Source organism: Cryobacterium sp. Y29 (assembly GCF_002929825.1).
Classification (GTDB): domain Bacteria; phylum Actinomycetota; class Actinomycetes; order Actinomycetales; family Microbacteriaceae; genus Cryobacterium.
In genome coordinates this window covers 1-114,366 of sequence record NZ_PJJN01000032.1, presented here as the reverse complement: position 1 = coordinate 114,366, position 114,366 = coordinate 1, and the positions used below count along the sequence as shown (strand labels likewise).

General features: G+C 64.3%; 106 protein-coding genes (1 of these 106 only partly in view). 78 read left to right on the top strand and 28 right to left on the bottom strand.

Annotated elements, in window-relative coordinates:
* Positions 1–310 carry the 3' end of a PrsW family intramembrane metalloprotease gene (locus tag CXY74_RS08525; protein ID WP_104200043.1) on the top strand. Its footprint begins 938 nt before the window's first position, so only the last 310 of its 1,248 coding nucleotides appear in the window; the start codon falls outside the window, past its left edge; it ends in the stop codon at positions 308–310.
* Positions 311–492: 182 nt separating this feature from the next.
* Positions 493–864 carry an FKBP-type peptidyl-prolyl cis-trans isomerase gene (locus CXY74_RS08520; protein WP_104197031.1) on the top strand — a complete coding sequence of 124 codons (372 nt, stop codon included), beginning with the start codon at positions 493–495 and terminating at the stop codon, positions 862–864.
* 87 nt (positions 865–951) lie between these two features.
* Here the strand turns inward: CXY74_RS08520 and CXY74_RS08515 are convergent, their stop codons facing one another.
* A complete protein-coding gene (locus CXY74_RS08515) occupies positions 952–1,395 on the bottom strand; it encodes a pyridoxamine 5'-phosphate oxidase family protein (RefSeq protein WP_233193291.1) in 444 nt (147 codons plus the stop codon).
* A gap of 305 nt (positions 1,396–1,700) precedes the next feature.
* Between CXY74_RS08515 and CXY74_RS08510 the strand changes: the two genes are divergently transcribed.
* Positions 1,701–3,368: a BCCT family transporter gene (locus CXY74_RS08510; protein WP_199183178.1), complete on the top strand. Its 1,668-nt coding sequence runs from the start codon at positions 1,701–1,703 to the stop codon at positions 3,366–3,368.
* Positions 3,369–3,390: 22 nt separating this feature from the next.
* Here CXY74_RS08510 and CXY74_RS08505 read toward each other — a convergent pair whose 3' ends face one another.
* Entirely contained in the window at positions 3,391–3,657 is a 267-nt protein-coding gene (locus CXY74_RS08505; protein WP_104127290.1) for a protealysin inhibitor emfourin, read from the bottom strand.
* A gap of 9 nt (positions 3,658–3,666) precedes the next feature.
* Entirely contained in the window at positions 3,667–4,821 is a 1,155-nt protein-coding gene (locus tag CXY74_RS08500; protein ID WP_104200040.1) for a M4 family metallopeptidase, read from the bottom strand.
* Between the two features lie 170 nt (positions 4,822–4,991).
* On the opposite strand from CXY74_RS08500, the gene CXY74_RS08495 reads away from it, so the two are divergent.
* Positions 4,992–6,113 (top strand): AI-2E family transporter, encoded by a 1,122-nt coding sequence (locus CXY74_RS08495; RefSeq protein ID WP_104200039.1) that lies wholly within the window; start codon positions 4,992–4,994, stop codon positions 6,111–6,113.
* Positions 6,114–6,159: 46 nt separating this feature from the next.
* Complete coding sequence (locus CXY74_RS08490) at positions 6,160–9,045, top strand: aminotransferase (RefSeq protein ID WP_104200038.1); 2,886 nt, start codon at positions 6,160–6,162, stop codon at positions 9,043–9,045.
* A 1-nt stretch (position 9,046) separates the two neighbouring features.
* On the opposite strand, the gene CXY74_RS08485 is transcribed toward CXY74_RS08490, so the two are convergent.
* Positions 9,047–9,379, bottom strand: a complete 333-nt coding sequence (locus CXY74_RS08485) for an ATP-dependent DNA ligase (protein WP_233193290.1) — start codon at positions 9,377–9,379, stop codon at positions 9,047–9,049.
* A gap of 205 nt (positions 9,380–9,584) precedes the next feature.
* On the opposite strand from CXY74_RS08485, the gene rpsO reads away from it, so the two are divergent.
* Together rpsO and CXY74_RS08475 are read left to right on the top strand one after the other, a co-directional pair.
* On the top strand, positions 9,585–9,854 hold the full coding sequence (gene rpsO, locus CXY74_RS08480) for a 30S ribosomal protein S15 (RefSeq protein ID WP_092112143.1): 270 nt from the start codon (positions 9,585–9,587) through the stop codon (positions 9,852–9,854).
* A 172-nt stretch (positions 9,855–10,026) separates the two neighbouring features.
* On the top strand, positions 10,027–11,553 hold the full coding sequence (locus CXY74_RS08475) for an amino acid permease (protein WP_104200037.1): 1,527 nt from the start codon (positions 10,027–10,029) through the stop codon (positions 11,551–11,553).
* Between the two features lie 152 nt (positions 11,554–11,705).
* Here CXY74_RS08475 and CXY74_RS08470 read toward each other — a convergent pair whose 3' ends face one another.
* Positions 11,706–13,439: a glycoside hydrolase family 88 protein gene (locus CXY74_RS08470; protein WP_146070098.1), complete on the bottom strand. Its 1,734-nt coding sequence runs from the start codon at positions 13,437–13,439 to the stop codon at positions 11,706–11,708.
* 182 nt (positions 13,440–13,621) lie between these two features.
* Between CXY74_RS08470 and CXY74_RS08465 the strand changes: the two genes are divergently transcribed.
* From CXY74_RS08465 to CXY74_RS08445, 4 genes are all read left to right on the top strand, one after another.
* Positions 13,622–15,910 (top strand): polyribonucleotide nucleotidyltransferase, encoded by a 2,289-nt coding sequence (locus tag CXY74_RS08465; RefSeq protein ID WP_104200035.1) that lies wholly within the window; start codon positions 13,622–13,624, stop codon positions 15,908–15,910.
* A 155-nt stretch (positions 15,911–16,065) separates the two neighbouring features.
* A complete protein-coding gene (locus tag CXY74_RS08460; protein WP_158252334.1) occupies positions 16,066–16,920 on the top strand; it encodes an SGNH/GDSL hydrolase family protein in 855 nt (284 codons plus the stop codon).
* Between the two features lie 60 nt (positions 16,921–16,980).
* Positions 16,981–17,316 carry a metalloregulator ArsR/SmtB family transcription factor gene (locus CXY74_RS08455; RefSeq protein ID WP_233193289.1) on the top strand — a complete coding sequence of 112 codons (336 nt, stop codon included), beginning with the start codon at positions 16,981–16,983 and terminating at the stop codon, positions 17,314–17,316.
* 1,117 nt (positions 17,317–18,433) lie between these two features.
* Positions 18,434–18,787 (top strand): hypothetical protein, encoded by a 354-nt coding sequence (locus CXY74_RS08445; protein ID WP_146070097.1) that lies wholly within the window; start codon positions 18,434–18,436, stop codon positions 18,785–18,787.
* A 73-nt stretch (positions 18,788–18,860) separates the two neighbouring features.
* On the opposite strand, the gene CXY74_RS08440 is transcribed toward CXY74_RS08445, so the two are convergent.
* The 7 genes from CXY74_RS08440 to CXY74_RS08410 form a co-directional block, all read right to left on the bottom strand.
* The gene (locus tag CXY74_RS08440; RefSeq protein WP_104200031.1) at positions 18,861–20,390 is read right to left on the bottom strand and encodes an NADH-quinone oxidoreductase subunit C; all 1,530 of its coding nucleotides are present in this window, start codon (positions 20,388–20,390) and stop codon (positions 18,861–18,863) included.
* Positions 20,390–21,841, bottom strand: a complete 1,452-nt coding sequence (locus tag CXY74_RS08435; RefSeq protein ID WP_199183176.1) for a proton-conducting transporter membrane subunit — start codon at positions 21,839–21,841, stop codon at positions 20,390–20,392. The genes CXY74_RS08440 and CXY74_RS08435 overlap by 1 nt, the downstream gene beginning before the upstream one ends.
* On the bottom strand, positions 21,838–22,497 hold the full coding sequence (locus CXY74_RS08430) for a hypothetical protein (protein ID WP_104200030.1): 660 nt from the start codon (positions 22,495–22,497) through the stop codon (positions 21,838–21,840). The genes CXY74_RS08435 and CXY74_RS08430 overlap by 4 nt, the downstream gene beginning before the upstream one ends.
* Positions 22,498–22,506: 9 nt before the next feature.
* Positions 22,507–23,448 (bottom strand): respiratory chain complex I subunit 1 family protein, encoded by a 942-nt coding sequence (locus CXY74_RS08425; RefSeq protein WP_104200029.1) that lies wholly within the window; start codon positions 23,446–23,448, stop codon positions 22,507–22,509.
* Positions 23,445–25,457 (bottom strand): proton-conducting transporter membrane subunit, encoded by a 2,013-nt coding sequence (locus tag CXY74_RS08420; RefSeq protein WP_104200028.1) that lies wholly within the window; start codon positions 25,455–25,457, stop codon positions 23,445–23,447. Before CXY74_RS08420 ends, CXY74_RS08425 begins: the two co-directional genes overlap by 4 nt.
* Positions 25,454–25,939: an NADH-quinone oxidoreductase subunit B family protein gene (locus CXY74_RS08415; RefSeq protein WP_104200027.1), complete on the bottom strand. Its 486-nt coding sequence runs from the start codon at positions 25,937–25,939 to the stop codon at positions 25,454–25,456. The genes CXY74_RS08420 and CXY74_RS08415 overlap by 4 nt, the downstream gene beginning before the upstream one ends.
* Before the next feature lie 193 nt (positions 25,940–26,132).
* Positions 26,133–26,597, bottom strand: coding sequence for an Lrp/AsnC family transcriptional regulator (locus CXY74_RS08410; protein ID WP_104200026.1), 465 nt, complete (start codon positions 26,595–26,597; stop codon positions 26,133–26,135).
* 131 nt (positions 26,598–26,728) lie between these two features.
* On the opposite strand from CXY74_RS08410, the gene pdhA reads away from it, so the two are divergent.
* From pdhA to CXY74_RS08390, 4 genes are all read left to right on the top strand, one after another.
* Positions 26,729–27,841 carry a pyruvate dehydrogenase (acetyl-transferring) E1 component subunit alpha gene (gene pdhA / locus CXY74_RS08405; protein WP_104200025.1) on the top strand — a complete coding sequence of 371 codons (1,113 nt, stop codon included), beginning with the start codon at positions 26,729–26,731 and terminating at the stop codon, positions 27,839–27,841.
* 98 nt (positions 27,842–27,939) lie between these two features.
* The gene (locus CXY74_RS08400) at positions 27,940–28,899 is read left to right on the top strand and encodes an alpha-ketoacid dehydrogenase subunit beta (protein ID WP_233193302.1); all 960 of its coding nucleotides are present in this window, start codon (positions 27,940–27,942) and stop codon (positions 28,897–28,899) included.
* Positions 28,896–30,401, top strand: coding sequence for a dihydrolipoamide acetyltransferase family protein (locus tag CXY74_RS08395; RefSeq protein WP_104200024.1), 1,506 nt, complete (start codon positions 28,896–28,898; stop codon positions 30,399–30,401). The genes CXY74_RS08400 and CXY74_RS08395 overlap by 4 nt, the downstream gene beginning before the upstream one ends.
* A 210-nt stretch (positions 30,402–30,611) precedes the next feature.
* Positions 30,612–31,274, top strand: coding sequence for a VOC family protein (locus CXY74_RS08390; protein ID WP_104200023.1), 663 nt, complete (start codon positions 30,612–30,614; stop codon positions 31,272–31,274).
* 17 nt (positions 31,275–31,291) lie between these two features.
* On the opposite strand, the gene CXY74_RS08385 is transcribed toward CXY74_RS08390, so the two are convergent.
* Positions 31,292–31,891 (bottom strand): TetR/AcrR family transcriptional regulator, encoded by a 600-nt coding sequence (locus CXY74_RS08385; RefSeq protein ID WP_104200022.1) that lies wholly within the window; start codon positions 31,889–31,891, stop codon positions 31,292–31,294.
* Between the two features lie 112 nt (positions 31,892–32,003).
* On the opposite strand from CXY74_RS08385, the gene CXY74_RS08380 reads away from it, so the two are divergent.
* Genes CXY74_RS08380 through CXY74_RS08360 form a run of 5 tightly spaced genes read left to right on the top strand, consistent with a single transcriptional unit; the run spans position 32,004 to position 38,272 of the window.
* Positions 32,004–33,611, top strand: coding sequence for a carboxyl transferase domain-containing protein (locus CXY74_RS08380; RefSeq protein WP_104200136.1), 1,608 nt, complete (start codon positions 32,004–32,006; stop codon positions 33,609–33,611).
* A gap of 14 nt (positions 33,612–33,625) precedes the next feature.
* On the top strand, positions 33,626–35,671 hold the full coding sequence (locus CXY74_RS08375; protein ID WP_104200021.1) for a biotin carboxylase N-terminal domain-containing protein: 2,046 nt from the start codon (positions 33,626–33,628) through the stop codon (positions 35,669–35,671).
* On the top strand, positions 35,668–36,834 hold the full coding sequence (locus CXY74_RS08370; RefSeq protein ID WP_104200020.1) for an acyl-CoA dehydrogenase family protein: 1,167 nt from the start codon (positions 35,668–35,670) through the stop codon (positions 36,832–36,834). Before CXY74_RS08375 ends, CXY74_RS08370 begins: the two co-directional genes overlap by 4 nt.
* A gap of 20 nt (positions 36,835–36,854) precedes the next feature.
* A complete protein-coding gene (locus CXY74_RS08365) occupies positions 36,855–37,352 on the top strand; it encodes a MaoC family dehydratase (protein ID WP_104200019.1) in 498 nt (165 codons plus the stop codon).
* Positions 37,349–38,272 (top strand): CoA ester lyase, encoded by a 924-nt coding sequence (locus tag CXY74_RS08360; protein ID WP_104200018.1) that lies wholly within the window; start codon positions 37,349–37,351, stop codon positions 38,270–38,272. Before CXY74_RS08365 ends, CXY74_RS08360 begins: the two co-directional genes overlap by 4 nt.
* Before the next feature lie 7 nt (positions 38,273–38,279).
* On the opposite strand, the gene CXY74_RS08355 is transcribed toward CXY74_RS08360, so the two are convergent.
* Positions 38,280–38,996: an amino acid deaminase gene (locus CXY74_RS08355; protein WP_146070096.1), complete on the bottom strand. Its 717-nt coding sequence runs from the start codon at positions 38,994–38,996 to the stop codon at positions 38,280–38,282.
* 132 nt (positions 38,997–39,128) lie between these two features.
* Between CXY74_RS08355 and CXY74_RS08350 the strand changes: the two genes are divergently transcribed.
* Genes CXY74_RS08350 through CXY74_RS08325 form a run of 6 tightly spaced genes read left to right on the top strand, consistent with a single transcriptional unit; the run spans position 39,129 to position 44,132 of the window.
* Complete coding sequence (locus tag CXY74_RS08350) at positions 39,129–39,857, top strand: HAD family hydrolase (protein WP_146070095.1); 729 nt, start codon at positions 39,129–39,131, stop codon at positions 39,855–39,857.
* An 11-nt stretch (positions 39,858–39,868) separates the two neighbouring features.
* Positions 39,869–40,837: a phosphate/phosphite/phosphonate ABC transporter substrate-binding protein gene (gene phnD / locus CXY74_RS08345; protein ID WP_104200015.1), complete on the top strand. Its 969-nt coding sequence runs from the start codon at positions 39,869–39,871 to the stop codon at positions 40,835–40,837.
* A gap of 56 nt (positions 40,838–40,893) precedes the next feature.
* A complete protein-coding gene (phnC, locus tag CXY74_RS08340; protein ID WP_104200135.1) occupies positions 40,894–41,652 on the top strand; it encodes a phosphonate ABC transporter ATP-binding protein in 759 nt (252 codons plus the stop codon).
* Entirely contained in the window at positions 41,649–42,476 is an 828-nt protein-coding gene (gene phnE, locus CXY74_RS08335; protein ID WP_104200014.1) for a phosphonate ABC transporter, permease protein PhnE, read from the top strand. The genes phnC and phnE (CXY74_RS08335) overlap by 4 nt, the downstream gene beginning before the upstream one ends.
* On the top strand, positions 42,473–43,264 hold the full coding sequence (gene phnE, locus CXY74_RS08330) for a phosphonate ABC transporter, permease protein PhnE (RefSeq protein WP_104200013.1): 792 nt from the start codon (positions 42,473–42,475) through the stop codon (positions 43,262–43,264). Before phnE (CXY74_RS08335) ends, phnE (CXY74_RS08330) begins: the two co-directional genes overlap by 4 nt.
* A gap of 46 nt (positions 43,265–43,310) precedes the next feature.
* Complete coding sequence (locus CXY74_RS08325; RefSeq protein WP_104200012.1) at positions 43,311–44,132, top strand: MurR/RpiR family transcriptional regulator; 822 nt, start codon at positions 43,311–43,313, stop codon at positions 44,130–44,132.
* Positions 44,133–44,172: 40 nt separating this feature from the next.
* Here the strand turns inward: CXY74_RS08325 and CXY74_RS08320 are convergent, their stop codons facing one another.
* Positions 44,173–44,676 (bottom strand): glutathione peroxidase, encoded by a 504-nt coding sequence (locus CXY74_RS08320; RefSeq protein WP_104200011.1) that lies wholly within the window; start codon positions 44,674–44,676, stop codon positions 44,173–44,175.
* A gap of 299 nt (positions 44,677–44,975) precedes the next feature.
* Here CXY74_RS08320 and CXY74_RS08315 point away from each other — a divergent pair, with 299 nt between their 5' ends.
* Together CXY74_RS08315 and CXY74_RS08310 are read left to right on the top strand one after the other, a co-directional pair.
* Positions 44,976–45,194 carry a hypothetical protein gene (locus CXY74_RS08315; protein WP_104200010.1) on the top strand — a complete coding sequence of 73 codons (219 nt, stop codon included), beginning with the start codon at positions 44,976–44,978 and terminating at the stop codon, positions 45,192–45,194.
* A 278-nt stretch (positions 45,195–45,472) separates the two neighbouring features.
* Entirely contained in the window at positions 45,473–47,158 is a 1,686-nt protein-coding gene (locus CXY74_RS08310; RefSeq protein ID WP_104200134.1) for a ribonuclease J, read from the top strand.
* Between the two features lie 70 nt (positions 47,159–47,228).
* Here CXY74_RS08310 and CXY74_RS08305 read toward each other — a convergent pair whose 3' ends face one another.
* Positions 47,229–48,842, bottom strand: coding sequence for a peptide chain release factor 3 (locus CXY74_RS08305; RefSeq protein ID WP_104200009.1), 1,614 nt, complete (start codon positions 48,840–48,842; stop codon positions 47,229–47,231).
* Positions 48,843–49,169: 327 nt separating this feature from the next.
* On the opposite strand from CXY74_RS08305, the gene CXY74_RS08300 reads away from it, so the two are divergent.
* On the top strand, positions 49,170–50,189 hold the full coding sequence (locus CXY74_RS08300) for an aldo/keto reductase (protein WP_104200008.1): 1,020 nt from the start codon (positions 49,170–49,172) through the stop codon (positions 50,187–50,189).
* Positions 50,190–50,196: 7 nt separating this feature from the next.
* On the opposite strand, the gene CXY74_RS08295 is transcribed toward CXY74_RS08300, so the two are convergent.
* Complete coding sequence (locus tag CXY74_RS08295; protein ID WP_104200007.1) at positions 50,197–50,787, bottom strand: TetR/AcrR family transcriptional regulator; 591 nt, start codon at positions 50,785–50,787, stop codon at positions 50,197–50,199.
* Positions 50,788–50,998: 211 nt separating this feature from the next.
* On the opposite strand from CXY74_RS08295, the gene CXY74_RS08290 reads away from it, so the two are divergent.
* A complete protein-coding gene (locus CXY74_RS08290) occupies positions 50,999–52,342 on the top strand; it encodes a pitrilysin family protein (protein WP_104200006.1) in 1,344 nt (447 codons plus the stop codon).
* 67 nt (positions 52,343–52,409) lie between these two features.
* Positions 52,410–53,012, top strand: coding sequence for a histidine phosphatase family protein (locus CXY74_RS08285; protein WP_104197151.1), 603 nt, complete (start codon positions 52,410–52,412; stop codon positions 53,010–53,012).
* A 52-nt stretch (positions 53,013–53,064) separates the two neighbouring features.
* Here the strand turns inward: CXY74_RS08285 and CXY74_RS08280 are convergent, their stop codons facing one another.
* Positions 53,065–53,568 carry a GNAT family N-acetyltransferase gene (locus CXY74_RS08280; protein WP_104200005.1) on the bottom strand — a complete coding sequence of 168 codons (504 nt, stop codon included), beginning with the start codon at positions 53,566–53,568 and terminating at the stop codon, positions 53,065–53,067.
* Between the two features lie 56 nt (positions 53,569–53,624).
* Here CXY74_RS08280 and dapB point away from each other — a divergent pair, with 56 nt between their 5' ends.
* Entirely contained in the window at positions 53,625–54,389 is a 765-nt protein-coding gene (gene dapB / locus CXY74_RS08275) for a 4-hydroxy-tetrahydrodipicolinate reductase (protein WP_104200004.1), read from the top strand.
* Entirely contained in the window at positions 54,386–54,829 is a 444-nt protein-coding gene (locus CXY74_RS08270; RefSeq protein ID WP_104200003.1) for a hypothetical protein, read from the top strand. The genes dapB and CXY74_RS08270 overlap by 4 nt, the downstream gene beginning before the upstream one ends.
* Before the next feature lie 7 nt (positions 54,830–54,836).
* On the opposite strand, the gene CXY74_RS08265 is transcribed toward CXY74_RS08270, so the two are convergent.
* The 4 genes from CXY74_RS08265 to CXY74_RS08250 all read right to left on the bottom strand — a co-directional run bounded on the left by CXY74_RS08265 (position 54,837) and on the right by CXY74_RS08250 (position 57,256).
* Positions 54,837–55,727, bottom strand: coding sequence for a TIGR01777 family oxidoreductase (locus tag CXY74_RS08265; RefSeq protein WP_104200002.1), 891 nt, complete (start codon positions 55,725–55,727; stop codon positions 54,837–54,839).
* A gap of 9 nt (positions 55,728–55,736) precedes the next feature.
* Positions 55,737–56,168: an OsmC family peroxiredoxin gene (locus CXY74_RS08260; RefSeq protein ID WP_104200001.1), complete on the bottom strand. Its 432-nt coding sequence runs from the start codon at positions 56,166–56,168 to the stop codon at positions 55,737–55,739.
* 154 nt (positions 56,169–56,322) lie between these two features.
* Positions 56,323–56,802 carry a DUF4395 domain-containing protein gene (locus CXY74_RS08255; RefSeq protein ID WP_104200000.1) on the bottom strand — a complete coding sequence of 160 codons (480 nt, stop codon included), beginning with the start codon at positions 56,800–56,802 and terminating at the stop codon, positions 56,323–56,325.
* The gene (locus tag CXY74_RS08250) at positions 56,795–57,256 is read right to left on the bottom strand and encodes a thioredoxin family protein (RefSeq protein WP_104199999.1); all 462 of its coding nucleotides are present in this window, start codon (positions 57,254–57,256) and stop codon (positions 56,795–56,797) included. Before CXY74_RS08250 ends, CXY74_RS08255 begins: the two co-directional genes overlap by 8 nt.
* Positions 57,257–57,384: 128 nt before the next feature.
* Here CXY74_RS08250 and thyX point away from each other — a divergent pair, with 128 nt between their 5' ends.
* From thyX to dapF, 15 genes are all read left to right on the top strand, one after another.
* The gene (gene thyX, locus CXY74_RS08245) at positions 57,385–58,095 is read left to right on the top strand and encodes an FAD-dependent thymidylate synthase (protein WP_104199998.1); all 711 of its coding nucleotides are present in this window, start codon (positions 57,385–57,387) and stop codon (positions 58,093–58,095) included.
* A gap of 35 nt (positions 58,096–58,130) precedes the next feature.
* A complete protein-coding gene (dapA, locus tag CXY74_RS08240) occupies positions 58,131–59,108 on the top strand; it encodes a 4-hydroxy-tetrahydrodipicolinate synthase (protein ID WP_104199997.1) in 978 nt (325 codons plus the stop codon).
* A 223-nt stretch (positions 59,109–59,331) separates the two neighbouring features.
* A complete protein-coding gene (locus tag CXY74_RS08235) occupies positions 59,332–60,396 on the top strand; it encodes an efflux RND transporter periplasmic adaptor subunit (RefSeq protein ID WP_199183174.1) in 1,065 nt (354 codons plus the stop codon).
* A complete protein-coding gene (locus CXY74_RS08230; RefSeq protein ID WP_104199996.1) occupies positions 60,393–61,088 on the top strand; it encodes an ABC transporter ATP-binding protein in 696 nt (231 codons plus the stop codon). The genes CXY74_RS08235 and CXY74_RS08230 overlap by 4 nt, the downstream gene beginning before the upstream one ends.
* Positions 61,085–62,311: an ABC transporter permease gene (locus CXY74_RS08225; protein ID WP_104199995.1), complete on the top strand. Its 1,227-nt coding sequence runs from the start codon at positions 61,085–61,087 to the stop codon at positions 62,309–62,311. The genes CXY74_RS08230 and CXY74_RS08225 overlap by 4 nt, the downstream gene beginning before the upstream one ends.
* 98 nt (positions 62,312–62,409) lie before the next feature.
* Positions 62,410–65,304: a DNA translocase FtsK gene (locus tag CXY74_RS08220; protein ID WP_104199994.1), complete on the top strand. Its 2,895-nt coding sequence runs from the start codon at positions 62,410–62,412 to the stop codon at positions 65,302–65,304.
* Between the two features lie 3 nt (positions 65,305–65,307).
* On the top strand, positions 65,308–65,901 hold the full coding sequence (gene pgsA, locus CXY74_RS08215) for a CDP-diacylglycerol--glycerol-3-phosphate 3-phosphatidyltransferase (protein WP_104199993.1): 594 nt from the start codon (positions 65,308–65,310) through the stop codon (positions 65,899–65,901).
* Positions 65,902–65,914: 13 nt separating this feature from the next.
* Entirely contained in the window at positions 65,915–66,445 is a 531-nt protein-coding gene (locus CXY74_RS08210; protein ID WP_233193288.1) for a CinA family protein, read from the top strand.
* A 158-nt stretch (positions 66,446–66,603) separates the two neighbouring features.
* A complete protein-coding gene (locus CXY74_RS08205) occupies positions 66,604–66,912 on the top strand; it encodes a helix-turn-helix domain-containing protein (RefSeq protein ID WP_104127242.1) in 309 nt (102 codons plus the stop codon).
* Between the two features lie 123 nt (positions 66,913–67,035).
* Positions 67,036–67,260, top strand: a complete 225-nt coding sequence (locus CXY74_RS08200) for a DUF3046 domain-containing protein (RefSeq protein ID WP_104127241.1) — start codon at positions 67,036–67,038, stop codon at positions 67,258–67,260.
* A gap of 322 nt (positions 67,261–67,582) precedes the next feature.
* Entirely contained in the window at positions 67,583–68,728 is a 1,146-nt protein-coding gene (gene recA, locus CXY74_RS08195) for a recombinase RecA (protein WP_104199992.1), read from the top strand.
* A gap of 62 nt (positions 68,729–68,790) precedes the next feature.
* Positions 68,791–69,585, top strand: a complete 795-nt coding sequence (locus CXY74_RS08190; RefSeq protein WP_104199991.1) for a regulatory protein RecX — start codon at positions 68,791–68,793, stop codon at positions 69,583–69,585.
* Positions 69,586–69,658: 73 nt separating this feature from the next.
* A complete protein-coding gene (gene miaB / locus CXY74_RS08185; RefSeq protein ID WP_104199990.1) occupies positions 69,659–71,266 on the top strand; it encodes a tRNA (N6-isopentenyl adenosine(37)-C2)-methylthiotransferase MiaB in 1,608 nt (535 codons plus the stop codon).
* A 22-nt stretch (positions 71,267–71,288) separates the two neighbouring features.
* Positions 71,289–72,290 carry a tRNA (adenosine(37)-N6)-dimethylallyltransferase MiaA gene (miaA, locus tag CXY74_RS08180; RefSeq protein WP_199183173.1) on the top strand — a complete coding sequence of 334 codons (1,002 nt, stop codon included), beginning with the start codon at positions 71,289–71,291 and terminating at the stop codon, positions 72,288–72,290.
* A 15-nt stretch (positions 72,291–72,305) separates the two neighbouring features.
* Positions 72,306–73,181: a diaminopimelate epimerase gene (dapF, locus tag CXY74_RS08175; protein ID WP_104197147.1), complete on the top strand. Its 876-nt coding sequence runs from the start codon at positions 72,306–72,308 to the stop codon at positions 73,179–73,181.
* Here the strand turns inward: dapF and CXY74_RS08170 are convergent.
* Complete coding sequence (locus CXY74_RS08170) at positions 73,178–73,786, bottom strand: class I SAM-dependent methyltransferase (RefSeq protein WP_104199989.1); 609 nt, start codon at positions 73,784–73,786, stop codon at positions 73,178–73,180. The two genes, dapF and CXY74_RS08170, sit on opposite strands and share 4 nt — an antisense overlap.
* A gap of 39 nt (positions 73,787–73,825) precedes the next feature.
* Here CXY74_RS08170 and hflX point away from each other — a divergent pair, with 39 nt between their 5' ends.
* The 3 genes from hflX (at position 73,826) to metE (ending at position 79,021) form a co-directional block, all read left to right on the top strand.
* The gene (gene hflX, locus CXY74_RS08165) at positions 73,826–75,403 is read left to right on the top strand and encodes a GTPase HflX (RefSeq protein ID WP_104199988.1); all 1,578 of its coding nucleotides are present in this window, start codon (positions 73,826–73,828) and stop codon (positions 75,401–75,403) included.
* A 220-nt stretch (positions 75,404–75,623) separates the two neighbouring features.
* A complete protein-coding gene (locus CXY74_RS08160; RefSeq protein ID WP_199183172.1) occupies positions 75,624–76,589 on the top strand; it encodes a methylenetetrahydrofolate reductase in 966 nt (321 codons plus the stop codon).
* Positions 76,590–76,678: 89 nt separating this feature from the next.
* Positions 76,679–79,021 carry a 5-methyltetrahydropteroyltriglutamate--homocysteine S-methyltransferase gene (gene metE, locus CXY74_RS08155; RefSeq protein WP_104199987.1) on the top strand — a complete coding sequence of 781 codons (2,343 nt, stop codon included), beginning with the start codon at positions 76,679–76,681 and terminating at the stop codon, positions 79,019–79,021.
* Between the two features lie 70 nt (positions 79,022–79,091).
* Here the strand turns inward: metE and lexA are convergent, their stop codons facing one another.
* The gene (gene lexA, locus CXY74_RS08150; RefSeq protein ID WP_092341044.1) at positions 79,092–79,796 is read right to left on the bottom strand and encodes a transcriptional repressor LexA; all 705 of its coding nucleotides are present in this window, start codon (positions 79,794–79,796) and stop codon (positions 79,092–79,094) included.
* A 290-nt stretch (positions 79,797–80,086) separates the two neighbouring features.
* Here lexA and CXY74_RS08145 point away from each other — a divergent pair, with 290 nt between their 5' ends.
* From CXY74_RS08145 to CXY74_RS08110, 8 genes are all read left to right on the top strand, one after another.
* Positions 80,087–80,512, top strand: a complete 426-nt coding sequence (locus tag CXY74_RS08145) for a LysM peptidoglycan-binding domain-containing protein (protein WP_104199986.1) — start codon at positions 80,087–80,089, stop codon at positions 80,510–80,512.
* Between the two features lie 31 nt (positions 80,513–80,543).
* Positions 80,544–81,644 (top strand): histidinol-phosphate transaminase, encoded by a 1,101-nt coding sequence (locus CXY74_RS08140; RefSeq protein WP_104199985.1) that lies wholly within the window; start codon positions 80,544–80,546, stop codon positions 81,642–81,644.
* A 33-nt stretch (positions 81,645–81,677) separates the two neighbouring features.
* Positions 81,678–82,301 (top strand): imidazoleglycerol-phosphate dehydratase HisB, encoded by a 624-nt coding sequence (gene hisB / locus CXY74_RS08135; RefSeq protein ID WP_104199984.1) that lies wholly within the window; start codon positions 81,678–81,680, stop codon positions 82,299–82,301.
* Positions 82,298–82,930, top strand: coding sequence for an imidazole glycerol phosphate synthase subunit HisH (gene hisH / locus CXY74_RS08130; RefSeq protein ID WP_104199983.1), 633 nt, complete (start codon positions 82,298–82,300; stop codon positions 82,928–82,930). Before hisB ends, hisH begins: the two co-directional genes overlap by 4 nt.
* Before the next feature lie 105 nt (positions 82,931–83,035).
* Positions 83,036–83,782 carry a bifunctional 1-(5-phosphoribosyl)-5-((5-phosphoribosylamino)methylideneamino)imidazole-4-carboxamide isomerase/phosphoribosylanthranilate isomerase PriA gene (priA, locus tag CXY74_RS08125; RefSeq protein WP_104199982.1) on the top strand — a complete coding sequence of 249 codons (747 nt, stop codon included), beginning with the start codon at positions 83,036–83,038 and terminating at the stop codon, positions 83,780–83,782.
* On the top strand, positions 83,782–84,633 hold the full coding sequence (locus tag CXY74_RS08120) for an SseB family protein (protein WP_104199981.1): 852 nt from the start codon (positions 83,782–83,784) through the stop codon (positions 84,631–84,633). The genes priA and CXY74_RS08120 overlap by 1 nt, the downstream gene beginning before the upstream one ends.
* 56 nt (positions 84,634–84,689) lie before the next feature.
* Entirely contained in the window at positions 84,690–89,375 is a 4,686-nt protein-coding gene (locus CXY74_RS08115) for an ATP-dependent helicase (protein ID WP_104199980.1), read from the top strand.
* Positions 89,368–90,156, top strand: a complete 789-nt coding sequence (locus tag CXY74_RS08110) for a DNA-formamidopyrimidine glycosylase family protein (RefSeq protein ID WP_104199979.1) — start codon at positions 89,368–89,370, stop codon at positions 90,154–90,156. The genes CXY74_RS08115 and CXY74_RS08110 overlap by 8 nt, the downstream gene beginning before the upstream one ends.
* A gap of 17 nt (positions 90,157–90,173) precedes the next feature.
* On the opposite strand, the gene CXY74_RS08105 is transcribed toward CXY74_RS08110, so the two are convergent.
* A complete protein-coding gene (locus CXY74_RS08105) occupies positions 90,174–90,476 on the bottom strand; it encodes a DUF1844 domain-containing protein (RefSeq protein WP_104197145.1) in 303 nt (100 codons plus the stop codon).
* A gap of 388 nt (positions 90,477–90,864) precedes the next feature.
* Here CXY74_RS08105 and infC point away from each other — a divergent pair, with 388 nt between their 5' ends.
* The 10 genes from infC to pheT all read left to right on the top strand — a co-directional run bounded on the left by infC (position 90,865) and on the right by pheT (position 100,327).
* Complete coding sequence (infC, locus tag CXY74_RS08100) at positions 90,865–91,491, top strand: translation initiation factor IF-3 (protein WP_104127223.1); 627 nt, start codon at positions 90,865–90,867, stop codon at positions 91,489–91,491.
* The gene (gene rpmI, locus CXY74_RS08095; protein WP_092111710.1) at positions 91,484–91,678 is read left to right on the top strand and encodes a 50S ribosomal protein L35; all 195 of its coding nucleotides are present in this window, start codon (positions 91,484–91,486) and stop codon (positions 91,676–91,678) included. Before infC ends, rpmI begins: the two co-directional genes overlap by 8 nt.
* A gap of 46 nt (positions 91,679–91,724) precedes the next feature.
* Positions 91,725–92,117: a 50S ribosomal protein L20 gene (gene rplT / locus CXY74_RS08090; protein ID WP_104196972.1), complete on the top strand. Its 393-nt coding sequence runs from the start codon at positions 91,725–91,727 to the stop codon at positions 92,115–92,117.
* A gap of 150 nt (positions 92,118–92,267) precedes the next feature.
* Positions 92,268–93,068, top strand: coding sequence for an RNA methyltransferase (locus tag CXY74_RS08085; RefSeq protein ID WP_104199977.1), 801 nt, complete (start codon positions 92,268–92,270; stop codon positions 93,066–93,068).
* A 102-nt stretch (positions 93,069–93,170) separates the two neighbouring features.
* Complete coding sequence (locus CXY74_RS08080) at positions 93,171–93,959, top strand: amino acid ABC transporter ATP-binding protein (protein ID WP_104199976.1); 789 nt, start codon at positions 93,171–93,173, stop codon at positions 93,957–93,959.
* A gap of 89 nt (positions 93,960–94,048) precedes the next feature.
* Entirely contained in the window at positions 94,049–94,915 is an 867-nt protein-coding gene (locus tag CXY74_RS08075) for a glutamate ABC transporter substrate-binding protein (RefSeq protein ID WP_104199975.1), read from the top strand.
* Positions 94,916–95,008: 93 nt separating this feature from the next.
* The gene (locus CXY74_RS08070; protein ID WP_104199974.1) at positions 95,009–95,656 is read left to right on the top strand and encodes an amino acid ABC transporter permease; all 648 of its coding nucleotides are present in this window, start codon (positions 95,009–95,011) and stop codon (positions 95,654–95,656) included.
* Positions 95,653–96,504, top strand: a complete 852-nt coding sequence (locus tag CXY74_RS08065) for an amino acid ABC transporter permease (protein ID WP_104199973.1) — start codon at positions 95,653–95,655, stop codon at positions 96,502–96,504. The genes CXY74_RS08070 and CXY74_RS08065 overlap by 4 nt, the downstream gene beginning before the upstream one ends.
* Before the next feature lie 167 nt (positions 96,505–96,671).
* Positions 96,672–97,697, top strand: a complete 1,026-nt coding sequence (pheS, locus tag CXY74_RS08060; RefSeq protein WP_233193300.1) for a phenylalanine--tRNA ligase subunit alpha — start codon at positions 96,672–96,674, stop codon at positions 97,695–97,697.
* Positions 97,697–100,327, top strand: coding sequence for a phenylalanine--tRNA ligase subunit beta (pheT, locus tag CXY74_RS08055; protein ID WP_104199971.1), 2,631 nt, complete (start codon positions 97,697–97,699; stop codon positions 100,325–100,327). The genes pheS and pheT overlap by 1 nt, the downstream gene beginning before the upstream one ends.
* 516 nt (positions 100,328–100,843) lie before the next feature.
* Here pheT and CXY74_RS08050 read toward each other — a convergent pair.
* Complete coding sequence (locus tag CXY74_RS08050) at positions 100,844–101,827, bottom strand: type IV toxin-antitoxin system AbiEi family antitoxin domain-containing protein (protein WP_146070094.1); 984 nt, start codon at positions 101,825–101,827, stop codon at positions 100,844–100,846.
* A gap of 473 nt (positions 101,828–102,300) precedes the next feature.
* On the opposite strand from CXY74_RS08050, the gene argC reads away from it, so the two are divergent.
* The 7 genes from argC (at position 102,301) to argH (ending at position 110,481) form a co-directional block, all read left to right on the top strand.
* Positions 102,301–103,362, top strand: coding sequence for an N-acetyl-gamma-glutamyl-phosphate reductase (gene argC / locus CXY74_RS08045; protein ID WP_104199969.1), 1,062 nt, complete (start codon positions 102,301–102,303; stop codon positions 103,360–103,362).
* The gene (gene argJ, locus CXY74_RS08040) at positions 103,359–104,540 is read left to right on the top strand and encodes a bifunctional glutamate N-acetyltransferase/amino-acid acetyltransferase ArgJ (RefSeq protein WP_104199968.1); all 1,182 of its coding nucleotides are present in this window, start codon (positions 103,359–103,361) and stop codon (positions 104,538–104,540) included. Before argC ends, argJ begins: the two co-directional genes overlap by 4 nt.
* A gap of 2 nt (positions 104,541–104,542) precedes the next feature.
* A complete protein-coding gene (gene argB, locus CXY74_RS08035) occupies positions 104,543–105,454 on the top strand; it encodes an acetylglutamate kinase (protein WP_104199967.1) in 912 nt (303 codons plus the stop codon).
* Positions 105,451–106,632, top strand: a complete 1,182-nt coding sequence (locus CXY74_RS08030) for an acetylornithine transaminase (RefSeq protein ID WP_104199966.1) — start codon at positions 105,451–105,453, stop codon at positions 106,630–106,632. Before argB ends, CXY74_RS08030 begins: the two co-directional genes overlap by 4 nt.
* Positions 106,633–106,734: 102 nt before the next feature.
* Positions 106,735–107,664, top strand: coding sequence for an ornithine carbamoyltransferase (gene argF / locus CXY74_RS08025; RefSeq protein ID WP_104199965.1), 930 nt, complete (start codon positions 106,735–106,737; stop codon positions 107,662–107,664).
* Between the two features lie 171 nt (positions 107,665–107,835).
* Complete coding sequence (locus tag CXY74_RS08020; protein WP_104199964.1) at positions 107,836–109,035, top strand: argininosuccinate synthase; 1,200 nt, start codon at positions 107,836–107,838, stop codon at positions 109,033–109,035.
* A 9-nt stretch (positions 109,036–109,044) separates the two neighbouring features.
* A complete protein-coding gene (gene argH, locus CXY74_RS08015) occupies positions 109,045–110,481 on the top strand; it encodes an argininosuccinate lyase (protein WP_104199963.1) in 1,437 nt (478 codons plus the stop codon).
* A 54-nt stretch (positions 110,482–110,535) separates the two neighbouring features.
* Here argH and CXY74_RS08010 read toward each other — a convergent pair whose 3' ends face one another.
* Together CXY74_RS08010 and CXY74_RS08005 are read right to left on the bottom strand one after the other, a co-directional pair.
* On the bottom strand, positions 110,536–111,135 hold the full coding sequence (locus CXY74_RS08010) for a hypothetical protein (RefSeq protein WP_104199962.1): 600 nt from the start codon (positions 111,133–111,135) through the stop codon (positions 110,536–110,538).
* On the bottom strand, positions 111,132–111,752 hold the full coding sequence (locus CXY74_RS08005) for a DNA-binding protein (RefSeq protein WP_104199961.1): 621 nt from the start codon (positions 111,750–111,752) through the stop codon (positions 111,132–111,134). Before CXY74_RS08005 ends, CXY74_RS08010 begins: the two co-directional genes overlap by 4 nt.
* Before the next feature lie 145 nt (positions 111,753–111,897).
* On the opposite strand from CXY74_RS08005, the gene tyrS reads away from it, so the two are divergent.
* Positions 111,898–113,199, top strand: coding sequence for a tyrosine--tRNA ligase (gene tyrS, locus CXY74_RS08000; protein WP_233193287.1), 1,302 nt, complete (start codon positions 111,898–111,900; stop codon positions 113,197–113,199).
* 142 nt (positions 113,200–113,341) lie between these two features.
* Complete coding sequence (locus tag CXY74_RS07995; protein ID WP_104199959.1) at positions 113,342–113,881, top strand: GNAT family N-acetyltransferase; 540 nt, start codon at positions 113,342–113,344, stop codon at positions 113,879–113,881.
* Positions 113,882–114,366: the final 485 nt, after the last annotated feature.

Below are 114,366 nucleotides of genomic sequence, written 5' to 3'. Positions count from 1 at the left end.
CCTGCGCCGTCTGCACGAATATTCGCAGGCCGGATGGTTCACCGCGGCCGAGGTCTCGATGCTGGGCACCGGTTCCGGTCGACGTCAGGCGCTCGCCTGGGGCAGACGCCAACAACGACCCAAGAAAGTCGCGATGCGCCGTTTCATAGCGGATGCGACGCGGCTTGCCAGTGTGCGCGACCGTCTTGTTCGCGGCCAGAATACCGCGGCCCTGCACGCCCACGAGGCGCAACTGCTCGGACTGCTGATGAATCATCGGGCCGACGTGCTCGGTCAGATGCGGCAGGGCTCGGCGCCAGCGGCACCGTGATCAGGTTGAGTCACGCGGTACAACAGAAACTCGCCGCTTCGGTGGTGTGGCGGTGCCGACGACTCTCCCGATGCGACGAGTTGGTGTACACCAAGAGTGCACCCGGAACCCGCCAGACGCAAGCATTATTTTCGCAGCGCCCCTGGTATGCAATCCGGGGCGGAATCCGCTTGGATAGGGGTATGACTGATTTGAATTCCAAGCCCGAAATTGATTTCCCCGAGGGCGCTGCGCCCGAACAACTCGAGATCACCGATGTCGTCGTCGGTGATGGCGCTGAAGCTACGGCCGGAGCCACCGTCGACGTGCACTACCTGGGCGTCGAGTTCGCGTCCGGCGACGAGTTCGACTCGTCCTGGAACCGCGGCCAGTCGATCAACTTTCCGCTGCGCTCACTCATCGCCGGCTGGCAGGAAGGCATCCCCGGCATGAAGGTCGGCGGACGCCGCAAGCTCGTTGTGCCGCCGCACCTCGCTTACGGACCGGCTGGCTCTGGCCACCGTCTCTCCGGCCAGACCCTGATTTTCGTGATCGACCTGCTCGGCGTGAGCTAACCCGCGGCGCCAAAAACCACACGGAACGGGATACGGCTGCTGAAGCTGTATCCCGTTTTGTCTGCGCGTTGGCCTGAACAGCAACGATTAGGTCAGGGCCGCAGTCGGCTCCGGGCCAAGCACAAACCGCCGCCCGGTGATCGAATCCGGCACGATCTCAACGAAAACCGGCTTGACCGTGGGAATCAGCGGGTGCAACGGCAACCCTGCGGCGTCGTCGATGTCCCGCTGGGTGTCGAGCGCGCGGGCCGTTCCATGCACGACGACACTCCACGCTTCGTCACGGCCCACGCCATCTGTTTCGAACGCGACGTGGTTGTTGACCGTGAGCTCGATCAGTTTGGTGCCCGGAGAAGTACGAAACAGCAGACGCCGGTCGGCGGCGACAAAATTGACCGGAAAAATATCGGGGAGGCCACCGACGGCCACGGCCAGGCGGCCGAGGCTGGCCGAGAGCAAGGCGTTCCAGCATTCCTCTTCGCTGAGATTCTGCACGGCCGATGCGGCCGCGTTCATGTCGTTGAAAGTCATGATCCATCGTCACACGCCCCGAGCCACAGGGCGAGCCGGGCCGGCGTGTTTTGTACCGCAACAGGCAAACTGACGCCGAAAAAACTTTATCCCCCTACTTGGGGTGCTATGCCTGTAAGCTGGAACTTTGCCCAGCGGGGCAGGCACCTGGCGGTGCACAAGCGGTCTCATCCTGAGGGATTTTATCGCGCGTCGCAATCTATTCCTGAAAGGGTTCCACAGTGAGTGCACTACCCGAAGTACCGGCGAAAACGCCACACAGAAGTCCTTCCAAAACCCGTCTTTTTGTCGTTGCGGCGCCTCGAGTGTTTTACCCGGCACTCGGCATCATTCTGGCCGTCGTCATCGTCGCCATCGCATTTCCCGTGCGCACGGGCAGCGTTCTCGCCCTGTTGCAGGGCTGGGTGGTAGCCGGCCTTGGCCCGTACTACGTGGTTATCGTCGCGGCTTTCGTCGTGTTCGCCATTTGGATGGGGCTGAGTCGTTTCGGCGACATCAAGCTGGGTAAAGACGACGACGAACCCGAATTTGGTCTGATGAGCTGGTTCTCGATGCTCTTCGCTGCCGGCATGGGCATCGGCCTGGTCTTCTGGGGGGCCTCTGAACCCCTCACCTTCTTCACGACCCCAAAGCCGGGCGTGACCGGTGATTCTGCGGATCTCGCCGCCGCAGCGATGACGCAGACCTTCCTGCACTGGGGGTTCCACGCCTGGGCCATCTACGCCGTTGTCGGCCTGGCCCTCGCCTACTCGATCCACCGGAAGGGTCGGCCGGTCTCCATTCGCTGGGCCCTCGAGCCGCTCCTCGGCACTCGCCGGGTCAAGGGGCGCCTCGGTGACGCGATCGACGTGATCGCCATCGTCGGTACCCTATTCGGTGTCGCGACCTCCCTCGGACTCGGTGTCAAGCAGATCGCCGCCGGACTGAGCTACCTCGGAGTAGTCGGCGAGGTCACCAATACCCTGCTCATCATTTTGATCATCGTTATCACCATCATCGCGACGGTTTCGGTCGTCAGCGGCGTCGGCAAGGGCATCAAATGGCTCTCCAACATCAACCTCGGCATGGCCGGCCTCCTGCTCGTGGCCGTGCTACTTCTCGGCCCCACGATGTATCTGCTGCGTATGCTCGTACAGTCGGTCGGCGGCTACTTCGGAAACGTGGTCGGACTCACCTTTGACACCGGAGCGTTCACTGGCCAGGCCGGCCTGGACTTTCAGGGTTCCTGGACGGTCTTCTACTGGGGCTGGTGGATCTCGTGGGCCCCGTTCGTCGGCGTGTTCATCGCGCGCATTTCACGCGGACGCACGGTTCGACAGTTCATTGCCGGCGTGTTGCTCGTTCCGACCCTGGTCACGTTCGTCTGGTTCGCTGTCATGGGCGGCAGCGCTATCCGTCAGGCCTGGGAGGGTGACGGCGGCGGGCTCTTCGACCCGAACGTCGGCATCATCCCCGAGAATGTGCTGTTCAACTTTCTCGGCACCCTTCCGTTCGGCGTGATCCTCTCGGTGCTCGCGGTCATCATCATTGCGATCTTCTTCATCACCTCAGCCGATTCGGGTTCGCTCGTAATTGACATGCTCGCTTCCGGCGGTGACACCAATCCGCCCAAGTGGAGCCGCATCATGTGGGCCGCCCTCGGCGGGCTCGTAGCCATCGCGCTGCTGCTAGCTGGCGGATTAGCGGCCCTGCAGACCGGCGCGATCTTGACCGCCATCCCGGTGAGCATCGTGATGATCGGCATGTGTATTGCCATCTACAAGGCGTTCCGCATCGAACACGAGGTCTTGGTGGCTGCCGAACGCCGCCAGCGTCGTGAGGAGATGGCCCGCCGCATCGGCAAGTCCGTCACCGCGCACCTCGAAGAGAACTTCGACGACCACTTCGGTGATCAGGTCGACGGACACATCGAGGCGGCACTGACCGATGATCCGACGCGCCGCCCGCGCTGGGGTCGTCGTCCGAAGGCGTAACGCCTGAACCGGGTCAGGGTCGTTACATGCCGTTGGCGGCCCTGACCCGGTTGACCAGATCACGCCACGGCCCGTTCACCTGGGGTTCGGCAAGCACTACTTCGTGCGGAGCGCACCGAATGCGGTAGGCGAATCGGTCGGGGGTGGCCTCGCTGTCGGTGACGTCATCCCAGGGCAGAGAATTCAAGAACTCTGTCCACGTGCTCGGGTCGGGCTGTTCTTCGACCCGAACTTCCCAGGTCAGGCGGATTCCCGCCATCCCGCCACTGCGGGAGACGATGACTTTCATATCGTGATGCTACTCCGGTGGCAGCGGTGCAGTGGGCGCGTTCGATGATGGGGGTGGTGTCGGACGGGCCGGGGGAAGAGGAGCGGAAATCGCCGCCACAACGCCCACCGTCGCCCAGGCCTGCAGTACCGCGTTGTGGGCGGCACCACCACTGCCGTACAGTCGCGCGGCGGTGTCGGCCGTCGCCGCAGCGAAAGCAGCAAAGTCGCTCTGACGGTTCAGCCCGGTACCGGTCAGCGTGTCGTACCAAATGCGGCCCGGGGTCTCCCAGGCGTTGCCGCCGAGAGTGTCGGCAACCAGGTAGAACGCGCGGTTGGGAATACCGGAATTGAGATGCACTCCGCCGTTGTCATCGTCGGTTTCGATATACCCGGTCATGTCGCCGGGCTGCGGATCTTTACCCAGCACATCATCGTTGTACGCGGTGCCGGGCGCTTTCATCGAGCGCAGGGCAACGCCCTCGACCTGGTCCGTGAACAGGCCTTCGCCAATCAGCCAACTGGCGTCTGCCGTTGATTGATTTGTGGCATGCTGCTCGACCAGGGCGCCGAACACGTCGGAGATGGACTCGTTGAGGGCCCCCGGCTGGCCACGGTACTCAAGATTGGCCGTAAATTGGGTGACCCCGTGCGTGAGCTCGTGACCGATCACACTGGGCGAAATAGTGAAGCGATTGAAGATCTGCCCGTCACCGTCGCCGAACACCATGCGTTCACCGTCCCAGAAGGCGTTGTCGTATTGCTTGCCGTAGTGCACGGTCGCGTCCATGGGAAGTCCGTTACCGTCGATGCTGTCCCGCCCGAACTGCGTCCAGTACAGCATCTGCGTGGCGCCGAGACTGTCATAGGCCTCATTTACGGCCGGGTCGTCGCCGGCAGGCTGCCCCTCGGCGCGCACGTGCCGACCGGGCAGTCGTTCCTGGCCGCCGGCATCCGAAATGGTGCGGTCTGACTCGCCCGGGGTACGCGCCGGCAGGGTGCGAGCTCCGGAATAAGCAAACGGATGCACCCCGTCGCGCAATTGCCGAATCTGCGAGTCCCGCAGCAATGACGCCCGTGCGGCCGCTGCGGCCTGCGCGAATCGGGGTTCGTCAAGTTTCGCCAGCCTGACCAACAGATAGGGCGGAACGATCGTGCACACTGTGTGGAGCGCGGAATTGTCCATGAGCAGAGTCTGGCACCGGCCGCCGACATTGCAACTACGCGTTTTCGCGAGAATGGAATCTACCCGGGCGATGAGTCGATCCTCGGCACGGTCGCGGCCGTTTTCACGTGAATCAGCCAGAGAGACCGGTTGATCGGGGTTTCTGCACGGCGGATGTCTAGGCTGGGTGCATGCGCGCACACGACGACCTCACCCCCCTGGTTCCTCGCACCCCGCTGACCGATCGGCTCGGCTGGCTCGGATTGCGCAGCGGCCAGATTCTGCTCGTCATCCTGCTGGCCTCCGTGATCATCTTCGGCTTGGTGCAACTCAAGCTCGTCGTCATCCCGGTGCTGATAGCGATCATCCTCGCCTCAGCGTTGAGCCCGGTGATCAACGGCCTACGGAAGCGGGGCGTCGCCGCCATCCTGGCCACCTGGATCACCCTGCTCGGCGGCATCGTCGTGTTCGGTGGCATCATCACGCTCATCGTCCTCGCGGTGCGCGACCAGTGGAACGAGCTGTTCTCCTCGGCGTCCGAGGGTATCGACCGCCTTCAGCAGTTCCTCATCGACGGGCCGATCCAGGTCGACGAAAAGCAGATCGACGACGCCCGCACGGCAATCGTCGATTTTCTCACCAGCAGCCAGTTCGGAACCGGGGCACTTGCCGGGGCATCCGCTGTCTTCGAACTGATCACCGGAACCGTGCTGCTCATAGTCATATTGTTCTTCTTTCTCAAAGACGGCGGCCAGATCTGGAACTTCTTCCTGACGCCGTTCAAGGGCGAGCGCCTCGCCCGCGGACGCCGCATCGGCCACACCTCACTGCGGGTACTCGGCGGTTACGTGCGCGGCACGGCGATCGTCGCAGCCGTCGACGCCACCGCGATCGGCATCGGCCTCGCAATCTTGCAGGTGCCGCTCGCCCTTCCACTCTCGGTCATCGTTTTCCTCGGTGCGTTTATTCCGCTAATCGGCGCGACCGCGGCCGGCGTGCTCGCAGCCTTGGTCGCCCTCGTCGCGAGTGGGCCGGGCGTCGCCCTCATCGTCATCATCATCGTGATCGCGGTCAACCAACTCGAGGGCAACTTTCTGCAGCCCGTCGTCATGGCGCAGTCGCTGAAGCTGCATCCGCTCGTCATCCTGGTCGGGCTGACCGCCGGAACCATCCTTGGCGGTATCGTCGGTGCCGTACTCTCGGTACCGATCGCGGCCGTCGCCTGGGCCATCGCCAAAGCCTGGAACACAGCGGATGCGCCGCGTCCGACTGCCGCGGGGAGCCCGTCGAAGCGTCGCGTTCGCAAGCGCTGAACCGATCTGCTCGCGCCACCGCTGCTACCCGAGTGATTGGAGGACCATGACCGAGCAGAGCCCATTTCACCTGCCGCGCCCGCAGCTGACCCGGGAGCAGGCGTCCGAGTTCGCCAGAGACCGGTTCGGCGTCACCGGCACCGGCATCGAGCTCGGCAGTAACCAGGACCGTAACTTTCGATTTGAAACGGCTGCCGGCTCGCTCGTGCTGAAGGTCTCCAACCCGGCCATCGCCGCTGTGGAGTTGGAGGCCCAGAACGCTGCGCTGGCGCACCTGCGCAACCGGGGCCTCGACCTGCCGGCGGCGATCGCCGGGATCGACGGTGCGCAGATACAGCACGTCACGATCGACGGGCAGAACCTCGACCTGCGCCTGCTGACATACGTTGAGGGGGATCCGCTGACCGACGCCGCGCGCCTGTCGGTCGAACAGATTCGCGCGCTCGGAAATGTGGCCGGGCGCATTGTTCTTGGCCTCGTCGATTTCGAGCACCCGGGAACTGATCGTTTTCTGCAGTGGGACCTGCGACGAGGCGGCGAAGTCATCGACGCCCTACTGCTGTACCTCGACGACGAGGCGCGCCGGGAGCGGCTGCGGATCGTCACCGACGCCGCCCGGCAGCGACTCGACCGCGTCGCGTCCGACCTGCGGGTGCAGACGATCCACGGTGACTTGACCGACGACAACGTGGTGAGTCGTGCTGACTCGACCGAGACGATCACCGGAGTGATCGACTTCGGCGATGTGGCCCAGGGCTGGCTCATCGCCGAGCTCGCTGCGACCTGCGCCTGCGTGCTCTACCGCAGCCCCCGGAATCCGCTCGCCGTCCTCGACACGATCGAGGCCTTCGCCGCGCAGGTGCCGCTCACCGACGCCGAACTCACCGCCCTCTGGCCGCTGATCGTGCTGCGTACGGCGGTGCTCGTCGTGAGCGGGGAACAGCAAGTGCACCTCGACGGTGATAACGACTACGCCGACGGCAACCGTGCCCGCGAGTGGCTCGCCTTCGACACGGCGGCAGACCAGGACAGTGCCGAACTCGAAGCACTGATCCGCTTCGCCGCGACCGGTGAGAAGACGCCCATCGTCTCCACCGAGCACCCTCTGGCCGGCCCGCTCGACCCAGCAGCCCTTCTTGACCTGTCGGTCACGAGCGCCGCGTTCGACGCCGGCAGCTGGCAGAAGCTCGGCATTGACGAACGGGTGGCAGCGGATGTCGCCGCCCGCCTCGGCCACGCCGTCACCCGCTACGGCGAGTACCGCCTGTCGCAGACCGAAATCGATACGGCCGAGGAATCGCTCACCCTGGCCCTCGGCGTGGAGCTGTACCTGCCCACCGGGACCGTGATCACGGCGCCGATGGACGGTACCGTGATGGGGATCAATGCCGACACGGTGCGGCTCGAGGGGGACCACTTCGACCTGTGGCTGACCGGGGTTCACCTGGCTGCCGCCGACGGCCAGTTCCTGCGGGCCGGTACCGCTCTCGGCACGGCGACTGCACGTCTGACCGTACAGACCAGCCGACTGCGCGGCATCCGCCCCCCGTTTTTCGTGGCGCCCTCTGGTGCGATGCTGTGGCAGCGGGTCTGCCCCGACCCCTCCGCCCTGATCGGGCTCGACACTGCCCGCCCTCTCGTCGATCCGGCCGCCCTGCTGCAGCGTCGTGATGCGTCGTTCGCCCGCGTGCAGGAGCACTACTACGAGTCCCCGCCGCAGATCGAACGCGGCTGGAAACACCACTTGATCGATACCTACGGGCAGAGCTACGTCGATATGGTCAACAACGTCACCACCGTCGGACACGGACATCCGCGCATTGCCGAGGCCGCCCGCAGCCAATGGTCGCTGCTGAACACCAATTCCCGTTTTCACTACGAAGAGCTCGTGCGGTTCACCGAACGCCTCGCCGAACTCGCGCCCGACCCGCTCGACACGGTCTTTCTGGTCAATAGCGGCACCGAAGCCGTCGACCTCGCCGTGCGCCTTGCGTTCAGCTACACCGGCCATGACACCATCCTGTCCGTGCGGGAGGCCTATCACGGCTGGTCGATGGCAGCGGATGCCGTCTCCTCCTCGGTCGCCGACAACCCACGAGCGCTTGATACCCGGCCGGACTGGGTGCACCTGGTCGAGGCTCCGAACGCCGTGCGCGGCAAATACCGGGGCATGGATTCTGCGCCGCAATACCTCAATGATTTCGATGGCGACCTGCACGCTCTCGAGGACGACGGGCGCACGGTCGCCGCTTTCATCGCCGAACCGGTGTTCGGCAATGCCGGCGGCGTGCTGCTGCCCGACGGTTACCTGACCGGCGCCTACGACAGGGTGCGCGCCCGCGGTGGGCTCTGCATCGCTGACGAGGTGCAGGTGAGCTACGGGCGCCTCGGCCGGCACTTCTGGGGTGCAGAGCAGCAGAACGTGGTTCCCGACATCATCACGATCGCCAAGGCGATGGGCAACGGGCATCCGCTTGGCGCGGTGATCACTCGCCGCGACGTGGCCGAACGATTTGCCGACGATGGACCGTTCTTCTCCTCGGCCGGTGGCAGTCCGCTTAGCTGCCGCATCGGCCTGACGGTGCTCGACATCATGCGTGACGAGGGCCTGCAAGGCAATGCCGACGCCGTCGGGCGGCACCTCAAGCAGGGGCTTGAACGGCTCGGCGAACGGTTCGACCTGATCGGTGCGGTCTACGGTTTGGGGCTCTATCTCGGCGTCGAACTGGTCAGCGACCGGGCGAAGTTCACTCCGGCAACCGCGGCGGCTGCCCGACTCTGTGACGAACTGCTTCTGCGCGGCATCATCGTGCAGCCCACCGGCGACTTCAAAAACGTACTCAAGATCAAGCCGCCGCTCTGCCTCACTGTCGCCAGCGCCGACCATTTTCTGCACGCTCTCGACGAGGTGCTCGGCGAGCTCACCGGGTGAGTTAGCGACGCGTCTTCGCGGAGGGGAGCGCGCTCGGCTCGGGTTCGACGATGAAGACCAGGCCGCCGGCGCTATTGGCCGAAAGCATGAGCGCTTCGATCCAGTCACGATTGATAGACGGGGTTCGGCTACCGAAATACCGGTAGTAGAGCGTGCTCGTCGGGTCGAGCCAGATGGCACTGCGGCCGCTGCCCTCGCCGACAGAATCGGTCCAGGTGAAGACGAAACTTTCGCGTCGACGCAGCTTGGTGCTGATCACGATCTGCAAGTGCATCAGGGCGCGATCATCGAAGGTGATCACGATGCCCGGATTGCCGTAAAGCAATGTACCCAAACGTGCACCTCCTCGATTGTTCCACCACTGTAGCGGTAGCCGGGGTGAGGACAGACCGGTTCGTCTCCGCCAATTTCCACCGAGTGACCGCGGTGGTCATCCACTCTGCTAAAGTATGAAGGTTGCCGTTCAACGGCCGCGGATAAAGAGAGCTCAGGCATTTGGCCAAGGGCACCGCGCAGTGAGAGAAAGGGGATCCCACTTTATGGCACTCGAACCAGATGCTAAGAAGGCGATCATCGAAAAGTACGCTACCCACCCAGGCGACACCGGGTCCCCGGAAGTTCAGATTGCAATGCTCACGCAGCGCATCCTCGACCTCACGGAGCACCTGAAAGAGCACAAGCATGACCACCACTCACGTCGTGGCCTGCTTCTCATGGTTGGTCAGCGTCGCCGTCTGCTCGGTTACCTGTCGGACATCGACATCACTCGATACCGCACACTGATCGGCAGCCTCGGCCTGCGTCGCTAATTTATTCGTAGCGAAGGCAGCGTTGATAACGCGAACTTCTTCACAACGGGCCGTCACCTTTTTTGGTGGCGGCCCGTTGTGCGTACCGAGTCATCTCGGGGCAGGTACTGAACAGGTGAGAACGGGGTTGCTAGCATAAGGGGTTGGCAATAACGAACGGACACCACCACGCATGAGTCTCTGGCGCACCAAGAGTATTGAAGATTCGATAGCAGACTCGCTGGAGAAGGGCCACAGCCTTAAACGCACCCTCGGTACCTGGGACCTCATGATCATGGGTGTCGCCGTGGCTGTCGGTGCGGGGATCTTCTCGGTAGGGGCCAAGGCCGCCGGCAGTTATGCCGGACCGTCGGTCACGCTTGCTTTTCTGCTAGCTGCCGTCACCTGCGCCCTCGCCATCATGTGTTATGCCGAGTTCGCCTCCGCTGTGCCGGTCGCCGGCTCCGCCTACACCTTCACCTACGCCACCCTCGGCGAGCTGTTGGCCTGGATCATCGGCTGGGACCTTATCCTCGAGATGCTCACCGCTGCCGCCGTGATCGCCAAATACTGGGGCATCTACCTCAGCACAGTCTTCGATCTGGCCGGCTGGAACGTTCCCGCCACCATCACGGTGCTTGGCCTGGACGTGAGCTGGGGCGCCTTCGTCATCGTCGCCATCTTCACCGCTCTACTCGTGCTGGGCACTCAGCTCTCCGCCCGCGTGGCCAGCGTCTTCACGATCATCAAGGTCGCCATCGTCGTCTTCGTCATCATCGTCGGAGCCTTCTTCATCAGCCCGAAGAACTACACCCCGTTCATCCCCGCCGAGGTGCCCACTGAGGGCGGAGACGGTGACGTCTGGATGCAGTCGCTGTTCTCCTTCATGACCGGTGCGGCCCCCGCACAGTACGGCCTGTTCGGCCTACTCGCCGGCGCATCCCTGGTGTTCTTCGCGTTCATCGGTTTCGACGTCGTCGCTACGAGCGCCGAAGAGGTCAAGAATCCGCAGAAGACCCTGCCGAGAGGCATCTTCGCCGGACTGGCCATCGTCACGGTGCTCTACCTCGGCGTGAGCCTGGTACTGACCGGGATGGTGCCGTACACGGTGCTTGCCGACGATCCGAACGCGTCACTCGCCACCGCTTTCGTCGCTGTCGGCGCCGGCTGGGCTGCCCAGATCATTTCGATCGGAATCCTGGTCGGTCTCACGACGGTCATCATGGTGCTGCTGCTCGGCCTCTCCCGCGTGCTGTTCGCGATGAGTCGCGACGGCCTGCTACCGCGCTGGCTGAGCGTCACGACCGAGAAGCGCCGTACTCCGGCACGGATCCAGATCATCTCCGGTGCCGCCGTCGCATTGCTTGCCGGCCTCACCGACGTTGGGGTGCTCGAAGAAATGATCAACATCGGCACCCTGTCGGCGTTCGTACTCGTCAGCATCGCCGTGGTTGTGCTGCGTAAGAAACGCCCCGACCTGCCGCGCGCTTTCAAGGTGCCGTTCTCCCCGGTGCTGCCGATTCTCTCGGCTGTGCTGTGCATCTGGCTAATGCTGAACCTCACGACCCTCACCTGGGTGCGCTTCGCGGTCTGGCTGGTCGTGGGCTTCATCGTCTACTTTGCCTATGGACGCCGACACTCCGTACTCGGCATCAAGCAGCGTGCCGCTGCCGCCGAAGCAGCCAGGGTCAATGCAGGCGAGGCGACACGCGTCGACTGACGATCATTGCTCCCAAGTTCTCCGCTCGAGCGCGAGCTGGCGGGCAGATCGGCGTTGACCGGGCAGATCGGCGTTGACCGGGCAGATCGGCGTTGACCGGGCAGATCGGGGCAACGGTTCCGGAGTGATCCGGGCGATCACGCGAACCTCGGCTATCGGGTGGAGCCGGCCCAGAGCTCCTCGACCGACACGACGAGGGGCGACGGAACGGCGTTACTGCCGGAGTACAGCACCAGACCGATGGAACCAACCGATTGCAGGCCGGCCGTCGAGTCGCTCTTGCTGACCTGCCAGGTGCTGGGTTCGGCCGTGCCAATCTTCCATACCTTGGCTCGAATCGCCGTGGGCGAGGCCCCCGTGACCTGCAATCGAAGTTGCAGTCGATTTCCGGGTGCGTAGGTGAGCCCGGGAACGATCAGATCCACCACGGTCGAATTCGTGCGCCGAATCTGCAGCTTGACGCTTCCGCTCGGCGCCACGACGACCCTGGCTCCGTAGGACGCGCTGCCAATACGCCGACCGATGACCGCGATATACGCGGACCCGGTAGTCGGTCGCACGAGGTTGAGGCTCGTGCGCACCTCGGTGTCTTGACTGGACACTCCATTCAGGTAAGTACCCCGGGTGGTTCCCGGCGTCGTGGTCAGCCGCGCAACTCCGCGTGCCACGGAGAAGCCGGTGGCTGCGGTCCACGAACCTCCCAGCTCGGCTGTTCCCAGGGCGCCGGTGACGGTTCGACCGAAGGTGTCGGAGGCCAGGACGCCGCTAAGTCGGGCGACCTCGGACGCGGCCAATGTGAACGCGCCAACGCAGTAGGCAATGGACGTTGTCGTGCTGGGTTTCGCCGGGGCCTCCCCAACGCCTTGGCAGTTTGACAAGAAGCCCGAACTTTTCAGCGAAAGCGTGCTGAGTCCGGCCCAAGCGCGCGTGATGACCGGAAGGTAGGTCGCCGAGTCGAGCAGTCCGGTGCGGACGCCGTACGCCATCGCGTAGACGAAGAGCGCCGTAGCGCTGGTTTCGGGCGCTGGAAAGAGTGACGGGCTGAGCAGGCTGCTGCGCCACATCCCGTCAGATCCCTGGAGCTGGGCCAGCCGGGCGGCCATCGTCTGGAGCATGGTTTTGTACTCGGTGTACTGCGGGTCTGCCGGCGGCAATACCATCAGCGTGCGCGTCATCGCCCCGATCACCCAGCCGTTACCTCGCGCCCACATGACCTTGTGGCCGAGCGAATCTCGCTGTCCGACGTACTTGCAATCCCGCCACCACAGCTGTTCGCTAACATCAAACAGCCCGTCGGCGGTGCAGCCGGGCCGCACCGGCGTCGTGCCGTCGTTCTTGAGAAAATTGTAGAACTGCGAATGCTTTGCTTGATAAGTGGACGTGCCGGTTCGGGTAGCCCAGCGCGGCCACAGGGGTAGGCCCATGAACATCGAGTCGATCCACCAATACCGATTGGGAGCGAGGCTGAGGTCCTCGGCCATGAACTTGTCTGATGACGCAAGGTTTGCATTCACCCCGACATTGGCGGAGTCCTGCCAGACCTGGATGGCCGCACGGCTGTCGGGGTTCGATGTGGGGCTTGACGGTGCGTTGGCGGTCCAGTTGTTTCGTGTGCCCCAGGACTGCAGCCACTGCCGGTAGATCGGATCGTTGGTTTCCTGAACGAGGGCCTCTACCCCCATGAAATAGGGGGCCCATTTCCAGCCGGCGTCGGAGCTCGCTCCGCCATTGTGCGCATAGAAATAGTCCGTTGCGGACCGCGCGGCCTGCACGATCGACGAACGAGAGGGCAGTGCTGCGGTAGCGGCCTGCGCGGACTGCGAGGTCTGCGCGGTCGGCAGGACAACGACGATAACAGTCATGAGCAAGGCGAGGACGGTTTTCATGGTGACAAAATACTCGCGGACCGCCACTCTGGCAATGCGGACGCCGGTGGCTTCGAGCGGGTCTGTTACGCTGAACGGGGCCGATTTTATGGAATCGACTCGTCCAACTCGCCTGTCATACGGGCACGCGAGCCTTCGTCGCCAGAATGGCGAGAAGCAAACTTAAAGGAGAAAACCCCCACATGGAGGGTCCAGAAATCACGTTCGCCGAGACCGTTATCGATAACGGCAAGTACGGCAAGCGCACCATCCGTTTTGAAACCGGGCGTCTCGCCCAGCAGGCGCAGGGGTCTGCCGCCGCGTACATTGACGAAGAGACAATGTTGCTCTCCGCCACGAGCGTCAGCAAGCAGCCGAAGGACAACTTCGACTTCTTCCCGCTCACCATTGACGTCGAAGAGCGCATGTACGCTGCCGGTCGCATTCCGGGCAGCTTCTTCCGTCGCGAAGGTCGTCCCTCGACCGACGCGATCCTCACCTGCCGCTTGATCGACCGGCCCCTGCGCCCGTCGTTCGTCGACGGTCTCCGCAACGAGATCCAGGTTGTCATCACCGTCCTGGCCATCGAGCCCGACGAACTCTACGACGTGCTCGCCATCAACGCGGCCTCGATGTCGACCCAGCTTGCCGGGCTTCCGTTCTCCGGACCGATCGGTGGCGTTCGCGTCGCCCTCATCCCCGACGAGAACGGTGGCGGCCAGTGGGTCGCCTTCCCGAAGCACTCGCAGCTGGACGACGCTGTGTTCAGCATGGTCGTCGCCGGCCGCGTTGTCACGGATGCCGCCGGCACGCAGGACGTCGCGATCATGATGATCGAGGCCGAAGCCACCGACGCCGCCTGGAACCTGATCAAGGGTGGCGCCATTGCGCCGAACGAAGCCGTTGTGGCCCAGGGCATCGAGGCCTCGAAGCCGTTCATCAAGCAGCTCGTTTTCGCGCAGCAGCAGGTAGCCGACGCGGCCGCCAAGCCGACCGCCGACTTCGCCCTGTTCCCTCCGTACCAGCCGGTGACCTACGACGCTGTCGCCGCCCTGTCCTACGACCAGCTGAAGACGGTCTACACGATCGCCGACAAGGTCGAACGTCAGAACGCGGACGACGCGCTCAAGGCATCCGTCAAGACCGCCATCGCGGCCAAGGTCGACGCCGGTGAGCTCGACGCGAGCGCCAACAACCAGGTCAACGCGGCATACAAGTCGGTCACCAAGCTCGTCGTGCGCTCCCGAGTGCTCGACGAAGGCATCCGTATCGACGGTCGCGGGCTGGCCGACATCCGTCCGCTCGACGCCGAGGTTGCGGTCATCCCGCGCGTTCACGGCTCGGCCATCTTCCAGCGCGGCGAAACCCAGATTCTGGGCGTCACCACCCTGAACATGCTCAAGCTCGAGCAGTCGATCGACTCGCTGAACCCGGTCACCAAAAAGCGCTACATGCACAACTACAACTTCCCGCCCTACTCGACCGGTGAAACCGGTCGCGTCGGAACGCCGAAGCGCCGCGAAATCGGCCACGGAGCGCTCGCTGAGCGCGCCCTGGTTCCCGTGCTGCCGACGCGTGAGGAGTTCCCGTACGCCATCCGTCAGGTCTCCGAGGCGCTCAGCTCCAACGGATCCACCTCGATGGGTTCCGTCTGCGCCTCCACCCTGTCGCTGCTGAACGCCGGAGTGCCGCTGCGCGCCCCGGTCGCCGGAATCGCCATGGGCCTGATCAGCGACACCGTCGACGGCCAGACCCGCTACGCGGCCCTCACCGACATCCTCGGCGCCGAAGACGCCCTCGGCGACATGGACTTCAAGGTGGCCGGCACGAGCGAATTCATCACCGCGATTCAGCTCGACACCAAGCTCGACGGCATCCCCGCCTCGGTCCTGGCTGGCGCGCTGACCCAGGCGAAAGACGCCCGCACCACGATCCTCTCCGTGCTCAACGCGGCGATCGACGCTCCCGACGAGATGGCGCCCACCGCGCCCCGCGTCATCAGCGTGCAGATCCCCGTCGACAAGATCGGCGAGCTGATCGGCCCGAAGGGCAAGACCATCAACTCGATCCAGGACACCACCGGTGCCGACATCTCGATCGAGGAAGACGGCACCGTGTACATCGGCGCCGTCGACGGACCGTCGGCCGAAGCCGCACGGGCCCAGGTCAACGCGATCGCAAACCCGACCAACCCCGAGGTCGGCGAGCAGTTCCTCGGAACCGTCGTCAAGATTGCCGCGTTCGGTGCCTTCGTCTCGCTGCTCCCGGGCAAGGATGGTCTGCTGCACATCTCTGAGGTGCGTAAGCTTGCAGGTGGCAAGCGCGTCGAGAACGTCGAAGACGTGCTCGGCGTCGGCCAGAAGGTTCTCGTGGAAATCACGAAGATCGATGACCGTGGCAAGCTGTCGCTCGCTCCGGTACTCGACGAGGCTGCTGACACCGAAGGTCGCGCCGCGGCTTCCGACAGCGCAGACGCGTCGACCGAGGTCTAAGCTGCCCCAATAGATCTCCCGATCACCTCTCGCCAGGTCGGTCGGGTTGACGGAAGGCCCGCACTGCTCGCAGTGCGGGCCTTTTCGCGTCCGTTGCCCGAATGGCAGCGTGTGCATGCCTTGTCGTGCCTGATCTCCGGGACTACGTTCGCAGCATGACAAATACACGGTTAGTTTCAGGATTCCTGCCACGCATTGGCGCGGTCGCCCTGGTCACTTCTGCCCTGCTGGCTGGCGCAGTAAGTGCTCCGGCAGTCGCGCAGAACGACACCGCTCGCTCAGGCCCGGCTTCCGCATCCGCTGTCGGATACGTCGCCCTCGGCGACTCGTTCACTTCCGGCCAGGGTGCCCCGCCGTACGTTTTCGACGGTACTGCGTGTCTGCGCTCCAAACGGGCCAGTTACCCGATTTTCTCCGCCCTGGTCAGCTCCTACAAGCTTTCGTCAAACAACGCCTGTTCCGGTGCCGCTACCACGGATGTCCCCGGCCAGCTCCTCGGGGTCAGCGCCAGGACCGCGCTGGTCACATTGACCGTTGGCGGCATCGACGCCGGCTCCAACGTGGTCTTGGCTGCGTGCGCCCCCGACCCCGCCAGCCCGGTCTGTGCTGGCGCCATCAGCCATAGCGTGACTCAGCTGCGCCTTCTGGCTCCCAAGCTCGTGGAGACTTACGGGCTCGTGGCGGCGACGTTGCCGCAGGCGAAGATCGCGGTTTTGAGCTATCCGCGGCAGTTCAAGCCGGGATTCTCCACGCTGGGTGACGTACTCAATGGTGCAACCGACGCGCTGAACCTCGTTATCAAGGGCTCCGTCGGAGCAACGGGCACGGCCCGTATCCGCTTTGTCGATGCGTCGCAGGAATTCGCCGGGCACGGCATCGGGTCACGCGTGCCGTATTTTGCGTTCGACGCGCTGAACCTGTTTGCGCCGGCCAATTTTCACCCCAACGCGTTCGGTAACAGTCTCGGCTACGCGCGTGCCCTCGTCAACGATGGGCTGCTGCGCCGCTAGGCACGACGCACGACTCACAATCTAGTTGAAAGAATCACAAGGTAGCGATATACTCAGATCGTGCTGAGTTCTGGTCTAACCGTCGCCCAATTAAAGTCCGACTTGTTCAAGTCGCTGGGACATCCATTGCGCGTGCAGGTTCTGGAACAGCTCGTTGCCGGTGAACGCTCAGTGGGTAGTCTAGCCGAGACGCTCGGTTGCGAGCTATCCAACCTGTCGCAGCAGCTCGGCGTTTTGCGTCGTGCCGGCGTGGTCGCAACGCGCCGCGAGGGAAACTCCATTTTCTATGCCCTGAAAGATGCGAGTGCGATTGAGTTGCTGGCTGCGGCCAAGCGCATGGTGCTGGCCAACCTGGCGGACTCGCACGCTCTGCTCCGCCACCTCGAAACGGAATAGCGCGTCGCCGCGGTCCAGCCCCCTCACGCGGGCCCGAACTGGAGCCCTGTATGGCGGCCAACGACGTTGCAGATCGAATTGCAGTCTAGGACCGTCGACGCGCAGACGTTCCTTGCCGCCAAGCACGCCCTCGGCACCCTCGGCCAGTTGACCCAAACTCGTGAGCCTGAGACAGATCAAGTCTAGCCGTCGCGTCCATGGCTTCTTGGGTGTCGCGTCCCCGACGAGGGACTGCGAATGTGCGAGGTGACACTCAGCGCCCGGGCTATAGACGAGCAGAGGACCGGCTGATGGTTTGTTGCTCGATCCCTCCATCTGGAACATGGGTCAGCGGGAGCATGTCTCGACTAAAGTCGCAGGAGCGTGAAGCTGTTGGCGAACCGATCGGACGCATCTCACGACCGGAGCAGGACTGCTTCACGCCGCCGAACGCGTTGATGGCCCCAATACCCTCTTGCTCCTGCGATGCCCCCAATTGGGCCGGAACGCTTGTCGCCGAGTTCTCAGAGCCGTTACCCTCCCAATGGTTCGCGGTAAGTGAAGATGATGCGCTTACCCATGTCGGTGGAAGGGGATAGACATGAATATTAGTCGATGGCGACTTTTTGTGAGTGTCGCAACGAGCATCAGCGTTGTGCCCGTTGTGCCCGTTGGTTCCGGGAGCTTCCGTGTGGAAGCTGTGCCTGCCGAACCTGGTGCCGACGGCCATCATTAATCCCAAAGTCGAGGGTGACACCCTCATTCTTGACGCTTCTGCGTCGACGGACGCCGATGGGAGCATCGTCAGTTATGACTGGTACATTTCGACCGCCGATACAGATCCGGCTCTGCAGGGCTCCAGCATCACTGTGCCTCTGACCAGTTCTGAGAGGACGATCACCCCGGTCGCTTTGCTGTCGTCCGCCACTTTTGACGCAACGGATGTGGCTCCGTCGACGCTTCGGCTGGGCCCAAGCGGTGCCCCGGCGAGGGAGACTAGTGCGCGTGAAGAAGACGTCAATGGCGATGGCCTCCTCGATCAAGTAATACATGTGAAGTCGAGTGATCTAGGTCTGATGCGTGGCGCTACCCAGTTGTGTATGACGGGGAAGCTCAGCGGTGGACGTCCGATTTCTGCATGCGACTCGATAACCAAACGGTGACTTCTGCCGACAAGAAGCCGCGGTCGCCCTTGATAGCGACTGTGGTCGTGGTCGCCTGCGTCATTGTCACTGTGGTGGGCATCTTGGTCACCATCGGATGTCTTGTGTCCATTCGGCTGGAGTTCATCGACTTTGGGTCATCCAGTGATCCGGATTATCCGCGAGCGGACTACATCGCCCTTTTTGTCATCGGAGCTGTAGCAGGAATCCTGGTACCGGCCGCAGCCTGTTTCTTCCTCCTGCAATCGGGTCAGCGGATAATCGCGATAATGGCGGCCCTCGCGACACTTCTCGTGGCGATCATCCTGTTGGGGCCGGGCTTACTCTGAGGGACTGGCTCCATGAGCAAAAAGAAACCCAAAACACCAATTGACAACTAGAGGAGCATCACGTAGGGCCGGCCTACAGGTCGTTTCCGGCGTAGGAGAGGTTGAAGCTCTTGTTGGCCAGCGGAAAGTCAGGAACGATCGTCTCCGACAGGGCGTCCGGTACGGCGGGCCAGTTGAAGAACGACGGGTCGACGATTTTCACCCGGGCGAGAGTGCCGTTTGCGGCGAGTTCGACCCGATGGGTGGCGGTTCCGCGCCACGCCTCGATCAGGCCCATCCCGGTGCCGGCCGACGTCGGATTCACGATCGACGTTGTTCCGGTGTGGCCGTGCAATCGCCGCAGCAGATCCACGGCGAGGGCGGTGGAGACCTCCACCTCACGGGCGCGCACGTTGTACCGCGCGAGGACATCGCCACCCTCCTCGGTGACGACGTGGAAGACTTCGCCGAGGTTGACGAACGGATGCTCCAAGCGCGCATCGGAAGCGATACCCGACGCGCGAGCGACGTAGCCGAGCGTTCCAATCGTGAGGGCCTGTGCCCGGGACAACCGGGCTGTTCCGGTGAAGCGACCACGCACGATGGCATGGCCGAGAGTGATGCCGACCAGTTCGGCCACGGCCGCGCTCACTTGGGCGAGCTCGGCGGCAGCGGGGAGAGCGGTCACGCGCGTGCCGCCGACGCTGAGAGCGCCGCGCAGCAGACGATGCCCGGTGACCGACTTGTTGATGCGCATCAGTTGCTCACGCAGGCCCTGCGCGTGCGCGTCGATGATGCCGAAGCCCACGTCGTTGGCGAGCGAGCCGAGGTCGGTCACATGGTTGTAGAGGCGTTCGAGCTCCAGTAGCAGGGCACGCAGTAGCCGGTCCGGCTCCGAGACCTCGATACCGCCTGCCTGCTCGACAGCCATGACAAAAGCGAGGGAGTGACCGACGGCGGTGTCACCGCTGATCTGTTCGGCCAAAAGCACGCCCTCGGCAGCGGTCTTGCCCTCGAACACTTTCTCGACACCGCGATGCAGGTACCACTGGCGGGCTTCCATACGCACGATGGTTTCACCCACGACCGAGAACCGAAAGTGACCGGGCTCGATGATGCCGGCGTGGATCGGGCCGACCGCGATTTCGTAGACGCCGGGGCCTTCCACCGGCACGAACGGAAACGACTCAACGTCGGGCTCGAACTCCGGTACGACGGCATTGGCGCGCAGCATCGGGTACCAGCCGCGCGGCCAGTGGCCGTGGCGCACCAGACGGTGGGGCTGCGGGTGGTTGCGGGGAACGATACCGTACAGGTCGCGTATTTCGCGTTCGAAGTTGCCCGCTGACAAGGATATTTCGGCGAGGCTGGGAATCCAGGCGTCGTTTTGCGGCACACTGACCGAGAGGTCTGCGCGCAGCGACGGGGTGACTCCGACGAAGGAATACACGATGCGAAAGTCGTCGTCGTCCTCCTGGCAGGCGACGAGCGCCAGCCGGCTACCGGCATCCAGCAGTGCGCTGGCAGCGCTCGGCAGTTGGGAACGGTTAAGGTATCGCAGTTCAGTTCCACCAGCAGCCAGGTCATCGGCGGCCAGGTCTTGCGGCGTTCGCTCATCGCGCATCAGTTGGTACCTCCCAGAACGGCTGTGGCCTGCAACAGAAGAGTGCCGACCGGTTCGGCGACGAACGCGACCGTGGCCGTCGTCGCCAGGGCCAGAATGATCGGCAGGCGTGGCCCGTGGGCCGAGTAGTCGGGAGTGAACGCAACACCATCCGGGGGAGCGCCGATGGTCATCTGAACGGTCAGTCGGGTGAACGCGGCGAAGATCACGAGCAGCAGTACGAGGGCGGCTGCGACGACGCCGCCGAGGCCCACCGACCAGCCGGCCATGATGATGCCGATTTCGGAGAAGAAGATGCTGAACGGCGGAAAACCGACGATGGCGGCCATGGCGATGAGCCACGGTATGGCGAGGCCGGGCCGTCGCACCAGCAGGGCGCGTACGTCCGAGATCACCGGGGTGCCCTCGACTTGGAGGATGCGCCCGGAGATCACGAACAGGGTCGCCTTGATCAGGCCGTGGCCCAGAATGTACAGCAGTACCGAGGGCAGCGCGGCCGGTCCGATGGCGACACCTATCGCCATGAGACCCATGTGTTCGATGCTGGAGTAGGCGAGCATCCGCTTGTAGTCGCGTTGGCGGATGAGCAGCGACGCGGCTACGAGGAGCGAGAGCAGGCCGCCGACGCTGAGCATGATGCGCAGAAACTCCGGGCCGATCACGAGATTGGTGATCGACTGGATGCGCAGGATGGCGTAGAGAGCGACCGAGAGTAGCACTCCAGACATGAGGCCGGAGACCGGCGCCGGCGCCTGGCTGTGGGCATCCGGCAGCCAGCTGTGCATCGGAGCAAGGCCGGCCTTGGTCGCGAAACCCAGCACCGCGAGAGCGCCGCCGGCGGTGATGAGTGCCGGGTCGAGGCCGAGGTTTGACTGGCTGAGCAGCAGCCAGGACAGCGTCGGGGTGTCGGTGCCGACGGACGCGGCGTAGATGAAGCCGATGCCCAACAGCGCGATGGCCACGCCGACCGAACCGAGGATGACGTACTTCCAGGCCGCCTCGAGGGAGCGACCGGTTCGGTGATGACCGACGAGGAAGGCGGTGGCGATGGTAGTCGCCTCGACGGCGGCCCACATCAGGCCGATGCTGTCGGCGAGAACGGCGAGGGACATAGCCGCCAGGAACAGGGCGATGAGGGCCTCGTAGCTGGCAGCAACTTTCGTGCGGCTGGATGCGGCGCTGCTGAGCCCGCCCCAGGTTGCAATGAGGCCAACCGCTCCGACGACGCTGATCATGTAGGCCGAGAGGGCGTCGGCGCGCAGCATGCCGCCGCCGGTTTCGGGCACGGCACCGTTCAGCACAGCGCTAACCAGCAGCAGGCCGGCGATCAGGACAGCGCTCGACGCGGCGACGCCGACGAAACGGCGGAGCGCGAAGGTGCCCGGCAGCAGGCTGAACCCGGCAAGGGCGAGCGGTCCGACCAGGGGAATCCACAGTATAAAAGATATCAATCGTGCAACTCCCTGAGCTGATCGACGGCCGTGCCGCCGAACTTGGTGCGCATGCGGCTCGCGAATACATGCAGAATAAGCACCACCAGCAAAACGTCGAGGGAGAACGCGAATTCGAGCAGAATCGGCACGCCGCCGCTGGTGAGAAACGTAATCGTGGCGATGCCGTTGTCGAGCAGGAGAAAACCGATGAGCTGCGATCGAGCACGGCGCCGGCTGATCAGCAACAGAAATCCGATGAGCACCATGGCGAGGCCGATCGGGGCGGCATGACCGGTGCTGCTGTCGCCGAGACCGAAGACACGACTGACGACGATATAGCTGAGGATGGTCAACAGGGTGACCGTCAAGAGCGCAGCGGTCGGGTTGAGCCGGGGCGATTCCTGAATTTGTTTTATTGATGCCTTGGATTGGTAGGCGAGCACCCACGGAAGGCCGATGCCCTTGACCGAGAGGATGAGGAGCGACACGAGCACCAGCTCAGGCTCGCCCTCGGCGATCCCAATCACCGCCACGAGAGCGGCGAGAGCGATGCCTTGCAGGGCGAGTAGTCGAATCGATGCGAGCAAGGAGTGTCGCCAAACCATGAGCGCGCTCGTCAGCAGCAGGGCGCCGGCGCACAGGCCGATCAGTTGGGGGTAGATGTTCTCAAACACGGATGCTCCTCAGGCGACCAGGTAGGAGGCGGTCACGGCGAGGAAAGCGAGGGCGAACGAGCCGGCGAGCAGCTCCGGCACCTGGAACAGACGCACCTTGGCCAGGAAGATCTCGCCGACACTCAGCACCACACCGAGCACGAGTACCTTCACGGTGATGCTCACGACACCGATGAGCAGGCCGAGAGCGCTGAAATCGGTCAGGACGCCCCACGGCACGGCCAGGTTGCTGACCAGACCGAGCAGGGCGGCCAGCTTCAGCCAGGAGCCGACTTCGAGCCAGGCCAGGTCGCGCCCGCTCGCTTCCAGGATCATCGCCTCGTGCAGCATGGTCACCTCAAGGTGGGTGCCCGGATTGTCAATGGGAAGTCGGGCGGTCTCGGCCATGATGGCGATCGACAGGGCGACGAGGGCCAGCACGCTGACCGGCGAGATGATCACCTCGGGGGAGAGCAGTCGGGTTTCAACGATGACCGACAGGGTGCTGGTTCCGGCTGGGATCGAAAATGCGTAGATGGAGAGCAGCAAGGTTGGCTCCACGAGCGCCGCGACTGTCATGTGCCGACTGGAGCCCATGCCGCCGAAGGCTGTTCCGCCGTCCAGGCCGACGAGCGCGAGGGCCACGACGCCGATCAACATGACGGAAACGATGACGAACAGGTCGCTGGGAACCAGGGCGAAGGGAATGGTGCCCACCAGCGGCAGCAGCACGCACAGCAGCAGGCTGGACACGACCAGCGCGACCGGGCCTGCCCTCAGCATCCAGCTGCTGTCGGTGGCTCGCACCGGGTTCTTTGCCAGTAGTTTGCGCACGTCGCGCCACGGCTGCCAGATTCCGGCTCCGGCTCGGCCTTCGATCGTGGCCCGCACCTGGCGGATCACCCCGATCAGTACCGGGGCGAGGAAGATGAACAGGACGACCTGCACGAAGGCGATGATGATGGCGTTCATAGCGAGACCACGATCAGCACGATCAAAAGAGCAACGAAAGAATAGGACAGGTAGCGGTGGATGCTGCCGTTGGCGATGTGGCGCACGACGATTCCGTAGCGTTGGAACAGGGTGAGTACCGGTCGATACAGCCGGGTTTCAAAGACATCCGATACTCGTTGTTCCACCCGTACCCGTTCCACCAAATATCGAGACTCGGCCACGTGGGTGACCTGCACGTCGCGCGACGGTTTGAGCACGTCGTCGAAGACTCGCACGAGCGGCTCGGCGTAGGAGGTCGCGGTGTACTGCATGCGCGGCCTCGCCCGGGAGCCGCCGCCGCCCCAGGGCAGCGCGACCGTGCGATGTGGATACCGACGGGCCGACACGATGATCGAGACGATCACCGGAATGGCCACCGGGACCGAGAGCACGACCAGCATGATCGGGTCGAGCACCGCCCCGATACCCGGCAGCGAGACGCCGCCGAGACCGACGGACTGCACGGCGGCGCTCGGGTTTGCACTGACGGAGTGCGCGACGAGCGCGGCAATCGGGCCGGGGAGAAGCCCCAGGGCGAGTACGAAGAGGGCGCCGAGGACAAGGGAGAGTCGCATGAGCGGCGGTACCTCGTGGGCCTCCGCTGCTTCAGCGCTGCGCGGTCGGGCCAGGAAGGCGATGCCGTAGGCCTTGACGAAGGTCAGCAGGGCGAGGCCTGCGGTGAGGGCAATCACAGCGACAGCGAGGGGCATGGCAACGGATGCCGCGACCGAGACGACCGCTCCGTCAAGGCGACCGCCGTGAATGAGCGACTGCAGCAGCATCCACTCGGCGACGAAACCGCTCGTGATGGGAATCGCAGCAGCGCCGAGGCTGGCGATGCCGAACGCGGCGGCAGTGACGGGCATGCGGGCGCCAAGCCCGCCGAGCCGGTCGAGGTTGCGTTCGCCGGTAGCGTGGATGATGGCGCCGGCGCCGAGGAACAACGTCGATTTGAACGCGGCATGGCTGACGGCGAGGAGCAGGGCGGCCACGAGCGCGGCATCCGCTGCCGCTTGCGCGTCGTAACCGCGCAGCAGCATGCTCGCGCCGAGTGCGAGAAAGACCAGACCCATGTTTTCCGTTGTCGAGTAGGCCAGCAGTACTTTGAGGTCGCTTGACACGGAGGCCTGCAGAATACCGTAGAGAGCGGATGCGCCGCCGACCACCATGATCGCGATACCCCACCAGGCGGGGCCGTCGGGCAGGAGTCGCACAGAGACCAGCAGGCCGCCGTAAACGCCGATTTTGACCATGGCACCGCTCATCGCGGCCGAAACGTGGCTGGGCGCTTCGGGGAGCACCCGGGGCACCCACACGTGCAGCGGCACCAGTTCGGCCTTGCCGCCGAAGCCGAGCAGAAGCAGCACGAAGGCTACGTTCGCGGGCACAGGTTCAATCGCCTGCAGGTTGGTGAAGCTCGTTCCGCCCGAGGCGGCGGCGAGCACGGCGAAGCCGGCGAGGATGAAGAAGAAGCTCAGCTGCGACATCGCCGAATACCAGATACCGGCCGAAGCGACCGTTGCCCGGCCGGCATGGTCGGCCAGCAATAGCACGGTGGAGCCGAGGGTCATGATTTCCAAGGCCAGCAGAAACGAGACCGAATCCGTCGCGGCGGGCACCAGTTGCATGCCCACCAGGAACATCGGCATGGCGACCCACGCTGTGCGGCTCGCGTCGGGTCCACGGGTGGAACTCATCGAGTAGAGCGATACGAGAACGCCTACACCCGAGACGATGAGCATGAACAGGCCGCCGAGACGATCGGGGGCCAGTAACAGCGGGTCTATGGGCAGGACAATGAAAATGCGCAGGCCGCCGGTGGCGCCGAGCATGGCCCCAAGGCCGGTCAGAAAGCCGGTCACCGCGATGAGGGTGCAGAGCGTGCCGACCGCTCGCGACCGCAGAGACGGTGCTGCCGTCAGGGCGGTCAGCACGGCCAGCGCGCCGAGGCCAAGTTGCAGGAGCAATCCTGCACCGATGCCGCTCATCGGCCGGTCATTCGGCGCAAGGCTCGCACAATATCGGTCGGTTCTGGCGGGCTGCCGGGCACCTCGATATCCACGTGTACGAAATCGGAAACGGGCCCGATGATGCCGTAACCGTCGCGGAAGGCGCCGCCGTGTAGGGCGCAGTCACCGACCGCGATCACGAACCGGGGCGTGGGGGTGGCCTCGATGGTGCGCAGCAGGGGCTGGGCCATATTGCGAGTCACGCTGCCGACGATGAGCAGCACGTCGGCGTGCCGCGGCGAGGGCACCAGTCGAACGCCGTAGCGTTCCACGTCGTAGACGGGGCCGAACGCGGCGGCCACTTCAAGAGCACAATCGTTGCAGCCACCAGCATTGATGAAACGCACCTGCACGCTGCCACCAAAGGCTTCAGCCCCGGCAAACAGCGGTGGGGTAGTCGGTGCCGGTTCGGCAATGCGTGCGCCGTGCCGAATAAGAGTGGCCAATCGCAGGAAACTCATCCGAGTCTTTGATGTGCATGCATGTTCACGAAACTGGTGCCTTCTCTGGGGAACGCGAAGTCGAAGGGTGAAGGGCAGGCGACGGGTTCTACAGTGCGTCTGGTTGTCTGCAAGCCTACCAAGGCAGTTAACTTCATTACTTCTTTATATAACTATATAAAGAATTTAGCAAATAGATCGTGGCAGGCACTGCCTATCCCCGGCGGTCGAGCAACGGTGTCAGGCGATACGGGATAACCTCTCCCATCGCGAGCGATGTCTCCGTGCGCTCCACGCCGTCGCAGGCGAGGATCGTTCCGTCGATGCGAAACAGGTCGGCGGCATCCGTGCAGACCACCCGAACGAGGAGGTCGGCCGGTCCGCTCATGCCGTGAGCCTGCACGATTTCAGGGATCAGCGCAAGGTCGATCACGATCTGCGCAAGCCGTTTCTGCTGCACGTGCACCTCGATGAACGCGGTCAGCGGGTAGCCGAGGGCGGCTGGATTGATGCGGCGATCGAAGCCGAGAAAGGCGCCAGAGTCTTCTAATCGCTTCATGCGGGCCTGCACGGTATTGCGGGAGAGTCCCAGCGTGTCGGCGAGCGCAACGAAGGTACTACGCGGGTCGGCGGAGAGCGCTTGGAGGAGCTTGGTGTCGGTCTTGTCAAGGCTGTACATAGTGCAAGACATTAACACGCTCTGGCGCGCCTGAATAGGGCACTCTGCACACTTTTTTTGACAGTGGTTGTGCTCTCTGTCGGGTCGACATAGGCTCACGTCAACTTTAGCAATGACGCTCGGAGCGCCCCATGATTGATTTCTCACCCCAGCTCGTGCAGCTTCTCGCGATTGACGGCGAGCGGAAACCCCGCGGCGACTTCGACCCGTGGGTTGAAGACCTCGATGGAACGGCCCTCCTGGCGCTGTACCGGGACATGGTCGTGGTGCGTCGTATCGACACCGAAGCAACCGCCCTTCAACGCCAGGGCGAACTCGGCCTGTGGCCTCCGCTGCTCGGCCAGGAAGCCGCCCAGGTCGGCTCGGCCCGCGCCCTGCGCCACGACGACTTCATCTTTCCCAGCTACCGAGAGAACGCTGTCGCCTACTGCCGTGGCGTGAACCTCACCGACATCGTCAAGGTCTGGCGCGGCAACGCCCAGTCCGGCTGGGACCCGTACGCGGTCAACATGGCTACACCGGCCATCATTATCGGCGCGCAAACCCTGCACGCCACCGGCTGGGCGCTCGGTGCCCAGCGCGACGACGTCGATTCCGTCGCCATCACCTACTTCGGCGATGGTGCCACGAGCCAGGGCGACGTGAACGAGGCCATGGTTTTCGCGGCGAGCTTCCAGGCCCCGGTGGTTTTCTTCTGCCAGAACAACCAGTGGGCTATTTCCGAGCCGGTCGGCGTGCAGGCGCACCGCAATATCGCCGATCGTGCGCCGGGGTTCGGCATCCCCAGCCTGCGCATCGATGGAAACGACGTGATCGCAGTCATGGCAGCAACCCGCATGGCCCTCGACCGGGCCCGCACCGGCGGCGGCCCCACCTTCATCGAAGCGGTCACCTACCGCATGGGACCGCACACCACAGCGGATGACCCCACCCGCTACCGAGACCCGGCGGAATTGGCCGAGTGGAAGACGCGCGACCCCGTGCTGCGTCTGCACCGGCTGCTGAACAGCCTCGGTCAAATCACGCCCGAGGTCGAGGCGGCCACTGCGGCGCTGGCCGATGCCGCAGCCGCCGAACTACGCGCGGGCTGCATCGGCATGCCAGACCCCGAACCGCTGAGCGTGTTCGATCACGTCTACGCCACCCCCAACGCCACCCTCGAGCGCCAGCGCGCCGACTACGCCGGGTATCTCAGAAGCTTCGGCACGGAACACGATAGTGCCGAACAGAACCGAAAGGCCTGACGACCATGACTACCCTGATGACCCCGGCAATCGTGTCGACGGTTCCCGGCCTCAATGCGCCGCAACCCACGCCGCTCAGCGAGACCAAGACCCTCACCATGGGCAAGGCCATCAACGAGGGCCTGCGCCAAGCCATGCTCGATGACCCCAAGGTGGTGCTGCTCGGCGAGGATATCGGAGCCCTCGGCGGAGTCTTTCGGGTGACGAGCGACCTGCTCGCCCAGTTCGGAGCTCGCCGGGTCATCGACACCCCGCTCGCCGAATCCGCGATCATCGGCACCGCCGTTGGCTTGGCCTATCGCGGCTACCGCCCCGTCTGTGAGATTCAGTTCGACGGCTTCATCTTTCCCGGCTTCGACCAGATCGTCAGCCAGGTGGCCAAATTCCACTACCGCACCCAGGGCGCCGTGCGCATGCCGATCACTATCCGGGTACCGTTCGGCGGCGGAATCGGAGCGGCCGAACACCACTCCGAATCACCGGAGGCGTACTTCACCCACACCTCCGGCCTGCGAGTGATCGCCGTTTCCAACGCTCAGGATGCCTACAGTCTTATTCGGCAGGCCATCGCGAGCGACGACCCGGTGCTCTACTTCGAGCCCAAGCGCCGCTACCACGTGAAGGGCGAGGTCGTGCCAGAGCTCGGGCTTCCGATGGAGCGGGCCGTCATCGTGCGCCCCGGAACGGATGTCACACTCCTCACCTACGGGGCGCTCGTAGCGACCGCACGGGACGCGGCGCTCGCCGCCGCCGACGAGGGCGTGTCGATCGAGGTCATCGACCTGCGCTCACTGTCACCGGTGGATTATGCGGTGGTGGAGGCATCCGTTCGTAAAACCGGGCGACTGGTTGTGACCCACGAGGCGGCGCAGTCGGGCGGTCTCGGCGGAGAGATCATCGCGACCATCACCGAACGCTGCTTCAGCTTTCTGGAATCCGCGCCGGTGCGGGTCACCGGCTTCGACGTGCCGTACCCGCCGGCCAAGCTGGAAAGCCACCACCTGCCCGATCTCGACCGCATTCTCGACGGTGTCGACCGGGTCATGGGGCGACGATGATCAAGGTCTTCAAGCTGCCCGACCTCGGTGAGGGGCTCACCGAATCAGAGATCGTCGCCTGGCTCGTGGCGCCGGGCGATGAGGTCACGCTCAACCAGCACATCGCCGACGTTGAAACGGCCAAAGCCGTGGTCGAACTGCCCAGCCCGTTCGCCGGAGTCGTGCGCGAGCTGCACCAGCCGGCCGGGGTAGTCGTGCACGTCGGCGAACCCATCGTCTCCTTCCAGATCGGCGCCGCCGATGAGCCCACAGATTCGTCGCCAAAAACGGATGCTGCGGCCCCGGCTGTGTCTGCGGCTGCGGCTGCGGTTGCGTCCCCGGCTGCATCTGTGTCTGCGGCTCCGGCTGCGTCTCCGGCCGAGCAGCGCGAGGCCAATCTGGTCGGCTACGGCCCCGCCATCGAGCGCGGCGGACACCCCCAGCGTCGTGCCCGCACGGGAGCCGGTGCGTCGGTGCCCGCAGCATCCGTCGCAGCGCGCGCCGCAGCGCCCGTCGCAGCGCCCGTCGCACCGCCCGTCGCAGCGCGCGCCGCAGCGCCCACGGCAGCACCCACCGCGGTACCCGTCGAACCGCACGCCGCAGCGTCCGCCGAGGACAGACCGCGCTCGACGCCGCCGGTGCGCGCCCTGGCTCGTGACCTCGGGATTGACCTCACTATGGTCACTGGCACCGGAAAGGACGGCCTGATCACGCGTGATGACGTTCGCGCCCGTACCACCGAGTCAGTGCCGACCCCCGACCTGCCCGGGGCCGTGCCACCCGCTGCGACGGCTGCCCGGCCGGCCAGAAGCGGTGACCACCTGGGCGAGACCCGTTCTCCGATCAGGAGCCTGCGCAAACTCACGGCGGCCGCCATGGTGCAGAGCGCGTTCACCGCGCCACATGTCACCGAGTTTCTCACCATCGACGTCACGCCGACTGTCGAACTGCTCGCTTCGCTCCGCGCCGATCGGCAGTTCGCCGACGCGGGCATCGGTATTCTCGCTGTGGTGGCCAAGGCGCTCTGCCTGGCCGTGGGCCGCACGCCGTCGGTGAACACGCGGTGGGATGAGCCCGCCGGCGAAATCGTGCAGTTCCACCACGTGAACCTCGGCGTCGCTGCCGCAACCCCGCGCGGACTACTCGTGCCGAACATCGTCGACGCTGAACGGCTCGACCTCCGCGGCCTCGCTGCGGCGCTCGCCGAGCTCACGATGTCCGCCCGGGCCGGTACCACCACCCCGGCGGCGCTTGCCGGCGGCACGATCACCATCACCAATATCGGAGTGTTCGGTATCGACGCCGGCACCCCTATCCTCAATCCGGGGGAGGCGGCGATCCTCGCGATAGGCGCCATCCGCTCGCGGCCGTGGGAGTATCGCGGGCAGGTCGCCCTGCGCCAAGTGCTCACCCTCAGCGTGTCGTTCGACCACCGACTGGTCGACGGCGAGCAGGGTTCGCGCTTTCTGGCCGACATCGGCGCCATCCTCGCCGACCCGGCCCGGGTGCTGACCATGATCTAGCCCCTTCCGCTCTCGTCACCATCACGGTCCGCCACCAGGTCAGCACCAGTCGCTCCAGCCCCTCGCTGGCGCATAACTCCTGCAATCTGTACGACCGACCAAAAAGTTCCGCGGAATTACGGAGCAGTCAGGTTTCGACGCTGCAGATTGCAGGAGTTGTGCACCGGACGGGCGGTTGACCGGGGTGCGGGGGCGTAGCAGAGTGGAGGCATGAACGCAGAAGCTGCACTCCTGGCCCCCTTTGTGACGAAGAAACAACTCGTGGGCACCGCTTTCGTGCATCTCGACGGATGCCTGCACGCCACGTTTAGCACCAAGGACTTCGCATCCGCCCTCGAACTGGTCAATCGCATCGGCGAGGCCGCCGAGGCGCTGAATCACCATCCCGACGTGCGTCTTGGCTACGGGGCGGTGTCGCTTGTGCTGACCTCGCACGATGCCGGGGGAGTCACGGCGCGCGATGTCGAGCTCGCGGCCCGGGTGCAGCAGATCGCCGACGTTCTCGGGGCCGAGGCGCGTCCGGCGCAGCCGACGCGCTACGACATTGCGATCGACTGCACCGACGCGGATGCCGTGCGTCCATTCTGGCGGGTCGGTCTCGGCTACACCGAGGTCACCGGCGACGATGGCGTGGAACTCGTCGACCCGCGCGGCCTCGCCCCCAAGGTGTGGTTCCAGCACATGGAAATCGCCCGCACCGAGCGCAACCGCATTCACGTGGACGTCTACGTGCCGAGCGATGACGCCGAAGACCGAGTCGCGGCCGTGCTCGAAGTGGGCGGCGCGCTACTCAGCGACGAGCACGCTCCCGACTGGTGGGTACTCGTCGACGTCGAGGGCAACGAGCTCTGCGTCTGCACCGCCGCGTTCTGACCGACTTGTCTGGGCTGTTACGCGCCCGGCAGGCCGAGGGCGGCGAGGGCCATCTCCTCGAGCAGGGCACGCTCGGCGGCCCGCGAGGATACGCGGGCGCTGTGCGGCGTTGAGTTGAGCAGCCCGAATGTCGCGTGGGCCCGAATGCGCAGCAGCGCCTCGTCGACCGCAGGGTGCACCCGGTGCAAAACCCCAACCCACAGTTCCACGTACTCGCGCTGCAGCAGCCGCACCCGATGCCGGTCCGACTCCACGAGGCTGTCGAGGTCGCGGTCTTGCACCCGGATCACCTCGGGGTTCGACAGCGCGAAGTCAACGTGAAAGCGCACGAGGTCGCCCAGGGCGGCAGCAGCATCCGTTGTCACGGTCACAACGGTTCGACCACCGGCCACGAGATCCTCGCTCACATCGATGAGCAGCGCGGCCAGTACGGCCTGTTTGCCGCTGAAATGTCGGTAGACGGCCGGCCCGCTCACCCCGACCGCCGCGCCGAGGTCTTCGATCGAGACCCCGTTGAATCCGGACTGGGCGAAGAGCGTGGCTGCGGCTCTGAGCAGGGCCGACCGTCGGTCAGCCTTGGCCCGACTCCGCGACGTGGTTTCGATCGGTGCGTTCATGCGGGCCTCCCACTGGACATTTCGGTTAATCCTGACTAACCTGAACTTCAGTTAGTGAACACTAACTGTACTTGATGCCGGCTCGCCCGGCATCGCCAGAGGGAAGATGGCGATGGAGACGCTCGCGAGTCAGCTCAACTCCTCTGCCGAGACGTTCCGCAGCAATGACGCTGCCCAGCGACAGCTCGTCGCCGACCTGAAGCAACGCCTCGCCATGGCCGCCCGCGGCGGGCCGGAGAAGTCCCGGCAGCGCCACCTCGCCCGCGGCAAATTGCTGCCCCGCGAGCGCATCGACCAATTGCTCGACGACGGCAGTCCGTTCCTCGAGATCGCGGCGCTGGCCGCGACCGGTCTCTACAATGACGACAGCCCGGGAGCGGGCGTCATCGCCGGGATCGGCCTCGTGCACGGGCGCTATGTGCTCGTGATCTCCAACGACGCCACCGTCAAGGGCGGCACCTATTACCCGATGACGGTGAAAAAGCATTTGCGGGCCCAGGAGATCGCCTTCGAGAACCGCTTGCCCTGCGTGTACCTCGTTGACTCCGGGGGCGCCTTCCTGCCCCTACAGGACGAGGTTTTTCCCGACCGTGACCACTTCGGCCGCATCTTTTACAACCAGGCCCGGATGTCCGCGGCCAAGATCCCGCAGATCGCCGCGGTGATGGGATCGTGCACCGCCGGCGGTGCCTACGTTCCCGCCATGAGCGACGAGACCGTGATCGTGCGGGGCCAGGGCACCATCTTCCTCGGCGGACCGCCCCTGGTGAAGGCCGCGATCGGTGAAATCGTCACCGCCGAAGAGCTCGGCGGCGGTGACCTGCACGCCCGCGTCTCCGGCGTCACCGACCACCTCGCCGAAAACGATGAGCATGCCCTGCAGATCGTGCGCGACATCGTCTCGACCCTTCCTCGGGCCGAGGCTCCGGCGTGGAGTGTGATCCCTACTGTCGACCCGGTCGCCGACGAAAGCGAACTCTACGGAGCCGTCCCCGCCGATGTGCAGGACCAGTACGACGTGCACGAAGTGATCGCGCGCATCGTCGACGGCAGTGAATTCCACGAATTCAAGCGCGAATACGCCACCACCCTCGTGACCGGTTTCGCGCACATCCACGGCCACCCGGTGGGAGTCGTCGCCAACAACGGCATCCTGTTCGCCGAATCTGCTCAGAAAGGCGCCCACTTCATTGAACTCTGTGACCAGCGCGCAATCCCACTCGTCTTTCTGCAGAACATCTCCGGTTTCATGGTGGGCCAGGCGGCTGAGGCCGGCGGCATCGCCAAGCACGGTGCCAAAATGGTCACCGCCGTCGCGACCGCTCGCGTGCCCAAACTCACGGTGGTGATCGGCGGCTCCTTCGGCGCTGGCAACTACTCCATGTGCGGCCGCGCCTACTCGCCCCGCTTCCTGTGGATGTGGCCGGGAAGCCGCATCTCCGTGATGGGCGGCGCGCAGGCGTCGTCCGTGCTCGCCACCGTCAAGCGCGAGCAGATCGAGCGTGGCGGAGACACCTGGTCGGCCGAGGCCGAGACCGCCTTCACCGATCCGATCCTCGAAAAGTACGAGCAGCAGGGCAGCCCGTACTATTCGACCGCCCGCCTGTGGGACGACGGCGTTATCGACCCGGCCGACACCCGCACGGTGCTCGGCCTCGCCCTCGCTGTGTGCGCCGCCGCGCCGCTCGGCGAGTCCGCCTTCGGCTTGTTCCGAATGTGAGTGAGGCGATTTCCATGACATTTGACACCGTTCTGGTCGCCAATCGCGGCGAAATCGCCTGCCGTATCATCCGCACGCTGCGCGAGCGGGGCATCCGCTCTGTCGCCGTGTACAGCGACGTAGACCGTGACGCTCGGCACGTGTCGCTAGCGGATACCGCGGTGCGCCTCGGTGGCGCCGCGCCCGCTGACAGCTACCTGAACATAGCGGCCGTTCTGGCCGCTGCTGCCCGAACCAGGGCCCAGGCGATTCACCCCGGCTACGGATTTCTCAGCGAGAACCAGGTGTTCGCACAGGCCTGCGCCGACGCCGGAATCGTGTTCATCGGGCCCAGCGTGCACGCGCTCAATACGATGGGCGACAAGATCCGCTCGAAGAACCACGTGGCCGGTTACGGGGTGCCGATCATCCCCGGGGTGGCCCAGCCGGGCCTCAGCAACGAGCAGCTCATCGCGGCGGCCGTCGACGTGGGGTATCCGATGCTGATCAAGCCCTCCGCCGGTGGCGGCGGCAAGGGCATGCACGTGGTGGAACGGGCTGAAGACCTGCCCTCCACCCTCGAAACCGCACGGCGCGTGGCGCAGAGCGCCTTCGGCGACGACACCCTGCTGCTCGAACGGCTCGTTGCCACCCCGCGGCACATTGAGGTGCAGGTGCTCGCCGACAACCACGGCGCCGTCATTCACCTGGGCGAGCGCGAATGCTCACTGCAGCGTCGGCACCAGAAGGTCATCGAGGAGGCGCCCTCCCCCCTGCTCGACGAGGCGATTCGGGCGCGCATCGGCGAGGCCGCCTGTGCCGCTGCCCGCAGCGTGGGCTACAGCGGCGCGGGAACCGTGGAATTCTTGGTGTCGGCGGCCGCTCCTGACGAATTCTTCTTCATGGAGATGAACACCCGCCTGCAGGTTGAACACCCGGTCACCGAGCTGGTCACCGGCCTCGATCTGGTGGACTGGCAGTTGCGCATTGCGGCGGGGGAGCCACTCACGGTCACCCAGTCCGATATATGCCTCACGGGGCATGCGATCGAGGCGCGGGTCTATGCGGAGAACCCCGAGCGCGGCTTTTTGCCGACCACCGGCACCGTGCTGCAGCTGCACGAGGCCAGGGGTGAGGGCGTGCGCGTTGACAGCTCGCTGACTCCGGGCCTGTCGATCGCCTCGCACTACGACCCGATGCTCGCCAAGGTGATCGCCTGGGCACCCACCCGGCTTGAGGCGTTGAACCGTCTCGACCGGGCGCTCGCCGACACCGTCGTGCTCGGCGTGCACACCAACACTGAATACCTTCGGCTGCTGCTAGCGGATGCCGACGTGCGCGCCGGCCGCCTCGACACCGGTTTGATCGAACGCAAGCTTCCCGACCTCACCTTTCGCACAGCCGACGGGCGCGTCCTCGCCGCCGCGGCGCTGTTCCTGCACGGGCGAGCGCCGGCTGGGTCCGATCTGACCGGCGCGAACGCTGTGTGGACGAGGCCGAGCGGGTGGCGGCTGGGCTCGCCGCGTCCGGTGCGGTACTCGCTGGGAGTCAGCGCGACCGACGCCGTGGAGGTGCGGGTTGTCGGGGCGCCGGGGGCGGCATCCGTTTCGATCGGTGACGGACCGGCCGTGGAAGCCGGACTCACGCTAATCGAAGGTCGCCCGGGCACATTTCGCATCGATTACGACGGTGAGACCCGCGTGTTCGCCATCGAGCAGTCCGGAGCGCGGGTGTATATCGGTGCCGACGGATTCTCGGTTGACCTGCGGCACCGATCACGGGCCGAGCAGCTCGCGGAGCATCTCGCGGGCCGCGACCGCGTGCCAGGGGCGGTCAGTCCAGACGTGCGCTCGCCGATGCCCGGCACCGTCATAGCCGTGCATGCCACCACTGGTGACACCGTGCAGGTGGGCCAAACCATCCTCGTGGTCGAGGCGATGAAGATGGAGCACAAACTCGTGGCCGCCACGTTCGGCCAGGTCACGGTGAATCTCAAGACGGGTGACCTGGTGGCACTGGACCAGATCGTCGCGACGATCAGCACCCCCGAAACCATCGCAGACAAGGAAAATGCAGAATGACCTACGAACTCACCCCCGAATACCAAGCCCTGAGCGACCAGGTTCGAGACTTCGCCGATACCGTTGTCGCGCCGGCCGCCTACGAGTACGACACCCTGCGCCGCCTGCCCTACGGCATCATCGCCGAAATGGGGCAGATGGGCTTGTTCGGACTGCCGTTCCCCGCGGAGTACGGCGGCCAGGGCAATGACTACTTCGCGCTCTGCCTCGCGGTGGAGCAGCTCGCCCGCGTCGACCAGAGCATCGCCGTCACCCTCGAGGCCGGAGTGGGCCTGGGCATCATGCCGGTGTTCCGCAGCGGCACCGAGGCGCAGAAGCACGAGTGGGTTCCGCGCCTGGCAAGTGGCTCAGCGCTCGCCGCGTTCGGCCTCACCGAAGCGGATGCCGGCTCAGACGCCGCGGGAACCAAGACCACCGCCGAGCTCACGGGCGGCGAATGGGTGATCAACGGCACGAAGCAGTTCATCACCAACTCCGGGTCGGACATTACCCGCCTGGTGACGGTGACCGCGGTCACGGGGGAGGCTACTCGCGCCGACGGTTCCATCAAGAAAGAACTGACCGCCATCCTGGTGCCGACACCGACCCCCGGTTTCACGGCGCTCCCGCCGTACGACAAGGTCGGCTGGCACACTTCAGACACCCACCCGCTTGTGTTCGACAACGTGCGCGTGCCGGAGGCGAACCTGCTCGGGGAGCGTGGCCGCGGCTTCGCCAACTTCGTGCAGACTCTCGACGAGGGCCGCGTCGCCTTCGCCGCGCTGTGCACCGGTGCGGCGCAGGGCTGCCTCGAAGAGTCGATCCGCTATGCAAACAGCCGTAATGTCTTCGGCCGCTCCATCGGCTCCAATCAGCACATCGCGTTCAAGATTGCACGGATGCAGGCGCGCGTTCACACCGCGCGCCTCGCCTACTACGACGCTGCGCTGAAAATGATCAACGGCAAACCCTTCAAGATGGAGGCTTCGATCGCCAAGATGGTCGGCAGCGAGGCGGCTATGGACAACGCCCGCGATGCCACGCAGATCTTCGGCGGATACGGCTTTCTGAACGAGAATCCGGTCGCGCGGCACTATCGTGATTCCAAGGTGCTCGAGCTGGGCGAGGGCACGACCGAGGTGCAGCTCATGGTCATCTCGCGGGCCCTGGGATTCGCCAGCTGACCCAGATTTAGGAGAAGCAGATGTCCGATCCCGATACGCCCGAGCGCCACCCGGTGCGCCAGCGCGGTCTCTACTTCGAGGAGTTCGACCTCGATGCGCTGTATCAGCACCGCCCCGGCCGCACCGTGACCGAGGCCGACAACGTGCTGTTCACGACGATGACCATGAACACGCAGGCGTTGCATCTCGACGCAGCCTGGTCGGCCACCCAGCCGTTCGGCGAACGCCTGGTCAATTCCATGTTCACCCTCTCGACCATGGTCGGCAGCTCGGTGGCGCAATTGACCCAGGGCACGATCGTGGCGAACCTGGGATTTTCGGCCGTGACGTTTCCCCATCCGCTGCACCACGGAGACACCCTCTACTCAGAGAGCATCGTCACCGACAAACGCCTCTCCGCGAGCCGCCAGGGACAGGGGATCATCACGCTCGAACACACCGGGCGTAACCAGGACGACGTTGTCGTGGGCACGGCCGTGCGCACTGTGCTGGTCTGGTGCCGGGACGCCGCCCAATGAGCGGCGCGTTCGACGGCGACCTGTTCGGTGGGGAAGAGTTCGACCCGGACTTCGACCCGACCGGCCCCGATCCCTTCGATGACAGTCCTGCCGGGCTCAGCCCCTTCACCCCGGCGCCGTTCACGCTGGGCCCGGCTCTGCTGTTCTGCCCGGCCGATCGGCCCGAGCGCTATGCGAAGGCGGCCGAGCGTGCCGACGCCGTCATCCTCGACCTGGAGGACGCCGTCGCGCCCGAGGACCGGGCCGCTGCGCGGCGCGCGCTGATCGAGAAGCCGCTTGAGGCTGCCCGCACGATCGTGCGCATCAATCCGGCCGACACGACCGATTTTGCGCTCGACCTGGCCGCGCTCGAGCGCACAGAATACCGCGACGTCATGCTCGCCAAAACTGTCAGCGCCGGCCAGGTCGAACGCCTGGCCGAGTACCGGGTGATCGCCCTGTGCGAAACCGCCGCCGGCGTCATCTCAGCGACGGAGATTGCCGCAGCACGTAACGTCGTCGCGCTCATGTGGGGGGCCGAAGATCTCCTCGCCTCGCTCGGTGGTACCTCGAGCCGGTTCACCGACAGTAGCTACCGCGACGTCGCCCGCTATGCACGCTCCCAGGTATTACTGGCCGCTCGGGCCCACGACAAGGCCGCGATCGATGCCGTACATCTCGACATCACCGACACGGCCGGCCTCGAACACGAGGCAGCGGATGCCGTCGCGAGCGGCTTCACCGCGACGGCCTGCATCCACCCCAGCCAGGTGGAGGTCATTCGGGCCGCCTATCAGCCGACCGTCGCCGAGGTGGACTATGCCCTCGGGCTGCTCGAAGCCGCCGCGAGTGCGCGCGGTGTTTTTCAGCACGGGGGCCGCATGATCGACGGCCCCGTGCTGCGCCACGCCGAGGCCGTACTGCGCCGGGCCGCCCGCTGAGCCGCGACTACTCTGCCCCAGACGACACGTTGTAGCGCGGTCGTGGCGGTTCACTGCGCAGAGCCTCCAACCACACGGTCGTTGGTTCAGAGACTGGAAACACCGTCACGACCTTCAGAGCAGCACCGTGGCCGACGCCGTAGATCAACGCCGACTGCTCGTTATTGCGGTCGTTGACAATTGCGGTGCGAAAAAACCGGCCACTTTCCTGGTCGACGACATCGTCGAAGCGCGCCACCGTTATCGGGCGTGGATGATGCTCGGTGAGGATAGGAAATACCGCATCGGTGACCCGTTTGAGCAGAGTGCCGGGTTCGGTCGCCCAGGGAAGAAAGTAGGTCGGGTTCATACCCAGAACAGCGGCCATCCGTCCGTCTATCCAGCGATCCCGCTTGTAGCCGTAGGGAGTGGGAACGTTCGACAGCAGGTATCCATAGACATGCAGTAGCCCGGCGTTTCCAACCGGCCACGACGACGGGAGGCCAGCCTCGGAATGGAGCGTTTCAAACAGTTCTCGAGAAACCACTGGTGTCTCGGTGTTTTCATCGAGGACCGTGGAGTGTGCCCACCGCTCGAATTCGCCCGTTGCCCGATCGGCGACGATTTGGGGCAGGAGGTACGGTGCCCATTCTGCCAGGGTCGCCTTGACCGGCGCACCGCGCCCAATCAGAGCGGATGCTGCCACAAGGTCGTGCAGTCGGCCTGCGAGACGTTCGGTCTCCATCTGCCCAGCGTAAACGGCGCTACTGCTGTGATCGTTCATCTGTTGTTTCCACAATAACGACACTACGTCCACATAAAGCTTTTAGTTTGGACGCAACGTCCAATCGGGCGGAGGGATTGACGGGAAGGCGATATGCACCGCAATAGTCGAGTGCTGCTCTTTGACTTTGATGGCACCATCTCGCTCGGGGACGGGCCGGTCGCTCGTTATGCCGAGTGCGTCGCCGAATCACTCCACCCTGATGACCGGGCGGATTTCCTCGCCGTCGTCCAGCAACAGAAAAAAATTCAGACGAACGCGTTAGCGATTCGACCCATCGACGACTACGACGCTGTTCGTCTGGCCGCATCATTCTTCGCGATACCCGGTGAGGACCTAAATCGCGCCTATCTGCGATCACGTGCGGATCTCGCCGGAGCCCGGGCGCCGATCGAAACCGTTCCGGGGTTGGCGCCATTTCTTCGCGAGATTCGTGATGATGCACTTCTCGTCCTGGCGACGAACGCGCCGGCAATGCGCATCCTGGAGGCCCTCGACGCCTTGGACCTGCACGACGCCTTCGACGACGTCATCACGTCGGTGGGGAAGCCATCCGGACTCAGAGTCGTCCTCGACCGCTTGCGCACAGTTCCTTCGGACCACATGTTTCGTCTTTTGAGCATCGGAGACGTGTGGGTCAACGACCTCCAGCCAGCCAGCCTCCAGGGGTTCCAGACAGCTCTCATCGGTTCCACCGCGCCACCCGGCGCCACCCCCACGTACCGGGCCGAGCGTCTTGATGAGCTCTTCCCGGTCATCACGGCCTGGCTCTCCCATGAGACGCCGGGTGCGATTGTTCCTCTCCCGCATCTTGAGAATTGAAGGCAGACACAGTGTTATCCACGAAGACCCTTTCCTTAGCCGGACTCATGATGGTGGCATCCGCCGCCCTGGCCGGATGTTCCGCCGAGGCGACAACCACAGCGTCGCCCGAGACCGATCCGACCTCCCTCACCCTTGCTCTCGTCCCCTCACAAGACCAAGCCGGTCTCGTCGACACGGCCAAGCCGCTCACCGACATGCTCACCAAAGCCCTCGGCATCCCCGTCAAGGGGGTGGTGGCGAAGGATTACCAGGCCGCCGTTGAAGCGATGGGTGCTGAACAGGCGCAGATCGGGTTTCTGCCTTCTCTCCAGCTGTATCAGGCAAGCGACATGTACGGTGCATCCGTGGTCTTGCAGACCGAGCGCGGCGGAAACATCAGCTACCCCGCCCAGTTCATGACCAACAATCCCGACAAGTATTGCAACGATGCGCCGGTCGAACGCGACGGCAAGCTCTTCTGCAATGGGGCGGACGCCCTCGTCGGCCCCGCCGGCCTGGACGCCATCGAGAAAATGACCGGTGCAACGGTCGCTATGCTCGGTCCGGGGTCACCTGCCGGTTACATCTACCCCATGCTCGCGCTGAAGAACGCTGGTCTGAACATCGATACGGATATCGAGACGATTCCCGTCACGGCTAACGACGCATCCGTTCTCGCCGTCTACAACGGCGATGCTGAAGTGGGGTTCAGCTTCTGGGACGCCCGCGACATCGTGTCCAAGGACGTACCCGATGTTGGACAGAAAGTCGTCGTTTTTGCCCTGACCACCGAGATTCCCAACGATGGAGTCGCGCTCAGCAAGAGCCTGTCGCACGAGCTACAGGACAAAATCACCACCGCGCTTGCCGAATATTCCAATACCGTTGACGGCTCTGCAGCGCTCATGAGCGTCTACTCCATCAGCAAACTCGCCCTGGCAGATCCGTCCTCCCTCGACGTTGTGGCCGACGCGGCCACACAACTCGGGCTGCAGTAACCGTGGTCGTCGAGCACACGTCTCCAACGGGCGCAGCATCGCCGTGGTCGGTGAGCATGCGTGATGTCACAGTGCGCTATGCCAGTGGCGTGGTCGCCTTGAAGAACGTGTCGCTCGACATTCGGCCAGGGGAGATGGTCTCCGTGGTGGGGCTCTCTGGATCCGGCAAGAGCAGCCTGATCCGCACCATCAACGGGCTGGTCCCGATCACGTCCGGTTCGCTGCGCGTGGGCGGTTATCACCTGGAAAGCGCCCGCGGCGGCGAGCTCAGGCGCCTGCGGGGTGAAATCGGAATGATTTTTCAGGGATTCAACCTGGCCAAACGCACGAGCGTTCTCAACAACGTGCTGGTGGGGCGGCTGGCGCACACGACAACCCTGCGTACCCTGCTGCTGGGCGCCTATCGCGCGTCCGACCGAGAGATTGCCTTCGAAGCCCTGAATCGGGTGGGCATCCTCTCGAAAGTCTGGGACCGCGCATCGAGCTTGTCCGGGGGGCAGCAGCAACGAGTCGCCATCGCCCGCGCCCTATGCCAGGAGCCTCGTCTGGTTCTGGCCGACGAACCGGTAGCCAGCCTGGACCCGCCAACTGCGCACGAGGTGATGGATGATTTGCGGCGTATCAATCAGGACTTGGGAATCACCGTGATCACCAACCTGCACCTCATCGACCTCGCCCGCAGCTACGGCACACGGATTATTGGTCTCCGGGCCGGAGAAGTGGTGTTTGACGGTCCGGTCGAATCTGCCAGCGACGCCGTGTTCGCAAAGATCTACGGTCGATCGGTTGAGTCGGCGGACGTGCTTGGTCTATGAGCGCTCGGGGTGCCACCGTGGCACGCACGATCGCAACCCTCGACATTCCCCCTCGACCAGGGTGCCAGTGGAAACCCTGGTGTGCGGTGGGTCTCGTGGCCATAATCACGGTCATCACGCTGAGCCCGCAATGGGGAATCGACTTCAGTCTCGAGGCCATTGCCCGCAATTGGCAGAACGGCGCCGAGAAAATACTGCAGCTGTTGGTCCCGGACTGGAGTTTTTTTCCACGCACGGTTCCCGCGCTGCTGGAAACGCTCCAGATGGCCGTCATCGCTACCGCGGTCGCAGCGGTCGTGTCCCTGCCCCTCAGTCTGGCTACGGCCCGCCTGACCAACCCGAACGGGTACAGCCGGCGCCTCGTACGCGCGGTACTCAATGTGATTCGGTCGATCCCGGACCTTCTCTACGCTGCGATTCTCGTGGCCATGGTCGGGGTGGGGGCGCTGCCGGGCATCATCGCGCTCGTGCTCTTCAACGTCGGGATAATCGTGAAGATGGTGTCCGAATCCATCGAGGCCAACGATCCGGGTGCGCTGGAAGCGGGCAGGGCTGCGGGCGGAAACCAAGTGCAGATCAATCGTGCCTCCGCGCTGCCTGACATCATGCCGAGTTTTATCAACCAGACTCTCTACGTACTCGAGCTCAACGTGCGGGCATCGGCGGTGCTGGGACTCGTCGGTGCCGGCGGACTGGGTCTGCTCATCGACGCGGTGCGCACGTTCTATCGCTATGACCAACTCTCCTTGATAATTCTGGAAATTTTGATAATCGTAATGGCTCTCGATCTGCTCAGTAATGCCGTGCGGCGGAGGCTGGTATGACCGTGTTGACAATACCGAGTAGGCGACGCGCCTGGGGGCGCAGCACCGCCATGATAATTGTGGGTGCGGTCGTGATCGGGGCGTTCTGGTCTGTCGACGTCAACTGGGCGCGGCTCGCGGATCTACCCGCACAGGTAATGCACTATCTGTGGCTCATGTTTTCCGATCCGAATTGGTCCAAAGTCCCCGAGGCCCTCGGGCAGACCTGGAAGTCGGTGGCGATGGCGTGGGTAGGTACGGTCATCGGAATCTTGCTGTCGTTCCCGCTGGGCTTCCTCGCGGCCCGCGGCTTTTCACCAGCCCCCGTGCGTTGGAGCATGAGAGTGGGGTTCGCGATCATTCGCGCCGTTCCGGAAATCATCATTGCGATCGCGATCCTGTCAGTAACCGGACTGACACCACTCACAGGAGCCCTGGCACTGGCGATTGGAAGCGTGGGCACACTAGGAAAATGGGGGTACGAGGCCATCGAAGGTGTCGACCCCGGTCCCATCGAAGCGACTCGGGCATCCGGGGGAAACATCGCTCAGATCTTACGGTGGGGAGTATGGCCGTCGGCAACGCCGGACTTCATATCGTTTTGGCTCTATCGATTCGAAATCAACGTTCGTTCCTCCGCTGTACTCGGCCTCATTGGCGTGGGTGGCATCGGGGACATGCTCACCTCGTACACTCAATTTCGGGAGTGGTCGACCGTCGGGGTGCTCATCATCGTCGTGGTCATCGTGACGATGGGCATCGACGCGATCTCCGGCGCCATTCGGCGTCGGATTGTAGAAGGGACATAAGCCTGTGGGCTGGACTGGAAGTGACGAGGCAACCCCGAGTACACGCATGGCCACGGTGGTCAATTCCCTGCAACGCACAGAACGTCGAGTGGCCGAATGCATACTCGCCGATATGGATTTGATCGTCGAACTTACAGCGCAGGAGCTCGCCGAACGCGCCGGCGTCGCCCGCTCCACGGTCATCCGCACCTGTCAAACTCTCGGCTATCGGGGATATCCGCAACTGCGCGTTGCCCTGGCGCGAGAACTGGCCCAATCGACCAGCGCGGTAGCAGACTACGGTTCGTCTGCGCTCGGACGAATTCGAGCCGATATCTTCGCGTTATCGATGGCCCTGCCGCAGATTACCGATGTACTCACCGAAAGCGCGGTCGAAGAGGCCGTACAGCGCATCACGACGGCAAACCGGGTGCTGGCGCTTGCCAACGGGCTGTCGGCGCCCTTGGCGTCTGACCTGGCGATGAGATTGACCGCCATCGGGCGCCCCACAGAATTCGTCTCCGATCCGATCGGCCAGCAGATTTCAGCACGCCAGTTGCGACCCGCAGATGCCTGCGTCGTCATCAGCGGGAGCGGTGCCAATGAGTCGAGCATCAAGGCTGCCCGGTCGGCACGCGCAGCGAATGCCGTGCTGGTCGTGGTGACGTCGTTTGCGAGTTCCCCGTTGGTTTCGCTCGCCGACATCGCACTCGTAGTCGCGCCGGCACACGGATCCTTCCGTCACGAACTGGAGTACACGTCCCGGGTTCCACATGCAATCTTGATCGAGTCGCTCGTCGAAATCGTGTCCGGGCGATTAGGGGAGGCGTCGCGGTCAACGCGATCAACCGTGCTCGGCATCCTGAGTGACAACCTCAGCGACGAATAGCCTGTCCCACTGGTGTGCTGCCGGGCCCAGGAAACCGGGGCTAGGCGGCTTTTTCAGCCAGAACCTTCTCGATTGCGTGCACGATTTCGGTTGACTCCGGCTCCACCGACGACGCAAAGCGATCCACGATCTTGCCGGTGGGTGTCACCAGAAACTTCTCGAAGTTCCACTTGATCAGGCCGGGCAGCAGGCCCCGCTTGAATTTCGTCAGCTCCGCATAAAGCGGATGCTGCTGCTTGCCCCGCACATCGACCTTGGTCGTCATCGGAAAGGTCACCCCATAGGTCATGCCGCAGAACTGGGCGATGTCTGTTTCAGTGCCGGGTTCCTGGCCCATGAACTGATTGCTCGGTAATCCCAGCACGACCAGCCCGTCGTCCGCGTAACGCTGGTACAGGGCTTCCAAACCGGCGTATTGCGGGGTGAAGCCGCACTTTGATGCGACGTTGACGACGAGAACCGTTCTACCTCTAAACGCGCCGAAGGAGGTGGGCGTTCCATCGATGAGCGTGAGGGGTATGTCGTACAACGCAGAAGAAGTCATTGAGAAACAGTATCGATGCTGAATCCTAGCTGCCTGCACAGTCGCTGTGTAGATCGTGCGTTTTCCCCAACGAAGGACACGGTCGCGTAGTCTAGAAGAACCTGAGAAGTCATGGCGGTCCACTATCGGACCCGGACTTCCCAGCTCGCGCGGCGTAGCGCATTCTTCCCGCCGAACGGGCCAACACCCCAGCTTCACTCGAATCAGTTCCCCCAGAACAAATTTGGGTGATATCTGTGAATAGTCATTGCTCTGGATCCCAGTCGGCATCCGTATCAAGAGATCGCACCAGGAGCATCATGAATTCTTACGTATCGCACATCAGCGAAAGCAGCATTTTTCCCAACGAGTACATTTCTCAGACCAGGAGTCGCATGGTCATGGGAAGCGGCTACGTTAGCGGCACCGCGCAGCACCGTGACGCCGGCGAGTACGTGTCGCACCCCGCGGTCACCTCACCGGTTCGCGCCGTACAGCCGCAGATGGCTGATAGCAGGCACTTGGCCGCAGCAGCATAGCGCGCTGCGGTTCGGCTGCCGCTGAAAACGACAAGAGGGACTCCGCAACGTGGAGTCCCTCTTTTGTCGTATTCGACAACCGCAGGGGTGGCACCGAAATGCCGATCGTCGACGCGCCGGTAGACTACAGACGTGCCTGGCCGGTATTTTACTCGCCCGCTGGGCACGACACGAGGTATGCGTATGCGCAAGAGCCCCTCAATTCCGGCTTTCCGCATGCCCGAGCTCGGTCCCCACACACCTCGACATGCAGTACCGCAGACAACGAAATGGGATTCATGAATAACCACTACCTCGACTTGAGCACTCCGCCGGCGCTACCGGCTCGCGGCATGCGCATCATCCCGCTCGGAGGTCTCGGCGAGATCGGCCGCAACATGACCGTCTTCGAGCACAAGGGAAAGCTGCTCATCATTGACTGCGGCGTTCTCTTCCCCGAAGACAACCAGCCCGGCATCAATGTGATCCTGCCCGACTTCACGGCCATCCGAGACCGCCTGCAGGACATCGAGGCCATCGTGCTCACCCACGGCCACGAAGACCACATCGGCGCCGTCCCGTACCTGCTCAAGGAACGCGGCGACATTCCCGTCGTCGGCTCCAAGCTCACCCTGGCCTTCCTCGCCGCCAAGCTGCAGGAGCACCGCCTCAGCCAGAACTTCATCGAGGTGAAGGAGGGCGAGCGTCGCACCATTGGCCAGTTCGACCTCGAATTCATCGCCGTCAACCACTCCATCCCCGACGGCCTGGCCGTCGCCATCCGCACCGAAGCCGGCCTCGTGCTCGCCACCGGTGACTTCAAGATGGACCAGTTTCCGCTCGACAAGCGCCTCACCGACCTCGGCGCCTTCGCACGCCTGGCCGAAGAGGGCGTCGACCTGTTCATGACGGACTCGACCAACGCCGAGGTTCCCGGATTCACCACCGCCGAGAAGGACATCGGACCGGCGATCGACACCGTGTTCCGCACCTCCCCGCGCCGCATCATCGTGTCGAGCTTCGCAAGTCACGTGCACCGCATCCAGCAGGTCATCGACGCTGCCGTCAAGCACAACCGCAAGGTGGCCTTCGTCGGCCGTTCCATGGTGCGCAACATGGGAATCGCGAGTGAGCTCGGCTACCTGAATATTCCCAAGGGCCTGCTCGTCGACATGAAGGCGCTCGAGCGCATGAAGGACGACAAGGTCGTTCTCATCTGCACCGGTTCGCAAGGCGAGCCGATGGCTGCCCTCTCGCGCATGGCGAACCGCGAGCACGTCATCAAGATCGGCGAGGGCGACACCGTGCTGCTCGCGAGCTCGCTGATCCCCGGCAACGAGAACTCCATCTACCGCGTCATCAACGGCCTGATTCGTTGGGGCGCCAACGTTGTGCACAAGGGCAACGCCAAGGTACACGTCTCCGGCCACGCCAGCGCCGGCGAGCTCGTCTACTGCTACAACATCGTCAAGCCGGTCAACGTCATGCCGATCCACGGTGAATGGCGTCACCTCACGGCCAACGCCGACCTCGCCATCGCGACCGGTGTTCCAGAAGAGAACGTCATCGTCGTCGAAGACGGCGTCGTGGTCGACCTCATCGACGGCCACGCCAAGGTCACCGGTCGTGTCGTCGCCGACTACATCTTCGTCGACGGTATGACCGTCGGTGGCGCATCCACTGCCGCGATGGAAGACCGTCGCAAGCTCGCCGAAGACGGCACCATAACCATCCTCGGCATTCTCAACGCCAAGACCGGCACGCTCTCCGAGCCCGTCGAGTTCCTGGCGCGCGGATTCGTGCACGACGACGAGTGGGTCAAGGGCGCAACCAAGGTCATCGATGAGGCTATGAAGGCCGCGAACCGGATCAAGATCGTCGACGGCGCCGAGCTCGAAGACCTCTTCACGCAGTCGGTGAGCCGGTGGATGAACCGCAAGTACCGTCGCAGCCCGGTCATCACCTCCGTGGTCGTCGACGCGTAACCAGCACCGACAGACACGCAAAAGGCCGCATCCTCCACGAGGATGCGGCCTTTCTTGTTCATCGAAGAAGTTACATGAAGTCCTCGGCCGTGGCGTTGGCAATGTCGATCAGCACGAGCTTCGGGTTCTCCTTGATAATCGCCTGCAGGCGCCACGGGGTGCTGAACAGCGCGAGCAGCGTGCCGTCCGAGCGGGTGAAGACTTCCACCTGACGGGTGCCGGCGAGCACGAGCGCGCTCTCCTTGTCGGTCTTGCGGGCCACCTGGTACGGGAGCGCTTCCATGCGAATATCAGCGTGAAAATCGTGCACCATGCGGTCTTCGACGACCTCGAACTGCATCGGTCCGACCGCACCGAGCACGGGGGCCTGCTCGCCGCGTACCTCGGAGCGCATCACCTGGATGATGCCCTCATGGTCGAGCTGGTCGATGCCACGGCGAAACTGCTTGTGCTTGCTGCTGTCGACCGGACGAATTGCTCGAAAGTGTTCGGGGGAGAACAACGGCAGCGGCGGAAATTCGACCCGCTCATCTTCGAAGATCGAGTCGCCCACGCGCAGCGCCGACGCGTTGACGAGCCCGACGATGTCGCCCGGCCAGGCCTGATCGGTGACGGTGCGTTCCTTGCCGAACAACTGTTGGGCATATTTGGTGGCAAAGGGCCGACCGGTTGCCGCGTGGGTGACGACCATTCCGCGTCGAAATTCGCCCGAGCAGACGCGCACGAAGGCCACGTGGTCGCGGTGCGCGGAGTTCATGCCGGACTGCACTTTGAAGACGAAACCGGAGAACGGCGAGGTGACCTTGCGCGGGTTGCCGTCGATGTCGATGCGGGCTTCGGCGGGTGGTGCAAACTCGACCAGGGTGTCGAGCAGCTGCTGTACCCCAAAGTTCGCTACGGCGGCGCAGAACAGCACCGGGGTGGTCTGCCCGTCGAGGAACAGCTCGGAGTCGTGATTCTGGGATTCTGCGTCGAGCAGTTCAGATTCTTCGACAGCGGATGCCCAGGCCGGGCCCTCCTCGATCGCCGCGTCGACCGCATCCAGCCGCACCGACTCGGCTACGGTTGCGCCGCCCGCGGTGCGGGTGTAGCGCAGAAAATCACCAGAGCGGCGATCGAGCACACCGCGCAGGTCGCCGGCCTCGCCGACTGGCCAGTTCAGCGGGGTCGGCAGCAGGCCGGTGCGCGTCTGGATCTCGTCCATCAGGGCCAGGGGAGTATCACCCGGGCGATCCCACTTGTTGATGACGGTAATGACAGGTAGCCCGCGCTGTTTGCAGACGGCGAACAGCTTCATGGTCTGGGGCTCAAGACCCTTGGCGGCGTCGACGAGCATGACCGCGGCATCCACTGCAGAGAGCACCCGAAACGTGTCCTCGGAGAAGTCGGCGTGGCCGGGGGTGTCAACCAGGTTGATCACAGCATCGTGGTATTCGAACTGGATCGCGGCGCTTGTCACCGAAATGCCACGGGCCTTCTCCATCTCCATCCAGTCCGAGACAGTGCCGCTGCGACCGGCCTTGCCGTGCGTGGCGCCGGCCGAGGTGATTGCGCGGGCGTGCAGCAGCAGGGCTTCGGTCAGAGTGGACTTGCCGGCGTCGGGGTGGGAGATCACGGCGAAGGTGCGGCGACGCAGAGCCTCACGGGGAACCTGGGGATTGGGTACGTCGGCGACGGTGGTCATGGCTGCTTTCCTGCGGCTGATTCGGGCAGGGTACCTCGCCGACCAACCGATTGATCTCTTCGATGGCAGGCGGCCCAGGGCGGATGTACACCTGCACAGGCAGCCCATTTTTCGCGCAACTGGCAGTCTAACAAATCAAGAACGTGTCGACTGGCAACCGACGGCTGACGCCCCTATTCGGCCGCCACCGACGTACAATCTGGTAACGGTTCAGCGTGCCATCGGGAAATGTCAGTGGCCTCGCCTAGAGTCGGGCCAAGAGCAATTTTACGCAGAGAAAACCCGGCAGAAACGAATGGTCGGGCGAGCACCCTGGAGGAGAACGCAATGCCCCGACAGGTGGTCTCGTCTTCGCTCGATGCCCTGTCCGTTGGCCGTTCGCGGCCGGCCGACACCGGGCAGGCGCAGACCACGGTCGGTGCTGGCCCGGTTCGCCGGCAGATTGCGGGAACCGATCTGCGCGTGCATCCACTCGCCCTCGGCTGCAATGCTTTCGGCTGGACGGCGACGGGTGAAGCGTCCAAGGCCATCCTCGACGCGCACCGCGACTTCGGCGGCAACTTTCTTGACACCGCCGACAGCTTCGCTGCCGGGCGCAGCGAAGTGATTATCGGTTCGTGGCTTCGCTCCCGGGGTGCTCGGGCCGAGACTGTTCTGGCTACCAAAATCGGCCGAAATCTCGACAATCCCGGACTGACTCAGCGCAGCATCGTCGCCGCCGTCGAAGCCAGCCTCGTGCGGCTCGGAACCGACTACCTCGACCTGCTCTACTTTCACTTCGACGACAAAACCGTCGCCCTCGAAGAGAGCCTCGTTGCTGTGGACATCCTCATGCGCGCCGGCAAGGTGCGCTACCTCGGTGCGAGCAATTTCTCGGCGGAACGACTCATGGAAGCCCGGGTGTTGTCCGCCCTCGGCTTGCCCAAGTTCGTCGCCGCCGAAACGCCGTACAACCTCGTGCATCGCGCCGAACTCGAAAAAGACGTTGCGGTCGTCGCTCGCGCTCAGCATCTCGCGCTGATGCCCGGCTTTGCCCTGGCTCACGGTTTTCTGGCCGGCGCTTTTCGCACCAAAGCGGATGTCGCCGGTACCGCCCGCGGACAACTCGCCAAGGTCTACCTCAATCGCCGCTCGCTGCGCGTACTGGCCGTGGTTGACCGTATCGCCGCAGCGCAAGGTGTGGCACCGGCGTCGATTGCCCTGGCCTGGCTGCTCGCCCGTCCTGACGTAGTGGCGCCGGTCGCCGGTGCCGGGGAGGTCGATCAGGTGCAGTCCTTGGTCGCGGCGGCGGGCATCCGTCTCGGCCGCAGTGACCTGCTCGATCTCGACCGGGTGTCGGCCGACTAGGAGATGGTCAGGCGACGGATTCGTCGAGCACACGCTGGATAGCGCGCAGCAGGGCGGTGTGGGCACCGATCGGATCGCCGAGGTTGGCACCGGCAAAGGCGCCATCGCGGGCGAGGAAAAAATCGTCGGCGGCGTCTCCGGGCCGGGCATGGCCCATCCCGCGGAACATGTTCTCGATCGACCGGCCGTACCAGTCACGATGTGCAGAAACGGCCTGGCGCACCGGATGGGCCGGGTCGGTGAACTGTGCGGCCGCGTTGATAAACGGGCAGCCGTGGAAACCTCCGCGAACGACCTGAGCCGAGATCTCATTGACGACGCCACGCAGCCGCTGTTCCGGGGTGTCACAATTCGAGTCAAGGCTCGCGAGAAAATCGCGCGCCAAGCGGTCCCGGCCCTCGAGGTACACGACGATGAGGGCGTCCTTCGAGCGGTAGTACTTGTAGAAGGTTGCTTTGGTGACCTTCGACTCGCCGATGATGCGGTCCACACCTACGGTGTGCACACCCTCGGTGTAGAACAAGCGGTCGGCAGTGGCGAGGATACGCAGCTTGGCGTGGGTCGCGGGCCGAACGGCGTCAGCTGTGAGCGTGGTCATGCGTCACTCCTTGATTGAGGGCCAGCGAGCGAGCCCGCATGAGCGCAAATCCGGTGTTTTCCCGGTTGGCTCCCAGACTGTAACACACCCTAGACAGACCAGTCTGTCGTAATCGACCTAACAGACCGTTACGGTCAAACTGGGGGTAGCTTGGCGAGTTCGCTTACGGGCGCCGGCAGCTCCGATCGCGTCTTGTAAGGTGGGGGATGATATGAACGGTGCAGTCAATTTTCCCCTAGACCAGGCCGAACTCTCGTTTCGGGCCGCCGGTGACGCCCTGGTGCGTCGAACCGTTCTGCCAAGCGGTGTGCGCATCCTGAGTGAGCAGGTGCCGGGTGCCCGAAGTCTCACCGTCGGCTACTGGGTCGCCGTCGGTTCCCGCGACGAACAACCGGGTCACTTCGGCTCCACTCATTTTCTCGAGCACCTGTTGTTCAAAGGCACGCCAACGCGATCCGCTCTCGACATTGCCATTTCTTTTGATGCGGTTGGCGGCGAACACAACGCCATGACCGCAAAGGAATACACCTGCTACTACGCCAAGGTGCAAGACCGCGACCTCGGTATGGCCATTGACGTTCTAACCGACATGCTGACCTCCTCACAACTGGATGCCGGCGAATTTGAAACCGAGCGCGGCGTTATTCTCGAGGAACTCGCCATGGCTGACGACGACCCGGCCGACGTCGCCAATGAGCGATTCTTCGAAGCGGTGCTAGGGAAGCATCCGCTCGGCCGTCCCATTGGCGGCAGTGCCGACGACATTCGTGGTGTCTCCCGCACGGCGGTGTGGGAGCACTACCAGGCCAACTATCGCCCGCAAGACCTCGTCGTCACGGTCGCCGGCGCCGTCGACCACGACCAACTCGTTGCCGGCGTCACCCGCGCCCTCGAACGATCCGGCTGGGACCTCAGTACTGCCCAGGCCCCGGTCAGCCGTCGGGACGGCGTGCCCGCCGAGATTCACCAGGGCCAGGCCCTGACCATCGTCAAACGTCCGCTGGAACAGGCGAACCTGCTGCTCGGAATGCCCGGCCTGCTGGCGACCGACGACCGCCGCGTCACGATGAGCGTGCTCACGTCGATATTCGGCGGGGGAATGTCGAGCCGGCTTTTTCAAGAAGTGCGGGAGAAGCGCGGCCTGGCCTATTCGGTCTATTCATTCGCGCCCGGTTACTCGGATGCTGGCCTGTTCGGTATGTATGCCGGATGCACGCCGGCCAAAGCCGGCCAGGTCGCCGAACTCATGCTCAGCGAGCTACATCGCCTCGCCGATGGCGGTGTCACCAACGACGAGATGAAGCGGGCGTCTGGCCAGTTGAGTGGAGCGTCGGCGCTCGCATTGGAAGACTCAGACACCCGAATGTCTCGGCTGGGTCGCTCTGAGATAACCCTCGGCGAGTTCGCCGATCTCGACGAAGTGCTGCGCCGCCTTGCGCTGGTCACCGCGGCCGACGTGCAGGGGCTCGCTGCCGAACTCGTCAGTGGCGCCGTATCAATCTCCGCCGTCGGTGCCCTCGAAGACGACGCGTTCGCGGCCATTATTCCCAGCTGACCGGCCGCGACTTAGTCTCTGGTACCTTCCGGCCCGGCCGGATTTCCGCACTCTGAAATGGACAATGATGCCCCAGTACATCTACCTGGTACGCCACGGCGAGCAACAGGATGCCGAACACGGCCTGCACGACGGTCCGTTATCGCCCCGCGGCAAACGCCAGGCGCTGCTCATCGCCGATCGTCTGAGTGGGGTTCCGTTCACAGGGGCCTGGCACTCGCCGCTGCAACGGGCCGCCGAAACCGCCACCATCATGGCGGAACGGCTTCCAGCCCTGCAGAGCGAGCCGTCGGCACTGCTGTTCGACTGCATTCCCTCTGGCCGGGCGGCCGAGACACCATCGGCTTACGACCCGTTTTTCGGCGCGGTCACCGAAGACGAGATCGCGGCGGGACGCGCACAGATGGAAGACGCCGTCGCCGAATTTCTGCAACCGCGCCGCAGCCAGCGGCACGACCTGCTGATCACCCACAATTTCGTGATCGCGTGGTTTGTTCGGGAGGTGCTCGGAGCTCCCGACTGGCGCTGGGTCGGAATCAACCAAGCCAATTGTGGGCTCACCGTGCTGCAGCAAAAACCGGGCCGACCGTGGACGCTCGTCACGCACAATGATCTGGGCCACTTACCGGTCGAGCTGCGTACCGGGTTGCCGGAACCGCTGATGTTCTAGGGTCGAACCAGTGGCTGAAGTGAGCTTGCGCTGAAGTGAGCTTGCGCAGACGTTAGTTTGCGCTGAGCCGTTTGCGATACCAGTGTGTCGCATTGGGGTTGTCGTTGTACGCGGAAATGCTCTCGTACCCGGTGCTGTGATAGAGCGCCCCGGCGGCGGAGAGGCTCACATTCGTGTCGAGCACCATTTCGGCGGCGCCCAGGTCACTCGCCCGGCTCTCGAGCTCGGCCAACAACATCCGCCCCCAGCCGCGCCCGCGGGCGCGCGGCTGCATCCACAAATGTTTAACCTCGAAGCAGACCGGTTCACTCATGGCGGTTTGCAGCCGACGGATGCCTCCACACCCGACATACGTGCCGCCAGCGTCGTTCGCTGCCTGGCCATCGAATACCACGAGGAACATGCCCTGAGGCGGCACGAACTGCTCCGCGACCGGATAGGTCGGGTGATAGGTGCCGTGGGATTGTCGAAACGACAGTTCGGGGCTGCGGAAGTACTCGTCGAGCAGGGCGAGGGCTGCGGCGTCCGCGACCGGCACGGCGAGAAACTGGGGCATCTGCTCAGGCTATTGCGCGGGCCCGTAGTGACGTAATCAATTGGTAGATTGGTTTCATGACAACGACGGTGGCCATCATTGGAGCGACGGGCAAGATGGGCCGCTTGGTTTCCGACCTGATCGCCCGAACCGAGGGCTTCGAGGTCGTCGCCCGCCTCGATTCCCACAGCGAGCTGAGCGAGATGCTCGACGCGCAGATCGCCGTTGACCTGACCCGGCCCGACGTGAGCCGTAACGTCGTCGAATTTGCGACCGGGCACGGTCTGCAGGTGCTCGTAGGCACTTCGGGCTGGACCCAGGACGGTATTGATTCTCTCGCCCGGCGTCTCACCGGCCGGGAGGACACCGGCGTCATCATTATTCCGAACTTCTCGATCGGATCGGTGCTCGCAACGGCCTTCGCGGCCCTCGCTGCCCGGTTCTACGACTCCATCGAAATTGTCGAGGCTCACCAGCCGTCGAAGGTTGATTCGCCGTCGGGCACGGCGGTGCGAACCGCCGAACTGATCGGCCGGGCGCGCGCTGAACTCGGCCCGGTTTCGGCGCCGCACACTGATCAGCGTGCCCGCGGCCAGCAAGTTGCGAGCGTGCCCGTGCACAGTCTGCGCCTGTCCGGACTCCTGGCCCGGCAAGACGTCCTTCTCGGCGGCACCGGCGAAACCCTCACGATCAGCCACAACACCCTGTCACCGAGCGCTTATGAAAGTGGCATCCTGCTTGCCCTCGAGGCCGCGCGAACCGCTCGAGGTGTATCGGTCGGCCTCGACCAAATCGTCGACCTGGGATTCACTATGGCCGCCAGCGAAGGAGCCTCCCAGTGAAGGGCAAGATCGCTGTCGTTGTCATGGCGGTCTTGCTCGTCTTCTACCTGGTGTCGGTCGGCGTACGCGCGGTGCTGTTCATCCAGAGCGGGGAGCCGGTCGGCATCGCCATCGGCCTTGCCCTTCTCATCCTGCCGCTGATTGGTTTCTGGGCTCTGGCGCGCGAAGTGGTGTTCGGTATCCGCTCGGAACGCCTGGTGCGCGAGCTCGAAAGGCTGGGCGGTCTTCCTGCCGCCGATTTGGCGGTTCGGCCGAGTGGTCGTCCCTACCGGGATGCTGCCGACGAGCAGTTTCCGGCCGCGCAGGCCAACGTCGAAGCCGATCCAGAGAACTGGCACGCTTGGCTGCGCCTCGGCCTCGCCTACGACGCCGCCGGCGATCGCAAGCGCGCGCGGGGGGCGATCCGCACCGCGATCAGCCTCGAACGCACCCCGAAGTAGCCGCAGGCTACGGCTGCCGAAGCATCCAGGCGACCGCTGTTGCTGGCGTTCGCTGAGCAAACTCGAACCCGTCATCCAAAAGTTTCTGGGCGCTGACCTGCTGGTCTGCGAGCAGTAGTTGGCGGGCGGCGTCCTGCAACAGCAGCGTCAAGATTTGCTGGGGCACCGGTAGGAAAAACGGTCGGTGCAGCGCAGTCGCCACGGCCTTGACGATGTCGTTCGCTGTAGCAGCGGATGGCCCGACGAGATTGACCGGGCCGGAGAGCGTCGAGGTGAGCAGATGCAGGATGGCCGCAGCCTCGTCGTGCAAGCTCACCCAGGCCCAGTGCTGATTCCCGCCGCCGAGTGGTCCGGCGAGACCGAGTTTGGCCAGGGGCAGAAGCGGTTTCAATGCGCCGCCCTTGGCGAGTACGAGGCCGGTGCGTAACGTGACCACCCGGGTCGGTTCCGGAGCGAGCTGGGCAGCTACCTCCCATTGAGTGACGACGTCGGCCAGAAAATCGGTTCCGGCCGTGGATGTCTCGCTCAGGATTTCCCCGGGCCGATTGCCGTACACGCCCACTGCGGAACCGTTGAGCAGAACCGTCGGGGGAGTGGCGGCGTTCCCGAGCGCGTTGGTGATCGTGCGGGTGGCGGACAGGCGCGAGTTCAGGATTTCCTGGCGATAGCCAGGCGTCCACGGCAGTCGCGCCAGTGAAGCGCCCGAGAGGTTGACGACAGCGTCCATGTCGTCCAGAACGTGAGCGTCGAGGGCATGGGCAGACGGGTCCCACCGAATCTCGTTCTTGCCGAGGGCTTCGCGCCGGACCAGGCGCACGGGAGTGTGGCCGGCCCCGACCAACTGCCGGCTGAGTTCCCGGCCGATGAGGCCGGACGCGCCGGCAATCAGAACGCGCACGCCGGTGCCCTAAGCGAGCTCTGCTTCGATGGTGATCGGGATGCCCGCGAGCGCTTTCGACACCGGGCAGTTGGCCTTGGCATCCTGGGCGAACACCTCGAACTCGGCTTCGGTCAGGCCGGGAATCTTGGCACTGACCAGCAGGTGACTTCCGATAACGCCGGTGCCGGCGGCGAAAGTCACGGCGGCGGTGGCCTGGATGCTCTCCGGAGTGTGGCCGGCCGCACCGAGAGCGTTGGCGAGGGCCATCGAGAAGCAGGCGGCGTGGGCGGCGCCAAGCAGTTCCTCCGGGTTGGTCGTGTTCGACACACCCTCAGCGCGGGCCTTCCAATTCACCGAGAACACGGCGGCGTGCGAGGAGTCGAGGGTGACGGTACCGGTACCGGTGGGAAGATCGCCGGTCCATACTGAGGTTGCTTCACTCGTGAGCGTCGTGGGCATGTTGTTACCTCCAGGTGATTGAATACCACCCTAACCGTCCGACCTGCACCGCGAACGCCTGCCGTCTGGGAATTACCTGAGAGCCAGCAGACACGTCAGGGCAGCATGAGATCCAATCTGCCAAGCGTGTCCCGGTCGGGTCGGAGACAGCGGCTCAGACGTTCTGGGCGGCTCTGCCACCGCGGTTGAGCACGCCGGACCGCAGGAGCAGCAGGTAGATCTGGCAGCCGAGGCAGTAGTCGAAGACCGCGTTCAGAAAGGCAGCGACGAACGCAGCGGCCGCAGCGATTCCGACAGCGCCCGGTACACCGGCCAGGCCCAGAATGAGTCCGACCAGGGTCACCGCCAGGCCCACACCCTGCGCGAAGGTGGGCGGGGCCGCGTCTTCGAGTTCAGTCGGAGGGGCGAGGCGCGGCCGCACGAATTTCTTGAACAGGGCGCCGTATGGATGCCGGCCGGCGCCGGCCAATGCACCCCACGCGAATAACGCGGTGATCGCTGCCAACAGGGCCAGCGCCGCAGCGGATGCTCCGGTCAGCGACATGAACACGACCAGGAGCAACAGCACGGCCGTCAGACCTGCGCCGAATCGGGGTCCGCGCGGATCGAGCCGGGCGCGAGGTGTCTTAGACATGAGAGCTCCCGAGTGTGCTGCTGGATGTGGTGTTCCGTGCGATGGAATCAAGGGTTGTACCGATGTCGGCCCGAGTGGGAGCGCCGCCCACGCGCGCCTGCACCCGACCGGCCCCGTCCAGAATCAGGGTCGTTGGGGTTTGCAGAACGGCGTACCGTTTGGCCAGGTCGGGGCGGTTGGTGAGATCCACTTCCACGTGCACCACCCCAGGGCGTTGCTCGGCCACAGCGCGCAGCAGGCGGCGGGTGCCCGGGCAGCGAGCGCACAACTCGGTCGAAAACTGCAGCAGGGTGGCGGCGGGGCCGAAGGCGACCGTGGCGGCAACATCCGCTGGAGTGATGACGTCGCCAAAAACATGGGCCACTCGTCCCTGACGGGCTCGTAAAACGAGGCCCAGAACGGTCGTAGCAGCCAACAGCGCGAACAGGAGTCCGATCGCTTCGAATGAGTTCATGGTATTGACGCTACGTGCGCGCAGCCCTGTTCGGGGGACTGTGACGACACATTACGATGGCGCGCGGGCGCGCCGACCGGCAGACCGGCTAGCCTGAAGCGGTGTCTGAAATTGAATTTCGATCTGAAATGACCGTGGAGTTGGTGCGTGCAAACGCTCACGATTCCGACGTGCTGTTCGCCGCGCGGGTGTCGACCCTGGGGGAGCAGACCCTCGAGCACAGCCAGCTCGACGGTTCAGAGAGCGAGGCCGACGAGAAGCGTGATCGCGGGCTGATCAACTACCTCATGCGTGACCGGCACGGTTCGCCGTTCGAACACAACTCACTGACGTTCTACGTGCGCGCCCCCATTTTCGTCTTCCGCGAATTCATGCGGCACCGCATCGCCAGTTACAACGAAGAGTCCGGCCGCTACCGGGAGCTGGGCCCGGTGTTCTACGTGCCGTCCGCCGAACGTAACCTTGTGCAGGTCGGCAAGCCCGGTGCCTTCAACTTTCTGCCCGGCACCGCCGAGCAGATCGCGCTCGTGCAGCAGCAGACCCGCGCCGCCGCGATCCACGCATACGAGGCCTACCAGCGGATGCTCGAAGCCGGCGTCGCGCGCGAGGTCGCCCGCATCGTGCTGCCGGTGAACATCTACTCCTCGATGTATGTCACGCTCAACGCGCGCTCACTGATGAACTTCCTCAGCCTGCGCACCAAGCGGGAGGGCTCGTCATTTCCGTCGTTCCCCCAGCGCGAGATTGAAATGTGCGCCGAGCAGATGGAAACCCATTTCGAAAAGCTCATGCCCTTCACTTACGCCGCCTTCAATGTGAACGGCCGCGTGGCCCCGTAGTCTGCAGTGCGGAGAGAGACGATAGCCTGTAGACCGTGTCTACCTCTACGAATCCCTTTGGCCAGGTGCTGGTCGCCCTGGTCACCCCGTTTACCTTTGATGGCGAAGTGGACTGGGCTGGGGTGGAGAAGCACATCGACGACGTCATCAACGCCGGCGCCGATGGCATCGTCGTCACGGGCACGACCGGTGAAACGAGCACCCTGACCGACCCGGAAAAGATCCGTCTGGTCGAGGTGGGCAAGTCGGTTGCCAACGGCCGTGCCAAGATCATCACCGGCGGTGGCTCCAACGAGACCGCGCACGCCATGCAGCTGGCCCGCCAGAGCGAGAAGGCCGGCGCCGACGGCAACATGATCGTCACCCCGTACTACAACAAGCCCACCCAGGCGGGCATCCTGACCCACTTCCGCATGATCGCCGATGCCACTGACCTTCCCGTCATCCTCTACGACATCCCCGGGCGCACCGGAGTCGCGATCGCCTACGAGACCATTCTTCGTGCAGCCAAGCACCCCAACATTCTCGCCATGAAGGACGCCAAAGGCGACTTCGCCCAGGTCAGCCGGGTGCTCAACCAGACCGACCTCCTGTACTTCTCCGGAGATGATCCCAACGTGCTCGCGCACCTGTCGATCGGCGCCACCGGCCTCATCGGCGTGACCGGAAACATCACGGCCACCCCCTACCGGCACATGGTCGACGCCGTCAACCGGGGCGACTTGAAGGTGGCCACAACAGCGCACCAGCAGCTGGAACCGCTCGTGCGGGCCGTCATGACGCACGTTCCCGGAACTGTCGCGGTGAAGTACATCCTGCACGGCCTCGGCCGCATCGGTAGCCCGCGGGTGCGACTGCCGCTGGTTGGCCCCGAAGACTCTGAAGCCGCCCAGATCGAGGACGAACTGTCGTTGGTCCGGGACATCCCTGGCGTCGACTTTTCCAACTTCCGCCCGGACCGCAACGCGGCCGCCGGCGGATCGTTGCCCAAGGTCGCCGGCACCACCCGCTGAGCCGCTGCTCGCGTGTTCGCGGCACTCGTTGGCGTTCGGGGCATCCGTTTGTATGGGGGCTACGCACCACAACAGGTGCCGCGACCAGTTCTGCGGGACGTCCCCTCGGCCGGCCGAGCCTGTCGGGCCTGCCTGTCGCAGTCGGCTGGCGCGCTCCGCTCGCGAAACGCTAGGCTCAGCCCATCGAGCCTGACCACGTCCGGTCGGCTGTGTGGGGAGTGTCGTGAACATTGCACGCAAATGGGTCTTTCCAATTCTTCGACTCATCGTCATCGCGGCCATCGCTGTGGCCCTCGTGAAGCTCGCGTTCTACCCCGACACTCAGATTGAGAGTGACCCCGCCGAACCGACCGGGGTCATCGTCGAACCCCAGGTTCCGGTGGGACTGGGCACCATCAGCAACGACGTGACCCTGCCCGGCACGGTCAGCGCCGATCCGGCAGTCGCCGTCAAAGCCACCGCCATCGGCACGGTCGATGAGATTTTCATAGCGGCCGGCCAAATCGTGAACAAAGACGACAAGATCTACGACATTCGCGTTGAGACGATCAAGGACCCGGTCGAAACAACGGATGCCGACGGCAACGTCATCATGACCCAGCCGAAACCGGTGGTCACCTTCACCAAGGTGCTCGCCCCGATTACTGGAATCCTCAGTGCGCTCACCGTGATCCACGGCCAGAGCGTGGCCGTGGGGGATGCCACCGGGCAGGTCGCACCGCCGAGCTTCTCGGTGAGCGGAGCGCTCAGCCCCGAGCAGCAGTATCGCCTGCTGACCAAGCCGACCGAGGCATCCGTTGCGATCACGAATGGGCCGGCGCCGTTCACCTGCACCGGCCTGGCCATCACGACCCCGCTGGCTGGCGAAGCGACCGGCGGCGACGGTGCATCTGGCGGCCAGTCGACCACGGGTGGCACCACTGTCACCTGCGCGATTCCGGCCGAAGTGACCGTCTTCTCCGGTCTGGCCGCCCAGATCACGATCGCTGCCGGTCTCGCCGAAAACGTTCTCGTCGTTCCGACCACCGCCGTCACGGGCTCCGCTCAGACCGGCGTCGTCTGGTTCGTGATGCCAGACGGGGGCACCCAAGAGCGGCCGGTCACGCTCGGCATGACCGACGGCACCAACGTGCAGATCATCGACGGACTCGCCGAGGGCGACCTGATCAACCAGTTCGTTCCGGGTGCCACCGCGGTCAGCCCCGGCGGCGGGGGCTGCGATCTGCTACCCGACGGCAGCACGGCCTGCTTCGGTCCGAGCATCTCCAGCAGCGGGATCTCCAAATGACCCTGCTGCACCTTGAGGGTGTCACCCGCACCGTGCAGCTCATCGATGCGCCGCCGCTGACCATCCTCTCCGGTGTCGACCTCGACGTTGACGTCGGCGACCGGGTGTCGATTGTGGGACGATCCGGCTCGGGCAAAACCACCCTGCTGAACCTGCTCGGACTGCTCGACAACCCCACGAGCGGCACCATGCTGTTCGAAGACCGTCCGGTGCAGTCGCTGTCCTCCGGCGCCCGGGATCGGATGCGGGGCCGCGAAATTGGCTTTATTTTTCAGCAGTTCAACCTGCTACAGGGTCGAACCGCCCTCGAAAACGTGATGACTCCGCTGCTCTACGCGGATGGTCGTCAGTTCTGGCAGCGCGCTCGAATCGCCACCGAGATGCTCGAACGTGTCGGCCTCAGCGACCGGCTCGGTGCGCTGCCCGACCGACTGAGCGGCGGTGAGCAGCAGCGCGTGGCGATCGCCCGCGCTCTGGTGCGCGGTCCCCGGCTGATTCTCGCCGATGAACCCACCGGCGCCCTCGACCTCGAAACCGGTGAAACCGTGATGGACCTGATCGACCAGGTCGCCACCGAATCCGGTGCAGCCCTGGTGACGATCACGCACGATCCGGCGATCGCCGCCCGCGCCACCAGGCACCTCCGACTTGATCACGGTGTGCTGCAGGTTCGCGGTACGGTGCCCGCATGAAGCGCGTCGCGAGCAACCTGGTCGGCGCTGTGATTGAAGCCTGGCAAGAAGTGCGCATCCACAAAACCCGCGTCATGCTGTCGCTGATCGGCGTGGCCGTCGCCGTCTGCGCCATCACGACCGTGGTCGGTCTCGGCGCGGTCGCCCAGCAGGCGACCGTCGAAGCGAGCGAACGATCGGGTGGGCGCGCTGCCAGCCTCTCCCTGTTCGTGTCGATGAACGATGGTTCCACCCCGACTGAAATGTCCGAAATCTGGCGTACGGCGCTCGAACGCTACCAGATCGACTACGCCAGCCGGGTGGTCAACAACAGCCAGACGGTGCAGTTCGTCGACGGAGCCGTGCCGGTGCAGACCATCGGGGTCGACCCTCCCTACGGCACCATGCACCGCATCACCCTCGAGAAGGGCGTCTGGTTTACCGACGAGGACCAGGCCCGGCTCGCCCCAGCCGTGCTGGTCAACTCCATCTTCTGGGACCGCCTCAGCCGACCCGACCTGCGCACCCACCCGACCGTGACTCTGGTGGGCGAACGCACAACGACGGCCGTCGTAACCGGGGTCTACCCCGCCCTGTCGTGGGAGACCGAACCGGCCATGTATATGTTGGCCGATGCGCTTACCGCCATCACGCCGGTTGTCACCGACCCGAACGTGCAATTCGGACCGCCGTCCTACGAGCTGTGGGTGCCGGTCGACGTGTCCGAACAGTTGGTGACCGCGCTGCAGCGTGACGTGCAGGGTGCTCTGGGGAGTGAGGCATCCGTTCAGGTGAGTCGGCAGGACTACGCAGCGTATATGGTCGGTGACCCGTATCTTTCGCTCAAGCTCACCGTGGGCGCCATCGCCGGATTGGTGTTGTTGCTCGGAGCGCTCGGCCTGGTCAACATCGCCCTGGTCACCCTCAAGCAGCGCATTCGCGAGATCGGCATTCGGCGCAGTTTCGGGGCGACCGCCGGTCGGGTTTTCTTTGCCGTCATGATGGAGAGCGTCGTCGCGACCGTCGTCGCCGGAATTGTCGGCGTGATCGCCGCCGTGCTCATCGTCACGAGCCCGCTCGTCGAAGACTTCATCAGCCAGGGCCAGGTCACCGACTTTCCTCCGTTCCCGGTCGAAGCGGCCATCCTCGGACTGGTCTGTGCGACGGTCGTCGGCGCCCTGGCCGGGCTGATCCCCGCGCTGGTGGCGGTACGGGTGAAGGTGATCGACGCCATCCGCTATTGACAGCGAACGGATGCCGCCGCCGGGCTTTCGCCTACCGGTCACGCAGACCGTGGGCGTGGGGTCGGCCGAATGTCGGCGGTGCTTGGTAGCGTTATTTCATGGCTACGAGCACTAAGTCGAACGGGCGTGCCCGCACCCCGGCAGCGAAGGGCGCTCCGGCGCGCAAACCGGCACCCCGCAGAGCCGGCGGTACCGCCGCTCAAAAAACCGTCAAGTTCATCGCCACCGACGTGAAACCGAGCGTGGGTGCACGTGCCTGGATGGGCCTCGCTCATCTCACCGGTGGAGCCGCCCGTGCCCTCGGCCCCGAAAAGCTCGCGAAAGACGAGCGCCGCGACGGACTGCCGTTCTTTCTCGTTCTGCTCGCCATCTCCGGCGCCATCGTCGAATGGTTCCTCATCAATGATTTCGTCGCCCAGCAGCTCGACGCGTATACCTTCGGTGGCCTCTTCGGCCGGGTAGCCTTCGCCCTGCCGGTCATTCTGCTGCTGTTTTCGGTCTGGCTGTTTCGCAAACCCAGTTCCGTGCACGATAACGGCCGTATCGGCATCGGGCTCAGTCTGCTGCTCGTGACTATTTCCGGGCTGTGTCACATTTTCGGCGTGCAACCACAGCCACAAGACGGCATGCCCGCTCTCGCACTGGCCGGCGGTGTTATCGGCTGGATGATTGCCGCCCCGCTGATCATGCTGACCACATCGATCGGTGCCACGATCGTCGTTATTCTGCTGTTGTTGCTGAGCTTGTTCATCATCACCAAAACCCCGCCGAACCGGGTCGGTCAGCGCACCCGCGAGCTGTACGACTGGCTGTTCGGTGCTGAACTCACCGACGACGAAGTTCGAGCGGCCGAGAAGACGGCCAAGGGGGGCAAGCCGGGCAAGACCGCGCAGGTTGAGCTCGACGGCGTCGACGACGACGAGTCCGAGGGCGCACTGCCGTGGTGGCGCCGCAACAACAGCAAACGCGAGGAAGACCCCGACTTCGGCAGCGCTTTATCGACCGAATCCAAACCTGGTCCGGTTGAGGCCGACCCGCTCAGCGTGCTGCTCGGCGGCAACCAGGCGCGCGGTGGTTTTGACAGCGCCATCGAACCCGAGGTCACCGACCACACCGCGCCGCCCGAACGCGACCATTACGGCACGGAGGTGCTCGAAGACCTGCGCAAGGCCGAGCTCGCCGTCAAGCGGTTCACCGGCGAGGTTGACCTTGGCACCGGGCCGCCCACCGGCCTGCGCTCCGACGATCCGTCCGGGCACACTGAGGTTCTTCCCGGCTTCGACGACGTCTTCCCGGAATTGAGCCAGCCAGTGGATGCCGAGGGCGCTGCCCTCCCGCCGCTCGCTTCCGTCGACCCCCACCCGGCCATTCCCTATCTCGTACCTGCGGCAGCCACTCTCACCGCCGGCCCGCCGGCCAAGGCCCGCTCGGCCGCCAACGATGACGTCGTCAAGTCGATCACCGAGGTGCTGCGCCAGTTCTCGGTCGATGCGAAGGTCACCGGATTCTCCCGTGGTCCGACGGTCACCCAGTACGAGATCGAACTCGGCCCCGGCGTCAAGGTCGAGCGGGTGACCGCGCTGAGCAAGAACCTCTCCTACGCGGTCGCCTCGAACGAGGTGCGCATTCTTTCGCCTATTCCCGGCAAGAGTGCCATCGGCATCGAGATTCCCAATACCGACCGTGAGATCGTGACCCTCGGAGACGTATTGCGATCGAGCACCGCCACCAATGCCACTCACCCGATGACCATCGGTGTCGGTAAGGACGTCGGCGGCGGTTTCGTTATCGCCAACCTCGCGAAGATGCCCCACCTGCTCGTGGCCGGTTCGACCGGCTCCGGCAAGTCGAGCTTCGTCAACTCCATGATCACGAGCCTGCTCATGCGCGCAAAGCCAAGTGACGTGCGCATGGTGCTCATCGACCCGAAACGGGTCGAGCTCGCCGCCTATGCCGGCGTGCCGCACCTCATCACCCCCATCATCACGAACCCGAAGAAAGCGGCGGAAGCGCTGCAATGGGTCGTGAAAGAGATGGACATGCGTTACGACGACCTTGCGAGCTTTGGCTTTCGCCACATCGACGACTTCAACAAGGCCGTCATCAACGGCGAGCTCGTGCTGCCGGTCGGCAGCGAACGAAAGCTCAAGCCCTACCCCTACCTGCTGGTCGTCGTCGATGAGTTGGCGGACCTCATGATGGTCGCCCCGCGCGACGTTGAAGACTCCATCGTGCGTATCACCCAACTGGCCCGCGCGTCCGGAATCCACCTCGTACTCGCCACTCAGCGGCCGAGTGTCGACGTGGTCACCGGGCTGATCAAGGCCAACGTGCCGTCACGGCTCGCCTTCGCCGTCACGAGCGTCACCGACTCGCGGGTCATTCTCGACCAGCCCGGCGCCGACAAACTCATCGGCCAGGGTGATGCGCTGTTCCTGCCGATGGGCGCCTCCAAAGCCGTGCGTGTGCAGGGCGCCTGGGTCACCGAAGACGAGATCGAGAAGGTCGTCAGGCATGTCACCATGCAGGCTCGGCCGGACTACCGGCCCGATGTCTCCATGGTCGCCCCGCGCAAAGAAATCGACTCTGATATCGGTGACGACCTCGAGGTGCTCCTGGCCGCGGCTGAACTCGTCGTCTCGACCCAGTTCGGGTCGACCTCGATGCTGCAGCGCAAGCTGCGGGTCGGTTTCGCCAAGGCCGGCCGCCTGATGGACCTGCTCGAATCCCGCGAAATTGTCGGCCCATCCGAAGGCTCCAAGGCGCGTGACGTGCTGGTGAATGCTGAACAGTTGCCGAGCGTTCTGGCCCGTTTGCGCGGCTCCGACGACGAGCAGCACGCTTTGAAGGCAGAGTCCGGGCAATCCCGTGCCGACTCAGCGCCCGACCCACGCTATGCCGACGACCCGGTAGAGAAAATGTCACAGGGGTATCCTGAGGTAGACGGCGCCGAAGATGACGAGGATGCCTGGAAACTAACCGGCAGGGACTGAACCATGGCATTACCGCACGAATCCGTCTCCCGCCCCAGCAACTGGAACGTTCCCAACCTGATCACGGTCGTGCGCATCCTGCTGGCTCCGGTCTTCGTCTGGATGCTGCTGGCCGACAATAGTGCCCATGACGCTCTGCGCTGGGCCGCCGCCGTGTTGTTCATCATCGCGATCGCCACCGACGGCATCGACGGCATGATCGCCCGGCGACACAATCTGGTGACTGACCTCGGTAAGATTCTGGATCCGATCGCCGACAAGATCCTCACCGGTGGAGCGTTGGTCTGCCTGTCCATCCTCGGTGAGTTGCCCTGGTGGGTGACCATCGTCATCCTCGTGCGCGAAATCGGCATCACAGTGTTTCGGTTCGTCATGCTGCGCGACCGGGTCATTCCGGCCAGCCGCGGCGGCAAGCTCAAGACCATTGCCCAGTCCGTGGCTATCTCGCTGGCGCTGTTGCCGTTCTGGCTGGTCTTCGGCGAATGGGTGCACTGGGTCAACACGGCCACCATGACCATCGCTCTGGTACTCACCGTGGTCTCCGGCGTTGACTACCTGATCTCCGCCTGGCGCCTGCGAAAGCATAACCTTGCCTGACGCGGTGCACTCGATGGCAGCGGATTCGATGGCAGCGGATTCGATGGCAGCGGATGCGACGGCCGAGCTGATTGCGGAACTCACTGCCCGTCATTTCACGATCGCCGTCGCCGAATCACTCACCGGAGGGTTGCTCGTGGCCGAACTCGTTCGTATCCCCGGCGCATCCAAAGTGGTTCGTGGAGGAGTGGTCGCTTACGACAGCGCAGTGAAGCGCGACCTGCTCCAGGTCGACAGTAGTGTGCTCAACGTGCACGGCCCAGTGCACGCCGACGTTGCAAAGCAGATGGCGAGTGGCGTGCGTACCCTGCTCGCGGTAAACGGCGTGCGCGCCGATATCGGCGTGTCGACGACGGGTGTCGCCGGGCCGGGCCCCGACGGTGGACACCCAGCCGGAACGGTGTTCATCGGCCTGTCAAAAGGCACCGGTTCCTGGTCCGTGCCGCTGCATCTAAACGGCGATCGGGCCGAGATTCGCGCCGAAACCGTCCGTCAGGCGATTGATGCTGTGCGTGCGCTGATAGCGGAGGGTGACCCGGAATAGTTACTGTTACGGGCTGGTTACATCGAAGACATTCACAAGCAAAGCCCAGTGATTCTCGGTAGTGTCAAAACATCAGATCGATACAGTATTCTAAACATCCAGCACCGCAATCCGATGGTTATAAGCCTTAAACGATTAGGCATAAGAAGGAGGTTCCGATGATTCTTGTTCGTCAGGAAATCGGCGATGTGCTCAGGGACTTCCGCCTGCAAAAGGGGCGTACCCTGCGTCAGGTCGCAAGCAAAGCCAGCGTCGCGCTCGGCTACCTCAGCGAGGTAGAACGCGGACAGAAAGAGGCCTCTTCGGAGATTCTTGCTTCTGTCGCAGACGCACTGGAAACCCCGATCTCGGTCATCATGCGTGAAGTCGGTGATCGTCTCGCCGTTATCGAGGGCATCGATCAGTTCCCCGACACGGTACCGGACGAGTTCGTCAAGACGTTCGATTCCGACTTCATGGTGCGGTAGCCACTACCGGCACTGCCGCAGGATTTATAACAAAAATCACCAAAACCACCGCCGATGTTGTCTATCGGCGGTGGTTTTCATTTCGGGAGCGACTGTCAGGTAGTGACAGACTGAAGGAGTGTTGTGCGACTGAGCGAATTTCGTACCGCGATGAAAGAAGAGTTCGGCGACGCCTATGGGCGTGTCCTCACGCGCGACCTCGTGCTCAACCCGCTCGGCGGTCGAACCGCCGATCAAGCCCTCACGGCCGGTGTTCCCGCTCGCGATGTCTGGCTGGCCCTGTGCGCCGAGGTCGACGTGCCCCGCAGTCGCTGGTACGGCGCCGGCGTCCCGGCTCCCCGCCCGTAGCGCGGTCGAGACTTTCTTCCGTTAGGGCGACACTTCGACACGCCGCAAAGGATTCGCGGCAATGCTCGAATATCTGTTCGGTATTGGTAGACTCCTCCACAGCAGACTCCTTGACAAATTCTGCACCGTTTGATCGTGCGCCCGGCCAGTGTCGGGGGTGCGGCGTACAGTCGAATCTGTCAGAGAACGTCAGCAATTGCCTTGTCAAAACACGCATCGGAGCTCTCGCGGTGGGTGCGCCGACAGCCTATAGGCGCCACTATGCACACCCGCAGCGCCGTTCACAGCCGGCGACAGTGCAGACCCCAAGGAGATAACGACCATGGCATCACAAGCTAACCGCGAAAAAGCTCTCGAAACCGCACTCGCGCAAATCGACCGTCAGTTCGGCAAGGGCTCGGTCATGCGTCTCGGCAGCGACGATCGCGCCCCCGTTGAGACCATTTCTACTGGGTCGATCGCTCTGGACGTCGCACTCGGCGTCGGCGGACTGCCGCGCGGGCGCATCGTAGAAATCTACGGCCCGGAGTCTTCGGGCAAGACCACGCTCACACTGCACGCCATCGCGAACGCGCAGAAGAACGGTGGCATCGCCGCCTTCATCGACGCCGAGCACGCCCTCGACCCGGAATACGCCAAAAAGCTCGGCGTCGATATCGACGCCCTCCTCGTGTCCCAGCCCGACACCGGTGAGCAGGCCCTGGAAATTGCCGACATGCTCGTGCGAAGCGGTTCCATCGACCTGATCGTCGTCGACTCCGTGGCTGCCCTCGTGCCGCGCGCCGAGATTGAGGGCGAGATGGGTGACTCCCACGTGGGCCTGCAGGCCCGCCTTATGTCGCAGGCTCTCCGCAAGCTCACCGGTGGCCTCAGCCAGACCAACACGACCATGATCTTCATCAACCAGTTGCGTGAGAAGATCGGTGTGTTCTTCGGCAGCCCCGAGACAACCTCGGGCGGTAAGGCACTCAAGTTCTACGCCTCGGTGCGCCTCGACATACGGCGCATTGAAACCCTGAAAGATGGCACCGACGCCATCGGTAACCGCACCAGGGTGAAGGTCGTCAAAAACAAGATGGCACCGCCCTTCAAACAGGCCGAGTTCGACATCATCTACGGCGTCGGTATTTCCCGCGAGGGCAGTCTGATCGACTTTGGTGTTGACCAGGGCATCGTCAAAAAGTCCGGCGCCTGGTACACCTACGACGGCGACCAACTCGGCCAGGGCAAAGAGAACTCGCGCAACTTTCTCCTCAAGAACCCCGATATGGCCAACGAAATCGAACGCAAGATCCTGATCAAGCTTGGTATCGGCCCCGAAGGAATCGCAGCCAAGGCCGCCGAAAAGGCCGCAGCCGCGATCGTGCTGGAGGCCGAAACCAAGGCCAAGGCCGAAGCGGATGCCGCGGCTCTGCTCGCCGGTGGCCCGGTCGCCACCAAGGCCCCGCCCGCTCGCAAGATCGCATAACCCGGCGACATAGCACGAGCAAGGCACCGCACTAAACGAACACCGAAAGGCAGGTCACGGGTATGGTTCGCTTCGAACCGCAGGATGACGCAGCAGAACGCACAGACGCCGGATTGGCTCCCGTGACCTACCTGCACGGTGCGGCCCCGGGAATGAAACGTCGCTCACCCCTCGAGGCCGGTCTGGCCGAGGTCGATTCGGTCGGGACCGAATTGGACGATTCGGCCGAGGTCGACAGGTTTACAGCGGCAACGGCAGCGGGAGCTGCCGGCAAACCTGAGACTGACACCGCGGCTGCCGCTGTCACGGCCGATATAGAGCCAGGCGCCGATGATGACGACGCTTTCGCCTCGGCCGATGCACTCGACCAGCGCGAACGTGCCGAAAAAGTGCTGTTGCACCGACTGCGAGGCCGCTCGCTGTCGACGGTCGAGGCACTGCTGGTGCTGAATGCCACCGGTGTCGACTCGGGCGAAGCGAGTGAGATCATCGCGAAGTTCATCGAGTTGAACTACCTCGACGAGACCAAACTCGCCGATCAGATCATCCACAGCCATAACGTGCGCAAGGGTCTTGGACGTACCGGCGTCGAGGCTGAAATGCGGCGGCGCAAGCTTGACCCGAGCGTCATGATGGACAAGCTCGCAGAACTCCCCGATGACGAAGCAGAGCGGGCCATCGAGCTCGCCACCAAGCGCATCGGTCAGATGGAACGCTTCGACGACCAGACTATCGATCGCAGACTTACCGGCTTTCTCATGCGTAAGGGCTACAGCTCGTCAGCGGTACGTCTCGCGGTCAAGGCCGCCATGGATAGCCGCGGCGGCGGTGCCGCTTCCCGTGTACGGTTCCGTTGACACTGTCACAAATGCAGAACTCCATCCGGCACACGGTTCACACACCGAATTGCTCGCGTAAACTACTGTCACTATGAGTATTGTCGCCCCCGAACTAGCCCGCCGCACCGTGATCGCCCCCTCGGCAGCCGCGATCGACGATTCAGGGCAGGCCCGCACCTACGAGGTGCGCACCTTCGGCTGCCAGATGAACGTGCACGACTCCGAACGGCTCAGCGGCTCGCTCGAGGCGGCCGGCTACGTCTCCGCCAACGGTGGCGAAGCTGACATCGTCGTGATCAACACGTGCGCGGTGCGTGAGAACGCCGACAATAAGCTCTATGGCAACCTGGGCTACCTCGCCTCGGTCAAGCGCAAGCACGCTGGCATGCAGATCGCCGTTGGCGGTTGTCTCGCCCAAAAAGACAAGACCACCATCCTTGAGAAGGCACCGTGGGTCGACGTTGTCTTTGGCACCCACAACATGGGTTCCCTACCCAGCCTGCTCGAGCGAGCGCGCCACAACGGCGAGGCCCAGCTCGAAATTCTGGAGTCCCTCGAGACCTTCCCCTCGACCCTGCCCACAAAACGCGACTCCAGCTATAGCGGTTGGGTATCCATTTCGGTCGGCTGCAACAATACCTGCACGTTTTGCATCGTTCCGGCCCTGCGCGGCAAGGAGAAAGACCGCCGTCCGGGTGAGATTCTCGCCGAAATTCAGTCGCTCGTCGACGACGGCGCTATCGAGGTCACCCTTCTGGGGCAGAACGTCAACTCCTACGGGGTTGAGTTCGGTGACCGTCTTGCTTTCGGCAAACTACTGCGCGCGGCCGGTAAAATCGAGGGGCTGGAGCGCATCCGCTTTACCAGCCCGCACCCCGCCGCGTTCACGGACGACGTCATCGACGCCATGGCTGAAACGCCCGCCGTCATGCCGCAGCTGCATATGCCGCTGCAGTCGGGATCTGATCGCATCCTCAAATCGATGCGGCGCTCCTACCGCGGAGCGAAGTTCCTTGGGATCCTCGATCGGGTGCGCGCCCAGATGCCGAATGCCGCCATCAGCACCGACATCATCGTTGGCTTCCCCGGCGAAACCGAAGAAGACTTTCAGGAGACCCTGCGGGTCGTCGAGCTGGCTCGGTTCGCCACGGCGTTCACTTTTCAGTACTCGATTCGTCCGGGAACCCCGGCTGCGACCATGCCCGACCAGGTTCCCAAAGCCGTCGTTCAGGACCGCTACGAGCGCCTCGCGGCTCTGCAGGAACGCATCTCCCTCGAAGAGAACCAAACGTTGATCGGCCGCGAGGTGGAACTGCTCGTCGCTAACAGCGGACGAAAAGACAGTGATACCCATCGTCTGAGCGGGCGTGCCCCCGATAGCCGCCTCGTGCACTTTGATGTACCAGCGGGTTCGGCCCGCCCTCGTCCCGGCGACATGGTGACCGTCACCGTGACCCAGGCAGCGCCATTCCACCTCATCGCCGACTCGACCGACGGTGCGCCGCTGCGCATCCGCTCGACCCGGGCTGGCGATGCCTGGGACCGCCTGGAAGCGCAATCCTGCGGATTGCCCAGCCATGGTGGTGGTGGCACCGGCGGTGCCGGACCGGTTTCTCTGGGCCTGCCGACCATCGGACTCCGACTTGAGAGCGGCTCCACCACGATTCCCATCTACAACGTGAACGACGACGAGCGATAGAAGTTTGTCGCCTGCACCAGCGGTGACAGCTGAACCAGCCGTATTGATCGCAATCATCGGCTCGACCGGTACCGGCAAGTCTGAGTTGTCCCTCGCCCTGGCTGAACGGTTGGTTGAACGCGGCCAGTCGGCCGAAATCGTCAATGCCGATGCCATGCAGCTGTATCGCGGAATGGACATCGGTACCGCCAAATTATCGCGTTCCGAGCGTCGCGGTATTCCGCACCACCTGCTCGACGTGCTCGACGTGACCGATGAGGCTACCGTCAGCAACTACCAAACGGATGCCCGCACGGCCATCAACGAAATCGTCGCGCGCGGGGCGGTACCGATCCTGGTCGGCGGCTCCGGCCTCTACGTTTCCGCGGTCGTCTTTGACTTTCAGTTTCCCGGTACCGATCCGGTGTTGCGGGCCCAGCTCGAAGCCGAACTACTGGCGGGCGGACCGGGCCTGATGTATACCCGCCTGCAGGCCGTGGACTCGCAGGCCGCTTCGCGGATCGGCCCGAGCAACGGACGCCGTCTGGTGCGCGCTTTGGAGATCGTCGAACTGACCGGCGCACCGCACGTGGCCGCCCTGCCCGCGGAGCCGGTGTACTGGCAGCCCAGCGTGCTGATCGGACTGCGCACCCCGCGCGAGCAGCTCACTCCTCGGCTCGATGCCCGGGTACAGCAGATGTGGAGAAGCGGCATCGTCGATGAAGCTCGCGGCCTGCTCTCGGTCGGCATCGAAAGAGGCGTCACGGCGAGCCGTGCGATCGGCTATGCCCAGGCCCTCGGCCAGGTGCACGGCACGCTCAGTCAAGACGACGCGATCGAAGCTACCCAACAGCTGACCCGCCGTTACGCTCGCCGGCAGGTGAGCTGGTTCAAACGCTATGCGCACACCCATTGGATGGAGTCTGATTCGTCTAACCGGATCGACGACGCGCTCGCGCACGTCGATCGGGGTAGTGCACCCAGCTCGCCCTCACCAGCGACAGCGTGCGCCGGTTCGGGAATGCACCCAGCGGCCGCCCCGTAAACTAACAGCATGGGCATGACTTTGAACTTCACCAAGGGCCAGGGCACGGGCAACGACTTTGTGCTGTTCGCCGATCCCGACGGCACGTCGGAGCTGACCCCGGCGCAGATTCGCGCCGTGTGCGACCGCAAGTTCGGCGTTGGCGCCGACGGCGTGATCCGCGCGGTGCGCAGTAAGAATCTGCCAGACGGCGCGGCCGCCCTCGCCGAGGACGACGCTGCCGAGTGGTTCATGGATTACTGGAACGCGGACGGGACCGTCTCGGAAATGTGCGGCAATGGCATTCGGGTCTATGCCAAATTCCTCATTGAGAACAACCTTGCCGAGCTGCACCCCGGCGACACCCTCACCATCGGCACCCGCGGCGGTGTGCGCGACGTGCAGCGCAACGCGTCCGGTTTTCAGGTCGACCTCGGACGGTGGAAGCTCGACGGGACCGAAGCGCTCGTGCGCACCAAAAACTTGCCGGTAGCGCGTCCGGGGCTTGGCATCAACGTCGGCAACCCCCACACGGTTGTCGCTCTCGCCGACGATGACGAACTCGATGCCGCCGATCTCACCTTTATTCCCCAGCTGGATCCCGAACCTGCTGGTGGGGTGAACATCGAATTCGTGGTGCCGAACGACCCGCTGGTCGTTAACGGCGTCGGCCGGTTTCGCATGCGGGTGCATGAACGCGGCAGCGGCGAGACGCTGTCCTGCGGCACCGGTGCAGTGGCGGCCGCTTTGGCCACTCGGCACTGGGCCGGTAAGTCGGCGCCGCACCAGTGGCGAGTGGAGGTACCCGGTGGGGTACTCGGGGTGCGGATGTTTCCGGCGGAAGACGGAGAGCATGTGTCGCTGTCCGGGCCAGCGGAGCTTGTCTTCGACGGGGTCTTGAACCTGGGTTAGTCGCGGTGCACCTGAAGCACTCGAAAGCCCTTGCTGATGGCCTCGCGGGTGGTATCGAAGTGCGACGGCAGTTCTGCTGCGAGCCAACGCTGGAGGGAGTCTGAACCGAGGTTGCGCTGGATGACGAGCCAGGCATCCGCTTTCGGTTCGAGACGAGGCAGCCAGGTCAGCATGAGCCCGTGCAGTTCGTCCTTGCCGACGCGAATGGGCGGGTTCGACCAGATCGTGCGAAACGATATGTCTATCGGTACGTCGGCGGCGAGCACGGGCCTGATGTTGGTCAGGCCGAGGGCGGCCGCGTTGGTGCGCACGAGGTCGAGAGCACGCTCGTTGACGTCAACGGCCCAGATAGTTGCGTCGGGGGAGGCGAGGGCAAGGTGCAGCGCGATGGGCCCCCAGCCGCAGCCGAGATCGAGAAAGTGGCCGGTCAGTGGTGGCTCGGGGGCGTACTTGAGTAAAACCTCGGTGCCGGTGTCGATATGGGCCGGGCTGAACACCGAGTTGGCCGTCGTCAGGAGCCGATCCTGCCCGTGTATGTGCACGGTGATCTGGCGAGTTTTCAATACGGTGCCAGGCGCCGGGGAAAAATAGTGGTCGGACGACATAAGAGAACCTTTCAACTTCGTTCAACTAAGGTTAATGGGATGAATGATCCAACGGCGCCCTCGGGCAACGACACGGTAGAAAACCCAAGCGCAGAATCTCTCGACCCAAACGATGTTGTGGCGCGAGTGTTAGCGAGCGCTGACAGCAAAGCTAGCGGTTACTCACTGTTCCGGAGTGGGTCAGCCCAGGCCCTCCAAGCGCAGTCCTCCGGCGCATACGACGGCAGTGACCACGACGGTGACCAGTCCGAACGTGCCGACCGCAACGCCCTGCGCCGAGTCGGGGGACTGTCCACCGAGCTCGAAGACGTCACCGAGGTCGAATACCGCCAGATCCGCCTGGAAAACGTTGTGCTGGTGGGCGTCTACACACACGGCACCGTCGACGACGCAGAAAACTCCATGCGCGAACTGGCCGCCCTCGCAGAAACCGCCGGGGCGACCGTGCTCGACGGCTTACTCCAGCGCCGCGCCACCCCCGATCCGAGCACCTACCTCGGTAAGGGCAAGGCCCAGGAAGTCGCCGACATTGTGAAGGCGCTCGGCGCCGATACGGTTATCGCCGACACCGAACTCGCGCCCAGCCAACGGCGTGCCCTCGAAGACGTCGTCAAGGTCAAGGTCATCGACCGTACAGCCGTGATTCTCGACATTTTCAGCCAGCATGCCAAGAGTCGCGAAGGCAAGGCGCAGGTGGAACTCGCCCAGATGGCCTACATGCTGCCCCGCCTGCGTGGTTGGGGTGACTCGATGTCCCGCCAGGCCGGCGGCCAGGTCGGTGGCGCCGGAGCCGGAATGGGGTCGCGTGGCCCCGGTGAAACCAAGATCGAACTCGACCGTCGCCGTATCCACACCCGCATGTCCAAACTGCGCAAGCAGATGGTCGAGATGAAGCCGGCCCGGGAAGCCAAACGCGCCAACCGCAAGCGCAACGCTGTTCCCTCCGTCGCCATCGTCGGCTACACCAACGCCGGCAAGTCCAGCCTGCTCAACCGGATCACCAAGGCCGGAGTACTCGTTGAAAACTCCCTGTTCGCGACCCTCGACGCCACCGTGCGTAAGTCGACGACCCTCGACGGACGCCTCTATACCCTCACCGACACAGTCGGCTTTGTGCGCAACCTCCCGCACCAACTCGTCGAAGCATTTCGCTCAACCCTTGAAGAAGTCGCCGACGCCGACGTCATCGTGCACGTCGTTGACGGCTCGCACCCCGACCCGGTCGCCCAGCTCGCCACCGTGCGCGACGTCATCTCCGAGGTCGGTGCCCGCGACATTCCCGAATTGGTCGTCTTCAACAAGAGTGACCTGATCAGTGACGATGACCGACTCGTTCTGCGCGGCCTCGAGCCGAAAGCAACGTTCGTGTCGGCCCGCACCGGTGAGGGCATCGAGACCGTACTCGCCGCCGTAGCGCTCCTGCTGCCGACGCCGCAGATTGAACTCGACCTGCTCATTCCCTACGACCGCGGCGATCTCATTGCAGTTTTGCACGATCTGGGGCGGATTGAGACGACCGAATATGTGGAGACCGGCACCCATGTCACGGCCTTCGTCACTGCGGAGATCGAAGCATCCTTCGCTCCATATGTCATCATGCCCGGGATTTCCGCCTAGCGGTCGACAGTCCGCCGCGAGCCGCCATGACACGAACTGTCACATTCAAGCGCGGCGGCGGTGGTGTTGTTAGTGTCTAATCAATCGTTGCCGACGGAATTCGTTCCCCGGCATGGAGCGACAGCCGAGCCCGGCATCCGCCCGCGAAGAACCGCCAGTTTTGGCGCGTCCGCGGCCGCCTGGCCACCACCGCTGTACCGCTTCTGACGAATGAGGAACCATGACCGCGACAGGGATTTCCGCGTGTAACGCCCGCCCGGCGTTCTCGTTCGAGGTGTACCCACCGAAATCGGTGGCCGCAGCATCCGCTCTCACCCGCACTATCGATCATCTCGCCGCCGCCGGTCCGGAGTTCATCTCGGTCACCTATGGTGCCAACGGTTCCTCGCGCAACTCCTCGCTCGACGTTCTGCGCTACATCAAGGACAACACGTCAGTGGACGCCATGGCCCACCTCACCTGCGTCGGCTCCTCGCACGCAGACGCCAGTCGGCTCATTCGGGAGTTCCTCGACGCTGGCATCGACAGCTTCCTCGCGATTCGCGGAGACGCACCGCAGGGCGCGGTTGAAGGCGACACCACATTTCTCGGCGACCTCCACAGCGCCGGGGAGCTGGTGCAGCTCATCCACCGCGTGCAGACCGAACGTGTGCCGTACACCGAGACGGTGATTCCCGGTCTTCCCGGTGCCCGTGGTCTGAAAACCGAACGCAGCAAGGTGCGTATCGGCGTCGCGGCTTTCCCCAACGGCCACCCCAACTCGCGGTCGATTACCCAGGATATCGACACACTGTTGGCCAAGCAGGCCGCCGGGGCCAACTTAGCGATCACCCAGCTGTTCTTTCACGCCGACGACTATCTGAGCTTCATCCAACGAGCTCGTTCTGCCGGAGTGTTATTTCCCATTCTTCCCGGCATCATGCCGGTGACCAGCCCGAACCGGTTGCGTCGCATCCTGCAGCTCTCCGGCGAGAAATTGCCGGCCGAACTGTCCATCGAACTCGAGGTCGAACCGACCGAGGAAGGACAGCGCCAGATCGGCATCGACTACGCCGTACGACTCGGTCAGGACGTTCTCGCCGGCGGTGCCCCCGGCTTGCACCTCTATGCCTTCAACCAGCACGACACCGTGCTGTCGATACTCGAGGGGTGTGGGGCGCGTACGGTGCCCGCAGCCATGCCCTAGGCCTTGCGCCCGTTCCAGCGCGCAGGCCCACCCACCACGCTCGTTCTCTTCGACCATTCCAGCCACAATCGCTCAGTGAAGGAATCACCATGTCCAGCGCGCCCGCATCCAACACCTTTCCCCCCGGCACCATCCTCGGTTACCCCCGCATCGGAAGGCGACGGGAGCTGAAGAAAGCCGTCGAAGCATTCTGGTCCAAAGCGATCGATGCCGCAGCCCTCGAAGCTGTCGCCGCCGGGCTGCGGCAGCAGACCCGCGACAGGCTCGTCGATCTCGGTCTGGGCCGCACCGACTCGTCGATCCCCGAGTCGTTTTCATACTACGACCAGGTGCTCGATACCATCGTCGCCGTTGGCGCGATCCCCTGCCGGTTTGCCTCACTCGTCGCCGCAGACGGAACCCTCGACTTGGCCGGCTACTTCACCCTGGCACGGGGCGAGGGCGAGAACCTACCCCTCGAAATGACCAAGTGGTTCGACTCCAATTACCATTACCTCGTGCCCGAGATCGGCCCGGAGACGGTGTTCTCGCTGGCCGGTGACCGGATCGTGCGTGAATTCGTCGAAGCCAAAGCCGCCGGGTTCCTCACGCGTCCGGTGCTCGTCGGGCCGGTCACGTTTCTGTTGCTCAGCAAGGCCAGCGATGAAGCTCCGGCCGGATTCTCACCTCTGTCCCGGCTCGATGATCTTCTTCCCGTTTACGCGGCGCTCCTGACGCGGTTAGCGGATGCCGGCGCCGATTGGGTGCAGCTCGACGAGCCGGGCCTGGTCAGTGAATCCATCGACGTGCCGCGCGCCGAGACACTGGCGGCCGTCGCATCCGCTTACGGGGTGTTGGGTGGGTTGACCGGCCGGCCGGCGCTGTTCGTTGCGGCGCCCTACGGCAGCCTCGATGATGCCCTCCCGGTTCTCGCCGCCACAGCCGTTGAAGCAATCGGCCTCGACCTGGTGCGGGGAACTCTGCCGCTGGCGGTACCGGGGCTGGCTGGCAAGACCCTCGTCGCCGGGGTGATTGACGGCCACAACATCTGGCGCGGCGACCTGACCGGGGCCATCGAAGTGGCTGAGGCTGTGCGGGCGCTATCGGACTCCGTTTCCGTCTCCACCTCGACCTCCCTGCTGCACGTGCCGCACGATGTGCTCGATGAAACGTCGCTGCCGGGCACATTGGTGAGCTGGCTGGCCTTCGCCGACCAGAAGGTCGGGCAGGTCGCTACCCTCGCTCAGGGACTTGTCCATGGACGGGCCGCGATCTCCGGGCCGTTGGCTGAAGCCGAGGCGGCGCTGGCTGCGCGGCATAGCGCCCCTGGCGTGCGCGACGGCGCCGTGCGCCTCCGCGCTGCGGCGCTCACCGACGCCGACTTCAGCCGGGGCGCTTACGCCGATCGACTGAGCGCGCAGGATGCCGCCTTGCAGCTGCCGCCGTTGCCGACAACCACGATCGGATCGTTTCCGCAGACCGGTGACATACGCCGAACACGGGCCCAGTTTCTCAACGGAACCCTGGCCGCCGATGAGTATCGGTCCCTGATGCGCGCTGAGATCGCTCGGGTGGTGGCACTGCAGGAGGAGATCGGGCTCGACGTGCTCGTGCACGGAGAACCCGAACGCAACGACATGGTGCAGTACTTTGCCGAAAACCTCGATGGGTTTGCCGTGACCGAGAACGGCTGGGTGCAGTCCTACGGCAGCCGCTGCACGCGGCCGTCCATTCTGTGGGGCGACGTATCGCGCCCGGCACCGATCACGGTGGACTGGTCGGTGTACACGCAGAGCCTTACAGCGAAGCCGGTCAAGGGCATGCTCACCGGACCGGTCACGATTTTGGCATGGTCCTTTGTACGCGATGACCAGCCGCTCGGCGAGACCGCCCGCCAGGTAGCCCTGGCCCTGCGCGATGAAATCGGCGATCTGGAGGCTGCGGGCATCAAGATCGTTCAGGTCGACGAACCGGCCCTGCGCGAACTGCTGCCGCTGAAGAAAAAGGACCACCCGGACTACCTGGACTGGTCGGTCGGCTCGTTCCGGCTCGCCACGGCCGGTGTAGCGGATGCGACCCAGATTCACACCCACCTCTGCTATTCGGAGTTCGGCGTTGTCATCGAAGCCATCCGCAACCTTGACGCAGACGTCACGAGTATCGAAGCGGCCCGCTCCCGGATGGAGGTCGTGCGGGAGATCGAGGCTGGCGGGTTTGACCACGGCATCGGCGCTGGAATCTATGACATTCATTCACCCCGGGTGCCGAGCGTAGTCGAATTGACGTCCTTGCTCGATACCGCTCTGGAATCGATTCCCGAACGACAGGTCTGGGTGAATCCGGACTGCGGCCTCAAGACTCGTGGCTACGACGAAACCGTGCAGTCGCTGCAGAACATGCTCGCCGCCACGCGGGTGGTGCGCGAACGCCTCAGTGCCGACGTGATCGCCTGACGCGGTGAAAAAGGGCCCGACCACCGGCTGGTGGTCGGGCCCTTTTGTGCGACACCAATCAGCGCGCAGGTCAGACCGAGCGCAGTACCGCGACGACTTTGCCGAGGATGTCGGCAAAGTCACCGACAATCGGCTCGAAGTTGCTGTTGCGTGGCAGTAGCCAGGTGTGGCCATCGCGCTTTCGCAAGACCTTGACCGTGGCCTCATTGTCGAGCATGGCCGCGACGATCTCGCCGTTCTCTGCGGTCTTCTGCTGACGAACAACGACCCAGTCGCCGTCGCAGATGGCGGCGTCGATCATGGACTCACCCACAACCTTGAGCATGAACAGCTCTCCCTGCCCCACGAGCTGGCGGGGAAGCGGGAAGATCTCGTCTATCTGCTGGTCGGCCGTGATCGGGATACCCGCGGCGATGCGACCAACGAGGGGTACCATCGCAGCGTCGCCGACCTGTACGCCCGGGTGAAAACTGTCCTGGTCACCGGTACCGACGTCTTCGGGGGCACGCTGAATCTCGATGAGGACTTCGAGGGCACGGGGGCGATTCGGGTCGCGGCGCAGGTAACCGCTGAGTTCGAGTTGATTGAGCTGGTGGGTCACGCTCGACAGGGAGGCGAGACCGACCGCGTCGCCGATTTCCCGCATGCTTGGCGGGTAACCGCGCGAGCTCACCGAGCGCTGGATCACGTCGAGAATAGCGAGCTGGCGTTGGCTCAAACTCTTGCGGCGCCGAGTGCCGCCCTTGTCGCGGGTACCACTGGTGTCTTGTGTCACGATGTGCCCTCCTGGAGTAGGTCCCGCCTGGCCTGAACCGTGTCATGCGGGAATGTCGGTGGTGTCTGGTTGAGTGTCAATGCAGCAACTGACCTATCGAAAGTTTATCCAGTTCCATACCGTGAAACAAACACTTATTCGAGTGTGTTGCGCTCAATTTCGGGCTGAGCCGAGAAAAAGCTTGCATGTTCGATTATTCGAAGTTATATTCGGAACATAGTTTCGTATCCGGACCTCCCGGCCGAGGTCCGGATACGAGACTCGCAACGCGCCTACCTTGGAGGTTTGACATGACCACAGCATTTGCATCGGCAGTTCCCGTATCGGCAGCCCTCACGCCGGTCCCGCGCCTTCGTCTCACCCGCCGCGGTCGCTTGGTTTTCACAACTCTCGCTGCCGTACCGCTGGTGATCGGCGCCGTGTCTTTCGCCATCAACGGGGGTGCGGCCGGAGCGGCGGACTCCGCCACGGGCACCGACCTCATGTCATACACGACCGACTCCGGAATTGTCACGACCCTGACCTACTCGCCAACCGACGTCGGTTCCGCCCGGTTCATCACGGTCGAACCCGGCCAGACCCTGTGGGACCTCGCCGAAGATATTTCGCCGGCGGCCGACCCACGCGACGTAGTGGCCGACATCAAACGACTCAATGCCCTAGCTGTGGAAACGCTGCAACCGGGCCAGCGCCTGGAAATCCCCTCCGACTCCTAAGAACGTATCGGCAGACGCGCAGGGCCGTAGCATGGAGAGGGTGACCAGTCTCGAAGATCTCCCGCTCCGCACCAATCTGCAAGGCCTCACCCCATACGGTGCTCCGCAATTGCACGTTCCGGTGGCCCTGAACGTCAACGAGAACACGCACCCCATTCCTGATACGGTGGCGCGCGACATCCTCGCTAGCCTGGCCGAAGCCATCCACTCGGTGAATCGGTATCCCGACCGCGAGTTCACGGCGCTGCGCGAGGCGCTGGCCCTCTACCTCGGTGAGGGGCTCGCCGCCGACAATATCTGGGCGGCGAATGGGTCCAACGAAGTGCTCCAGCAGGTGCTTCAGGCGTTCGGCGGGCCGGGGCGCACCCTCCTTGGCTTTGCCCCGACTTACTCGATGTACTCGATTCTCGCCTCCGGTACCGACACCACCTGGATTCCGGGCGCGCGTGACGCCGACTTCGAGCTCTCTCCGATCACCGCCGTGAGTGAGGTCACCCGAACCAACCCCGACATCGTTTTTCTCTGCTCCCCGAACAACCCCACCGGCACCCCGCTCTCGCTTGAAACCATCGCCGCCGTCTACGACGCGACCGACGGCATCGTTGTCGTTGACGAGGCCTACGCCGAATTTGCGCCCGCTGGCACCCCGAGTGCGGTCACCCTGCTGCCCGGTCGGGAACGGCTTCTCGTCTCCCGAACCATGAGCAAAGCCTTCGCCTTTGCCGGTGCCCGGGTCGGCTACCTGGCTGCTGATCCGGCGGTAACGGATGCCCTGCGCCTGGTCCGTCTGCCGTACCACCTCTCGGCCCTGACCCAGGCCGCTGCGAACGCCGCCCTGGCGCACAGCGCCGAGATGCTCGCCATGGTCGACGACATTCGGGGGCAGCGTGACCGGCTCGTGGTCGAGCTCGCCCGCCTGGGCTATTCCCCGCACCGAAGCTGGAGTAACTTCGTGCTGTTTGGAGGAGTGGCCGACCCACGAGAGACCTTTGAGGCGTTGCTCGCTGAGGGAATCCTCATTCGCGACGTGGGTATTGCCGGCCATTTGCGGGTGACGGCCGGGACCGAGAACGAGACGTCTCAGTTCCTCGAGGCACTGGGCCGCCTGGGGCGGGCAGGCACGCCCAGTTGAACCGATTCGGCCCGAGGCGAATAAGCTAACAGTATGAGTTCTCCTGTCGGCATTCTCGCGCCCCGCGTCGCCCACCTGCAACGGGAGACGAGTGAATCCAGCATCGACCTCTCGCTCAATCTCGACGGCACCGGCGTCAGCGATATCCACACCTCGGTGCCGTTCTACGACCACCTCCTCACCGCGTTTGCGAAACACTCGCTGTGCGACCTCACTGTGCGTGCTTCCGGCGACATCGAAATTGACGTACACCACACCGTCGAAGACGTAGGAATCGTGCTCGGCCAGGCTATTCGCCAGGCGCTCGGCGATAAGTCGGGCATCTCGCGCTATGGTGATGCGCTGGTGCCGCTCGACGAGGCTCTCGCCCAAGCCGTCGTCGACATTTCGGGTCGCCCCTACCTGGTGCACACCGGCGAACCGGCCGGCTTCGAATTCCACCTCATCGGCGGACACTTCACCGGCTCCATGGTGCGTCACGTCTTTGAAGCCATCACCTTTCACGCCGGGTTGACCGTGCACGTCACCGTGCTGGGCGGTCGCGACCCGCACCACATCGCTGAAGCCGAATTCAAGGCTTTTGCCCGCGCTTTTCGTCTCGCCAAGGCTCTCGACCCACTGGTGCACGGCATTCCGTCGACCAAGGGTGCCCTGTGAGCCGGGTCGTTGTCTTCGACTACGGCACGGGCAATGTGCACTCCGCGGTCAAGGCACTTGAACTAGCGGGCGCTGACGTCACCCTGACGAGCGATCGAAGCGTCGCCCTCGAGGCCGACGGCCTCGTCGTGCCCGGTGTCGGTGCGTTCAGCGCTGTGATGGCCGCCCTCAAGGCGGTGCGCGGCGACGAGATCGTCGATCGTCGCCTGGCTGGCGATCGTCCGGTGCTCGGTATCTGCGTCGGCATGCAGGTCATGTTTGAACACGGTGTCGAGCGTGGGATCGACACCGTGGGACTGGGTGAATGGCCCGGAACGGTCACCGAACTTCCCGCACCGATTCTGCCGCACGTGGGCTGGGACACCGTCACCAGCGCCCCTGACTCCGTGCTCTTCCGAGGAATCGAAGAGGAACGGTTCTATTTCGTGCACTCGTACGCGGCCCAGGCCTGGACGCTCGAGGTCATGCCGCCGTTTCCCGAGCCCCGGCTCACCTGGGCCGAACACGGGGCACCGTTCCTGGCTGCCATCGAAAACGGCCCGCTGAGCGCCACCCAGTTTCACCCCGAAAAATCCGGTGAGGCAGGCATCCGCCTGTTGAAGAACTGGATCGGCACCCTGCGCGACTAGCTCAGTGCGCCTAGACTTCACAGTCCGAACTTCTCCTGCCTACCCATTACCGGCACCTGCCATGAATCTGGTCGCAGCACGCGGCCGCACCAACCAAGGACACCAATGAGCGAGTTCAACAAGATACCGAGGCTCGTCCTCCTGCCCGCCGTCGATGTGGCCGGCGGTAAGGCAGTTCGCCTGACACAGGGGGAAGCCGGTACGGAAACAAACTACGGTGACCCCGTCGATGCTGCGGCTGATTGGGCACGGCAGGGTGCAGAGTGGATTCACCTCGTCGACCTCGACGCAGCGTTTGGCCGGGGCAACAACACCGGCGTGATCAAAAAAGTCATCCGCCAGGTCAAGGGCGTCAATATCGAACTCTCCGGCGGCATCCGCGACGACCGTTCACTGGAAGCAGCGCTGACCGCGGGCGTCAAGCGCATCAACCTCGGCACAGCGGCACTGGAAAATCCGGAGTGGGCGGCGAGCGTTATCGCGCAATACGGCGAGGCCGTTGCCGTTGGCCTCGACGTGCGCGGTACGACCCTCGCCGCACGCGGCTGGACACAGGACGGTGGAGACCTCTGGCAGGTGCTTGAACGTCTCGAAGAAGCCGGCTGCGCCCGCTATGTTGTGACCGATGTCACCAAGGACGGCACCCTGCAGGGTCCGAACATCGATCTGCTTCGCCAGGTGCTCGACCGCACCCGCAAACCCGTGATCGCCTCCGGAGGCATCTCCAGCCTCGATGACATTGACGCCCTGCGCCGCCTGGTTCCGCTCGGGCTTGAAGGTGCAATCGTGGGCAAAGCGCTGTACGCGGGGGCCTTCACCCTTGCCGAGGCACTGGACGTCGCGGGGGACTAATGGCGAAGGCGCGAAACCTCGGTTCCACCGGTGACTCATCTGGACGTCCGGATGGTTCCGCGCCATCAGGTCAACCCGGCGATCACAACGAGTCGGCCAACACGGCCGACTCCGCTGGCCAGCCTTGGGTCGGTCGCGAATTCGAGGCGAATCTCGATGCCGGCGATGACGGATCCGCGCCAGCAGCTCTTGCCGAGGCGCTCGCGCGGTTTCAGGCGCGTGAGGCCGGGGAAGAGAGCGTCATTGACGCCATTCGCAGTTCCCGCCTGCTCATCCCTCTGGTGACCAAGCTCGGTGAAGCCGCCCTGAACGGGCGCGGCCAAACGATCGACAAAACCCAGGAGTTGTCGATCATCACCGTGGCCGGTCCGGACGGTCGCACCGTACTGCCTGCTTTCTCGTCAACCACCGCAATGACGATCTGGAATCCCCTCGCCCGGCCCGTCCCCGCGGATGCCGTGCGCGTCGCCCTGGCCGCCGCGCAGGAAAATACCGACCTCGTTGTGCTCGACCCGACTTCGCCCGGTGAATTCGTCATTCGCCGTCCGGCCTTATGGGCCATCGCCCAATCCTTGCCGTGGACACCGAGTTACGCCAGTCACCATGTCGCCGATGCTTTCGCCGCATCGATCGCGACCGAACTTTCGGTTTTGACCGTGCAGCTTTCTGCCGGTGACCCGCTTGGCCGGCTCACCGGTCCCGAGCTGGTGGTTCAACTGGAACTGGTCGACGGCCTCACCCAGACGGACCTCGACGCAATCCTCACTCGGCTCGGCACGCGCTGGTCGGAAAGCGAGACCATCACGACCGGCGTTGATTCGCTGAGCGTCAAGCTCATCGCGTCGGCCTGATACCCGATATTGGCCCTGCTCAGTGCACTGTCGGTGGGTCAGGCGACAATGACGGTATGAGCGACGTTCTCGATCAATTCTCCCCGGCTGCCCAGGCCTGGTTCACCGAGGCGTTTGCCGCGCCGACCGCAGCGCAGCTCGGTGCGTGGACTGCTATCGCGCAAGGGTCGCACGCCCTCGTTGTGGCTCCCACCGGATCGGGCAAGACCCTCGCCGCCTTCCTGTGGGCCATCGACCGGTTGGCGAACGAGTCAGCACCGGCATCAGCCGAGCCCGGTGCCCGTGCGCCTGGTACCCGTGTGCTCTATATTTCTCCGCTCAAAGCCCTCGGCGTTGACGTCGAACGCAACCTCACCGCGCCGCTGGTGGGAATCAGCCGTGCCGCGCAACGGCTTGGACTTCAGCCGCCACAGGTCACGGTCGGTGTGCGTTCGGGAGATACGCCGAGCGCCGACCGCCGCAAATTGATCTCCTCGCCCCCCGACATCCTCATCACCACTCCGGAATCATTGTTTCTGATGCTGACGTCGGCAGCTCGGGAATCGCTGAGCGATGTGCAGACGGTCATCATCGACGAGATACATGCGGTCGCGGCCAGTAAGCGCGGCGCCCACCTCGCCGTATCGCTCGAACGTCTCGACGCGCTCCTCGGTCACCCGGCCCAACGTATCGGGTTGTCGGCCACCGTGCGCCCGCAGAGCGAAGTGGCGCGCTTTCTCGGTGGCGCCGCGCCCGTTCACATCGTGGCGCCGCCCTCCCTGAAACGGTTCGACCTGCGGGTGGTCGTGCCGGTCGACGATATGAGCGACCTCGGGCCGGTACCGCAACGCGAAGGGGTCACGTCGGCCGCTGCTGCGCAAACCGGGTCCATCTGGCCCCACGTTGAGGAGGCCATCGTTGACGAGGTGCTGGCGCACTCTTCGAGCATCGTGTTCGCGAATTCCCGGAGACTTACCGAACGGCTGACGGCCCGGTTCAATGAAATCTACGCCGACCGCCTGGCCGGGGCGGAGGCATCCGCTCTGGTGCCGGTTTCGGCTGCCGAGGGGGAGCTGGCCGAACACGGTGTGATGCGCGCGGTGCGCCCGCCGGCCGAGCTGATGGGGGCAAGCGGGCAGAGCATAGGCGCGGCGCCCTTGCTCGCGCGGGCGCATCACGGTTCCGTCAGCAAGGAACAACGCGCGCTCATTGAAGACGATCTGAAGTCGGGGCGGCTGCGTTGTGTCGTCGCGACCTCCAGCCTGGAACTCGGTATCGACATGGGTGCCGTCGACCTGGTCGTGCAGGTTGAATCGCCGCCGTCGGTGTCGAGCGGGCTGCAGCGGCTCGGCCGGGCCGGGCACCAGGTGGGTGAGGTTTCGCGCGGGGTGATCTACCCCAAGCATCGCGCCGACCTCATCCACGCTGCGGTTGCCGCCGAGCGCATGGTGGCCGGCGCCATCGAATCGCTGCGGGTACCCACCAACCCGCTCGACATTCTGGCGCAGCAGACTGTCGCAGCCTGCGCGCTCGAGCCCATCGACGTGGAAACCTGGTTTGACACGGTGCGGCGCAGCGCGCCGTTTGCGACCTTGCCACGCTCGGCCTACGAGGCGACCCTTGACCTGCTCGCCGGCCGCTACCCGTCTGACCAGTTCGCCGAACTGCGCCCCCGCATTGTCTGGGATCGAGACGCTGGCACCCTGACCGGGCGGCCCGGAGCGCAACGCCTGGCCGTGACGAGCGGCGGCACCATTCCCGACCGCGGCCTGTTTGGCGTCTTCATGGTCGGCGGCGAACAGATCACCGGCAAACGGGTCGGCGAACTCGACGAGGAGATGGTCTACGAGTCGCGTGTGAACGACGTCTTTGCGCTCGGAACCACGAGCTGGCGTATCCAGGAGATCACCCATGACCGGGTGCTCGTCGTGCCCGCTTTCGGGCAGCCAGGGCGGCTTCCGTTCTGGAAAGGTGATGGCCTCGGCCGCCCGGCCGAACTCGGCCGGGCCATCGGTGCGTTCGTGCGCGAGGTTGGGACCCTGCCGCTCAGTGAAGCCCAGGCTCGCTGCGCGGTGGGCGGCCTCGATCAGCGCGCAATCAACAACCTGCTGGCCTTTCTCGCCGAGCAACGCGCGGTCACCGGGCAGCTCCCAACTGACCGCACCCTCGTGGTCGAACGCTTTCGCGATGAACTGGGGGACTGGCGGGTTGTGCTGCACTCCCCGTTCGGCACCCCGGTGCACGCACCGTGGGCGCTCGCCGTGGGTGCTCGTGTGCGCGAACGCTACGGAATCGACGGCTCCTGCGTAGCCAGCGATGACGGTATCGTCGTGCGCATCCCCGACACCGAAACCGAACCGCCCGGCAGCGAGCTCTTCGTTTTCGACCCCGATGAGCTCGAGCAGATCGTCATCGACGAGGTCGGTGGCTCCGCCCTGTTCGCTTCCCGGTTTCGGGAGTGCGCTGCCCGGGCACTGCTGCTGCCCAGGTACAAACCCGGTGCGCGCTCGCCGCTGTGGCAACAACGCCAGAAGGCCGCCCAACTACTCGACGTGGCCCGCACCTTTCCCACCTTTCCGATCATTCTCGAGACCCTGCGTGAATGCCTTCAGGACGTGTACGACCTTCCGGCCCTCGGGGCGCTGACCCGGCAGATCGCCTCCCGCGAATTACGTCTGGTTGACACCGAGACCGAGACCGCCAGCCCGTTCGCGAGCACACTGCTGTTCGGTTACGTCGCTGCCTTCATGTACGAGGGCGACACCCCGCTCGCCGAGCGGCGCGCCACCGCCCTCGCCATCGATTCGAGCCTGCTGGCCGAACTGCTGGGGCGGGTTGAACTGCGTGAACTCCTCGACCCGAGCGTCATCGCTCAAACCGACCGAGAACTGCAACGGCTCGCGCCGGACTACCTGGCCAAGGGCGTGGAAGGTGTCGCCGATCTGTTGCGCACGCTTGGCCCGCTCAGCACCAGCGAGGTCGCCGAGCGGATGCTCATTCTCCCGCCGGAATCGCCGCCCGCGCAGGGCCTGCCGTCCGCGCAGGGCCCGCCCGCCGTCTTTGTCGCCGAGCGGGCCCTGCTAAGCCTGGTCGACATGCGCCGCGCCGTGCGTGTGAGCATCGGCGGTGAGGAACGCTGGGCAGCGGTCGAAGACGCCAGTCGATTGCGCGACGCTCTCGGCGTTCCCCTGCCGATCGGGGTGTCCGCTGCGTTCACTGAATCCGTGGCTGACCCGCTCGGCGACCTGGTGAGCCGCTACGCACGCTCGCACGGACCCTTCACCACCGGCGCCGTCGCCGACCGGTTTGGCCTCGGCACGGCCGTTGTGCAGATTGCCCTCAAACGCCTCGCCGACGCCCGTCGTATCGTAGCCGGCGAATTCCGACCGAATGGCACCGGCTTGGAATGGTGCGACTCCGAGGTGCTGCGGCGCTTGCGTCGGCGCTCGCTCGCGGCCCTTCGGCACGAGGTGGAACCGGTGGACCAGCAGGCCATCGGTCGGTTCCTGCCGGTCTGGCAACACGTGGGAGGCAAGCTGCGCGGAATCGACGGCGTCGCATCCGTTGTGGAACAGCTTGAGGGCGCGCGCATTCCGGCGTCCGCCTGGGAGACGCTCATTCTGCCGGCCCGGGTGAGTGACTACCAGCCGGGCATGCTCGACGAACTCACCAACGCGGGGGAGCTGCTCTGGGCGGGCGCGGGAACCCTCGCCGGCAACGACGGTTGGGTCAGTCTGCACCTGGCCGAAACGGCCCAGCTCACCCTGCCGCTTACCATCGACGTGGAGACGACGTCCTTGCAGCAGGAGATCCTGACGACCCTGGGCAGCGGGGGCGCCTACTTCTTTCGGCAGCTGTCTGACGCCGTCGGCAGCCAGGACGACGCCGCACTGGTGCAGGCGCTGTGGGACCTGGTCTGGGCCGGTCTGATCAACAATGACACGTTCGCTCCGGTGCGTTCGCTGCTAGCCGGCGGGCACACGGCCCACAGGCAGAGCCGGGCCGCGCCGCGCGCCCGCCTGCATCGCGGGCGGTCGATGCCGCGGCCGAACCTGCCGAGTCGCAGCGGTCCCCCCACGGCGTCAGGCAGATGGTCGATCCTTCCGGTTGCCGACGATTCCCCAACCCGCCGCGCCCACGCGCTGGGGGAGACGCTGCTCGAACGCTATGGCGTGGTGACCCGGGGGGCGGTAATGGCGGAGAGCGTGATCGGCGGCTTCTCGCTCGTCTACCGCACCCTCACCGGTTTCGAAGAGATGGCACGCTGCCGCCGCGGCTATTTCATCGAGGGGCTTGGCGCGGCCCAGTTCGCCACCGGCGGCACCATCGACCGGCTGCGCACCTTCGCGGTGGGAGTGTCCCCGACTTCCGTAGACGTTAGGAACACGGCACCCTTGGCTGCTGTTGCCCTGGCCGCGACCGACCCGGCGAACGCCTATGGCGCCGCGCTGCCGTGGCCGACCCTGCCTGGTGACACCACCCACCGCCCGGGTCGAAAGGCGGGCGCACTCGTCGTTCTTGTCGACGGTGCCCTCGTGCTGTACGTCGAGCGCGGCGGTAAAACCGTGGTTGCTTTCAAAACGGATGAGGCGGTGCTCGCGGCGGCTACCGTGAGTCTGGCCGCCCTGGTTACCAACGGTCGCGTGCAGAGGATTGCGGTGGAAACGGTCAACGGTGTGTTCGTGATCGGCACCGACGTGGGCGGGGCCTTGCGCGCCGCCGGATTTACCGAGACCCCGAAAGGGCTGAGGCTGCGTGCCTGAGGGCGATACCGTCTACCGCACCGCCCGTTCCCTCGACCAGGCCCTGCGCGGCAGCATCCTGACCGGCTGCGACATTCGGGTACCCGCTTTCGCTACGGTCGATCTGTCGGGGCAGACTGTGCACGAGGTCGTCAGTCGCGGCAAACATCTGCTGCACCGCGTCGGTGAGACGAGCATCCACTCGCATTTGAAGATGGAGGGCGCCTGGCACCTGTATCGGCCGGGCACGCGGTGGCAGCGGCCGGCGTTTCAGGCACGCATCGTGCTGCAGACCACCGAGTGGGTTGCCGTGGGGTTCGAACTGGGCGTGCTGGAGCTCGTGCCGACCCGGGCTGAAGCCGAGGTGGTCGGCTACCTCGGATCCGATCTGCTCGACGCCGAGTGGAGCGCAGCCAACGCTGCCGAGGCCACCAGACGTCTTGCCGCCCACGGTGAGCAGCCGATCATCGTGGCCCTCGCTGACCAGCGCAATCTGGCCGGGCTGGGCAACGTCTATGTCAACGAGCTCTGTTTTCTGCGCGGATTACTGCCGAACCGGCCCGTGGCTGAGGTCACTGACCTCGCCGGACTCGTGATGCTCGCCCGGCGCCTGTTACTGGCCAATAAAGACCGTGACGAGCGCACGACCACCGGCAACCTGCGCCGGGGAGCCCAGCTCTGGGTTTACGGGCGGGCCGGGCAGCCGTGTCGCCGGTGCGGTAGCCGCGTTCAGAAGGGACGGCTCGGCCGTACCGAACTGGAGTTGCGCGACACCTACTGGTGCCCGCGCTGCCAGACCTGAGGCGCACAGGCCACCGGTTAGGTGACGGGGCCGGTGTATTTCTCGCCGGGACCCTCGCCGATTGGGTCCTGCACGAAGGACGCCTCGCGGAACGCAAGCTGCAGGGAACGCAGGCCGTCCCGCAGGCTGCGGGCATGCATGTCGGCGATATCGGGGGCGGCTGCCGTGACCAGTCCGGCCAGGGCCGTGATGAGCTTGCGCGCCTCGTCGAGGTCGATCTGGGCGTCGGGATCTTCGGCGAGGCCGCACTTCACGGCGGCCGCGCTCATGAGGTGCACGGCGGCCGTGGTGATGATCTCCACAGCGGCCACATCGGCGATATCGCGCGTTGCCTGGGCAGCATCCCGCTCAAAATCAGCATCCCGGTCAAGTTCGGCATTCTGCTCTAAACCCGTATCGTGCTCAAAACTTTGGCTCACTGCATTCCTCTGCTAGGATCATTCTTGGTTCCGGGACAATAGTCTCGGTACGAAAGTGGAGAATCTCCCACCCGCGCATACCGCTTCATCAAGGTTACCGGGTAGTTTGCACTCCGCCGTCGCGTTTCCACCTCCCTCGGGAAGGTGGCAGAGCGAGGGTAGACAGGGTGTCGTGTGGAACACGTCAACGACAAGGTTGGCCTGGTAAGCGCGTGATTTTCCTCTCTTCGTCCCCAATCGGCATCCGCTGACTGGTTGTGATCACGAAGTTAACCAAGAGGAGAGACGCATCAGCGATCCCCGTACAAATGACCGTATACGCGTCCCCGAAGTTCGTCTCGTTGGTCCCAACGGCGAGCAGGTCGGGGTCGTGGCGATTGATGTTGCCCTGCGCCTGGCACAGGATGCCGACCTCGATCTCGTCGAAGTTGCACCTGAAGCCAAGCCGCCCGTGGCCAAGATCATGGACTACGGCAAGTTCAAGTACGAGGCTGCGCAGAAGGCCAAGGAGGCCAGGCGCAACCAGGCGAACACGATCCTCAAGGAGGTTCGTTTTCGTCTCAAGATTGATACGCACGACTACGAGACCAAGCGCAAACGCGCCGAAGGCTTCCTGAAGAGCGGTGACAAGGTCAAGGCCATGATTCTTTTTCGTGGCCGTGAACAGTCTCGCCCTGATCAGGGCGTACGACTGCTCCAAAAATTTGCCGAGGATGTCGCCGAGTACGGTTCCGTGGAATCTACTCCGATGATCGACGGTCGAAACATGGTCATGGTGATTGGCCCGTTGAAGAACAAGTCAGAAGCCAAGGCTGAGATCAACGCCCACAAGGCTGCCGAGAAGGCAGACAAGGTCGCCGATAAGGCAGACAAGGTTGCCGATAAGGCAGCGAAACAGGAGGAACCACATGCCTAAGATGAAGACCCACTCCGGAACCAAGAAGCGTTTCAAGGTCACCGGAAGCGGAAAGATCATGAAGCAGCAGGCCGGACTTCGACACAACCTCGAGGTCAAGAGCACGCAGCGCAAGTCCCGTTTGAACCAGGACCAGGTGCTGGCTAAGTCGGATCAGAAGACCATCAAGAAGCTTCTCGGTCTGTAAACCAGGCCCCAATAGTAGGCCCGTAACGAATAAGGATTTGTAAAAAATGGCAAGAGTAAAGAGGGCCGTAAACGCCCACAAGAGTCGCCGCGTTATTCTCGAACGCGCCAAGGGTTATCGCGGTCAGCGTTCACGCCTGGTCACCAAGGCGAAGGAGCAGCTCACTCACTCCTTTACCTATAGCTACCGTGACCGTCGCGCACGCAAGGGTGACTTCCGTCGCCTGTGGATCCAGCGGATCAACGCTGCGTCGCGCGCCAACGGCCTCACCTACAACCGTCTGATCCAGGGCCTCGGCCTGGCTGGCATCGAGGTTGACCGTCGTATCCTCGCCGACCTGGCCGTCAACGAAGCAGCGACGTTCGCCGCGCTCGTCGAGAGTGCCAAGGCTGCCCTTCCCGCCGACACCTCGGCACCGAAGGTCGCCGTCACGGCGTAAGGCGCTACCCTGATCGGTTCACCACCGTCTGCCTCCTGGGCGTGAATGTGGTGAAAGATCGACAGTTTTGAATTGAACAGTGAGGAGCGGGCGACGTGGTCGTCCGCTCCTTTTTCTGTAAGTAAACCTTGTGCAACTAAACTCGAGGTCATGCTTGATAATCCACGTTCACCGCGCGTCCGTTCCGTCGCAAAACTTGCCAAGCGCGACGCGCGCCTCGAGTCCGGTCTTTTTCTGCTCGAAGGCCCGCAGGCCGTTTCCGAAGCGCTCACCTTTCGCCCAGAGCTCGTCGTGGAGTTGTTCGCGACGCCCACCGCGCTCGACCGCTACACCGATCTGGCCCAGAAAGCGGTCGACGCCCAGGTCGAGGTGGAGTTCGTCTCCGAAGAGGTGCTCGAGGCTATGGCCGATACGGTCACCCCGCAGGGCTTCGTGGCTGTCTGTCACCAGTTCCCCACCTCGGTAAAGAAAATCTTCAATGCCGAGCCCAAGCTCGTCGCCATCCTCGAAGAGGTGCGCGATCCCGGCAACGCCGGCACCATCATTCGGGCAGCGGATGCCGCGGGCGCGGACGCCGTCATCCTCACCGGTCGCAGCGTCGACCTGTACAACCCCAAGGTCATCCGTTCCTCGACCGGCTCCATCTTTCACCTGCCCGTCGCTATCGCGGCCGACCTCTCCGACGTACTCGACCGTGCCCGGGCGGCCGGGCTGCAGCTCTTTGCCGCCGACATCAAGGGCTCCGACCTGCTGACCGCCCGCAACGAGGGCTTACTGGCAGCTCCGACCGTGTGGCTTTTCGGCAACGAAGCGCGCGGCCTCACCGACGAAGACCTGGCCCGGGTCGACCGCAGCGTCAGCGTGCCGATCTACGGCAAAGCCGAGTCGATGAACCTCGCGACCGCGGCATCCGTGTGCCTGTATGAGAGTGCATTCGCCCAGCGCGCCTGATCTGCTGCCTGCACAAACACGCCATGCCCGGACTGTTACAAATGCGTTGCTGTCCGGGCATTTGGCATGTCCAGACACGCGTTCTGTCCTAAGTTAGGAAGTATGGAGCCCACAGATTCGTCCCCGGCCACCTCGAACATCACCGTTCGTCGGGGCGAACCGCTAGTCGTCGTCAAGGACATCAACAAGCACTACGGAGAACTGCATGTTCTCAAGAACATCAACGCGGTGGTCAACCGCGGCGAAGTTGTGGTCGTGATTGGTCCGAGTGGGTCGGGCAAATCCACCCTGTGCCGGGCGATCAACCGCCTCGAGACCATCGATGACGGTGTGATCACCATCGACGGTGTGAAGTTGCCGGAAGAGGGTAAAGCACTGGCCCACTTGCGCGCTGACGTTGGCATGGTCTTTCAGGCGTTCAACCTGTTCGCCCACAAGACCGTGCTCGACAACGTCACCCTCGGTCCGATCAAAGTGCGCGGCATGGCGAAAGCTGATGCCGAGAAGAAGGCCATGGCTCTGCTCGAGCGTGTTGGCGTGGCCAACCAGGCCGGGAAAATGCCGTCCCAACTCTCGGGTGGCCAGCAACAGCGCGTCGCGATCGCGCGCGCTCTGGCCATGGAGCCGAAACTGATCCTGCTCGACGAGCCGACCAGCGCCCTCGACCCTGAGATGATTAATGAGGTGCTTGAGGTCATGGTCGACCTCGCCAACGAGGGTATGACGATGATCGTCGTCACCCACGAGATGGGCTTCGCCCGCAAGGCTGCGGACCGTGTCATCTTCATGGCCGAGGGCGAAATTGTGGAAGAGTCCTCACCCGAGCAGTTCTTCACGAACCCGCAGAGCGCGCGCGCGCAGGACTTCCTGTCCAAAATTCTCGACCACTAGCCCAACGGCCCACTCGACCAGAGTCACGGGACACAGGGTCGCCATAACTTATCCTGACACCTCCCTTCCCAACCAGAAAAGGAATCACAATGCGTAAGAAACTCAGTCTCCTGGCCACAGCAGCCACGGCGGCACTGCTTCTGGCCGGATGCGCCGGCGGAGATACCACAGACCCAGGATCGTCCGACGCTCCCGCCGAAGTTACGCTCACGGGCAGCCCCACGTACGACGCCATGGTGGAAGCCGATACCGTGCGTATCGGCGTCAAGGAAGACCAGCCCGGCCTGGGATTCCTCGATGCCGGAACCGGAGAACGCTCCGGCTTCGACATTGAGATCGCCAAGTGGGTGGCCGAGTCCCTGGGTTTCTCCGATGACAAGATCGAGTACATCGCCATTCCGAGCGCGAACCGCGAGTCCGCCATCGTGAACGGTGACATCGATTACTACGTTGGTACCTACTCAATCACCGACAAGCGCAAAGAGCAGATCGACTTCGCGGGACCGTACTTCATCACCGGCCAGGGCATCCTGGTCGCCGCTGACGACGACTCGATCACGAGTGAAAACGATCTGGCCGGCAAAACCGTTTGTTCCGCGACCGGCTCCACGCCGATCCAGAACATCAAGGACAACTACCCCGACACCGAAACGGAAGAGTTCGACACCTACTCGCAGTGTGTTGAGGCCCTCAAGGATGGTCAGGTCGACGCGGTCACGACCGACCAGGCCATCCTGCTTGGCTACGCCTCGCAGGATTCCGAGAACCTCAAGGTCGTCGGCGAGCCGTTCTCGGTCGAGAACTACGGCGTGGGCCTGCCGAAGGGTGACGACGCTCTGCGCGGCTTCATCAACGACATGTTCACCGACGGCAATGACACCTGGCAGTCCATCTACGACGAGACTCTGGGTCAGTCGGGCACGGCCGTCGAGCAGCCCGCGGTTGACGCCTACTAGTCACCACGCATAACGGTCGGTGGCGACACACTCGCCGCCACCGACCCGGTTTAACGCATTCACCAAACGAGAACGAAAGGAGAGGTTCGGACCATGGACACCCTGCTCAATAACCTCGACGTCTTCGTCGACGGGTTCGCTTTGACGATTCAGGTGTTCCTCTGGTCCGCCCTCTTTGCCTTGATTCTCGGTACCGTCGTCGGTGCCATGCGCGTGTCCCCAGTCGCTCCGATGCGCGCGGTCGGTACCGGCTATGTGAATCTTGTGCGGAATACGCCGCTGACCCTGCTCATGTTCTTCTTCGCTTTCGGGTACCCCAAACTGGACCTCCCGAGCGTGAGCTACACCACGCTGGCCATCTTCGCGCTCAGCCTTTATTCGGCCACCTACGTTGCCGAAACGCTGCGCGCCGGCATCAACACGGTCCCGCTTGGACAGGCCGAAGCCGCCAGAGCCATTGGGCTCACCTTCGGTCAAAGCATGTCGCAAGTCCTGATGCCCCAAGCCTTTCGCGCGGTTATCCCGCCCATGATGAGTGTTTTCATCGCCCTGCTCAAGAACACGACGGTCGCCGCCGGATTCTCTGTCGCCGAAGCGGGTGCCATTCGAGCCACTCTCTCGGAGCGCGGCGAACCTGCCATCATCGTTCTGCTCTGGGTGGCCTTGCTCTTCGTGCTTCTGGTCGCGATTCTGTCTTTCGTCCAGCGCAAACTGGAAAACGGTTTGAAGGTACTGCGATGAGTAACGTTCTGTTTGACGCCCCTGGACCTCGCGCACGGGTACGCCACCGCTACATTGGTGCGATAACCCTGGTCGCCGTTGTCGCAATTTTCGCGTTCATCCTGCTCCGCTTCGTTGAAACGGGTCAGTTCACAGCCGAAAAATGGGAGCTGTTCACGATTCCGTTCGTGCACGCTAAAATTCTCGAAGCCACGATCGCTACGCTCCAGGCGTTTGGACTCGCCGCAGTACTTAGCCTTATTCTCGGACTTCTCCTCCTGGTCGGCCGCGTGTCCAAGCACCGCTGGATCAGCGTGCCAACGTACCTGTTTGTGGAACTTTTCCGCGCCATCCCCCTGCTCATCCTCATGATGATCATGTACTACGGCCTGCCGCCGCTCGGCTTCAGCTTCGTGACGCCCTTCATTGCCGTGGTCACCGGGCTGACGCTCTACAACGGCTCCGTGCTGTCTGAAGTCTTTCGGGCCGGAATCGAATCGTTGCCCAAGGGCCAGGCCGAAGCTGCGTACGCAATCGGCATGAGCAAGACGCAGGTTATGCGCATGATCCTGCTGCCGCAGGCCCTGCGCGCCATGGCACCGGTCATCGTGTCGCAGCTGGTGGTCGTTCTCAAGGACACAGCGCTCGGCTTCATCGTCACCTACCAGGAACTTTTGTATCTCGCCAAGTTCTATGGCGCCCAGCCCAACTACGGGTCACCGATCATCCCCTCAACCATTGTTATGGCTGCGATCTACATCTCGCTCTGCTTGCTGCTTGCGGGGGTCGCCAAGTACATCGAGGTGCGCACCAAGCGCGGTCCGGCCAAGAACATCAGGGCGCAGCAACTGGTCAACGAAGCCGCCTAGTTCTTTAAAGAGCGCAGCGAGCGGAGGTTCGTCCCGGCGGCCGAGACGGCCGGGCTCGCTCGCAGCACGCACTAAACTTGGGCCTTGTGTCTGTTCCCAGCGTTCCCCCAGAGCCCACCGCATCATCCGATCCGGCTGACGCCGCCGCATCCGTTTCAGCAGAGCCGTTGATCTCAGAAGCCGCCGTCAACGCTGCGGTTGACGCCGCCCTGGCTGCCATCGCCGTCGCCGACACGACCGCCGCCCTCAGGCTCGTGCGCAGCGAACATGCGGGGGAGTCCTCCCCGCTGTCGAAGCTTAACGCGCTCATGCGCAGCGTGCCCGGCAATCAGAAGGCTGCAGCCGGCAAGCTCGTCGGCCAGGCCCGCGGCGCCGCAACAAAGGCGTTGACCGCTCGCGAAGACGAGATCGGCACCGCTGAAGCGGCCGCCCGCCTGCTCGCCGAAACGGTCGACGTGACCGCCGCCGCGTCAACTTGGAAACCGGGGGCGCGGCATCCGATCTCGCTGCTCAGCGAACGCGCCGCCGACGTCTTCGTGGCCATGGGCTGGGAGGTCGCCGAAGGCCCGGAGCTTGAAAACGAATGGTTCAACTTCGACGGGCTCAACTTCGACGAGGACCACCCGGCCCGCGCCATGCAGGACACCTTCTTCGTCGAACCGACGGATGCCCACCTCGTTCTACGCACGCAAACCTCACCCGTGCAGCTACGCGCGTTGCTCTCGCGCGAGCTGCCGGTCTACGTGGTCGCGCCCGGACGGGTTTTTCGCACCGATGAACTCGACGCGACCCACACACCGGTCTTTCACCAGATCGAGGGCATCGCCATCGACAAGGGCCTCACCATGGCGAATCTGCGCGGCACGCTCGACCACTTCGTGCAGGCCCTGTTCGGTCCAGAAGCCAAGGTGCGCCTGCGCCCGAACTACTTTCCATTCACCGAACCGAGCGCGGAGCTCGACGTCTGGCACCCGACCTTCAAGGACGGCGCACGCTGGATCGAGTGGGGCGGCTGCGGCATGGTGCACGCCAACGTGCTGCGCTCCGCCGGGATCGACCCCGAGGTCTACTCCGGATTCGCGTTCGGGGTGGGCGTGGAACGAGCTGTGATGTTTAGAAACGACGTAAAGGACATGCACGATATGGTCGAGGGCGATATTCGGTTCAGCCAGCAGTATGGGATGACGGTCTGATGCGGGTACCACTTTCCTGGCTCGGCGAATTCGTCGACCTCGCCCCTGGCACCACGCCGGAAGACGTCCATGCTGCCCTCGTGAGCGTCGGGCTCGAAGAGGAAGATATTCACCGTTTCGATGTGTCCGGCCCGATCGTGGTCGGCGAGGTGCTCGAATTCGTTGGCGAAGAGCAGACCAACGGCAAGACCATCAACTGGTGCCAGGTGCGAGTTGCGCCGGGCGACGAGCTCGCCGCTGACGGCGGCCCCGCCATCCACGGCATCGTCTGCGGCGCCCACAACTTCGCCGTCGGCGACAAGGTCGTCGTGACCCTGCCCGGAGCTTCGCTGCCGGGTCCGTTTCCCATTGCGGCCCGCAAGACCTACGGCCACGTCTCCGACGGCATGATCGCCTCGGCCCGTGAACTCGGCCTCGGCGACGAGCACGACGGAATTCTGCTGCTGGCTTCGCTCGGCATCGACGCTCCGGTCGGAACGGATGCGATCCCCCTCCTCGGCCTCGATGACAGCGCCGTCGAGATCAACGTCACCCCCGATCGCGGCTACGCCTTCTCCATTCGCGGCGTCGCCCGCGAATACTCGCACGCCACCGGCGTGCCGTTTCGGGACCCTGCGCTGGCACTGACGGTCGTGGCCCCGGTCACCCGGTTCCCCGTGACGATCGACGACCAGACCCCGATTCGGGACCAAACCGGAGCAAGCGTGTTCGTCACCCGCGTCGTGCGCGGCATCGATCCGACCCGGCCGACCCCAGCCTGGATGACCGCGCGACTGGGGCTGGTCGGTATCCGCTCGATCTCGCTCGTTGTCGACGTGACCAATTATGTGATGTTCGAGCTCGGCCAGCCGTTGCACGGCTACGACCTTGACAAGCTGGCCGGCGGCATCATCGTGCGGCGCGCGACCGCCGGGGAGAAATTCACCACCCTCGATGCGGTCACCCGCACGCTCGACGTCGAAGATTTGCTGATCACCGATGAATCCGGGCCGATCGGTTTGGCCGGTGTAATGGGCGGGACAAGCACGGAGATCAGTGCGCAGACGGTCAACGTGCTCGTCGAGGCCGCCAACTTCGACCCGGTGTCGATCGCGCGCTCGGCCCGCCGTCATAAGCTGCCGAGCGAGGCAAGCAAGCGGTTCGAACGCGGTGTCGACCCGCGCGTGGCCGCTGTCGCTGCTGCTCGCGTGGTGCAGCTGCTCGTGGACCTGGCCGGAGGAGTCGCCGACGATCTCGGTTCGGTCTACGACGAAGCTCCGGTACCCCAGCCGATTCTGCTGCCGACCGGGTTCGTTTCTGGTCTCATCGGCCTCGCCTACACCGGCGACGAGGTGCGCGATGCGCTCGTCGACGTCGGTGCCTCGTTGATCGAATCCGACGGCGACCTGCAGGTCACCCCGCCGAGCTGGCGCCCCGACCTGACGGATAAGTGGACCCTCGCCGAGGAGGTCGCCCGCATCGTCGGCTACGACCGCATTCCTTCGGTGCTGCCCGTCGCGCCGCCCGGCCGTGGCCTGACCCGCACGCAGACTTTGCGCCGTACTGTCGCGCACACCCTGGCGGCCACCGGTCACACCGAGGTCTTGACCTACCCGTTCGTTTCCGAGCGAGCGAACAACGTGTTCGGCGTGGCCGTTTTACCCGCCGTGTCCGCCGGCGCGAATACGGCGGATGCGGCATCCGCTGTGCCGGTTTCGGTGCCGCAGATCAAGGTCGCTAATCCGCTCGACGGTGAGGCACCGTTTCTGCGCACCTCGATGCTGCCCGGCCTGTTGCAGATCGCGCACCGCAACCGGTCACGCGGACTGGTCGACGTGGCCATCTACGAGCAGGGACTGGTCTTTCGGCCCGAGGCCGGCGTGAAATACGGCACGGCCGTGCTCCCGGCCGGCGGCGCGCGCCCGAGCGCCGAGGCTGAGGCGGCCCTGAATGCGGGAATTGTTCCGCAGCCACTAATGGTCGGGATCGTTCTCGTCGGCAATGACGTGCGGCACCAACCCGGACAGCCCGCCGTTGGAGCGGGCTGGCAGTCTGCGTTGGCCGCTGCGCAGCAGGTGGCATTGGCTACCGGAGTGCGCATCGAAGTACGCCAGGGCCAGCACCCGGCGATGCACCCGGGCCGCACCGCCGAGCTGTTCGTCACCGTGCAGGCTTCGACCGTGCAGGCTTCGACAGTGTCGGCTTTGACTATGCCGGTCTCGACCGTGTCGGTGGGATTCGCCGGAGAACTGCTCCCCACAGTCGCCGACGACTATGACCTTCCTGCTGTCGTGGCCGTTGCCGAGATCAACCTCGGGCTCGTCTTCGCGCAGGCCGACGCTGACTTGACGGTCACGTCGATCCGCACGATGCCCGCCGCGACGCAGGACCTTTCGCTCGTCGTCTCGGTTTCGGTGCCGGCTGCCGCTCTGGGCGCGGTCGTCGCCGAGGGGGCGGGCGACCTGCTCGAGAGTATCGACCTGGTCGACGACTACCGCGGTGCCGGAGTTGAGTCCGGCCAGAAGTCGCTCACCTTTGGACTGCGTTTTCGCGGCGAGGAGCGTACGCTGACCGCCGCCGAAGCGAGCGCCGCGCGCCTGTCCGGGGTTGCCCTCGCTGCGGATCGCTTCGGAGCGGCCCTGCGCGAATAACCCGCTGGCGGGCCTGCGTGCCGCGACCAGCGGATGCCGGAGCTTGCGTACCGCGACCACTGGATGCCGGAGCTTGCGTGCCGCGACCGCTGGATGCCGCGGCCTGCGTGCCGCGACCACTGGATGCCGCGGCCTGCGGCATCCGCTGGCCAGGGCACTCGTTCGGGACGCGGGCACTCGTTCGGGACGCGGGCACTCCTTCCAACGGGTGCTGCGAGGCTCGACGGGTGCTGCGAACTGTAACGAGTGCCGTGGGCCGTTCCCGTCAGGTGCCCGCGCGGGATCCGCATTGGGTGGCACTCGTTTGGGACGCGGGCACTCCTTCCAACGGGTGCTGCGAGGCTCGACGGGTGCTGCGAACTGTAACGAGTGCCGTGGACCGTTCCCGTCAGGTGCCCGGGCACGATCCGCGTGTGGTGGCACTCGTTTGGGACGCGGGCACTCCTTCCAACGGGTGCTGCGAGGCTCGACGGGTGCTGCGAGTCTCGACGGGTGCCGCGAACGCAGGGTGCAGCGTCAGCGGGTGCGCGGCACACCCTTCTCGCAGAGGAACCGATAGAACTCGACGGCATTGAGGGCCAGGTTCCAGCCCCAGCGGTTGAAACTCGTCACAAACGGGCGAAGCACGCTCTCCCGATCCTTCTCGGCCACGACCACCCCCACCACGTCCTTCCCGTTCATGACCGCTGCGCGGGTGTACTTGGTGTGCCCGTCAAACTCACCGATTTTGCGCACACCCCGCCAGAAATAGTCCACGAAGTACGAGCGGCCAGCGACGTCAAATCGCACCTGCAGTTCGGGAATCTGAAACTTCAGTTGCTCGAAGCGCACTCTGCTGAGTGACTCGCCGGCGTTGGCCGAGAGTTCGTCAGCAAACGTGATGGCCCGCTCGGCAGCCTGGCGCCCGGTACGGGGACGCACCGCGTCCAGTTCCGCGAAGAGCACCGCCTTCGTGATCGCCGGAACGCCCGGATTACCCGCGTCGGGTACTACCCGCCTGCTCTCTTGGTGGAGCACGTGGTCGATCATTGTCACTCCGGTGAGAAAACTGCACCCGGCAGCGATATCGACAAGGGTGCGAGCGAGACTGGTCACCGCGATACCGGCGATGAGTGTTGCATTCGGATCGGCGACGGCGCGATGCGTCGTGACGAGCCGGTGACTGCTGCCGCCTTGGGCGTCGGGGACGAGGGCATGCACAGAGAGTGGCCAGGCGCCAATCAACGGCAGTCCATGCATGGCCGCGGCGGAATGGTGCGAAAGCACCAATGGTCGTTTGGCCGCACCGGCAGTGGCACGCGCGAACAGGCGGTATTGCCCGTCGAGACCACACGCCTGCCACTTTGCGCCGAGGACGTACCAACCGCGTCGAAGACGCCGGAGCTCGCCCCGTCTCACCAGCAGGTCCACGGCGTGCGCATTCATACCGGCCGCACGGAGGGCATCGGCCGTGATGAGGCCGTCGCCGAGCATATCCTGCGTTTCCAAGGCCTCCAACATGTCCCCACTCTGCCGCGGAACGGGAGCCGGTCCTCGTTTGGCGCAACATCTGTGGGGAACTCGGCACGGGCATGCACTGTGCAGAGAGCGGATGCTCCGACTCTCGTGGCACTCGTTTCGGATGCGTGCACTTGGTGTTCGGGGTGCCGCAAACTCTAACGCGTGCCGCGAGTCGCGACTGGGGGGGGGCCGGCGCGCGGCATCCGTCGTGGTGGCCTTCGCTAGGGAAGCTGGCGCTTCTCGACAGGGGTGCCATGAACCAGCAGGGGTGCCGTGAACCAGCAGGAGTGCCGTGAACCAACAGGGGTGCCGTGAACCAGCAGGGGTGCTGTGAACTAGCAAGAGTGCCGTGAAGCAACAGGAGTGCCGTGAACCACGCCGAGGGCAGCGACGGCGAGCGGATGCCCGCCGCCCGCGTGACGCCCCGCGCGAGCGCGGAAATGGGGCCGCCGGGGCCGCGCTAGGTTTAACACATGGTCTTTTCGGTGGCAGTCGCGGGTGCGAGCGGGTATGCAGGCGGCGAACTGCTGCGGCTGCTTTCCGGTCACCCCGAATTCGAGGTGAGCACGGTCACTGCGCACAGCAACGCCGGACAGCGCCTGGTCGACGTGCAGCCTCAGCTGCGTTCGCTCACCCATCTGACCCTCGTCGACACCACCCCGGAAAATCTCAGCGGCCACGACGCTGTCTTCGTCGCCCTGCCGCACGGAAAATCCGGTGAGCTGACGGCGCACCTGCCCAATGACACGCTCGTGGTGGACTGCGGCGCCGACCACCGCCTCGAAAACCCCGACGACTGGGCGGCGTTTTACGGCGGTGACTACTTCGGTTCGTGGACCTATGGGGTGCCCGAACTGGTCACGGCCAACGGCAAACAGCGCGACAGAATTGTTGCCGCACGCCGCATCGCCGCGCCCGGCTGCAACGCCAGCACTGTTGCGCTCGCCCTGGCCCCCGGCATCCATGCGGGCGTGATCGAAGCGCAGGACCTCGTTGCCGTACTCGCCGTCGGCCCGAGTGGCGCCGGCAAGAGTCTCAAGTTGCCAAACCTCGCTGCCGAGATCCTGGGCTCGGCCAACCCCTATGCGGTCGGCGGCACTCATCGGCATATTCCCGAGATCGTGCAGGCGCTGCGCTGGGCCCAAAGCGCCGCATCCACGTCGGCACGAGATGCGACCATCTCGTTCACGCCGGTGATCGTGCCGATGTCGCGCGGCATCCTCGCGACGGCGACCGCCCGGCTGGTACCCGGAACGAGCGCCGCCGCCGTGCGCGCCGCCTGGGAGAGCGCCTACGCCGACGAACCGTTTGTGCACGTGCTTCCTGAGGGACATTTTCCGCGCACGGCCGATGTGCTCGGTGCCAACACCGCTCTGATCGGACTGGCCGTCGACGAGGCAGCCGGCCGCGTCGTCACGATCACGGCTATCGACAATCTTGTCAAGGGCACCGCCGGCGCTGCCATCCAATCTGCCAACATTGCCCTCGGTCTGACCGAAACGCTCGGTCTGACCATGAATGGAGTTGCTCCGTGAGTGTCACCCATCCCGCCGGTTTCGCTGCTGCCGGCGTCACGGCCGGCCTGAAAAAGTCCGGCGGGCTCGACCTCGCCCTCGTACACAACCTCGGCCCACTGCAGAACGCCGCCACCGTCTTCACGAGCAACCGCTGCCAGGCCAACCCCGTCATCTGGAGCACCCAGGTCATGAGCGACGGCCGCGTCAGCGCCATCGTGCTCAACTCCGGGGGCGCCAACTGCTACACCGGCAGCATCGGATTCCAGACCACCCATGCCACCGCCGAAGCCGTCGCGACCCGCCTCGACATCTCTTCCGGCGACGTTTTGGTCTGCTCCACCGGCCTGATCGGTGAACAACTCGACCTCGACCTCGTCATCGCGGGAGTCTGGGACGCCACCCTCCACATCAAGACGGATGCCGCAACCACCCCAGCCGCCGGCCTCCTGGCCGCACAGGCGATCATGACTACCGACACCCGTCCGAAAGAGGCTCTGCACACCTCTCCCGCCGGTTGGAGCATTGGCGCCATGGCCAAGGGCGCCGGCATGCTCGCTCCGGGACTGGCCACGATGCTCGTGGTCATCACGACCGACGCCGTGCTCGACTCGGCCGACCTCGACACGGCGCTTCGCGCGGCGACCCGGGTCACCTTTGACCGCCTCGACTCCGACGGCTGCATGTCGACCAACGACACCGTGAGCCTGCTCTGTTCCGGGGCGAGCGGCGTCGCTGCCGACAAATCCGAATTCAACATCGCCCTCGTCGAAATCTGCCGCGACCTGGTTTTACAGTTACAAGGAGACGCCGAGGGCGCTGCGCACGACGTGGCGATCACCGTCACCAACGCGGTCTCCGACGACGAAGCGGTGACCGTGGCTCGTGCTGTCTCGCGCAGCAACCTGTTCAAGTCGGCCATCTTCGGCAACGACCCGAACTGGGGCCGCGTGCTCGCCGCCGTCGGAACGGTACCGGTCGAAAGCGCAGCCTTCGACCCGTATAGCATCGACGTCGCCATCAATGGCGTTCAGGTGTGTACCGCGGGCGAGCCTGACCAGCCGCGCGAGCTCGTCAACCTGTCGGGCCGCAGCGTGACGGTGCTCATCGACCTGCATGCCGGTAATGCAACGGCCACCCTGTGGACCAACGACCTCACCCACGACTATGTCGAAGAGAACAGCGCGTACTCCAGCTGATCATGACCGAAACACCGAGAACTAACGCCGAGACCAGCCAGGCCGAAGCATCCGTTAAGGCGGCAACGCTGATCGAAGCGCTGCCGTGGCTCAAACGCTTTCACGACCAGATCATCGTCGTGAAGTTCGGCGGCAACGCCATGGTGAGCGAAGAGCTGCAGCGCTCCTTCGCCGAAGACATGGTCTACCTGCGATACGCGGGCATCCGACCGGTCGTCGTGCACGGCGGCGGGCCGCAGATCTCGGCCATGCTGGCGCGCCTCGGCATCGAGAGCGAGTTTCGCGGGGGCTACCGGGTGACCACGCCCGAAGCGATGGACGTGGTGCGCATGGTGCTCACCGGCCAGATCAATCGCGACCTGGTCAGTCACATCAACCAGCACGGTCCGCTCGCCGCCGGACTCTCCGGTGAAGACGCCGGCCTGTTCCGCGGGCGCCGGCGCGGCGTGGTCATCGACGGCGAGGAGGTCGATCTCGGGCTCGTCGGCGATGTCATCGGCGTCGACCCCGAAGCAGTACTCGCCCAGCTCGCGGCCGGCCGCATCCCGGTGGTCTCGTCGATCGCTCCCAATATGGATGTTCCGGGCCAGTCCCTCAACGTCAACGCCGACGCTGCTGCTGCCGCACTCGCGATCGCGCTCGGCGCGGCCAAGCTCGTGATTCTCACCGACGTCGCCGGACTCTACCGCGACTGGCCCAACCGGGATTCGCTCGTGTCGATCATCGACGTGGTCGAATTACGCGGTCTGCTGCCCGACCTGGAATCGGGGATGATTCCCAAGATGACGGCCTGCCTTGATGCCGTCGACGGCGGCGTCGCCAAAGCCGCGATCATCGACGGGCGAGTACCGCACTCGATCCTGCTCGAAATTTTCACTGGAAGCGGCATCGGCACGGAGGTAGTACCGGCATGATTGAAGACTCTTGGCAGAATCGGTTCGCCGATTCGATGATGCGCACGTTCAGCCCGCCACTGGCCATGCTCGTGCGCGGTGAGGGCTGCTACGTCTGGGACGAGAAGGGCACGCAGTACCTCGACTTTCTCGCCGGCATCGCGGTGAATTCGCTCGGTCACGCACACCCTGAGGTCGTTGCTGCCGTCACCAAGCAGATCGGCACGATCAGTCACGTCTCCAACTATTTCGCCACGCCGCCGCAGATTGAACTGGCCGAACGCCTCAAACGCATCACCGGCGCCGGTGAAACGGGCCGCGTCTACTTCTGCAATTCCGGTGCCGAGGCCAACGAGGCAGCGTTCAAACTGGCCAGGCTCAACAACCAAGGACACCGCAGCCGCATCATCGCGCTGCACGACTCCTTCCACGGGCGCACCATGGGCGCGCTCGCCCTGTCGGGCAAGCCGAACATGCGCGAGGCGTTCGAGCCCGTGCCCGGCGGAGTCGAACACATTGACAGCACGATCAAGGCCCTCGAAGCCACCATCGACAACACCGTCGCCGCCCTGTTCCTCGAACCGGTCAAAGGTGAGGCGGGCGTCATCGACCTGCCGGAGGGGTTCCTCAAGCGTGCCCGTGAGCTGTGCACCGAGCACGGCGTCCTCCTGATCCTCGACGAGATCCAGACCGGTATCGCCCGCACCGGCGCCTGGTTCGCCTATAACCACGCTGAAATACTGCCGGATGCCGTCACCATCGCCAAAGGGATGGGTGGCGGTGTCCCCATTGGCGCTCTCGTCACCTTCGGCTGGGCCTCCGAGCTGTTCCGTCGCGGCCAGCACGGCTCGACCTTCGCCGGCAACCCGCTCGTCACCGCGACCGCCAACGCCGTGCTCGGCGTGATCGAACGCGATGGCCTGGCCGCCAACGCCGCTGTGAGGGGCCAGCAGCTGCGCGAGATCATTCTCGGCTTCCACTCGCCGCTGATCGACGAGGTGCGCGGGCGCGGCCTGCTGCTCGGCGTCGGCCTGACCGAACCGGTCGCCTTGAAGCTCGGCGCGGCCGCGCTCGCCCAGGGCCTCATCGTCAACGCCGCCAACGAGACCAGCATTCGTATCGCCCCACCCCTGATCGTGGGGGACGCCGAACTGGCCGACTTCCAGGAACGGTTCGGGCGAGCACTGGCCAGCCTCTAGGCTGGACGAATCCCACTTTGCGCGGGTTTCGCACCGGCGCGGGACTACCAACCAGGGGAGCGGCATCCGCTCACCTGCTACTTAACAACCGAAAGTGACACCGTGACCCGCCATTTCCTGCGCGACGACGACATCTCCCCGGCCGAACAGGCCGAGATTCTCGATCTGGCCCTGGAGTTGAAGCGAGACCGATTTGCGGTGCGCCCGCTCGCCGGCCCGCAGACCGTCGCGGTCATTTTCGACAAGTCCTCGACCCGCACCCGAGTGTCCTTCGCGGTCGGTATCGCCGACCTCGGCGGCAGCCCCCTCATCATCAGCACCGCGAACAGTCAGCTCGGTGGCAAGGAGACCGCCTCTGACACGGCCCGCGTGCTCGAACGTCAGGTCGCCGCGATCGTCTGGCGCACCTACGGCCAGGCCGGACTCGAGGAAATGGCGCTCGGCACGACTGTGCCCGTGATCAACGCGCTCAGCGATGACTTTCACCCCTGCCAGCTGCTCGCCGACCTGCTCACCATCCGCGAACACCGCGGCGACCTCGCCGGCCAGACTCTCGCCTTTCTCGGTGACGGTGCCTGCAACATGGGGCAGTCCTATTTACTCGCGGGAGCGACCGCCGGCATGCACGTGCGCATCGCGTCACCGGCGGGCTACACCCCGACCAACCAGGTGGTAGCGGATGCGACGGCCATCGCCGCCCGCACCGGCGGCTCGGTCGCTTTGTTCACCGACCCGCGCGAAGCCGTCACCGGCGTCGACGTGGTCATCACCGACACCTGGGTGTCGATGGGCAAGGAAGACGAGAAGGCCACCCGGCTCGGCGACCTCGGTCAGTACCGGGTCGACGCAACTCTGATGGGCCTGGCGAAGCCGGGCGCCCACTTCATGCACTGCCTGCCGGCCGACCGCGGCTACGAGGTGACCGCCGACGTCATCGACGGGCCGCAGAGCATCATCTGGGACGAGGCCGAGAACCGCCTGCACGCCCAGAAAGCCCTGCTGGTCTGGCTGCTCGCGCAAAACGCGGCCTGACCGTCTGGCACTCGCCTTCCGGACGGGGCCTGGGCCCGGGCCCGGGGCCCAGTTTATAAACTGGGCCCACGGACGGGGCCCGGGCCCCGTCCGCAGTGCCGGGAGGGCAGGCGGGCGGGCGACCGGCGCCCACAACGTAAACTTTAGACAGATCAAGATTTAGGGAGAACCATGGCGGAACGCGTTGTACTCGCATACTCGGGCGGACTGGATACCTCGGTCGGCATCGGCTGGCTCAAGGATGCCACCGGTAAAGAGGTCGTAGCCCTCGCCGTCGACGTCGGTCAGGAGGGCGAAGACATGGACGTGATCCGTCAGCGCGCCCTGGACTGCGGCGCAGTCGAATCCATCGTCATCGATGCGAAAGACGAGTTCGCCAACGACTACATCGTGCCGACGCTCAAGGCGAACGCCCTGTATCAGAAGCGCTACCCGCTCGTTTCGGCCATCAGCCGACCGCTGATCGCCAAGTACCTGGCCTCCACCGCCAAGGAGCTCGGCGCCGACAGCGTCGCCCACGGATGCACCGGTAAGGGCAACGACCAGGTTCGGTTCGAAGCGGCCGTCGCGGCCCTCGCCCCCGACCTGACGTCACTCGCCCCGGTGCGGGACTTCGCGCTGACCCGCGACAAAGCCATCGAGTACGCCGCCAAGCACGACCTACCCATCATGCAGTCCAAGAAGAGTCCGTACTCGGTGGACCAGAACGTCTGGGGTCGCGCCGTCGAGACCGGATTCCTCGAAGACCCGTGGAACGCGCCGATCGAAGACCTTTACACCTACACCCAAGACCCGTCGGTCACTCGCGCCCCCACCGAGGTTGTCATCTCCTTCGAGCAGGGGGTCCCCGTCGCTATCGATGGCAAGAAGGTCACCCCGCTGCAGATGATTCAGCTGATGAACCGTCTCGCTGGTGACCAGGGGGTCGGCCGCATCGACATCGTCGAGGACCGCCTGGTCGGCATTAAGAGCCGCGAGATCTATGAGGCTCCGGCCGGCATCGCACTGATTGCTGCGCACGAAGAACTCGAGAACATGACCGTGGAACGTGACGTCGCCCGCTACAAGCGCGGCGTCGAGAGCAAGTGGGCCGAGCTCGTCTACGACGGTCTCTGGTTCTCGGGTCTGAAGAAGAGCCTCGACGTGTTCATCGAGGACACTCAGAAGCACGTGACGGGCGACATCCGCTTGAAGATGCACGCCGGCACCGCCGTCGTCACCGGTCGTTCCAGCACGACGAGCCTGTACGACTTCAATCTCGCCACCTACGACACCGGCGACTCCTTCGACCAGTCCATGGCCAAGGGATTCATCGAGCTGTGGTCGTTGCCGAGCAAGATCGCGGCCCGCCGCGACGCGACCAGCAAGTAGGGCGCCCGCGTGTCGAGTGAGAAGAACGCGAACCGCGCCGGAGCGGCGGGCGCCCTCTGGGGTGGCCGTTTCGCCGGGGGGCCGTCGCCGGAACTGGCGCGACTGAGCAAGTCGACCCAGTTCGACTGGATGCTGGCCGAATACGACCTGCAGGGCAGCCGCGCGCATGCACGAGCCCTGGCCGCCGCCGGGTATCTCACCGACACCGAACTCACCCAGATGGTCGGCGCGCTTGAAGAGCTCGAGCGCGCCGTCATCGCCGGCGATTTTCTCCCCGCCGACGCCGACGAAGACGTGCACTCGGCGCTGGAGCGGGGCCTGATCGGTATCATCGGCGTCGAGATCGGGGGCAAGCTCCGCGCTGGCCGCAGCCGCAATGACCAGGTTGCGACGCTCGTGCGCATGTGGCTGCGCGACCACGCCGCCATCCTTGCCTCGCTCGTCATCGAACTCATTGATGCCCTCGCCGCTCAGGCCGAAGCGCACGAAAGCGCCATCATGCCCGGCCGCACCCATCTGCAGCACGCTCAACCGGTGCTGCTCGCGCACCACCTGCTGGCGCACTGCTGGCCGCTCGTGCGTGACCTGGACCGCTTCGCAGACTGGGGCCGGCGCGCGGATGCATCCCCCTACGGTTCCGGCGCCCTCGCCGGTAACACCCTCGGTCTCGACGCGCATCTCGTCGCCGCCGACCTCGGCTTCGCCGCCGTGGTCGAGAACTCCATCGACGGCACCGCGAGCCGCGACCTGGTCGCTGAATTCGCCTACATCACCGCACAAATCGGCATCGACATGTCGCGGCTGGCCGAGGAGATCATTCTCTGGAACACCCGCGAATTCGGTTTCGTCACCCTTGACGATGCCTATTCCACCGGCTCGTCGATCATGCCGCAGAAGAAGAATCCTGACATTGCCGAGCTCGCTCGCGGCAAGTCCGGCCGCATGATCGGCAACCTCACCGGGCTGCTCACCACCCTCAAAGGTTTGCCGCTCGCGTACAACCGCGATCTGCAGGAAGACAAGGAGCCGGTTCTCGACTCGATCAACACCCTCGAAGTGCTGCTGCCCGCTTTCACCGGCATGGTCGCCACCCTCACTTTTCACACCGAACGCATGGCCGAGCTCGCTCCGCAGGGTTTCTCCCTCGCTACGGATGTCGCGGAGTGGCTGGTCAAACGCCATGTGTCGTTCCGTGACGCGCATGAAATCACCGGTTCGCTTGTGAAGTTCGCCGAAACTAACCAGCTCGACCTGCACGAGGTGAGCGACGAATCGTTGCTCTTGATCTCGCCGCACCTTGTTCCCCAGGTGCGCGAAGTGCTCACCATCCGCGGATCGGTCGAGAGTCGTGACGGCGCCGGCGGAACCGCTCCGGTGCGTGTCGCCGAACAGCGTGCCCACCTCGTGGCCCGCGTACGCGACCTGACGGCCGTCCTGAGTCGGTAGAGCCGGCCGTATCGGCGGCGCGCCGCTATGCCTGTGAGGTACTAAACCGGCACGCTAAGCGAGGGCCATCGGCACGAGGGCGGCGCACGCGCACGCCCAGGTGAGGCTCGACAGGGTGCCGATGATGAACCGCTCGCGCGATTCGGCCGCGGCCAGCTCCGTGAAGCGGCCAACGCCCTTGATAGCGACGACCACGGCGATCGCTTCGGGAAAACCGGCCAGGATGGCGCCGGCCACGGCGAGGCGTTCCAGGATACCGATGGTCACCCCGCCGCGCAGCACCTCGTGCGTTTCCGGGTCGCTGACCCCCGCCATGGTCGGGGCCGGTTTCCCGGCGTTCAGCACCATGATTCCGCCATGCTGGCCCGGCGGTACCGAGTTGTTGGTGGCGAGATCAAGCGCCAGCACAGCGATCGGGCCGCCCCCGATCACGGCGAGGGCGAGGGCGAGCATGCCGATCACGATACCGAAGGCGCTCGGGCCGGTGCCAACGGGCACCGCGGCGAGCACGAGGGCAACGACGAGACCGGCCATGGCCCAGATCGTGAAGAGCTGCCGGTGCAGTTTGAAGGCGATCGCGGCGCAGGTGAGCGAGGCGAGCGTGACCAGGAGTAGGGCGACCCAGTGGAGAAATGTAAGGATGGTGAAGGTCATGCAAAATTATCCGTTTCATTCGGGCGATGATCGAGCTGCTCCAGCAGCCTAACCAACGCCGGCCGCGCCGCTTGTTCAACCCGGTACTGCGCCGCTTTGAGTCGTTGGCTCACGGCACCGGTCGTGATTTTGAGCTCTGCAGCGATATCGGTTTGGGCCAGGCCGCGTTCGAACAGGTCGCCGGCCTGCCAGCCTTGGCGGGTGCGACGTTGACGCAGCAGCAGGATCATGGTGAAGAGCGCCTCGATGCCGGGGGAGTCGGCATGCGTCGGATCGACCTCGAGAGCAAAGTGCGCTTCGGTTCTCTTAGCGCGCAGCACGGCGTCTCGTGCCGCGATGAAAGCGCCCCCCGTGGCCTGTCTGGTCGACGCCGGTAGAGGAGCGCGCACGGTTCCAACACCGAGCCCGACGCTCCAATGGCCGGAACGATGCAGGGCGAGAATCGCGTCGAGCGTGGGCCGGGCCGCTGATAGGAGTAACTGAATCTCATCGCCGGCGGTCTGGTCGGGCGGCAGGCCGAACGCGTCGGGGCTCTGTGCCACGAGCTGCGCGATCATCTCGCGCGCGCGATCGTGATCGTTGCGGCTGCCGATCTGGTCGGCGGTGATGACAAACATGGTCTCAGGCTCCGTCCTGCATTCAGTCTAGTTAAGTCCACAGGCTAAATCCAGTTGACTATAGGTTATAACCTAAATTACTCCGGCGAAAGAACGGATGCTGCCGGTACTTCGGGAAGCTGGCCCGGCTGATAATCTAAAGCGCGTGTCAGACCCCACCATCCTCGCCCAGCAGACCAATGATCCCTCCTTCGACTCGGTGTGGGAGGAGATCAACTGGCGCGGCCTGGTGCATGTCTCCACCGACGCGACCGAGCTGAAGGCTCTGCTCGATGGTGGCCCGATCACGTACTATTGCGGATTCGACCCGACCGCGGCGAGCCTGCACCTCGGTAATCTGGTGCAGTTGCTGCTGATGCGGCGCCTGCAACTGGCGGGGCACCGCCCGCTGGGCCTGGTCGGAGGCTCGACCGGCCTCATCGGCGACCCGCGTCCCACAGCCGAGCGCACGCTCACCCCCACCGACACCGTCGCAGAATGGGTCGGTTACCTGCAGGCACAGGTGTCGCGGTTTCTCAGTGCGGAGGGCGACAACGCCGTCACCCTCGTAAACAACCTGGACTGGACCGCGCCATTGAGCGCCATCGATTTCTTACGCGAAATCGGCAAGTACTACCGTGTGGGCACCATGCTGAAGAAGGATGCCGTCAGCGCGCGCCTCAATTCCGACGCGGGAATCAGCTACACCGAGTTCAGCTATCAGATACTCCAGGGCCTGGATTACCTCGAGCTGTTTCGCAGCTACGGCTGTGTGCTGCAAACCGGTGGCAGTGATCAGTGGGGCAACCTCACCAGCGGAACCGACCTCATCCGTCGCGCCGAAAGCGGCACGGTGCACGCCATCGGCACCCCGCTCATCACCAACAGCGACGGAACCAAGTTCGGCAAGAGCGAGGGTAATGCGGTGTGGCTCGACCCTAATCTAACGAGCCCCTACGCGTTCTACCAGTTCTGGCTCAACACCGACGATGCCGACGTGGTCTTTCGGCTCAAGGTCTTCACGTTCCTCTCCCGGCGCGAAATTGAGCGATTCGCCGAGCTCGTCGAAACCGAACCGTTCCGGCGTGAAGCGCAGCGTCGGCTCGCCCTCGAAGTGACCAGCCTCGTGCATGGGCACGCAGCAACGGATGCTGCCATCCATGCCGCCGAGGCACTGTTCGGCCAGGGCGACCTCGCCGAACTGGATCCCGATACCCTCGAGGCCGCCCTGCGCGAACTTCCACACACCACGACGTCGCCGCACGCCACGGTGCTGCAGCTGCTCGTCGACACCGAACTGTCGAAGAGTATCGGTGACGCCCGACGGGCCGTGCAACAGGGTGGGGTGTACCTGAACAACGAGAAGGTCACGAGTGTCGACCTGACCATTGAAGGATCGGTGCTTCCCGGGGGAGTAGCGGTTTTACGTCGCGGCAAGAAAACGCTCGCGGGAATTTTCGTCGAGTAGTGCGGTTAAGGCGGCGCAGTCATCCGCTACCGGCTCGGTTGAACACGCAGCCCCCACGAATATCCCTCCCGCAGCGGTAGTCGGCGGTGTGGAGGGCGGGTCGGTTGCGCAGGGCGTCAGGTGGGGATGGCAAGATGTCGTCGTGGAAACTCTTCGAACCGAACGCCTGCTGCTGCGCCCCTGGACCCTGGATGACACCGACTTTGTTTTCGGGCTCTACTCGCTATGGTCTGTGCAACAGCACATTGGGTTGCATCCGCGCGTCATGACCTCTCGCGCCGAGGCGATCGCCGTCATCACGCGCTGGCAGGGCATGGAACATCCCATTCATGCCATCAGAGCGGTAACGGATGCCGACACCGGCGAGATCTTCGGCAACCTGCTGCTCAAGTCCATCCCGGCGTCGAGCGCGGTGACACCGCTCGAGCCGTCGGGGGACACCGAGATCGGCTGGCACTTTCATCCGAACGCCTGGCGCCACGGCTACGCGACCGAAGCGGCATCCGCTGTACTGGCTGAAGGCTGGAAGACCGGCCTTGAACGCGTGGTTGCCGTCACGACTCCGAGTAATCGCCCGTCGCAGCGGGTCTGCCTACGCATCGGCATGACGCACAACGGCAGAACCGACCAGTACTACAACTCCGTGAGCGAACTCTTCGTGGCCGTCGCCCCCGAATTGTAACCAGCACTCTCAGAGACGAGGCCCGGCCAGCGCGAGCCGGCTTTCGCTCGGGGCAGCGGATGCTGGTGGTGCGACACGCCCGGGTGGGGGGCGTTTTGACGGGTGGGTGTGGTGGCCGTAATGTATCTATACGTACCCCAAAGGTGCGGAAAGCCGCAGTGCTTTTCGGCCTCATGTGGGACCGTCTTCTAGTCAGATCAATGTTGGGTTCTTGTTTCAAGTTCTCTGGTGTTGGGCTAGGATTGTAAGCCTCCATCGGGTGTGTGTTGCTGGTTGGGTCGGGTTGTTCGGGTGTTTTTGGTGTGCTTTGGTGCGCTGGGAAGTGCTGGATTGGCTGATTTGACAGGGACTGGCCGGGTGGGTAAGTTAGACAAGTTGCCCCGGAGCGACAGCCCAGTAGGGCCTGAAGTCGGGTGCGTCCGATCCTTGAGAACTCAACAGCGTGCACAATGTCAAATGCCAAAAACCTCGTGGTTGTGGCCCGT

What these genes read in the sequence shown, in the direction of transcription:
- CXY74_RS08520 (WP_104197031.1), top strand. Translation starts at nt 493, where the DNA reads ATGACTGATTTGAATTCCAAGCCCGAAATTGATTTCCCCGAGGGCGCT.
- CXY74_RS08515 (WP_233193291.1), bottom strand. Translation starts at nt 1,395, where the DNA reads ATGACTTTCAACGACATGAACGCGGCCGCATCGGCCGTGCAGAATCTC.
- CXY74_RS08505 (WP_104127290.1), bottom strand. Translation starts at nt 3,657, where the DNA reads ATGAAAGTCATCGTCTCCCGCAGTGGCGGGATGGCGGGAATCCGCCTG.
- CXY74_RS08500 (WP_104200040.1), bottom strand. Translation starts at nt 4,821, where the DNA reads ATGGACAATTCCGCGCTCCACACAGTGTGCACGATCGTTCCGCCCTAT.
- CXY74_RS08495 (WP_104200039.1), top strand. Translation starts at nt 4,992, where the DNA reads ATGCGCGCACACGACGACCTCACCCCCCTGGTTCCTCGCACCCCGCTG.
- CXY74_RS08490 (WP_104200038.1), top strand. Translation starts at nt 6,160, where the DNA reads ATGACCGAGCAGAGCCCATTTCACCTGCCGCGCCCGCAGCTGACCCGG.
- rpsO (WP_092112143.1), top strand. Translation starts at nt 9,585, where the DNA reads ATGGCACTCGAACCAGATGCTAAGAAGGCGATCATCGAAAAGTACGCT.
- CXY74_RS08475 (WP_104200037.1), top strand. Translation starts at nt 10,027, where the DNA reads ATGAGTCTCTGGCGCACCAAGAGTATTGAAGATTCGATAGCAGACTCG.
- CXY74_RS08470 (WP_146070098.1), bottom strand. Translation starts at nt 13,439, where the DNA reads ATGAAAACCGTCCTCGCCTTGCTCATGACTGTTATCGTCGTTGTCCTG.
- CXY74_RS08465 (WP_104200035.1), top strand. Translation starts at nt 13,622, where the DNA reads ATGGAGGGTCCAGAAATCACGTTCGCCGAGACCGTTATCGATAACGGC.
- CXY74_RS08460 (WP_158252334.1), top strand. Translation starts at nt 16,066, where the DNA reads ATGACAAATACACGGTTAGTTTCAGGATTCCTGCCACGCATTGGCGCG.
- CXY74_RS08445 (WP_146070097.1), top strand. Translation starts at nt 18,434, where the DNA reads ATGCGACTCGATAACCAAACGGTGACTTCTGCCGACAAGAAGCCGCGG.
- CXY74_RS08440 (WP_104200031.1), bottom strand. Translation starts at nt 20,390, where the DNA reads ATGCGCGATGAGCGAACGCCGCAAGACCTGGCCGCCGATGACCTGGCT.
- CXY74_RS08425 (WP_104200029.1), bottom strand. Translation starts at nt 23,448, where the DNA reads ATGAACGCCATCATCATCGCCTTCGTGCAGGTCGTCCTGTTCATCTTC.
- CXY74_RS08420 (WP_104200028.1), bottom strand. Translation starts at nt 25,457, where the DNA reads ATGAGCGGCATCGGTGCAGGATTGCTCCTGCAACTTGGCCTCGGCGCG.
- CXY74_RS08415 (WP_104200027.1), bottom strand. Translation starts at nt 25,939, where the DNA reads ATGAGTTTCCTGCGATTGGCCACTCTTATTCGGCACGGCGCACGCATT.
- CXY74_RS08410 (WP_104200026.1), bottom strand. Translation starts at nt 26,597, where the DNA reads ATGTACAGCCTTGACAAGACCGACACCAAGCTCCTCCAAGCGCTCTCC.
- pdhA (WP_104200025.1), top strand. Translation starts at nt 26,729, where the DNA reads ATGATTGATTTCTCACCCCAGCTCGTGCAGCTTCTCGCGATTGACGGC.
- CXY74_RS08400 (WP_233193302.1), top strand. Translation starts at nt 27,940, where the DNA reads ATGGGCAAGGCCATCAACGAGGGCCTGCGCCAAGCCATGCTCGATGAC.
- CXY74_RS08395 (WP_104200024.1), top strand. Translation starts at nt 28,896, where the DNA reads ATGATCAAGGTCTTCAAGCTGCCCGACCTCGGTGAGGGGCTCACCGAA.
- CXY74_RS08390 (WP_104200023.1), top strand. Translation starts at nt 30,612, where the DNA reads ATGAACGCAGAAGCTGCACTCCTGGCCCCCTTTGTGACGAAGAAACAA.
- CXY74_RS08385 (WP_104200022.1), bottom strand. Translation starts at nt 31,891, where the DNA reads ATGAACGCACCGATCGAAACCACGTCGCGGAGTCGGGCCAAGGCTGAC.
- CXY74_RS08380 (WP_104200136.1), top strand. Translation starts at nt 32,004, where the DNA reads ATGGAGACGCTCGCGAGTCAGCTCAACTCCTCTGCCGAGACGTTCCGC.
- CXY74_RS08375 (WP_104200021.1), top strand. Translation starts at nt 33,626, where the DNA reads ATGACATTTGACACCGTTCTGGTCGCCAATCGCGGCGAAATCGCCTGC.
- CXY74_RS08370 (WP_104200020.1), top strand. Translation starts at nt 35,668, where the DNA reads ATGACCTACGAACTCACCCCCGAATACCAAGCCCTGAGCGACCAGGTT.
- CXY74_RS08365 (WP_104200019.1), top strand. Translation starts at nt 36,855, where the DNA reads ATGTCCGATCCCGATACGCCCGAGCGCCACCCGGTGCGCCAGCGCGGT.
- CXY74_RS08360 (WP_104200018.1), top strand. Translation starts at nt 37,349, where the DNA reads ATGAGCGGCGCGTTCGACGGCGACCTGTTCGGTGGGGAAGAGTTCGAC.
- CXY74_RS08355 (WP_146070096.1), bottom strand. Translation starts at nt 38,996, where the DNA reads ATGGAGACCGAACGTCTCGCAGGCCGACTGCACGACCTTGTGGCAGCA.
- CXY74_RS08350 (WP_146070095.1), top strand. Translation starts at nt 39,129, where the DNA reads ATGCACCGCAATAGTCGAGTGCTGCTCTTTGACTTTGATGGCACCATC.
- phnC (WP_104200135.1), top strand. Translation starts at nt 40,894, where the DNA reads ATGCGTGATGTCACAGTGCGCTATGCCAGTGGCGTGGTCGCCTTGAAG.
- phnE (WP_104200014.1), top strand. Translation starts at nt 41,649, where the DNA reads ATGAGCGCTCGGGGTGCCACCGTGGCACGCACGATCGCAACCCTCGAC.
- phnE (WP_104200013.1), top strand. Translation starts at nt 42,473, where the DNA reads ATGACCGTGTTGACAATACCGAGTAGGCGACGCGCCTGGGGGCGCAGC.
- CXY74_RS08325 (WP_104200012.1), top strand. Translation starts at nt 43,311, where the DNA reads ATGGCCACGGTGGTCAATTCCCTGCAACGCACAGAACGTCGAGTGGCC.
- CXY74_RS08320 (WP_104200011.1), bottom strand. Translation starts at nt 44,676, where the DNA reads ATGACTTCTTCTGCGTTGTACGACATACCCCTCACGCTCATCGATGGA.
- CXY74_RS08315 (WP_104200010.1), top strand. Translation starts at nt 44,976, where the DNA reads ATGAATTCTTACGTATCGCACATCAGCGAAAGCAGCATTTTTCCCAAC.
- CXY74_RS08310 (WP_104200134.1), top strand. Translation starts at nt 45,473, where the DNA reads ATGAATAACCACTACCTCGACTTGAGCACTCCGCCGGCGCTACCGGCT.
- CXY74_RS08305 (WP_104200009.1), bottom strand. Translation starts at nt 48,842, where the DNA reads ATGACCACCGTCGCCGACGTACCCAATCCCCAGGTTCCCCGTGAGGCT.
- CXY74_RS08300 (WP_104200008.1), top strand. Translation starts at nt 49,170, where the DNA reads ATGCCCCGACAGGTGGTCTCGTCTTCGCTCGATGCCCTGTCCGTTGGC.
- CXY74_RS08295 (WP_104200007.1), bottom strand. Translation starts at nt 50,787, where the DNA reads ATGACCACGCTCACAGCTGACGCCGTTCGGCCCGCGACCCACGCCAAG.
- CXY74_RS08290 (WP_104200006.1), top strand. Translation starts at nt 50,999, where the DNA reads ATGAACGGTGCAGTCAATTTTCCCCTAGACCAGGCCGAACTCTCGTTT.
- CXY74_RS08285 (WP_104197151.1), top strand. Translation starts at nt 52,410, where the DNA reads ATGCCCCAGTACATCTACCTGGTACGCCACGGCGAGCAACAGGATGCC.
- CXY74_RS08280 (WP_104200005.1), bottom strand. Translation starts at nt 53,568, where the DNA reads ATGCCCCAGTTTCTCGCCGTGCCGGTCGCGGACGCCGCAGCCCTCGCC.
- dapB (WP_104200004.1), top strand. Translation starts at nt 53,625, where the DNA reads ATGACAACGACGGTGGCCATCATTGGAGCGACGGGCAAGATGGGCCGC.
- CXY74_RS08260 (WP_104200001.1), bottom strand. Translation starts at nt 56,168, where the DNA reads ATGCCCACGACGCTCACGAGTGAAGCAACCTCAGTATGGACCGGCGAT.
- CXY74_RS08255 (WP_104200000.1), bottom strand. Translation starts at nt 56,802, where the DNA reads ATGTCTAAGACACCTCGCGCCCGGCTCGATCCGCGCGGACCCCGATTC.
- CXY74_RS08250 (WP_104199999.1), bottom strand. Translation starts at nt 57,256, where the DNA reads ATGAACTCATTCGAAGCGATCGGACTCCTGTTCGCGCTGTTGGCTGCT.
- thyX (WP_104199998.1), top strand. Translation starts at nt 57,385, where the DNA reads ATGACCGTGGAGTTGGTGCGTGCAAACGCTCACGATTCCGACGTGCTG.
- CXY74_RS08230 (WP_104199996.1), top strand. Translation starts at nt 60,393, where the DNA reads ATGACCCTGCTGCACCTTGAGGGTGTCACCCGCACCGTGCAGCTCATC.
- CXY74_RS08225 (WP_104199995.1), top strand. Translation starts at nt 61,085, where the DNA reads ATGAAGCGCGTCGCGAGCAACCTGGTCGGCGCTGTGATTGAAGCCTGG.
- CXY74_RS08220 (WP_104199994.1), top strand. Translation starts at nt 62,410, where the DNA reads ATGGCTACGAGCACTAAGTCGAACGGGCGTGCCCGCACCCCGGCAGCG.
- pgsA (WP_104199993.1), top strand. Translation starts at nt 65,308, where the DNA reads ATGGCATTACCGCACGAATCCGTCTCCCGCCCCAGCAACTGGAACGTT.
- CXY74_RS08210 (WP_233193288.1), top strand. Translation starts at nt 65,915, where the DNA reads ATGGCAGCGGATTCGATGGCAGCGGATTCGATGGCAGCGGATGCGACG.
- CXY74_RS08205 (WP_104127242.1), top strand. Translation starts at nt 66,604, where the DNA reads ATGATTCTTGTTCGTCAGGAAATCGGCGATGTGCTCAGGGACTTCCGC.
- recA (WP_104199992.1), top strand. Translation starts at nt 67,583, where the DNA reads ATGGCATCACAAGCTAACCGCGAAAAAGCTCTCGAAACCGCACTCGCG.
- CXY74_RS08190 (WP_104199991.1), top strand. Translation starts at nt 68,791, where the DNA reads ATGGTTCGCTTCGAACCGCAGGATGACGCAGCAGAACGCACAGACGCC.
- miaB (WP_104199990.1), top strand. Translation starts at nt 69,659, where the DNA reads ATGAGTATTGTCGCCCCCGAACTAGCCCGCCGCACCGTGATCGCCCCC.
- dapF (WP_104197147.1), top strand. Translation starts at nt 72,306, where the DNA reads ATGACTTTGAACTTCACCAAGGGCCAGGGCACGGGCAACGACTTTGTG.
- CXY74_RS08170 (WP_104199989.1), bottom strand. Translation starts at nt 73,786, where the DNA reads ATGTCGTCCGACCACTATTTTTCCCCGGCGCCTGGCACCGTATTGAAA.
- hflX (WP_104199988.1), top strand. Translation starts at nt 73,826, where the DNA reads ATGAATGATCCAACGGCGCCCTCGGGCAACGACACGGTAGAAAACCCA.
- CXY74_RS08160 (WP_199183172.1), top strand. Translation starts at nt 75,624, where the DNA reads ATGACCGCGACAGGGATTTCCGCGTGTAACGCCCGCCCGGCGTTCTCG.
- metE (WP_104199987.1), top strand. Translation starts at nt 76,679, where the DNA reads ATGTCCAGCGCGCCCGCATCCAACACCTTTCCCCCCGGCACCATCCTC.
- CXY74_RS08145 (WP_104199986.1), top strand. Translation starts at nt 80,087, where the DNA reads ATGACCACAGCATTTGCATCGGCAGTTCCCGTATCGGCAGCCCTCACG.
- CXY74_RS08140 (WP_104199985.1), top strand. Translation starts at nt 80,544, where the DNA reads ATGGAGAGGGTGACCAGTCTCGAAGATCTCCCGCTCCGCACCAATCTG.
- hisB (WP_104199984.1), top strand. Translation starts at nt 81,678, where the DNA reads ATGAGTTCTCCTGTCGGCATTCTCGCGCCCCGCGTCGCCCACCTGCAA.
- priA (WP_104199982.1), top strand. Translation starts at nt 83,036, where the DNA reads ATGAGCGAGTTCAACAAGATACCGAGGCTCGTCCTCCTGCCCGCCGTC.
- CXY74_RS08120 (WP_104199981.1), top strand. Translation starts at nt 83,782, where the DNA reads ATGGCGAAGGCGCGAAACCTCGGTTCCACCGGTGACTCATCTGGACGT.
- CXY74_RS08115 (WP_104199980.1), top strand. Translation starts at nt 84,690, where the DNA reads ATGAGCGACGTTCTCGATCAATTCTCCCCGGCTGCCCAGGCCTGGTTC.
- rpmI (WP_092111710.1), top strand. Translation starts at nt 91,484, where the DNA reads ATGCCTAAGATGAAGACCCACTCCGGAACCAAGAAGCGTTTCAAGGTC.
- rplT (WP_104196972.1), top strand. Translation starts at nt 91,725, where the DNA reads ATGGCAAGAGTAAAGAGGGCCGTAAACGCCCACAAGAGTCGCCGCGTT.
- CXY74_RS08085 (WP_104199977.1), top strand. Translation starts at nt 92,268, where the DNA reads ATGCTTGATAATCCACGTTCACCGCGCGTCCGTTCCGTCGCAAAACTT.
- CXY74_RS08080 (WP_104199976.1), top strand. Translation starts at nt 93,171, where the DNA reads ATGGAGCCCACAGATTCGTCCCCGGCCACCTCGAACATCACCGTTCGT.
- CXY74_RS08075 (WP_104199975.1), top strand. Translation starts at nt 94,049, where the DNA reads ATGCGTAAGAAACTCAGTCTCCTGGCCACAGCAGCCACGGCGGCACTG.
- CXY74_RS08070 (WP_104199974.1), top strand. Translation starts at nt 95,009, where the DNA reads ATGGACACCCTGCTCAATAACCTCGACGTCTTCGTCGACGGGTTCGCT.
- CXY74_RS08065 (WP_104199973.1), top strand. Translation starts at nt 95,653, where the DNA reads ATGAGTAACGTTCTGTTTGACGCCCCTGGACCTCGCGCACGGGTACGC.
- pheT (WP_104199971.1), top strand. Translation starts at nt 97,697, where the DNA reads ATGCGGGTACCACTTTCCTGGCTCGGCGAATTCGTCGACCTCGCCCCT.
- CXY74_RS08050 (WP_146070094.1), bottom strand. Translation starts at nt 101,827, where the DNA reads ATGTTGGAGGCCTTGGAAACGCAGGATATGCTCGGCGACGGCCTCATC.
- argC (WP_104199969.1), top strand. Translation starts at nt 102,301, where the DNA reads ATGGTCTTTTCGGTGGCAGTCGCGGGTGCGAGCGGGTATGCAGGCGGC.
- argB (WP_104199967.1), top strand. Translation starts at nt 104,543, where the DNA reads ATGACCGAAACACCGAGAACTAACGCCGAGACCAGCCAGGCCGAAGCA.
- CXY74_RS08030 (WP_104199966.1), top strand. Translation starts at nt 105,451, where the DNA reads ATGATTGAAGACTCTTGGCAGAATCGGTTCGCCGATTCGATGATGCGC.
- CXY74_RS08020 (WP_104199964.1), top strand. Translation starts at nt 107,836, where the DNA reads ATGGCGGAACGCGTTGTACTCGCATACTCGGGCGGACTGGATACCTCG.
- CXY74_RS08010 (WP_104199962.1), bottom strand. Translation starts at nt 111,135, where the DNA reads ATGACCTTCACCATCCTTACATTTCTCCACTGGGTCGCCCTACTCCTG.
- CXY74_RS08005 (WP_104199961.1), bottom strand. Translation starts at nt 111,752, where the DNA reads ATGTTTGTCATCACCGCCGACCAGATCGGCAGCCGCAACGATCACGAT.